Origin of the sequence: Prevotella sp. ne3005 (assembly GCF_900110085.1) — a bacterium.
Classification (GTDB): domain Bacteria; phylum Bacteroidota; class Bacteroidia; order Bacteroidales; family Bacteroidaceae; genus Prevotella.
Window position 1 is genome coordinate 115,343 of the sequence record NZ_FOCK01000005.1, and the last position, 113,923, is coordinate 229,265.

General features: G+C 49.2%; 118 protein-coding genes, 1 pseudogene and 1 riboswitch (2 of these 120 cut by a window edge). Of the genes and pseudogenes, 54 read left to right on the plus strand and 65 right to left on the minus strand.

What is annotated here, in order from left to right:
* The 5 genes from BMY16_RS08525 to BMY16_RS08545 all read right to left on the minus strand — a co-directional run.
* Positions 1-89: the start of a DUF5597 domain-containing protein gene (locus BMY16_RS08525; protein WP_244513004.1), read on the minus strand. Its footprint begins 1,453 nt before the window's first position; only the first 89 of its 1,542 coding nucleotides appear in the window; it begins with the start codon at positions 87-89; its stop codon lies off the left edge, out of view.
* An 89-nt stretch (positions 90-178) separates the two neighbouring features.
* A complete protein-coding gene (locus BMY16_RS08530) occupies positions 179-760 on the minus strand; it encodes a DapH/DapD/GlmU-related protein (RefSeq protein WP_091841670.1) in 582 nt (193 codons plus the stop codon).
* Complete coding sequence (locus BMY16_RS08535; protein WP_091841671.1) at positions 757-1,980, minus strand: permease; 1,224 nt, start codon at positions 1,978-1,980, stop codon at positions 757-759. Before BMY16_RS08535 ends, BMY16_RS08530 begins: the two co-directional genes overlap by 4 nt.
* Before the next feature lie 4 nt (positions 1,981-1,984).
* Complete coding sequence (locus BMY16_RS08540) at positions 1,985-2,686, minus strand: acyl-[acyl-carrier-protein] thioesterase (protein ID WP_091841673.1); 702 nt, start codon at positions 2,684-2,686, stop codon at positions 1,985-1,987.
* Between the two features lie 40 nt (positions 2,687-2,726).
* Positions 2,727-3,662 carry a YqhG/Tai3 family protein gene (locus tag BMY16_RS08545; protein WP_091841674.1) on the minus strand — a complete coding sequence of 312 codons (936 nt, stop codon included), beginning with the start codon at positions 3,660-3,662 and terminating at the stop codon, positions 2,727-2,729.
* Between the two features lie 257 nt (positions 3,663-3,919).
* Between BMY16_RS08545 and BMY16_RS08550 the strand changes: the two genes are divergently transcribed.
* Both BMY16_RS08550 and BMY16_RS08555 read left to right on the plus strand, forming a co-directional pair.
* Positions 3,920-4,144 carry a hypothetical protein gene (locus BMY16_RS08550; RefSeq protein ID WP_091841676.1) on the plus strand — a complete coding sequence of 75 codons (225 nt, stop codon included), beginning with the start codon at positions 3,920-3,922 and terminating at the stop codon, positions 4,142-4,144.
* Positions 4,134-4,475, plus strand: coding sequence for a type II toxin-antitoxin system RelE/ParE family toxin (locus BMY16_RS08555; protein WP_091841677.1), 342 nt, complete (start codon positions 4,134-4,136; stop codon positions 4,473-4,475). Before BMY16_RS08550 ends, BMY16_RS08555 begins: the two co-directional genes overlap by 11 nt.
* Before the next feature lie 123 nt (positions 4,476-4,598).
* On the opposite strand, the gene BMY16_RS15490 is transcribed toward BMY16_RS08555, so the two are convergent.
* Entirely contained in the window at positions 4,599-4,712 is a 114-nt protein-coding gene (locus BMY16_RS15490; RefSeq protein ID WP_170836056.1) for a smalltalk protein, read from the minus strand.
* Positions 4,713-4,783: 71 nt separating this feature from the next.
* On the minus strand, positions 4,784-5,272 hold the full coding sequence (locus tag BMY16_RS08565; RefSeq protein WP_091841681.1) for an HU family DNA-binding protein: 489 nt from the start codon (positions 5,270-5,272) through the stop codon (positions 4,784-4,786).
* A gap of 441 nt (positions 5,273-5,713) precedes the next feature.
* On the opposite strand from BMY16_RS08565, the gene BMY16_RS08570 reads away from it, so the two are divergent.
* From BMY16_RS08570 to BMY16_RS08595, 6 genes are all read left to right on the plus strand, one after another.
* On the plus strand, positions 5,714-6,046 hold the full coding sequence (locus BMY16_RS08570; RefSeq protein ID WP_244513006.1) for a hypothetical protein: 333 nt from the start codon (positions 5,714-5,716) through the stop codon (positions 6,044-6,046).
* Between the two features lie 63 nt (positions 6,047-6,109).
* The gene (locus BMY16_RS08575) at positions 6,110-6,556 is read left to right on the plus strand and encodes a DUF5675 family protein (protein ID WP_091841684.1); all 447 of its coding nucleotides are present in this window, start codon (positions 6,110-6,112) and stop codon (positions 6,554-6,556) included.
* Positions 6,557-6,676: 120 nt separating this feature from the next.
* Entirely contained in the window at positions 6,677-7,300 is a 624-nt protein-coding gene (locus tag BMY16_RS08580; protein ID WP_091841686.1) for an XAC2610-related protein, read from the plus strand.
* Between the two features lie 62 nt (positions 7,301-7,362).
* Entirely contained in the window at positions 7,363-8,313 is a 951-nt protein-coding gene (locus BMY16_RS08585) for a WG repeat-containing protein (RefSeq protein WP_091841687.1), read from the plus strand.
* A gap of 19 nt (positions 8,314-8,332) precedes the next feature.
* Positions 8,333-9,460: a YARHG domain-containing protein gene (locus BMY16_RS08590; protein ID WP_170836045.1), complete on the plus strand. Its 1,128-nt coding sequence runs from the start codon at positions 8,333-8,335 to the stop codon at positions 9,458-9,460.
* Between the two features lies 1 nt (position 9,461).
* On the plus strand, positions 9,462-10,073 hold the full coding sequence (locus BMY16_RS08595) for a hypothetical protein (protein WP_091841690.1): 612 nt from the start codon (positions 9,462-9,464) through the stop codon (positions 10,071-10,073).
* 11 nt (positions 10,074-10,084) lie between these two features.
* Here the strand turns inward: BMY16_RS08595 and BMY16_RS08600 are convergent, their stop codons facing one another.
* The 3 genes and pseudogenes from BMY16_RS08600 to BMY16_RS16045 all read right to left on the minus strand — a co-directional run.
* Positions 10,085-10,483 (minus strand): hypothetical protein, encoded by a 399-nt coding sequence (locus BMY16_RS08600; protein WP_091841692.1) that lies wholly within the window; start codon positions 10,481-10,483, stop codon positions 10,085-10,087.
* Between the two features lie 79 nt (positions 10,484-10,562).
* A complete protein-coding gene (locus BMY16_RS08605) occupies positions 10,563-11,219 on the minus strand; it encodes a DUF1349 domain-containing protein (RefSeq protein WP_091841981.1) in 657 nt (218 codons plus the stop codon).
* Between the two features lie 128 nt (positions 11,220-11,347).
* Positions 11,348-11,440, minus strand: a pseudogene (locus BMY16_RS16045) (NifB/NifX family molybdenum-iron cluster-binding protein); the annotation flags it as partial.
* A 101-nt stretch (positions 11,441-11,541) separates the two neighbouring features.
* On the opposite strand from BMY16_RS16045, the gene BMY16_RS08615 reads away from it, so the two are divergent.
* From BMY16_RS08615 to BMY16_RS08630, 4 genes are all read left to right on the plus strand, one after another.
* Positions 11,542-11,724, plus strand: coding sequence for a hypothetical protein (locus BMY16_RS08615; RefSeq protein ID WP_091841694.1), 183 nt, complete (start codon positions 11,542-11,544; stop codon positions 11,722-11,724).
* 3 nt (positions 11,725-11,727) lie between these two features.
* Positions 11,728-11,871 carry a hypothetical protein gene (locus BMY16_RS15495; protein ID WP_170836057.1) on the plus strand — a complete coding sequence of 48 codons (144 nt, stop codon included), beginning with the start codon at positions 11,728-11,730 and terminating at the stop codon, positions 11,869-11,871.
* 15 nt (positions 11,872-11,886) lie between these two features.
* Positions 11,887-13,071 (plus strand): pyridoxal phosphate-dependent aminotransferase, encoded by a 1,185-nt coding sequence (locus BMY16_RS08620; protein ID WP_091841695.1) that lies wholly within the window; start codon positions 11,887-11,889, stop codon positions 13,069-13,071.
* Between the two features lie 114 nt (positions 13,072-13,185).
* Positions 13,186-13,458, plus strand: a complete 273-nt coding sequence (locus BMY16_RS08630; RefSeq protein WP_091841697.1) for a hypothetical protein — start codon at positions 13,186-13,188, stop codon at positions 13,456-13,458.
* A 108-nt stretch (positions 13,459-13,566) separates the two neighbouring features.
* Here BMY16_RS08630 and BMY16_RS08635 read toward each other — a convergent pair whose 3' ends face one another.
* Both BMY16_RS08635 and BMY16_RS08640 read right to left on the minus strand, forming a co-directional pair.
* On the minus strand, positions 13,567-14,205 hold the full coding sequence (locus tag BMY16_RS08635) for a hypothetical protein (protein ID WP_139207177.1): 639 nt from the start codon (positions 14,203-14,205) through the stop codon (positions 13,567-13,569).
* Positions 14,206-14,705: 500 nt separating this feature from the next.
* Positions 14,706-15,527, minus strand: a complete 822-nt coding sequence (locus BMY16_RS08640) for a YqiA/YcfP family alpha/beta fold hydrolase (RefSeq protein WP_091841700.1) — start codon at positions 15,525-15,527, stop codon at positions 14,706-14,708.
* Positions 15,528-15,626: 99 nt separating this feature from the next.
* On the opposite strand from BMY16_RS08640, the gene BMY16_RS08645 reads away from it, so the two are divergent.
* Both BMY16_RS08645 and BMY16_RS08650 read left to right on the plus strand, forming a co-directional pair.
* Positions 15,627-16,268: a M48 family metallopeptidase gene (locus BMY16_RS08645; protein WP_091841701.1), complete on the plus strand. Its 642-nt coding sequence runs from the start codon at positions 15,627-15,629 to the stop codon at positions 16,266-16,268.
* 172 nt (positions 16,269-16,440) lie between these two features.
* A riboswitch (cobalamin riboswitch) is annotated at positions 16,441-16,701 on the plus strand.
* 196 nt (positions 16,702-16,897) lie between these two features.
* Positions 16,898-17,332: an NADPH-dependent FMN reductase family protein gene (locus BMY16_RS08650; protein WP_091841703.1), complete on the plus strand. Its 435-nt coding sequence runs from the start codon at positions 16,898-16,900 to the stop codon at positions 17,330-17,332.
* A gap of 173 nt (positions 17,333-17,505) precedes the next feature.
* Here the strand turns inward: BMY16_RS08650 and BMY16_RS08655 are convergent, their stop codons facing one another.
* The 3 genes from BMY16_RS08655 to BMY16_RS08665 all read right to left on the minus strand — a co-directional run bounded on the left by BMY16_RS08655 (position 17,506) and on the right by BMY16_RS08665 (position 19,310).
* Complete coding sequence (locus BMY16_RS08655; protein ID WP_244513007.1) at positions 17,506-18,171, minus strand: class I SAM-dependent methyltransferase; 666 nt, start codon at positions 18,169-18,171, stop codon at positions 17,506-17,508.
* A 137-nt stretch (positions 18,172-18,308) separates the two neighbouring features.
* A complete protein-coding gene (locus BMY16_RS08660) occupies positions 18,309-18,920 on the minus strand; it encodes a class I SAM-dependent methyltransferase (RefSeq protein WP_091841705.1) in 612 nt (203 codons plus the stop codon).
* Positions 18,921-18,923: 3 nt separating this feature from the next.
* A complete protein-coding gene (locus BMY16_RS08665; protein WP_091841706.1) occupies positions 18,924-19,310 on the minus strand; it encodes a hypothetical protein in 387 nt (128 codons plus the stop codon).
* 479 nt (positions 19,311-19,789) lie between these two features.
* Between BMY16_RS08665 and BMY16_RS08675 the strand changes: the two genes are divergently transcribed.
* The gene (locus tag BMY16_RS08675; RefSeq protein ID WP_091841709.1) at positions 19,790-19,975 is read left to right on the plus strand and encodes a hypothetical protein; all 186 of its coding nucleotides are present in this window, start codon (positions 19,790-19,792) and stop codon (positions 19,973-19,975) included.
* Positions 19,976-20,007: 32 nt separating this feature from the next.
* Here the strand turns inward: BMY16_RS08675 and BMY16_RS08680 are convergent, their stop codons facing one another.
* The 3 genes from BMY16_RS08680 to BMY16_RS08695 all read right to left on the minus strand — a co-directional run bounded on the left by BMY16_RS08680 (position 20,008) and on the right by BMY16_RS08695 (position 21,239).
* Entirely contained in the window at positions 20,008-20,244 is a 237-nt protein-coding gene (locus tag BMY16_RS08680) for a hypothetical protein (protein ID WP_091841711.1), read from the minus strand.
* Positions 20,237-20,473, minus strand: coding sequence for a hypothetical protein (locus BMY16_RS08685; protein WP_139207178.1), 237 nt, complete (start codon positions 20,471-20,473; stop codon positions 20,237-20,239). Before BMY16_RS08685 ends, BMY16_RS08680 begins: the two co-directional genes overlap by 8 nt.
* A 340-nt stretch (positions 20,474-20,813) precedes the next feature.
* Positions 20,814-21,239 (minus strand): ferritin family protein, encoded by a 426-nt coding sequence (locus tag BMY16_RS08695; protein WP_244513008.1) that lies wholly within the window; start codon positions 21,237-21,239, stop codon positions 20,814-20,816.
* 91 nt (positions 21,240-21,330) lie between these two features.
* Between BMY16_RS08695 and BMY16_RS08700 the strand changes: the two genes are divergently transcribed.
* Genes BMY16_RS08700 through BMY16_RS08725 form a run of 7 tightly spaced genes read left to right on the plus strand, consistent with a single transcriptional unit; the run spans position 21,331 to position 23,602 of the window.
* Positions 21,331-21,531, plus strand: a complete 201-nt coding sequence (locus BMY16_RS08700) for a DUF4250 domain-containing protein (RefSeq protein ID WP_091841717.1) — start codon at positions 21,331-21,333, stop codon at positions 21,529-21,531.
* Positions 21,528-21,812 (plus strand): hypothetical protein, encoded by a 285-nt coding sequence (locus tag BMY16_RS08705; RefSeq protein ID WP_091841719.1) that lies wholly within the window; start codon positions 21,528-21,530, stop codon positions 21,810-21,812. Before BMY16_RS08700 ends, BMY16_RS08705 begins: the two co-directional genes overlap by 4 nt.
* A 10-nt stretch (positions 21,813-21,822) precedes the next feature.
* Positions 21,823-22,305, plus strand: a complete 483-nt coding sequence (locus BMY16_RS08710; protein WP_091841721.1) for a PaaI family thioesterase — start codon at positions 21,823-21,825, stop codon at positions 22,303-22,305.
* A 40-nt stretch (positions 22,306-22,345) separates the two neighbouring features.
* A complete protein-coding gene (locus BMY16_RS15980) occupies positions 22,346-22,606 on the plus strand; it encodes a hypothetical protein (RefSeq protein ID WP_317614778.1) in 261 nt (86 codons plus the stop codon).
* A complete protein-coding gene (locus BMY16_RS15985) occupies positions 22,603-22,776 on the plus strand; it encodes a hypothetical protein (RefSeq protein ID WP_317614779.1) in 174 nt (57 codons plus the stop codon). The genes BMY16_RS15980 and BMY16_RS15985 overlap by 4 nt, the downstream gene beginning before the upstream one ends.
* Positions 22,777-22,787: 11 nt before the next feature.
* A complete protein-coding gene (locus BMY16_RS08720) occupies positions 22,788-23,303 on the plus strand; it encodes a pyridoxamine 5'-phosphate oxidase family protein (protein WP_091841722.1) in 516 nt (171 codons plus the stop codon).
* Positions 23,300-23,602, plus strand: coding sequence for a TIGR04076 family protein (locus BMY16_RS08725; protein WP_091841723.1), 303 nt, complete (start codon positions 23,300-23,302; stop codon positions 23,600-23,602). The genes BMY16_RS08720 and BMY16_RS08725 overlap by 4 nt, the downstream gene beginning before the upstream one ends.
* A gap of 3 nt (positions 23,603-23,605) precedes the next feature.
* Here BMY16_RS08725 and BMY16_RS08730 read toward each other — a convergent pair whose 3' ends face one another.
* Both BMY16_RS08730 and BMY16_RS08735 read right to left on the minus strand, forming a co-directional pair.
* Positions 23,606-24,079, minus strand: a complete 474-nt coding sequence (locus BMY16_RS08730) for a YolD-like family protein (protein ID WP_244513009.1) — start codon at positions 24,077-24,079, stop codon at positions 23,606-23,608.
* Positions 24,076-25,587 (minus strand): Y-family DNA polymerase, encoded by a 1,512-nt coding sequence (locus tag BMY16_RS08735; RefSeq protein WP_091841725.1) that lies wholly within the window; start codon positions 25,585-25,587, stop codon positions 24,076-24,078. Before BMY16_RS08735 ends, BMY16_RS08730 begins: the two co-directional genes overlap by 4 nt.
* 351 nt (positions 25,588-25,938) lie before the next feature.
* On the opposite strand from BMY16_RS08735, the gene BMY16_RS08745 reads away from it, so the two are divergent.
* On the plus strand, positions 25,939-26,319 hold the full coding sequence (locus BMY16_RS08745; RefSeq protein WP_091841728.1) for a hypothetical protein: 381 nt from the start codon (positions 25,939-25,941) through the stop codon (positions 26,317-26,319).
* Positions 26,320-26,550: 231 nt separating this feature from the next.
* On the opposite strand, the gene BMY16_RS08750 is transcribed toward BMY16_RS08745, so the two are convergent.
* The 7 genes from BMY16_RS08750 to BMY16_RS08780 form a co-directional block, all read right to left on the minus strand.
* On the minus strand, positions 26,551-27,123 hold the full coding sequence (locus BMY16_RS08750; protein ID WP_091841730.1) for a YdeI/OmpD-associated family protein: 573 nt from the start codon (positions 27,121-27,123) through the stop codon (positions 26,551-26,553).
* 10 nt (positions 27,124-27,133) lie between these two features.
* Positions 27,134-27,712, minus strand: a complete 579-nt coding sequence (locus BMY16_RS08755) for a DapH/DapD/GlmU-related protein (protein WP_091841731.1) — start codon at positions 27,710-27,712, stop codon at positions 27,134-27,136.
* Between the two features lie 32 nt (positions 27,713-27,744).
* On the minus strand, positions 27,745-28,125 hold the full coding sequence (locus BMY16_RS08760) for an MmcQ/YjbR family DNA-binding protein (RefSeq protein ID WP_091841733.1): 381 nt from the start codon (positions 28,123-28,125) through the stop codon (positions 27,745-27,747).
* Between the two features lie 1,026 nt (positions 28,126-29,151).
* Positions 29,152-30,099 (minus strand): GNAT family N-acetyltransferase, encoded by a 948-nt coding sequence (locus tag BMY16_RS15845; RefSeq protein ID WP_231488156.1) that lies wholly within the window; start codon positions 30,097-30,099, stop codon positions 29,152-29,154.
* Positions 30,100-30,157: 58 nt separating this feature from the next.
* Positions 30,158-31,303 carry an efflux RND transporter periplasmic adaptor subunit gene (locus tag BMY16_RS08770; protein WP_081772792.1) on the minus strand — a complete coding sequence of 382 codons (1,146 nt, stop codon included), beginning with the start codon at positions 31,301-31,303 and terminating at the stop codon, positions 30,158-30,160.
* Between the two features lie 18 nt (positions 31,304-31,321).
* Positions 31,322-32,536: a TolC family protein gene (locus BMY16_RS08775; RefSeq protein ID WP_081772793.1), complete on the minus strand. Its 1,215-nt coding sequence runs from the start codon at positions 32,534-32,536 to the stop codon at positions 31,322-31,324.
* Positions 32,520-35,678, minus strand: a complete 3,159-nt coding sequence (locus BMY16_RS08780; protein WP_081772794.1) for an efflux RND transporter permease subunit — start codon at positions 35,676-35,678, stop codon at positions 32,520-32,522. Before BMY16_RS08780 ends, BMY16_RS08775 begins: the two co-directional genes overlap by 17 nt.
* Positions 35,679-36,189: 511 nt before the next feature.
* Here BMY16_RS08780 and BMY16_RS08785 point away from each other — a divergent pair.
* Complete coding sequence (locus BMY16_RS08785; RefSeq protein WP_051523538.1) at positions 36,190-36,603, plus strand: helix-turn-helix domain-containing protein; 414 nt, start codon at positions 36,190-36,192, stop codon at positions 36,601-36,603.
* 177 nt (positions 36,604-36,780) lie between these two features.
* Here BMY16_RS08785 and BMY16_RS08790 read toward each other — a convergent pair whose 3' ends face one another.
* The 14 genes from BMY16_RS08790 to BMY16_RS08855 all read right to left on the minus strand — a co-directional run bounded on the left by BMY16_RS08790 (position 36,781) and on the right by BMY16_RS08855 (position 49,294).
* Positions 36,781-37,878 carry a tyrosine-type recombinase/integrase gene (locus tag BMY16_RS08790; RefSeq protein WP_028912868.1) on the minus strand — a complete coding sequence of 366 codons (1,098 nt, stop codon included), beginning with the start codon at positions 37,876-37,878 and terminating at the stop codon, positions 36,781-36,783.
* Positions 37,866-38,471 (minus strand): hypothetical protein, encoded by a 606-nt coding sequence (locus tag BMY16_RS08795; RefSeq protein WP_028912869.1) that lies wholly within the window; start codon positions 38,469-38,471, stop codon positions 37,866-37,868. The genes BMY16_RS08790 and BMY16_RS08795 overlap by 13 nt, the downstream gene beginning before the upstream one ends.
* 276 nt (positions 38,472-38,747) lie before the next feature.
* A complete protein-coding gene (gene mnmE, locus BMY16_RS08800; protein ID WP_091841734.1) occupies positions 38,748-40,106 on the minus strand; it encodes a tRNA uridine-5-carboxymethylaminomethyl(34) synthesis GTPase MnmE in 1,359 nt (452 codons plus the stop codon).
* A complete protein-coding gene (locus tag BMY16_RS08805; RefSeq protein WP_091841736.1) occupies positions 40,107-40,982 on the minus strand; it encodes a nucleoside phosphorylase in 876 nt (291 codons plus the stop codon).
* A 25-nt stretch (positions 40,983-41,007) separates the two neighbouring features.
* Positions 41,008-41,808: a PP-loop family protein gene (locus tag BMY16_RS08810; RefSeq protein WP_170836058.1), complete on the minus strand. Its 801-nt coding sequence runs from the start codon at positions 41,806-41,808 to the stop codon at positions 41,008-41,010.
* 26 nt (positions 41,809-41,834) lie between these two features.
* Complete coding sequence (locus BMY16_RS08815) at positions 41,835-44,198, minus strand: bifunctional dihydroorotate dehydrogenase B NAD binding subunit/NADPH-dependent glutamate synthase (protein ID WP_091841738.1); 2,364 nt, start codon at positions 44,196-44,198, stop codon at positions 41,835-41,837.
* 36 nt (positions 44,199-44,234) lie between these two features.
* A complete protein-coding gene (locus tag BMY16_RS08820; RefSeq protein ID WP_091841739.1) occupies positions 44,235-44,594 on the minus strand; it encodes a four helix bundle protein in 360 nt (119 codons plus the stop codon).
* A 27-nt stretch (positions 44,595-44,621) separates the two neighbouring features.
* A complete protein-coding gene (gene serS, locus BMY16_RS08825; protein ID WP_091841741.1) occupies positions 44,622-45,941 on the minus strand; it encodes a serine--tRNA ligase in 1,320 nt (439 codons plus the stop codon).
* Positions 45,942-46,268: 327 nt separating this feature from the next.
* Positions 46,269-46,532 (minus strand): 50S ribosomal protein L27, encoded by a 264-nt coding sequence (gene rpmA / locus BMY16_RS08830; protein ID WP_091841742.1) that lies wholly within the window; start codon positions 46,530-46,532, stop codon positions 46,269-46,271.
* A gap of 20 nt (positions 46,533-46,552) precedes the next feature.
* On the minus strand, positions 46,553-46,870 hold the full coding sequence (gene rplU / locus BMY16_RS08835) for a 50S ribosomal protein L21 (protein ID WP_091841744.1): 318 nt from the start codon (positions 46,868-46,870) through the stop codon (positions 46,553-46,555).
* 829 nt (positions 46,871-47,699) lie between these two features.
* A complete protein-coding gene (locus BMY16_RS08845) occupies positions 47,700-48,062 on the minus strand; it encodes a helix-turn-helix domain-containing protein (protein WP_091841747.1) in 363 nt (120 codons plus the stop codon).
* Positions 48,063-48,080: 18 nt separating this feature from the next.
* Positions 48,081-48,380 carry a type II toxin-antitoxin system HigB family toxin gene (locus tag BMY16_RS08850; RefSeq protein ID WP_091841749.1) on the minus strand — a complete coding sequence of 100 codons (300 nt, stop codon included), beginning with the start codon at positions 48,378-48,380 and terminating at the stop codon, positions 48,081-48,083.
* A gap of 191 nt (positions 48,381-48,571) precedes the next feature.
* The gene (locus tag BMY16_RS15500; RefSeq protein ID WP_170836059.1) at positions 48,572-48,673 is read right to left on the minus strand and encodes a smalltalk protein; all 102 of its coding nucleotides are present in this window, start codon (positions 48,671-48,673) and stop codon (positions 48,572-48,574) included.
* 75 nt (positions 48,674-48,748) lie between these two features.
* Positions 48,749-49,294: an HU family DNA-binding protein gene (locus BMY16_RS08855; protein WP_139207179.1), complete on the minus strand. Its 546-nt coding sequence runs from the start codon at positions 49,292-49,294 to the stop codon at positions 48,749-48,751.
* A gap of 263 nt (positions 49,295-49,557) precedes the next feature.
* On the opposite strand from BMY16_RS08855, the gene BMY16_RS08860 reads away from it, so the two are divergent.
* From BMY16_RS08860 to BMY16_RS08930, 14 genes are all read left to right on the plus strand, one after another.
* A complete protein-coding gene (locus BMY16_RS08860; protein ID WP_091841753.1) occupies positions 49,558-49,782 on the plus strand; it encodes a DUF4248 domain-containing protein in 225 nt (74 codons plus the stop codon).
* A 456-nt stretch (positions 49,783-50,238) separates the two neighbouring features.
* Entirely contained in the window at positions 50,239-51,006 is a 768-nt protein-coding gene (locus BMY16_RS08865) for a DUF2971 domain-containing protein (protein ID WP_091841755.1), read from the plus strand.
* Between the two features lie 2 nt (positions 51,007-51,008).
* Complete coding sequence (locus tag BMY16_RS08870; protein WP_091841756.1) at positions 51,009-52,571, plus strand: type I restriction-modification system subunit M; 1,563 nt, start codon at positions 51,009-51,011, stop codon at positions 52,569-52,571.
* Entirely contained in the window at positions 52,561-53,631 is a 1,071-nt protein-coding gene (locus tag BMY16_RS15505; RefSeq protein ID WP_091841758.1) for a restriction endonuclease subunit S, read from the plus strand. Before BMY16_RS08870 ends, BMY16_RS15505 begins: the two co-directional genes overlap by 11 nt.
* Positions 53,632-53,643: 12 nt before the next feature.
* Positions 53,644-55,626 carry an NACHT domain-containing protein gene (locus tag BMY16_RS08880; RefSeq protein ID WP_091841760.1) on the plus strand — a complete coding sequence of 661 codons (1,983 nt, stop codon included), beginning with the start codon at positions 53,644-53,646 and terminating at the stop codon, positions 55,624-55,626.
* A 239-nt stretch (positions 55,627-55,865) separates the two neighbouring features.
* On the plus strand, positions 55,866-57,146 hold the full coding sequence (locus tag BMY16_RS08885; protein WP_091841761.1) for an AAA family ATPase: 1,281 nt from the start codon (positions 55,866-55,868) through the stop codon (positions 57,144-57,146).
* Between the two features lie 2 nt (positions 57,147-57,148).
* Positions 57,149-57,865 (plus strand): RloB family protein, encoded by a 717-nt coding sequence (locus BMY16_RS08890; RefSeq protein ID WP_091841763.1) that lies wholly within the window; start codon positions 57,149-57,151, stop codon positions 57,863-57,865.
* Positions 57,866-57,880: 15 nt separating this feature from the next.
* A complete protein-coding gene (locus BMY16_RS08895) occupies positions 57,881-61,372 on the plus strand; it encodes a type I restriction endonuclease subunit R (protein WP_091841765.1) in 3,492 nt (1,163 codons plus the stop codon).
* Positions 61,373-61,721: 349 nt separating this feature from the next.
* Positions 61,722-63,002 carry a hypothetical protein gene (locus BMY16_RS08905; protein WP_091841768.1) on the plus strand — a complete coding sequence of 427 codons (1,281 nt, stop codon included), beginning with the start codon at positions 61,722-61,724 and terminating at the stop codon, positions 63,000-63,002.
* Between the two features lie 287 nt (positions 63,003-63,289).
* Entirely contained in the window at positions 63,290-63,994 is a 705-nt protein-coding gene (locus BMY16_RS15510; protein WP_170836060.1) for a phage regulatory protein/antirepressor Ant, read from the plus strand.
* A gap of 66 nt (positions 63,995-64,060) precedes the next feature.
* A complete protein-coding gene (locus tag BMY16_RS08915; protein WP_091841770.1) occupies positions 64,061-64,336 on the plus strand; it encodes a DUF3127 domain-containing protein in 276 nt (91 codons plus the stop codon).
* Between the two features lie 148 nt (positions 64,337-64,484).
* Positions 64,485-64,871: a hypothetical protein gene (locus BMY16_RS08920; RefSeq protein WP_139207180.1), complete on the plus strand. Its 387-nt coding sequence runs from the start codon at positions 64,485-64,487 to the stop codon at positions 64,869-64,871.
* Positions 64,872-64,873: 2 nt separating this feature from the next.
* Entirely contained in the window at positions 64,874-67,198 is a 2,325-nt protein-coding gene (locus tag BMY16_RS08925; protein ID WP_244513010.1) for a YfjI family protein, read from the plus strand.
* 104 nt (positions 67,199-67,302) lie between these two features.
* On the plus strand, positions 67,303-67,737 hold the full coding sequence (locus BMY16_RS08930) for a hypothetical protein (protein ID WP_091841773.1): 435 nt from the start codon (positions 67,303-67,305) through the stop codon (positions 67,735-67,737).
* Positions 67,738-67,773: 36 nt separating this feature from the next.
* On the opposite strand, the gene BMY16_RS08935 is transcribed toward BMY16_RS08930, so the two are convergent.
* Genes BMY16_RS08935 through BMY16_RS08960 form a run of 6 tightly spaced genes read right to left on the minus strand, consistent with a single transcriptional unit; the run spans position 67,774 to position 75,704 of the window.
* The gene (locus BMY16_RS08935; RefSeq protein WP_091841775.1) at positions 67,774-70,260 is read right to left on the minus strand and encodes a transglycosylase domain-containing protein; all 2,487 of its coding nucleotides are present in this window, start codon (positions 70,258-70,260) and stop codon (positions 67,774-67,776) included.
* Complete coding sequence (gene miaA, locus BMY16_RS08940; protein WP_091841777.1) at positions 70,244-71,152, minus strand: tRNA (adenosine(37)-N6)-dimethylallyltransferase MiaA; 909 nt, start codon at positions 71,150-71,152, stop codon at positions 70,244-70,246. The genes BMY16_RS08935 and miaA overlap by 17 nt, the downstream gene beginning before the upstream one ends.
* Positions 71,153-71,158: 6 nt before the next feature.
* Positions 71,159-71,929: an acyl-ACP--UDP-N-acetylglucosamine O-acyltransferase gene (gene lpxA, locus BMY16_RS08945; RefSeq protein WP_091841778.1), complete on the minus strand. Its 771-nt coding sequence runs from the start codon at positions 71,927-71,929 to the stop codon at positions 71,159-71,161.
* A 58-nt stretch (positions 71,930-71,987) separates the two neighbouring features.
* A complete protein-coding gene (locus BMY16_RS08950; RefSeq protein WP_244513011.1) occupies positions 71,988-73,382 on the minus strand; it encodes a bifunctional UDP-3-O-[3-hydroxymyristoyl] N-acetylglucosamine deacetylase/3-hydroxyacyl-ACP dehydratase in 1,395 nt (464 codons plus the stop codon).
* Positions 73,383-73,393: 11 nt separating this feature from the next.
* Positions 73,394-74,434 (minus strand): UDP-3-O-(3-hydroxymyristoyl)glucosamine N-acyltransferase, encoded by a 1,041-nt coding sequence (lpxD, locus tag BMY16_RS08955; RefSeq protein ID WP_091841780.1) that lies wholly within the window; start codon positions 74,432-74,434, stop codon positions 73,394-73,396.
* 43 nt (positions 74,435-74,477) lie between these two features.
* A complete protein-coding gene (locus BMY16_RS08960) occupies positions 74,478-75,704 on the minus strand; it encodes an HD domain-containing protein (protein ID WP_091841781.1) in 1,227 nt (408 codons plus the stop codon).
* A 132-nt stretch (positions 75,705-75,836) separates the two neighbouring features.
* On the opposite strand from BMY16_RS08960, the gene BMY16_RS08965 reads away from it, so the two are divergent.
* Positions 75,837-76,919: a glycoside hydrolase family 43 protein gene (locus BMY16_RS08965; protein ID WP_091841783.1), complete on the plus strand. Its 1,083-nt coding sequence runs from the start codon at positions 75,837-75,839 to the stop codon at positions 76,917-76,919.
* Positions 76,920-76,955: 36 nt separating this feature from the next.
* On the opposite strand, the gene pyrF is transcribed toward BMY16_RS08965, so the two are convergent.
* Genes pyrF through BMY16_RS09000 form a run of 7 tightly spaced genes read right to left on the minus strand, consistent with a single transcriptional unit; the run spans position 76,956 to position 83,679 of the window.
* On the minus strand, positions 76,956-77,813 hold the full coding sequence (gene pyrF, locus BMY16_RS08970) for an orotidine-5'-phosphate decarboxylase (RefSeq protein WP_091841785.1): 858 nt from the start codon (positions 77,811-77,813) through the stop codon (positions 76,956-76,958).
* Between the two features lie 33 nt (positions 77,814-77,846).
* Complete coding sequence (prfA, locus tag BMY16_RS08975) at positions 77,847-78,956, minus strand: peptide chain release factor 1 (RefSeq protein ID WP_091841786.1); 1,110 nt, start codon at positions 78,954-78,956, stop codon at positions 77,847-77,849.
* 22 nt (positions 78,957-78,978) lie between these two features.
* The gene (locus BMY16_RS08980; protein WP_091841788.1) at positions 78,979-80,142 is read right to left on the minus strand and encodes an AIR synthase-related protein; all 1,164 of its coding nucleotides are present in this window, start codon (positions 80,140-80,142) and stop codon (positions 78,979-78,981) included.
* 56 nt (positions 80,143-80,198) lie between these two features.
* Positions 80,199-80,951 (minus strand): shikimate dehydrogenase family protein, encoded by a 753-nt coding sequence (locus BMY16_RS08985; RefSeq protein ID WP_091841790.1) that lies wholly within the window; start codon positions 80,949-80,951, stop codon positions 80,199-80,201.
* A gap of 20 nt (positions 80,952-80,971) precedes the next feature.
* A complete protein-coding gene (gene ubiE / locus BMY16_RS08990; RefSeq protein ID WP_091841792.1) occupies positions 80,972-81,703 on the minus strand; it encodes a bifunctional demethylmenaquinone methyltransferase/2-methoxy-6-polyprenyl-1,4-benzoquinol methylase UbiE in 732 nt (243 codons plus the stop codon).
* Between the two features lie 53 nt (positions 81,704-81,756).
* On the minus strand, positions 81,757-82,713 hold the full coding sequence (locus BMY16_RS08995; protein ID WP_091841794.1) for a phosphoribosylaminoimidazolesuccinocarboxamide synthase: 957 nt from the start codon (positions 82,711-82,713) through the stop codon (positions 81,757-81,759).
* An 18-nt stretch (positions 82,714-82,731) separates the two neighbouring features.
* On the minus strand, positions 82,732-83,679 hold the full coding sequence (locus BMY16_RS09000) for a PhoH family protein (protein ID WP_091841796.1): 948 nt from the start codon (positions 83,677-83,679) through the stop codon (positions 82,732-82,734).
* Between the two features lie 77 nt (positions 83,680-83,756).
* Between BMY16_RS09000 and BMY16_RS09005 the strand changes: the two genes are divergently transcribed.
* Together BMY16_RS09005 and BMY16_RS09010 are read left to right on the plus strand one after the other, a co-directional pair.
* Entirely contained in the window at positions 83,757-84,539 is a 783-nt protein-coding gene (locus BMY16_RS09005) for a DUF5715 family protein (protein ID WP_091841798.1), read from the plus strand.
* A gap of 72 nt (positions 84,540-84,611) precedes the next feature.
* Positions 84,612-85,487, plus strand: a complete 876-nt coding sequence (locus BMY16_RS09010; RefSeq protein WP_091841799.1) for a KPN_02809 family neutral zinc metallopeptidase — start codon at positions 84,612-84,614, stop codon at positions 85,485-85,487.
* A 179-nt stretch (positions 85,488-85,666) separates the two neighbouring features.
* Here BMY16_RS09010 and rlmH read toward each other — a convergent pair whose 3' ends face one another.
* Together rlmH and BMY16_RS09020 are read right to left on the minus strand one after the other, a co-directional pair.
* On the minus strand, positions 85,667-86,137 hold the full coding sequence (gene rlmH / locus BMY16_RS09015) for a 23S rRNA (pseudouridine(1915)-N(3))-methyltransferase RlmH (RefSeq protein WP_091841801.1): 471 nt from the start codon (positions 86,135-86,137) through the stop codon (positions 85,667-85,669).
* A complete protein-coding gene (locus tag BMY16_RS09020) occupies positions 86,134-87,333 on the minus strand; it encodes a GH25 family lysozyme (protein WP_091841802.1) in 1,200 nt (399 codons plus the stop codon). The genes rlmH and BMY16_RS09020 overlap by 4 nt, the downstream gene beginning before the upstream one ends.
* Positions 87,334-87,417: 84 nt before the next feature.
* Here BMY16_RS09020 and BMY16_RS09025 point away from each other — a divergent pair, with 84 nt between their 5' ends.
* From BMY16_RS09025 to BMY16_RS09055, 7 genes are all read left to right on the plus strand, one after another.
* On the plus strand, positions 87,418-88,605 hold the full coding sequence (locus tag BMY16_RS09025; protein WP_091841992.1) for an iron-containing alcohol dehydrogenase: 1,188 nt from the start codon (positions 87,418-87,420) through the stop codon (positions 88,603-88,605).
* A gap of 326 nt (positions 88,606-88,931) precedes the next feature.
* Positions 88,932-90,434 carry a 2-isopropylmalate synthase gene (locus BMY16_RS09030; RefSeq protein ID WP_091841804.1) on the plus strand — a complete coding sequence of 501 codons (1,503 nt, stop codon included), beginning with the start codon at positions 88,932-88,934 and terminating at the stop codon, positions 90,432-90,434.
* Between the two features lie 62 nt (positions 90,435-90,496).
* Positions 90,497-91,870, plus strand: a complete 1,374-nt coding sequence (leuC, locus tag BMY16_RS09035) for a 3-isopropylmalate dehydratase large subunit (RefSeq protein ID WP_091841805.1) — start codon at positions 90,497-90,499, stop codon at positions 91,868-91,870.
* Positions 91,867-92,463, plus strand: coding sequence for a 3-isopropylmalate dehydratase small subunit (gene leuD / locus BMY16_RS09040; protein ID WP_091841807.1), 597 nt, complete (start codon positions 91,867-91,869; stop codon positions 92,461-92,463). Before leuC ends, leuD begins: the two co-directional genes overlap by 4 nt.
* Complete coding sequence (locus BMY16_RS09045; protein ID WP_091841809.1) at positions 92,442-94,016, plus strand: alpha-isopropylmalate synthase regulatory domain-containing protein; 1,575 nt, start codon at positions 92,442-92,444, stop codon at positions 94,014-94,016. The genes leuD and BMY16_RS09045 overlap by 22 nt, the downstream gene beginning before the upstream one ends.
* On the plus strand, positions 94,013-95,074 hold the full coding sequence (gene leuB, locus BMY16_RS09050) for a 3-isopropylmalate dehydrogenase (protein WP_091841811.1): 1,062 nt from the start codon (positions 94,013-94,015) through the stop codon (positions 95,072-95,074). Before BMY16_RS09045 ends, leuB begins: the two co-directional genes overlap by 4 nt.
* Positions 95,067-95,735 carry a tetratricopeptide repeat protein gene (locus BMY16_RS09055; protein ID WP_139207181.1) on the plus strand — a complete coding sequence of 223 codons (669 nt, stop codon included), beginning with the start codon at positions 95,067-95,069 and terminating at the stop codon, positions 95,733-95,735. Before leuB ends, BMY16_RS09055 begins: the two co-directional genes overlap by 8 nt.
* Here the strand turns inward: BMY16_RS09055 and BMY16_RS09060 are convergent.
* The 3 genes from BMY16_RS09060 to BMY16_RS09070 form a co-directional block, all read right to left on the minus strand.
* Positions 95,723-96,364 (minus strand): MBL fold metallo-hydrolase, encoded by a 642-nt coding sequence (locus BMY16_RS09060; protein ID WP_244513012.1) that lies wholly within the window; start codon positions 96,362-96,364, stop codon positions 95,723-95,725. The two genes, BMY16_RS09055 and BMY16_RS09060, sit on opposite strands and share 13 nt — an antisense overlap.
* A 149-nt stretch (positions 96,365-96,513) precedes the next feature.
* The gene (gene rsmG, locus BMY16_RS09065; protein ID WP_091841815.1) at positions 96,514-97,140 is read right to left on the minus strand and encodes a 16S rRNA (guanine(527)-N(7))-methyltransferase RsmG; all 627 of its coding nucleotides are present in this window, start codon (positions 97,138-97,140) and stop codon (positions 96,514-96,516) included.
* A complete protein-coding gene (locus BMY16_RS09070; RefSeq protein WP_091841817.1) occupies positions 97,137-97,949 on the minus strand; it encodes an RsiV family protein in 813 nt (270 codons plus the stop codon). The genes rsmG and BMY16_RS09070 overlap by 4 nt, the downstream gene beginning before the upstream one ends.
* Positions 97,950-98,045: 96 nt before the next feature.
* On the opposite strand from BMY16_RS09070, the gene BMY16_RS09075 reads away from it, so the two are divergent.
* The 4 genes from BMY16_RS09075 to BMY16_RS09090 all read left to right on the plus strand — a co-directional run bounded on the left by BMY16_RS09075 (position 98,046) and on the right by BMY16_RS09090 (position 101,642).
* Positions 98,046-98,705, plus strand: a complete 660-nt coding sequence (locus BMY16_RS09075) for an HAD family hydrolase (protein WP_091841819.1) — start codon at positions 98,046-98,048, stop codon at positions 98,703-98,705.
* Between the two features lies 1 nt (position 98,706).
* Positions 98,707-99,882: an MFS transporter gene (locus BMY16_RS09080; RefSeq protein WP_091841820.1), complete on the plus strand. Its 1,176-nt coding sequence runs from the start codon at positions 98,707-98,709 to the stop codon at positions 99,880-99,882.
* Between the two features lie 123 nt (positions 99,883-100,005).
* Complete coding sequence (locus BMY16_RS09085; protein WP_091841822.1) at positions 100,006-100,695, plus strand: helix-turn-helix domain-containing protein; 690 nt, start codon at positions 100,006-100,008, stop codon at positions 100,693-100,695.
* 74 nt (positions 100,696-100,769) lie between these two features.
* Positions 100,770-101,642, plus strand: a complete 873-nt coding sequence (locus BMY16_RS09090; RefSeq protein WP_170836061.1) for a zeta toxin family protein — start codon at positions 100,770-100,772, stop codon at positions 101,640-101,642.
* Between the two features lie 124 nt (positions 101,643-101,766).
* On the opposite strand, the gene BMY16_RS15515 is transcribed toward BMY16_RS09090, so the two are convergent.
* On the minus strand, positions 101,767-101,868 hold the full coding sequence (locus BMY16_RS15515; protein ID WP_170835976.1) for a smalltalk protein: 102 nt from the start codon (positions 101,866-101,868) through the stop codon (positions 101,767-101,769).
* Positions 101,869-102,002: 134 nt separating this feature from the next.
* Positions 102,003-102,488 carry an HU family DNA-binding protein gene (locus BMY16_RS09095; protein ID WP_139207183.1) on the minus strand — a complete coding sequence of 162 codons (486 nt, stop codon included), beginning with the start codon at positions 102,486-102,488 and terminating at the stop codon, positions 102,003-102,005.
* 504 nt (positions 102,489-102,992) lie between these two features.
* Here BMY16_RS09095 and BMY16_RS09100 point away from each other — a divergent pair.
* Positions 102,993-103,193 carry a DUF4248 domain-containing protein gene (locus BMY16_RS09100; RefSeq protein WP_091841825.1) on the plus strand — a complete coding sequence of 67 codons (201 nt, stop codon included), beginning with the start codon at positions 102,993-102,995 and terminating at the stop codon, positions 103,191-103,193.
* Between the two features lie 516 nt (positions 103,194-103,709).
* Positions 103,710-104,291 carry a D-Ala-D-Ala carboxypeptidase family metallohydrolase gene (locus BMY16_RS09105; protein WP_244513013.1) on the plus strand — a complete coding sequence of 194 codons (582 nt, stop codon included), beginning with the start codon at positions 103,710-103,712 and terminating at the stop codon, positions 104,289-104,291.
* On the opposite strand, the gene BMY16_RS09110 is transcribed toward BMY16_RS09105, so the two are convergent.
* The 4 genes in view from BMY16_RS09110 to uvrA are tightly spaced (at most 40 nt apart) and all read right to left on the minus strand, a layout consistent with a single transcriptional unit that may run on beyond the window.
* Complete coding sequence (locus tag BMY16_RS09110; RefSeq protein WP_091841996.1) at positions 104,288-106,957, minus strand: PD-(D/E)XK nuclease family protein; 2,670 nt, start codon at positions 106,955-106,957, stop codon at positions 104,288-104,290. The two genes, BMY16_RS09105 and BMY16_RS09110, sit on opposite strands and share 4 nt — an antisense overlap.
* A 40-nt stretch (positions 106,958-106,997) precedes the next feature.
* The gene (locus tag BMY16_RS09115; protein WP_091841826.1) at positions 106,998-110,360 is read right to left on the minus strand and encodes a UvrD-helicase domain-containing protein; all 3,363 of its coding nucleotides are present in this window, start codon (positions 110,358-110,360) and stop codon (positions 106,998-107,000) included.
* The gene (locus tag BMY16_RS09120; protein ID WP_139207184.1) at positions 110,354-112,396 is read right to left on the minus strand and encodes a DUF5686 family protein; all 2,043 of its coding nucleotides are present in this window, start codon (positions 112,394-112,396) and stop codon (positions 110,354-110,356) included. The genes BMY16_RS09115 and BMY16_RS09120 overlap by 7 nt, the downstream gene beginning before the upstream one ends.
* Before the next feature lie 12 nt (positions 112,397-112,408).
* On the minus strand, positions 112,409-113,923 hold the 3' portion of the coding sequence (gene uvrA, locus BMY16_RS09125) for an excinuclease ABC subunit UvrA (protein WP_091841830.1). The gene runs 1,314 nt beyond the window's last position; the window shows 1,515 of its 2,829 coding nt (coding positions 1,315-2,829); its start codon lies beyond the right edge, outside the window; the stop codon is at positions 112,409-112,411.

Consider the following 113,923-nt stretch of genomic DNA (forward strand, 5'->3'; position numbering starts at 1 on the left):
CTTACCGACGTTGCTGCTGAGTTGCTTAACTCGCCACCAAGGATGCGGAACTGCAAACTGACGTTATCAGCTTGCAATGTATTTGACATGAGCATCATGATTATGCTCAATAATGCCGATATAGATCTGCCCTTTTTCATAAAAATCTAACTATCATTGTTATTCTTTGTGACATTGCCTATTTGTCACATTTATTGGGTGGGTTAATCTTCTTGATGATTCGGGCTGGATTGCCGCCAACCACCACATTGTCAGGCACATCCTTCGTCACTATAGCGCCTGCGGCAACAACGGCATTCCTGCCAATAGTTACGCCAGGACAGATAATGGCACCGATGCAAATCCACGCGTTCTCTTTGATGGTCACCATTCCGAAATGGAAAAGGTTGTGCCTGTCATAAAGGTCATGATCGACCGTTGCAATCTTAACCTCGGGGCCAATCAGTACATTGTCTTCTATCACCACCTTCCCCGGAGAGATGATGGTCGCCCCTTTGTTGATGGTCACGTTCTTCCCGATTGTTATCCGGCATCCGCAATCACAATAGAAAGGAGACACAATGGCAACACTGTTGTCTATCTCACGTTGGAACAGCTCTTCCAGCAGACTCTTGTAATCAGGATCTGTAGGCTTCCTGGACGATATCTTCAGACATAGTTCATGACTCCGTATCATCTCAGCCTCCACATCACGCATTCGAGGGTCTCTTTTATCACCCGACCCTGTGGCATCTATGATGTCAAACATAATGTCTTTCATATCCTTCCCTTAAATGTATAACCGATACCTTCAACGGCGGCACGGATGGCCTCTTCGGTGGCGGGGCCTTTGATGGTGAGGGTGTTGGCCGAAGCACTGGCCTTGGCTTTCTCTACGCCTGGCAGTTCCTCAACGGCACGTACTACGGCTGCTTCGCAATGACTGCAATGCATATCCTCAACGCGATAAATGGTCACATCGGGGTCTAATGTTTCTTTAGAGGTGAACTTACTAAATAGTTTCATCATAAGAGCAAAAATTATTAATAGGGTTAATATTGTAGCGCAAATAAGCTTAAAGGGGTTGGGTAGGGCAGATGTGCCCATGCAACAGGCATCCTGAGCGGCAACGGTGAAGTCAATTCCAGTAGCATTGAGCAGCAGTCCGAAGAGGATGGCAAAGGCAACGATGGTCATCAGGTAGATGGACGTAAATCGACGCCCCATTGATTTGTGAACCACGAGGATGGAGGCGAGGTTAACGGCAGGGCCAGCCATCAGCATCACCAGTGCCGCTCCAGGCGAGAGTCCCTTCACCATCAGTGCTGCCGCCACAGGGATGCTACCCGTTGAGCAGATATACATCGGAATGGCGATGACAAGTAAGACCAGCATCTGGAGCAACGGCTGACTGCCAAACTGCAGGAAAAACTCGTCGGGCACAGCCACCTGAATCAATGCTGCTACGACAAGGCCGATAATCAGACGCAGACCGATGTCGCGAAGCATGTCATAATAGGCATACTTCAGAACGCGCCATGCCTTATTCCCCCGTTCCACCTGACATGAGCAGCTATCAATGTCCACGACATCATCATCACGCAGCAGACGGTTTACAAGCAATCCTCCACAAACACCCGTGATAAGTGCTGCCGTGGGACGTATGATCGCAAAACCAAGCCCCATCAGTGAGAACGTGGCCAGAATGGAGTCGATGCCCGTCTGCGGCGTGGCTATGAGAAACGAGGCGATGGCTCCTTTCGAAGCCTTCTCGTTTTTCAGGCCGATAGCTGTAGGAATGACGCCACATGAACAAAGCGGCAGGGGAATACCCAAGAGTGCTGCCCAGACAACAGACAGTTTGTTGTTACGCGACAGATACCTGGCATAAAACCGCTGTGGCACGAATACATGCAGCACCCCTGCGATGAAGAATCCCAACAACAGATAGGGAGCCATCTCGCAAACAACATTCAGCAATGATAATAAGAAATGATACATGTTACTAAGTAAACTCAATGATTGCGCTCACATCTTCGCCGATAGACAGAGAGACAATGATCACGTTGTCGAGTTTGTAGATGGTAGGTACTAGCATGTCACCCAGTTTTGCGGCCACCCGATACTCTACCCGCAAGCCACTTACAACGAAGTCATCCGGCAACAGTTCCATCGCCATGCGTACATAGTTGGCATTGTTCAGATGCTTGTTGTAATCGATGTCGGCACGCAGCACGCGGATGGGTTCAAGAATCGTTCCTTCTGTTTTAGGCAGCATGATGCGGCGGTCTTTGTAGTTCATCTCCAGCTGAGGCTCAAGATTCATGGAGGCTATGGTGGCATCATCCACACGTTTCAGCTTGCCAGCCTGCTTGTCGACGAAAGCTCCCATGCTCCACGTCTTGTAGCAGGGCCTGCCTTCAGCATCGTAGATGAACGTATTCCGGAACCCGAACATCGGCTTCATGCCATAGACGGAGGTCGTCACCGTCAGTTCCTCTTTGTATTCGGGCACACGGACAATCTCCACCTGACGTGTAGCCAAAAGTTGTGCCATATTCTGCTCCGTGAAATACTGCTTTACACCAGGTTCTGAGTCAATCCACATCTCAGAGCAGTCCTGCATCATCTGGAGAGCGGAATAGAGTTTCAGCCGCCCTTCACTGTCACAAGTACTTGTCGTTACTTTGTAATTCAAACTATACATATTTCCTTATCATGATTAAATTAATGAGCGCAAATTTTTATCAGGCACCATCACGATATTTAAAGTAGCCTTTCCGGAGCGTGAGCGGGCCTTCATATTTTCTGCTGGCTTGAGGATGGCTGATACGACAGTCGCCTGTCAGATCGCCATTCTTGTCCAGGTGAGCATCGAAGTGGAACTCATGATTAAGCTTCATGTTCTCCTCGTCGTAATCGATTTCTTCAACAGACAGGGTTGTACCGTTGAAGGAAGCGGTGGCCTTGTCAAAACCATAGAGGCGATAGATGTTACACTCGGTGACCTCCAGCCCTTTGCCGTTCATTTCCAGACGTAGCAGCAACTCAGGACCGTCATCGCCAACCCAGCCCCAATAGCCGACGAGCGACTTGGCCTTCTCACGGATTTTCAGACCCCGACGGATTGTCTCCCGCAGGTATTCCTTGTCATCATTGCCGTCTTTGGAAGGTGAGAAATCATCGATATACCAATCATCGCGCTCAAAGCGTAGGGCAATGGTGGTCTTTAGATCGCTGAAGTTATGGATGTTCAGATCCACAAGGGCCGTTGAGTCTGTGATTTCATAGACCTTTGCTACCTTGCAGCTCCAGTCTTCAGACCAATCCTGTCCACAAACCCAGTAATCGTAGTCGTACAAGATATCGCCAGTCTCGTTACATATCTCTAAAGCCTCCTCCATCAGCGCATAGTAGCGCTCAGAGCAATAGGCACTGTCGCGGTTGAAGGGATTGCGTATATAACTCACCTCTTTCCCTTCGCTGTCATAGGTCGATTTGCCAACACCTTTGTAGATGGTGTCGATGCGCTGGCGGATATAGTCTTCAGAATGTTTGTCTATTCCAGCATCAGCTATGGTGTCACTTGACAGAGAGTCTGTGTCGCTGACGGCTTTTCCTGTCTTGTTGCCGCAGTTCAGCATCAAAGCAGCGGTGAGAATAAAAAATAGAATCTTCTTCATATTTATTATTGTTATTTTTGTCGTTTGCTATGCAAAGGTAAAGATAATAGCTTATATCGCAATCGATTCATCTAACACTTTAAGAGAGTTTAACTAGATATTATCTTTGTTGCCATAGACTATTGCCACCACCTTAATGTTGCAAAGTTGCAAAGTGAAACGACTTATTGAGATAAACCGAGATTTTTTCCTCTAAAGCCTTGGAGGATTGGGATATTTATCGTATCTTTGCAGCCGTAAGACAAATAAATCGCATTATGACGGCAATTACTATCAATATTCCCAACCATGAGCTCAGCTTCTTCAAGAAGATGATGGCGAAGATGGGCTGGACGTACAGTGAGGCAGACGTTGTACGGTCGGAAGCCACGCCCAAAGAGAAAACACTCGCCAAGGTTGACCATGCTTTTGGACAATTGCGCCAAATGAAAGATGGCCAGTTAGAGGGCATCAATGCGGAGGATTTGCTAAATGAACTGTAAGATTGAAGCTACCCCAGACTTTGCTCGCGAACTCAAGCAACTTGCCAAACGCTACCCCTCGATGAAGGACGACTATCGACACTTCATCGACACGCTGCGCAATTCACCCCTCACGGGCAAGCCACTCGGTAAGCATCTGCGCAAGGTTCGCTTCCCAATTACTTCGAAGGCAAAGGGTAAGAGTGGGGGTGCAAGGGTCATTACCCATACCGTGCTTGTAGAGTCTGATGGCGCAGACATCACCCTTGTCACTATCTATGATAAGTCCGACCAAGCCAACATAACAGACAAGGAATTGAAGCAACTAATCAAAAAGAACGGACTCGAATAGTCGTGGGACAGCAATCACCATCGCCCCTGGCGCCAACGTTCCGTTTCTGTTTTGTCTTACATGAAATATCCGCAACCTCTTGGGTGGGAGATTGCGGACGTGGATAGATTAGAGGGTTCCTGCTCAGAGTATGATCGGGCCGTGGCCCATGCACGAGGTGGTTCCGAGGGCAGTCAGGGCTGCCGTGAGGATGCTGACGATGACCTGCAGGACGGTCTTCCAAGTTTCTTTCTTCATGGTGCTTTCATGGTGTTTTTAGGGTGAATAACTATGGAGGGGCCTCGCTGGGGGAAAGCCCCTCCGATTGCTTAATGGGTGCCAGAGCCGCTGCCGGAGTCTGAGCCGCTGCCGCCGTTGCCTTCAGTCTCCTCGGCCTTCAGGAGGCTGTCTACGTTGACGAACTCGGCCTTCTTGATGAACTCACGGCTGGAGATGTTCTCCTCGGTGGTCTGCTCGGGCAGGAATCGGATGTGCAGCGCCTTCATGTGCTTCGAAGGGTTGTACTCCTCCTTCTTGTCGGCACCGTTCTTCTGGTTCTCGAGCGTGGTGTAGAAGATGCCGAGGCCCTCAATCTTCACCTTCTTCGACTCTAGGAGCATCTCCACCAGACAGCTGCGGAACTTCTCAAGCACGCCATACACCACGTCGGGGGTGTAGATCGAGCCGTGCTCTGAGATGTGCTGTGCCAGCTTGCGGGTGTTCAGCGTCTCGAGTGCCTTCACCTTTGCGTACCACTGGCCGTAGCCTGCGTTGTACTGATTCTGGTTCTGTTTTACTTCATACAAAATCTTTGCCATAGTGTTTAAAAATGTGTTTTACATAGTATTAGATTCATTGCGACGATCTACATCGGCCCGCCGCTTACCGCTTTGTTTGTCCGGACACTACTGCATTTCCCTAATGCTCTGCAAAGGTACAACATTTTTCGCACACTTCCAAATTTTGACCCTCCAATTGACGCCATTTTGACGTCGAAGATGCTCAAATTCGCGTGATTTTTACGAGCCGTGAAATTTTGCTCCGCGAAATTACGTTTCGTGTTTTTCGGCCAAGCAGATGCCGATTCTTTGTAACAATGTCACTTTGTCACTTTGTAACATTATGTACTTGCAATTCCCGCCTAGAGTATATTATAAATTATTATATATTATAATATATAATAATTCTTATTATCTTCCCCTTCCACAATCGCCACCACCTTAATGTTACAATGTTACAAAGTTACAATGTTGCAAAGTGTGAAACGACTTATTGAGATTCGGGAATCAAAAGCAACCATCGAGTTTGCGCTGATGATGGCTGAGTACTGTCTGACGGAGCAGATCAAGACCTTCGGTGAAGCCCTGCAAAGTCAGTATGTCGATGCTCAGGACGAGTGCCAGCGATATGGCGCCAATCACTCTGTCTTCGACCAGCTGGCCCCCACGTTTACGATAGATGACCTTCGGGCTCTGAAGCGTGGATTCTGTTCCGATGGGGCCCTGCGCATGATTATCTCTCGCTGGATGCGCGACGGCTGGATTAGCAAGACCGACCGCCACCGCTGGAGTAAGGTGAAAATTGAAAATTGAAAATTGATCAAAGGTCGAACGGCTTTGGCTTTGTAACTTTGTAACTTTGTAACATTAAGCATTATGGAACTGATATTGGAACGTATAGCAAAACGCAAAACCTATACCATTGGGAGGCTGTATATTCAGCAACGTGTGAATGACGAGTATCTGGCAGGAACAGCCAATGATTATTTTTGCGACACGCTGGAACCCACATGGCGCAACTATGCCAACGGGGCCTATAAAATCAAGGGCAAGAGTGCCATCCCCGAAGGTCGCTACGCCGTGGTGATCTCGTGGAGTCCGAAGTTTGGGGCATGGCTGCCCATCCTGCTCGGCGTGCCGAATTTTGAAGGCATCCGCATCCATGCGGGCAACACATCGGAAGACACCCAAGGTTGCATTCTCGTGGGACTAAACAAACTTGTAGGCCAAGTCGTCGACAGCCGCATCTGGCTCCATCGCCTGAAGCAGAAGATCGTCGAGGCCAAGAGTAGGGGTGAGCCTGTGTGGATCACCATCCGTTAACTCTCAAGAACCGCATAAAACGTAAACGGTTAAATGAGAAAAGATGCAATATTTCCGATTCTTCTTGCATTTCTCGTATATTTTTCCTAAATTTGCAGCGGTATAAAACTATAAACCCAAATGAAGAAGATTTTATATACGTTAATTCCTATGATGTTGGTGGCCTGCGGAGGCGGTAAGAAGTCACCTCAGGATGGTGGCCACGGTATTGGCATCGACAGTGCTACTGTCGCTCAGATTAATGCAGGGGATGCTGACTATGTCCCCCAGCGATCCGACTACTCTTTCCGCTCGGATGTACGTACTATCACAGAAGATGGTGAAGTGCGTTGGGATTCCATCATCGTCTGTCTGACTGATGCCAAGGGGCATAGGCAGGAATTGTATAGTCAGGCACTGCCGTTAGACACCCTGAATTGGGACAAGGGCAGCATAGGGGAAATCTCGGAGGATGACTGGAACTTCGACGGCATCCCCGACCTTCAGGTGTGTACCGGACCGATGAACGGATTCGGGAACTACACCTATGATGTCTGGCTTTGGAATGACGAGGCGCATAAGTTCGAGGAACTGAAGTGCGATGGCGTGATTTACAGCCCGACTATCGACCCCGATAATAAGTGCGTCGTCAGTTTCTGGCGGCTTGATGATGATGTGGAAATCATAAAGTATAAATGGAAGGATGGTAAACTCGTTGAGTCGGAACGTGAACAAATGTCGGCCAGTGAATTGGCGGATGACTGAATAATGGTTCAGAATATGGAGAGTAATATGAAAAAGAATAATAAACTATAAGCCAAAATGTTATGAGAAAAAGTATTTTGATGATTGCCGCAGTGGTGATGCTTATGGGCTGCGGAGGCAAGAAGGCACAGACGGAAAGTGTCGATGCTGTCATTGCCGACTCGACGGTCACGGATTCAGCTGCCGTTGTAGTAGAGAAACCCTATGACTTTGAAGCCATTGCCAAAGCTATTGAAGGTTGTGAATATTTGGAGAATTTCAGTCATGGTGTGGCAAGGGTTAAGAAGGATGGTCAGAACTTTTATATTGACCTGCATGGTAACATAGTGGAGAAACCAAAGGTGGAGGAGGATCCTGACAGGCTGACCTGTGAATATGAAGATGGAAAATATGGCTATAAAGATAGCAAGGGTAATGTTGTCATTCCCTTTAAGTTCCATTTTGCCCATAATTTCAGCGATGGCATGGCCATTGTCGTGAACGAGAGTGGAGAGGTGGGGTATATCAACACCAAAGGCGAGCTGGCTATTCCTTATCAGTATGATACGATGGCCGAGAGTGACGGCAACGATTTCCACGAGGGACTTTGTGCTGTTGTCGTCGATGGTTCGCATGAGTGGGTCAGCTATGTCGACAAGACCGGCAAGCTGGCTTTTGAGGGCGTTTTCAGTTATGGTGGCGATTTCAGCGAGGGCCTGGCTGCTGTCGGGACTACAGGTGAAGGTGCTCGAAGCGGCTATATCGACCGTTCAGGAAAGATGGTTATCGAACTGCCCGCCGGCTGGTGGGGACGCAAGTTCACGGATGGCGTGGCCCAGACTCAGAAGCGTGACTCCTGCTATATTATCGACAAGACTGGCCAGCGCCTTTTCAAGGTGAATAATGAAATCACCTACACGGGTGATGCCATCAGATACTCTGAAGGTTTGGCAATGGTCTATGGCAAAGGGAAATACGAGAAGAAGCGCGGCTTTATGGACAAGACTGGCCGCATCACCTTCTGTCAGGAATAACACTAACATTGATGAATATATGAAGAAACTGTTATTTGTGTTGATGACGTTCTGTGCCGTGATGAACGTTCAGGCGCAGACCATCCAGGTAGGCCAGAAATTCTGGGATGGCTATGAACTTTATATCGTTCAGGAGATCAGGTTAGGTACCATCGTCTATATGACCACCAAGCATGGCGCTGAACTGACCTTGGAGAAGATTGCGGGCAAGCAGGGTGAATATAAGCTCATCCCCAGCCGTCAGGCAGATGAATGCCCATTCGGCGCAGAGTACGGATGGAAGGTAAAGCATATCACGCAGGAAGGTGAGAACTTCCTTGCTATCCGTAAGCCTAATGGTGACGTGGTGTGGACGATGAAGCTGACTAAGCTCAACGAGCAGGAATGTGAGGAGATGCAGCAGATGATGGAGCAGGAGGAGCCTTGGAACGCCGTGAACAGCGTACTGCTCAACCGGGCCTACCTGCGTGGTATGGTCTCATCAAAGCAGGAACTGCGCCTGTTGCGCAATAAGATTCTGGCCTATCACGGCTACCGTTTCCAGTCGAAGGATCTGCAGGAGTATTTCGGTAAGGTAAGCTGGTACAAGCCAGGCAATGATAATAACGCCATCAAGCTGGACATCATCGAACAGACCAACATCCAGCTCATTAAGAGCGAGGAGGCAGACAGGACGGAAGAGGTTTTGGGGGATGAACCCTATTGGGAAACGGAAGAGGGTGTGGCAGAATGCATCCGTGAGTATTTTGATGCCGTCAATAAGACTTTCGCAGAAGGGTCGGGCAAGAGTCCTTTCGACTTGGACAAGAAATACTATTCTGCCTATTGGAACGAAGTATATAATAAGGTGAACGAGAAGGAAAGCAATGCCACATCGACAGAGCAGCTCTTTTTTGTGGATGACAACCACTGGACGGCAGGCCTGGAGACTCCCGTTGAAGCGAAGGACATCAAGGTGGAGTTTCTGACAGACACTAAGGTCGAAGCCACATTAACCCTCGTGGATAAAAGGCATGGCCAAAGCCTGAAAGCCATTCTCACCCTAGATTTTGAGGAGGCCATATGGCGCATCAGCAACTGGCTTGAAAAGAGTCACGATACCTCGGGAAGTATATTGGTTCGGATGGAAAAATATATAGGACGTTAGTATGAAAAAACTATCATTAGCAATCATTTTCGCCTGCTTCACGCTGGCCGTAGCTGCACAAGAAGGTTTCCGAGTAGACTACCAGGGTGCTCGCCCAACAATCAATGACTTTGTGAAGGCCTATCTCACATCTATCCTCTCCGAAGAAGTAGAGGAATGTGACATGGAGGGAATAGCCATTTACAAAAGCCTGCAACGTGCCATAACCAGTAAAGAAAAGGGACGTCCACTCGAAGAGAACGTGACACTTACAATTGACACGAAAAACGGTTTCCTGGTTTATGAGCAAAAATACGAAGATTATGTATCAAGGATAGAGATGTGCTACTGGAATGAGTCAGACGGCAAACACAAGCTCTTTGCTGATAACAGATGGAGTTTCGAGAAAGGGAAACCCATCCTCGGACAATACGACGGACTGAGTTTCTACCGCTACGACCATGCCACGAAGAAGATGAGCTGGTGTGAATCGCCTGGCTTCGACGTGGAATATTTCAATAAATCCTATGCCCTGCCTCGTACGGGGAAGGACATCATCGTCACGACGTGGCATGAAGATGGCAAGAAGACCCAGAAGACACTGAAGTGGAACGGTCACGGATTTAGCTACTGAACGCTTGCAATCTACAGCTCACCTTCGGGTGAGCTTTTTTCTTCAAATCCGAAAAACTCCTTTAATCCTTTTTTCTCCTTCAGGTCATCTATGGTAAATCCGTAATGACTGGCTGCTGCAAGGGTGATGACGCGTTCTAGAAATTCATCATAAGAAAGCCTGAACCACTCCTGCGGGATATCCACACAGATGGTTCCTCCACCATAGTGACTGCCTTCGTTCCATGCTTCGTCAAGCTCTGCTTCGTATTTGCCGTCATCCCTCTTGTTGAAGCAGTACCACGATGTCCATTCTTCCATGCCCTCTACGTAGTGGCCTTCGAAATGTGGGGCAGAGTGCGACTTCGGCGAATAGGTGGCCTCGCCCTTCTTCGCATCCCTCCGATAGATCATGAATTTTTCCTTGTGCATATCTCTCTTATTTGTTTATGAAATATATGAGGGCAATGTTGCTTCCGATATGCGCCAGCTGTCATACGTTGTTAGTCATTTACATGTTCTCGTCTGGCTGCTGGCCGTCGTGAGCCTTCCATGTGCATTCGGTAATCTTCATATCGGAGAATATGGCTGTAAAGGATGACTCTTCGGGCGAGCAGGCATAAATGCCGAAGCTGATTTCATCGGCGGCTGCAGGCATGTGGCAGACGCGCATCTGACTGAACGCCTGTCCGTCGGAAGAGCACTCGATGCAGTAGTCATCCTCGCGGCGAGAGAACCGGTACCACATGGTTTTCACGTTTGCGGGAATAGCCGTCGTGGCCCAGTCAGAGTAGCCATTGTTTGTGACTACACTGCCCAGATGCTGAAACTCCTCGTTCTCGTATTCCACCGAACCCTTCAGCCAGTTCTCGCTGCCAAGATACATCACGATACCACACTGGTCAAAACGGTGATGACTGCCTGTAAAATCGGTCTTCACCACAAAGCTGAAGAACTTCTCACGCGTCTTCATCTGGAGGACAGGGGCGTTGTCGTTCTGAAAGTGGTAGTACGTGCGCTGCCACAGGTCTGTATGCGGCGCAGTGGTAATGACGATGGTGTCGCCCTTCACTTCATATCCCTTAGGCTCCCTTGTCCATTGGAGGCTGCTAAAATCAATGTGCCCACTATCGGCAATAGCCTCTTTGACGTTGTCTACAAATTCCATCTTCGATTCTTTTTGAGTTCGGTTTCCGCAAGCTGTAAGCAAGCAGAGACTGATGATAATGAAAATACCTTTTCGCATATTTAGTCGTTCTGGTTGTCTGATAATACAGTCTATTTCATTTGTTTGTCGAGTGTTACTACGGTATAATAGGCACAGTGACCGAAATGGTCGTCTACCATGCCATCACGTGTTGGAATTGCTAATAACTTCATCATTATTTCACAAATACTATTAATTCAATGGGCAAAGGTACTCATAATTCCCCGTTTTTTTGTAAATTTGCAGCCATATTTAACAAATATATGAAATAGGAGGCTTAATTATGGCACATCTTTGCGAAAACTGCAAATTCAGGGCACACTATGACAAGAAGCCCAATTCGTTGTTAGGCAAGTTCTGGCGTTGGCACATTAACTTCTGTCCAGGCTGGAAGGGTTACTTTACTTCCCAAAGCGAGGAGAAGAAAGTTGAGTTGAGGGAAAAGTATAACTTCACCAAGTATTAGTCTATGGCACATTTCGGACAGTCTGATGATTTTAGGCGTGATGAGTTGATACGGATCATCGAGCATTCTGTTGAGAAATTGACGTTAGCGGAATTAGAGGCTCTATACTACGATATGACCACGAAGTCGTATATCAATGATAATTAAGTGGATACATAGGATATGCGACCGTTATCAACAAGAACAGCAGGCTTTACGGATTCCGTTATCCGTAGGATGACCCGGATATCAAACAAATACGGAGCCATCAATCTCTCTCAGGGATTTCCGGACTTCGACCCTCCAAAGGAGATCACAGACCGTCTGGCGGAAATTGCCCCTCGTGGTCCTCACCAGTATGCGATTACATGGGGAGCGCAGAACTTCCGTGAGGCATTGGCTAAGAAACAGAGTCACTTCACTGGTCTGGACATTGACCCTGATAAGAATATCGTGGTGACATGCGGATCGACGGAGGCTATGATGGCAGCCATGATGACGGTTGTGAATCCTGGCGACAAAGTGGCCATCTTCTCACCGTTCTATGAGAACTACACGGCAGACACCATTCTGAGCGGTGCTGAGCCGATATACATTCCACTCGTGCCGCCTACGTGGGCTTTCGATGCCAACCTGATAGAGGATGCGTTCAGGCAGGGTGCAAAAGCATTGGTACTCTGTAATCCGTCTAACCCCTGCGGTAAGGTCTTTACACGTGAGGAACTGCAGACGATAGCAGATATTGTAATAAGGTACGATGGATATGTGATTACCGATGAGGTCTATGAGCACATCGTCTATGCGCCGCACAAGCACGTCTATATCTCCACACTTCCAGGCATGTGGGAGCGCACCATCTCATGCAGCTCGCTTTCCAAGACCTACAGCATCACAGGCTGGCGGCTGGGCTATGTCATTGCCCCGGAACGCATCATCGACCGGGTGAAGAAGGTGCATGACTTCCTGACTGTCGGTGCAGCGGCTCCATTGATGGAGGCTGCCATAGTTGGCCTATGTTTCCCAGATTCCTATTACGAGGGCTTGCAGGCACATTATACTCACATGAAGCATCTGTTCTGTGACGGGCTTCGTCAGTTCGGATTGGAGTTTACTGATCCAGAAGGTGCCTATTATGTGATGCTTGATGTCTCGAAGTATGGTGTGAATGATGACCTGCATTTCTGTGAATGGCTTGCTGAGCATGTCGGGGTGGGAGCCGTTCCTGGCAGTTGTTTCTTCAAAGAGGATGTGCATCATCTTATCCGTTTCCATTTTGCCAAGCGCGACGAGACATTACAAGCTGCCCTTGACCGTCTTTCAGAACTTGATAGCAAGGCAAGAACATATCAGTGTCACCATTGGCGATGACTGTTTTGTCGGCCCCAATGTCAGCATATACACCGCCTGTCACAGTACTGATCCTATGGACCGCAACTCCCGTCAGGAATGGGCAAAACCTGTTTCTATCGTTATAAAGAATTTATGACTGACTTTGATACCATCTGGCGCACTCAGGACGAAATCAGAACAGTGGTCAATGCTGTTCTGGGTGCGCTCGGCTTTGCCGCTCTTACCGAAGGGACGCAAGAATGTATCTGGAATCTCAGCTATAATGATCGACGGATGGCCATTGAACTGGAGTTGGCCAAGTATCTGGAGGAGGAAGAAGTTAACATGCTTATCAACCAGTTCCCAGTTACGGCTGACTATGACGGTGTAGGCTCGAAAGGAACAAAGTTCGTGTTTTACGTGTAAAAAGGGAACTCCCATTCCTGAGAATTCCCCGTGTCCTTTTTGAAAGGCATATGTAGAGGCAAAACGTACTCTTTATCTGCGTCCAAAGTGACCTGCATTCTTGCGTCCCTATGGTAGCAAGCGACCGGAGGTCGAGCGGCTATGTCCATGGCGTGGTGTGTTGCTGGCCAAGGTGTGGTTTGAAATACCGTGACGCTTGTCAACTTTAACGGGAGCTTTTGGGTGATGCGGAGCTGGTGCAGGATGGCGCACAGCTGGAGCATGGTGATGCGGTGCAGGTTTGTGCATGTGAGCATAGTGTGAGCCGTGAATCCTGTTATGGCCACCCTTGTAGGTCACGAACACCGTCGGGTGTGCATTGTAGAAATGCCCTCTGTTGTAGTGAGAGTACACTGCAAATGTCCAGCTGCCAGCTTTCCATGCTACAGGACGATAGAAGTGGGAGAGAGCCACATACTTGTCGTACTGCCAGCTGTTCAGAACATAGCGAAGGTCTGCGTTACGGCGATCCCACCAGATGCCGAAGACATCACCGTTTCCGTTCAGGCTCATCAGGTAGTCGAGATTGATCTCATAGACTGACTCATACTGTGCAGCGGTGAGGTTGAGCTCGTAAGCCATCTTGTCGCTCAGGAAGAGGGCTTCGTTCTTTGCTGCATTATAGCTCATTGCTTTGGCCGAGATAGTCATGACCATCATCATTGCCAGGATCATCAGCCGATTAGTGCTCACTATCGTCTTCTTCATATCTTTATCTCCTATACTTTAAATTGTTACTATTATCCCTGGCTTACGCCAGCCCCTTATCAAGGGTCTTCAAATGTTCACGGTGCAAAGTACGGCATTTTCCTGCTGATTTGCAAAGGATAAACTCTAAAACGATAGGGGTAAAGTCCTAAAGATTCGGGGGATTTTCCCCTCTGTAGTTGTATTGAACTGGTCAAATATGCTGAAATACCAAACTCTTGCGATGTAAAATGCCTTGCGGACGGTATTTCATATCTGATAGTTTCGCAGTAACTTTGCACCCAGATACTTTTAGCCATTTTACCAATTGTGAATTTAAAGGGTAAGTCTATGGTAGTAACTAATGAGACCGAACAAGGCCGACAGTACAAGGAATATACTCGTGAGGCCACAGGCAATAAAGCCGAAAGAAGCGCTCAGCTACTCGGTGGAGAGTTCTGGTACGAATAGCGCAGTTCCACAACCCGTTTGGAAGGCAGCCTTGGTGCTGCCTTTTGTATCTATTCTTCCCAGTCTATTTCCTGGAAGCGTGAGAAGCGTTTACCGTTCCGTTCTATCTGCTCAAAGAACATCTTTTCCGGACGTACCCAGTATTTGCGGTCGCCGTAGAGAGCCTGATAGACCACCATGCGTTCCTGAGTCTCTGAGTCGAAGGCTGATGCTATCAACTTGTACTTGTTTCCCTTGAAGTGCTGGAAATATCTTACCCGGTCTTCTGCGATGGGATAGTCAAGCAGCAGCTTCTCGATGAGCGGACAGTACCATGTCTTGAACTGTTCAGCCGTTGGGGTATGTCCTCCAGGGAAGTGATGGCTGTTCATATAGTGCTTCAGGAAAAGCGGCTCGAAGTGTGCCAATGTATCTTCCTCACCGAAGAGCCCCCATACGCGATCCTTATTATATATATTACAGCAGTCGAACTGGTGTACCTCCAGTTCCTCGAACTCACTGATGAGTTGTTCGTCGATGGTGAAGTCCTGCTTGCCATCAGCCCTTGGTGACTTGTATTGATGGCTGCCGATACGTTCACGGAGGAAGTCGGACATCTTGAAGTGCGGATTGCCGAGTAGGGCAGGGATTCCTACAATCGGTGAGATCATCTGTGCATAGAACGAGCCGCAACTGTTGCCCACAAGCACGTCTGGTTTCTCCTTGTCACAGATGTCGCGGATAAGCCTGATGGCATCATGAGGGTGGAGTGGGAGGTCGGGGGTCAGCACGTGGGCTTTTCCCTCAAAAACCTCCCTCAGTGCCACAGCAGGCACACACTGGCCGCTGGCATAAAATCCGTGAAGGAACAATATCGTCTTTTCTTTCTGCATATCGGGTTGCAAAGGTAATCAAAAATTTCTTATTTACCCGAAAAAGTTTGTAAGATTGTAAAATAATGCTTATTTTTGCAGACATTTCTCTTGATAGATATGGCAATACAGGTGACATACAGGAGAACCAGGAGGCTGTCGATGCGCATTGTGAAGAACGGCGATGTTCATGTGTCGGCACCCATTGGCATGCCTAAGAAAGAAGTGGAGCGGTTCATTGAGGAACACCGCGAGTGGATAGCCGAGGCACGTAAGAAAACCTACGAGAGTCAGAAGCGCAGGGCTGACTTTTATAATCAGCTGCCGCTAAGGACGAGGGAACAGGCTGACGATGCCCTGCGACGACTGAAAGCCCTGATAGAGCCGATGGTGGAGCGTCACTCCAAGGAGATGGGCGTGAAGCCAACCATTGTCCATTACAAGGCGATGATCTCGCGTTGGGGTGTCTGCAATGTCAGGGACAAGTCCATCTGCTTCTCTGCCTATCTGTTGCTGTTGCCGGAATGGTGTGTCGAGCACGTGGTGGTTCATGAGCTGTGCCATCTGTTGGAGCCAAGCCACAATGCCCGCTTCCATGCGCTGATGGACAAGTTCTTCCCTCGTTGGAAAGAAGCGCGGAAGGCTGCGATTAAGCGAGTGAAGATTGGAGCTTGCTCCGAATCATCCGAGCGTGAGCAGGCTCGACCGAAGGTCAAAGAAACAAGGCAAATCTGCAAGATGGAGGAAGACGAAGATGAGTAGCATTGCCCTTTTCATATTTGCTTCATCATAATTACTCAAAATCTGCTTGATTCTGGGTGTAAAGTTACGAATTATTGATAATTCTTTGTTTTTTTTGCCCCCAATATTAAAAATAAATCTGAAAAACTGATGCGTTTTCAGAAAATAGTCTTACCTTTGTAGCGTGATTCTGGAAAGAGTCGCCCGTAAAGGTGCACTTAGCTGTGCTTAATTGGGAACTGGAGTGTGAATCTCCGACTGTCCCGCAGCAGTGAACTCCGTTATGGCTCCTAAGCATAAACGCCATTAAGCTTCGCTTGATAGCGTTCACGCTCGACAAAGCTTGAATGCATTCGGCTTTGTTCTCGCTAAATCACGCCATTGCCCATTTGGGTGAGAAGGCGCTTGGGAGTGGAGGAAAGTCTGAAGACCAGCCTTTTTCGGTAATATGCCAAACGGCTCTCGATGTAAGGGCGTGAGGCGAAACAAACATTTTTGTGGTTTAAATGAATCGAAAAGGACTGCCATGTAGTCTCTTTGTTGGTTCTGCGCAGTCATGTGCGCATACGTGTATTATTATATAAGTTCACGGGGTAGCCTGTCGTGAGACAACGTTTCCCCTTTTAACGAGTATTCAGAACAATAGAGATATGAAACATGAATCAATCGTCGTCGTGTACGACAGTTGTCAGGCTATTGCTGAAGAGATAGCCGACAAGTTGGGTGCTGAGACCGTCAGTGTCCAGAGTATAAACGTCAGGCAGATCGAGAACAGCCAGAGTCTCGTCCTTGCTGTCGAGTTTCTGGATGGTGGCAACCTGTCACCGCATTGGCAGTATGCCAGTCAGATGTTCCGTTGTGCCAGTCTGAGGGGCAAGAACCTCGCCGTTATGGTGGCTCTTGGCAATAGGGGCGATAACGGCATCTATGCCGATGTTTTCTGCCGTGAACTCAGGGAGAACGGGGCGCACATCGTTGGTGACTGTCTTTATGCAGATGCTCCGACCTGCAATCTCAGTCGCTCGATTTCTGGTCGCTCTAATACATTAGAGAATTGGATCTGTGCCATTTCGCCTAACTTATAAAATCATTCTCACTATGCAGTATATCTTTATCGTAGCCCTTGAATTCGTTCTGGCTTTTATAGGCGTAGCCCTGCTCATCAGGTACTATAACCACAAGTGACAGAGCAGCGAGCGCCGTTAAGCTTGCTTAAACGGCTGAGTCGCGATGGAACTCGACAAAGTCAAGGCGTAGGCTATCTTTTCCTGGCCCTGAAATAAAGCATCGCTCCCTCTACATGGAAGTCGAGGATGTCATAGTATGGCTCCAGACGTTGACGCACATCGTTTGCTGTATCGAAGGGAGGCGTGAACCAGCCCATGCGGGTCATGACAGTCTTGGCGAGCCAGTCGGCACCCCTTTGTTCACCCGCAATGTAGAAGCAGGCCAGTAGTTCTCCACCTGGCTTCAAGGTTCGCAGAATCTCAGCATATGCCTTGCCCTTGTTGGGGAACACATGGAGGCCGTTCATGCAGAGCACGATATCGAAAGTCCCTTCTTCGAAAGGCAGTGCTCCAACGTCGCCTTGCATGGTCTGTATGTTGGAGATACCTGTTCCACGGAATCTGTACTCAGCCTGCTCCAACATGTCTTGGCTATAGTCCAGGCAGGTGATGTCGGCTTGCTTCATCTTTCTGTACTTCTCCGTGGTAAATACAGCCGTACCGACAGGCACATCGAGCAACCGCCCCTTGAAGTCATCGGGAATCCAACTCAATACCCTGCGGGCAATCTCGTTGTCATCGACACCGCCCCAAAGTAGTTTGAAATACAATTTGCTCCACCATTTACCTTGTGTAATTGCATCATCGTAGAAACTCTTGCTGAACTTATACGAACTCTTAATCTTGTCTGCCATCATTCATATTCTTTTGTTTGACGGTGCAAAGCTCGTGCAAACCGAATGCAGTCAAGTTCACTTGAATTGCTGAGGTGCAGCCGAGTTTCGCAATTTTCAATTGCAAAGGTACGGCGATGTTGCCGCAATCCGGTTGCAAACTATGCCTTCACGCCGATGACAGTCGCATTCGATGGCTTCATACGGTGAATCTCGGTGTGGATGAAGCCTGCATCGTCGAGCAGAGTCTTCAGCTCCTCTGGCGAATAGGCAGTCATGCCTTCTACGACATTCGTCCACATGGAGTCGCCATCAATTACTTCAACCAGAATGGCGAATTTCCCGCCCTGCTTCAGTACACGGCGCACCTCTTGAAGACAGTCAGGCAGGTTTGGCCAGAAATACACCGTCTCTACTGCTGTCACGAGGTCGAACTTCCCATCTTCGTAAGGCAACTTTTCGGCAGAACCCTGAGTGATGAATACCCGCTTGTCGAGCACTTTGGCATTCTCCTTCTTGGCTTTCGCTACGCTTTCCTCAGAGATGTCGATGCCATAGACCGTTGACCCCTCGCTCCGCTTCAGCAGCCGTTGCAAGGTTGCACCGCCACCACAGCCGATATCGAGCATCGTCCAGCCGTCCTGAATATTGACCAGTTTCAGTCCCCAGTTCGTCAGCGGTGCATGACAGAGATTCATAAACTTCAGCATCGCGCGTCCCATCCGTCCTTGCGGACAGGCACAGTTGGTGAAAAACGTTTTTAACAGTCCCATGGCTTAATCCTTTACATATTTAATGCTATACCATGCCAGCACGAGGCCTACGATAATCATCATGGGCATGATGACGTATTGCCCAGCATTGTCGGAAGGCAGCTCCATGAACGCATGGGCGATGTTGAACAAGCCGATGAGTGCGGCCAGCACGGCATTGATGACTTTCAGAGCTTTCTCTTTCCACAGCATACAGAGCACGCCACAAGCGGGAATAAGATACGAGAGCGTCATCATGAACACTATCATGCCCTGGTCAACGTTGCCGTCGGTGTCGGCAATGGCCATATTCTTGCCCCAAAACATGGGCAGAACATCACAAATGGAGTGGCAGGCAAAGCCGCAGACGGTCAGCAGCCACAGAATCGAAATCTTAATACTTCTTGTCATAGTTGAATATTTAATAAGTTACTATTCTTTTTAAAATAATGGCTGACCATCACAGTCAGCCACCTCATTACTAAACAAATACTATTTATGCGCTCGACCTTTTGGTCGCTTTGCTCGCAAAGAATTTTATACCTGTGATTTCGGGTGCAAAGGTATGACAAATTAACAAGATGCACAATACCTAAAACGCGGTGTTTTGAGCATTGCCCACCTGTGACGGCCAGCAAAAGCAGATTAACATGAAGTAGGTATTTTGTTTTGTATAGCAATTCTTTTGTTCTTGTTTTTCTGCAAAAAACTATTTTTTATGTATTTTTTCTGTAGAAAAAGGGCTTGAAAAACTGTTCTCAAATGTACAGTCATCTGAGCCGACAGAAGAGAAAGAACAAGATCCAGTGAAAGATGATTCTGCCGCTGACGAGAATCATACAAAGAGAGGCCGCCCGGCCTTACACAATAAAGTAATCAGATTCTGCACGATGGCAGATGATGACAAGGTTACACAGATTAGGACGATAGCCGCCAGAGAGGGTATTGCAATCAAGGATTTGATGAACCTTGCCTTTGACAAAATTATCAATGAGTATGAAAGGAAATACGGGACAGTCAGGCTCCCGAAAGTCAAGAAAGGCGGCGATGTTTCCAAGGTCTTTGACCTTTCCTGATCTTCAGGGAATCTCATATGAGGTTCCCTTTTTCATATGTAGAATACGAACTTTGAGCCCTTTGAACCTTCCCCGTCATAATCGGCTGGTATCGGGAACTGACAGCAAAGGTCACTGATAGCTTCCTCTTCAAGGGAAACTGTCAGTTCAAGGACAATAGCCATGCGCCTTTCGTCATAGGCCAGATTCCATAAACATTCACCCTGAACGGCATTGACTACCGTTCTGATTTCATCCTGAGTGCGCCAAATGGAATCGAAGTCAGTCATAGTATTCTATTGGGAGTTCTTCGCTGACATTGAAATCGTCGTGGAAGCCGTCATCGTACTTATAGACGATTTGCATTCCGCGATAGGTCGAAGGTACTTTTAGCACCTCCAGCAAATGCCACTTGGGGCGGCCAAAATCGTAGGACTCTCTGTCGAGAATGATACGATTGGAAACAAAGTCGAAGTGATAATATCCTCCACCGATACACTGGTCGCCTGGCTTCAGCAAATGTTTATGCTGGTTTACCTGGCCCAAACGGAATACCCCATCTATTGTTATTATGAACTTTGGTAGTGTCATGCGATGCACAGGCTATTTATTCCTTTGTTAATTTGTATACTGCTATTGTGGGTATAATGACCAGTAGCAATAGCAAAATCTCCACTAATGCGTAGGATCCGAAATAGTCAACCAATGTCTGGAATTTCAGAATACCATCTACCAGTATGACTAAAACAGCAAACCAGCATAGACAGAATATAGCAGAATACTTGATTTTACGCTTCTTTAGTTTCATTCGTTGACGTAGTTCTTGATTGACATATTATAATACAAAGCCCAAATCCACTCATAACAATCCTGATACAATATCGCCATGACGTTTCTCGTCGTTCTTCACGCTCTCCACCTCGGGGAAGTCTGCAATTAGGTGTTCATAACCAACGGCAGCATCGTACTCTCCCTTTGCAATCATCTTATAGAGGCGCTTCTTGCCTAACAGACAGTAAAGAATAGGCATGATTCGAGCCATCGTTTTCTTGGGTTTCAAAGCCTTTTGGGTATAGGCATGGAACACGCTGGCATGACGACCTTCTTCCTTTGCCAACTGAAGGAAAGCCTCACGCTCCTTATCCGTCTTAACCACTTTAGCCAGTCTCTGGTACATCAGCACAGCGTCAAGTTCGCCCTGCTGACTACGCAATAGTTCTTCGCGATATTTGCCTCTTTGGCTTACGCCGTTTCTCCGTTCTTCGGAGACACTCAAATGTGTCATATTACTAAACTATTCTAAATTTGGGCGCAAATATACGAATAATCAAGGAATTATGAGTAACTTTGTCCTTTGATTTAATAGTATTTGTGAAATGGACTACCTTCCCAAAGACCCTGCCATTCTGGTTTCGAGCGTAAATATGCTTCTGCGTGACGAGGAGTTTGACACGCTGGAATCACTATGCTATGCCTTCAGCATAGAATCCAAGGAAATCAAGGACTATCTCATGAAGTATGGCTTCGTATGGAGTGAGCCTCAGAAACAATTCAGACCCATCGGCTACGATCAATGATCACAAAGGACAGCATAGAGACCGCCTATAGCTTTCTGCATCAGAAGCGGCGCTCGACCTCTGGTCGCTTGCTACCAACGGGACGCAAGAATGTCTATATCCATTCTTCCCTCGACTGGCAGAAGGATGATATTGAGTATGCTATTGCGTCCTATGCAGATGACATGAGTCGGGAATTATATGATGCCATCCGTGGCGGCAGGGCTGACTTCCTCCGTGACCACAAACGGTTTCCAGAGGATATTACACAAGCAGTAGAACGATTAGAAAACATGTTATAGAAGTATGAAAATGAAGAAGATAATAAACCCTTGGCGCAACCATCCTGAGTACAACTGTTTCGGCTGTTGTCCTGAGAATCCTATTGGACTTCACATGGAGTTCTATGAGGATGGTGACTATATTGTGAGCAAATGGCATCCCGAGAAAAACTATCAGGGATGGGTGAACACCATGCACGGCGGCATCCTCAGTACGTTGATCGACGAGGTTTGCGGATGGGTGGTCACCCGTAAGCTACAGACCAGCGGATATACTGTACAGCTGAATGTGAAGTTCCGTAAAGCAGTTCCTACTACAGAGCCGGAGCTGACCATACGTGCAAAAGTCACGAAGCAAGTTCGCAACTTGGTATATATCAATGCAGAGATAACAAATTCAAAGGGTGAACTCTGCAATGAGGGTGAAGTGGTCTATTTCCTGATGAATCAGGAGAAAGCCAAGGAAATGGGATTCTTACACTGTGAAGTCGAAGATGAATCGAATGAGCAGTGAGAGCCATCAAACTCATTTGAATGGCCGAGTCGCGATTGAGATGGACAAAGTCAATAGTAAGATGGATCCGATGGGAAGAGCGATTGCCGACTACCATAAGACTAAAAAGGCAAGCAAGCTCAGAGTGTTCTCTCCGATGTTTGAGGAGGACGAGATTCCCTTGACTACTCTTTTCCGCAGCTATGATTCAATGCCAAAGATAGAACGTAAAGCACTGGATTTGGCAAGATTGCTCCTGGAGGTCAAGTTCTCTGCGATTCATCGGATATCAGCTACGTTTTCGAGAATGAGGAAGGTATGATAGATATTCCAAACGAAATGGACTATTACGGTGAACATAGCTTCCAGATGCAATACAAGGACATCATCGGAGAACACTTCGACTGGCTCTATATCGATGCAGACACCCTAAAAGAGAAAGTTGGGAGATATGGATATGCAGCCGTAGAGATTATTGTTCAGACCCGATAAAATAAACGAATATGAGGAAAGCAAGCAGAGAAATGGATGCCACCTTCGCTTTTGAGGTGCTGGATAAGGCTCCGTATGTCACCGTCAGTTTTACACGACCAGATGGAAGCCCTTACGGAGTACCTTTGTCTTTGGTTCGTACTGACGATAAGACTTTCTACTTTCATTGTGCTATGGAAGGAGAAAAACTGGACTGTATAACAGCTAACCCGATTGTTGCATTGTCGGCAGTCACCAGATGCACTCCTACCGTTGGCCCAAAAGACGGAAGTTTTTCACTGCAATATAAATCAGCGATGGCAGTAGGAAAAGCAGAAATCGTATCAGATAAAGAAGAGAAGATAGAGGCTATGAGGGCAATATGTCTGCGCTTTCTCCCCAAACATATGGATGCCTTTGATGATGCAATCCAGCGTAGTTTAGAAAGAACGGCAGTAGTTAAGATAACTCTTACTGCACCTCCTACTGGTAAGCGTAAACAGTATGACAAGCAGGGTGAAGAAATGAAATGGGGACGAATGGAATGAACAAAGTACGAATCACAGCCATACGCCAGACGGTCTATCCTGACCTGATGGCGAAGTATGAGAATCCCATTGAGCATACTTGCGATGTCAGGGAGGGTCAGCAATGGATATCAGAGAATGGAGAATGTCCTGTAGGGATGTGCCCTTCTGCCTGGTCATCCATGCGGGAGTTTGTAGAGTCTTTGGCCAGAGGTGAGGGGAATTTCTACGATGGCTGGATGAAGAATCCAATGAGTGCGATGATCAGCTGCAACGACGGCTTCCGTCCGTTCAGTTTCTATATTGAGGTGATTGAGTAATGATCAATCGATCCTTATATCTCTTATAGCATCAAGTGGGACTCTCTTCCCATCTGTAAACTCGATGCACTTTTCAAGTTCATCGATGCGCTTCACATTACCGGTATAAGACTGATAGGAACCACCATCCTTATGTTCGTCTGACACGAAATACTCGATGGTTACATGTGGCTGTTCCGAAAGCTTGGATAGAAGCAATTCCATCTTACGGTTCAACTCTTCATTGCCGGATTCACTCAAACCTACCCAGTCATCTGTAAAACGGCCTGATTCTTGAATGGCAGCATCATAACCTGTCAAAGCAGCAAAGGGCGCAAACTGGGCTGCACGGTTCCACATAGACATCCTTGGATGATGCTTTGGCTCGTAGTGAGGCAGATTGATAATATCGTCGTAATTGTGATTGACTTCGTCTTCCTCTGTCACGACTCGGCCATTCAAGCGAGCTTGATGGCTCTCGCTGTTCCATCGGTTCATGCCTTGTGTCCTCCTATCTGTTCGTTACGTTCCTTGGCAGTGGCTCCCTCCTCGAAGTTCAGACCTCGGAGGATGGCATTCTTGCCGAAACGCTGTTTGATTTTCAACTGTGCCTCCTGCATTCGGCGTTCTTTATCAAGCTTGGCTTGCTCTTCCTGCCGCTGTTTCTCCAGGGCCTCGTAGTCCGTGAAGAGATCAAGCTGCTGGGGAGCATTGTCCTGTGCCGCTACCGATGCTTCCGATACCACATGGTTCGTTGTCAGGTTCAGCCTGCGAATCAATAAATCTGGATTCACATGGCGGTCAAACAGCTCTGAAACACCTTCCATGATAAGGCGCGAGGATGATGTGGGCTTCTCGAAATTGAAGGAGCCGTGAGCATGTTTGGGCACCTGTTTGCCGTAATAGTTGGCGGTTGTCTCTCCATGATACTTGGCTCGGATTTCAGGACGAGTCAGACTCTCTGCATCATAGCCAACAGTCAGTACCAGTTGGTCTGTCACCAAACGCTTCGAAACCAAGTCGAGTGCCATTCCTTCTGCCATTTCCTGTATCACCACACGGGCTTTCTTGAAAGTATAAGGCTCCTGTAGAACTTGTCCGCTGCTGAAAGAGTTGGTCTCTGGACGATATGCCTTTACAGCTTCCATCGTACATGGTTCCCAGCCCCAGGCATGGTCTATCAGCAGTTCGGCATTCACGCCAAAGAGCCGGTAAAGCAGTCCCTCGTTCTGTATGGACATCCGTGCAATCTTTCCCATTGTGTCAATACCATAGACGGCCAGTTTCTCTGCTATGCCTCTGCCTACACGCCAAAATTTGGTCAGAGGCTGGTAGTCCCACAACTCCTGACGATACGACATTTCATCCAGCTCTGCAATACGCACACCGACTTTGTCTGCGGGCATCTTCTTGGCGACTATATCCATTGCAATCTTTGCCAAGTACATGTTTGTCCCAATCCCTGCAGTTGCCGTAATGCCCGTTGTGGCCAGCACGTCGCGGATCATCTTCATGGCCAGTTCATGCGCCGACAACTTATAGGTTCTCAGATAGGCCGTCACATCCATAAATACCTCGTCGATACTATAGACATGAATATCCTCTGGAGCAATGTATTTCAGATAGGTCTCATAGACTTTGGTACTCACTTCCATGTAGTGAGCCATACGGGGTGGGGCAGCGATATAGTCGAGTTCTATGCTTGGATTGGCTTTTAGTTCCGGGTCATTGTAGGATTTGCCTGTCATCCTCCATCCGGCAGCTCTCTTGCGCTCGTTGTTCACCTCGCGCACTCTCTGAACCACCTCGAACAGTCGCGCACGTCCTCCTATGCCGTATGCTTTCAGCGACGGAGAAACAGCCAGACAGATGGTCTTCTCCGTTCGCGACACGTCAGCCACGACAAGGTTTGTGGTCAGCGGGTCAAGCCCTCTGTCCACACACTCTACTGAAGCGTAGAACGACTTCAGGTCGATGGCAATATATGTCCGCTGCTGCTCCTGCATACATCCTATCTAATGATCTTCGCTTTCTGTATATTGGTCAAATCGTTCCAGTACTCGGACTGCTCTCGGGACTTACGGATGATAATAACTCTTTTAGCGTCATATCTTATCGATGTTCTGTTTCGTGTGCAAAGGTACAAAAAAAATGGCGAAATAACGCTGACATCCCTGAAAACAGGCACTTTTTTGATAACTATTAAAGATTGGGTAGGGGAAATCCCCATGATATTTTAGGGGTTTTGACCTTGCAGAATAGGACATTTCTCTTTCAAACCTCATCAAATCACCCTATCTTTGCACCGTGAATATGAAACAAAATGTCGAACCATTTAAAGAATAGGAGACAAGATTATGAAGAAGACAATGAATAAGGTGATTGCAGCCATGATGATGGCCATCACATTTGCAATGCCGGCAATGGCAGGAAATAAGAATCACAACGGCAAGAAGGACAAGGTCGTTGCAGTGAATAATAAGAAGGTGTCGCACTTCGATAAGAAGGTGGATAAAAAGACCGCACACTTCGATGCCCACAAGCATGCTTATCGTCCAGACGTGAAGGCTTGCACCTTCAAGGTGAGCCGCCATGACTCTCATAAGAAGGTTGTAGCAAAGGCAGAGCACATGAAGGGCGTAATGAACACAAAGTGGAATCCGCGTACACGTGAGCTGACTGTCATCTACGATGCCAAAGTAACATCAGCCCGTCATATCATGCACTTCGTGGCATAACCCTATGCCATTCCATATATAATCCAAAAGGCCCCGGCTTGCAACGCAGGTCGGGGCTTTGATAAGCTGATATAGACAATATATCCATTCATAGATAGTCATGGTCTGTAGTTTTGCGCATATATGCTTTGCCCTATAGTAACTCGCCAAACATTCCTCGCTTGTAAAGTTATAGAACTCTTCACGGCGCATCTTTTCAAATTCTGTCATAACTATAAGCTAAATTGGAATTTAGTGGTCCAGCAACCTGCCGTAGTCGTTCCATTCGCCAAACATGCGTCCGGCTTTGGTCTCTGTGATAAAGTGCAACAGGGTCTGTTCATACATGCCCTTGTCTCTGGTCTTATAGAATGCCACATTGTAGGCACGAATACGTTGGTAGAGAGATGGAAAGGACTTGAATGTAGTCCATACACGAGCTGATTTCAAAGCCGTCTCAACGTCTTTGTCTATCTTGAAACTGCGTACGCCCATTGGTGGCAGTACCTTTCTCCCTGCATCGGTCATCAGCCCTAACCGTTCCAGTCTTCTCACTCGCTCCTTATTCAACTCAGTCCAGGGGCTGTTCCGTTTTCTTGGAGTAAAGCATTGCATCCTCTTGCCGTCAATCAGTTTATGCCGACTGTCAATCCATCCGAAGCATAGTGCCTCCTCCACGGCATCAAGATACCAGAAATGCTGGTCATCTACAGGTCGTCCCCGTTTTACCTCAACCCAGCACTCTCTTTCATTGGCGTGGTGGGCTTCGAACCATGCCCGAAACTCTCTTCTATTGGCTATAATGAGGATGTTATGCTCTTTCATAAATTCCGATTTATCTGTCTTTTGTCTCTATCTTTTTTATTACCTTGGCTGGAACGCCACCAACAATAGTATTCGGTTCTACATCCTTTGTCACTACTGCACCAGCAGCTACTACGGCTCCATCGCCGATGGTTACTCCAGCAAGAACGGTGGCATTGGCTCCAATCCATACGTTTTTGCCGATGTGAATTGGTGCATAGCTCATACTCTGGCGGTTGGCTGGATTTAGGTCGTGGTTGATGGTGGCCAGCACGACATTGTGACCTATGAGTGCGCCCTCGTCGATGGTGATACCACCTTGGTCTTGGAACTTACAGCCCATGTTGATGAAGACCCGTTCACCAACGATGGTGTTCTTGCCGCAATCGGTATGAAACGGCGGGAACATGCCTACTGATTTAGGCACCTCACGCCCCCACAACTGCTCCAGTAAATCGTGCAACTGCTCTGGAGTATGGTACTTTCCGTTAATCTCGGCTGTAATCTTCAGTGCCTCCTGCGACAGCTGATGAAACATCATGTGGACATCACCACCGCCAATGACGGGTTTGCCTGATGCCATGTAATCTCGAAATTCTTGTATTGTCATTGCTCTTTATTATTCTTTTGTAAATTTGTGAATCAATCACATTCAGACAAATACTTTGAGCGAATAGCCTTTGGAAGTTTCGATGCAATGAGTTGGTATGACTCTTTAATCAATCCCTTTACTATTGCTTCGTCCATTTCTTCGTAATAGACATCGCTCCAGTGCTTCTTGTTCCAATGATAAGCGGGTCTCACGGCTGAGAATTGCTCTCTGAGTTCGATATTCCTGTCTGGAGATAGTTTCAAGGCAATTCTTGAAACTCCTTCCTTCATATCATACCTGCCACCGCCTAGCCACAGGCAGACGAAAATCTTTCCCTCCAAGCGGAAGTTAAGAATATCATCACCAAACGCTTGGTCTTCGGTCACTCCTAGGAGTGACAACGTGTACTCTCTGACTTGCTCAATGTTCATAACCATTCAAAATTTACTTCTCCGGCACCAATCTCAAAGAGATGTCATGCTATTCTCTTATTTCCCCACGCAGAATCTACTTTCCGACGCAGAATGTAAAATCTGCAAATATAAGTCGTTGATAATCAGTGTATATGCCTCCAATTGCAGGGGACAGATACTATGCCGAGGGACGGAGGAGGGACGGAAAATATACAAAAATCTGCAAATGAAGCTGCCGTCAAAAATAAAATATACAAACATCTGCAAAGACGTTTTTCCAGTTCTTTGTATATTCACATTCGTTAACACGGATTCTTGCACATTTTTGTATTCGCTGAGAAGCGAGTGAAGAGCGACTTCCAATTTCTGTCCCTTTAGGTACATTTATCTTTGCAGTTCTTTGTATATATTTATAATCAGACGAAAAATGGGCGTATTTTATAACTCAAAATTGGCTTGTTAAAAAGTGTTGACACTATTTTTGTCCCTTTGTAGCATTTTACGAAATCTGTCCCTCGGGGGACACTATTGAGTAGTTATCTGTCCCTTTTTGTCCTTCGGCACTCTTCATTCTGTCAATCAGAGTCCGTTTATTATATTATTTGGCGGAAAAAAGTTTAGTTTAGGTTATGGATATATTAAATGCAAATAAACTAAACCGTGCCAAGTTCAATCCATTTTATACTTTCTCTTTTTCTTTTGGACGGCAGAAAAAACTTTCCACAATGTTGACATCGTGCGCGTATGCGCGTGAAAAGAAAAATGTATGTTTCTACTTTCTGGAGTAGATGAAATTAGGTTGCAAAGGTAACTGTTGTTCCTTCATCTACCCAATGTGATCCGTGGTATGGCTCAAATTCTCCACACTATCTGGGTTGTATTTGGAGCCATAACCTTGTGCTGATGGTCACAACACCTTGTGAAGCAACATAATTTCTAATCACTCCCGAAAGTTGAGAAATCTACAGTAAGGAAATTAAAAACATCGAGATTATGGCAAATCAAGCAACATTATCAAAAGTTTTGATAATGTTTCGAAGTTTGTCATAGAGATAATACCATGTGAATTGTAGTTGCCGTATGGCCTGAATGACCAAGGCGAGAAGGCAGTTTCACAAAACCATGACGGGCATACATCTTCACTGCATCGGCAAACTCCGGGAAAGACTCAATGTAGAGATGTGTATAGCCTGCTTTCCGTGCTTCATTGATGACCAGTGAGAAAAGTTTTGAGCCATACCCCTTCCCACGAACTTTCGGGGAAAGATAGAATTTTACCAGTTCTACATATCCTTCAGGCAAGCCTTCTGTTGGATAGAAACCACAGCCCCCCATCACCTCACTATCTTCGTTGATGACCCAATATCCGGCATTCACATCCTGCAAGGATTTCCATATATGCCATGTGCGGGAATCATCATAGACGGTGTTCACCAATGGTGCTCCATATTCCTCGAACACAGAACGTATCACACGGGCAAGCGGCTTCTGATCTTCCTGTTCTATCGGTCTGATGGTCGCTGTTTTATTCTCCAGACACAGTTCCATCAGTATATCACAACGTTCGTAGGCATTATTCTTCAGCAGTATCTCCTTGAATCCCAATTTGCGATAAAGAGCAATGGAGGCTTCCAAGCGGGTGTTGCCTTCGAGAAAGATTCGTTTTACATCATGACTGCGGGCATAGTCTAATAATGCCTCGCCCAGTTGGCGACCGATGCCTTTTCCCTGTGCATCTGGAGAGACTGCCATCTTTGCCAGCTCGTGACAGTCAGATTCAGGATGCGGTTTCAGCGCACAGCAACCCACAACCTGTCTGCTTTCGTCTATAGCCAGAAATATCTGCCCACCATGTCCGATGATGTTGTCATCGATATGTGCAAATGTGTCAAGATCAGACTGCTCCAGTCTGAACCAGGTCTCTATCCACTGCTTGTTCAGTTGGATAAAGTCCTGCTTGTATTGCGGCTCGTATGTGACAATTCGTATCATCAATTGCAAAAGTACACCTTTCTTAGCATTTGTGCAATACCATAACAATGGTATTTACTTATTCCTCCTCACCGTGGTCGGCCAACATAGACTCCAGATAAAAGGCCTTGGCTATGACAATTTCGGAGGAAGGAGACACGCTGTCGGTGAATGTGATTTGCGTGTAGCCTTGCTGGCTGAATCCCGTGACGACTTCCTGTTTCCGGAAACGGTTGGAACCAAGACTGACAAATACGAACTTGCGATTGGCACTCATCACAATGGCTTCATCGGGCACGGCATCGCAGGTCTGTTCGTCACAGTGGATGACTGCCGAAACGAACATATTGGGCAAGAGTTTTGCCCCTTCCGCGCTGTCGAGTTTGACATGAACAGAAGCCGACTTCGACTCATTGTCCAAGGCTGCGGTAACGAACGAGACAGTGCCCGTGAGGAGTGTTGAGGACTGGTCGGAGAGTTGCATGGTGACCTTCTGGCCGATGTGGATGCTGGCGATGTCGCTTTCAAAGACATGGAGGTCGGCATGGAGGGCTTTGTTGTCATAGACCTTCATCAGCACGGTCTCGCTGTCGAGATAACTTCCCATACTTACCAATATCTCGCCCACCACGCCCGAGATGGGTGAACGTACGGGAGCAGCATTCGAGAAATGCCCTTGCGCCACCTGACGACTGCTGATACCCAGTTGTTCCAACTGAAGGCGCAAGCCTTGCTCGGTGACGCTGGCCATGTCAAATTCGGCCTTGGCCTGTTGCAGGTTTTTACCCACACCAGCCCCTTGTTCATGAATATCCTGCTGACGCTGCAAGGCCTGCCGTGCCAGCGATAATTGCCGGGAAGCAACGAGATAGTCTTTCTGTAGAGCCACAATCTCGGTGTTCTCCACTAAGGCCAGCGTCTGTCCCTGCCTTACAGCCTGTCCTTCTTTCACCAGGATGCGCTTGGTGATGCCAGCAACCAAAGAGGTGACATCCGCACGGTCTTGCGGAGAAAGTCTCAAAGTTCCCGTGGCATTGATGGTGCCCGAAAGTTGGCGTTGCTCTACATGCCCGAACTTGACACCGATGGTATTCAATTGCTGTTCGGTCAATTCAACGACATTCTCTTCATGCGACTCTTTTTCTTCCTCTGCCTGCTTCACTTCGTTCTTGCAAGAAACGGTCAGCAGCGACAGGGCGATCATAGAATATATTATTATCTTCATCTTCTTAATCGTTAATAATTACTTTCCTTTGATAAAATTCAGTTTGATGATGGCTTGATTCAACGCATCGATGGCCTTGGCATTATCCATCTCAACGGCAAGTGCCGCCGACAGGTTTTGCACGTGTTCCACGTAGGTAATCTCTCCGGCTCCATATTCGATACGCGACAGGCGACGCATCTCCTTGGCGGCAGGAAAGCCATCGCTCTGATAATAGTCGTATGAGCGTCTGGCACTCTCCAAGGCATTCTTGGCAATCAGCAGTTCGGAACCGCTCTTGCGCTCTGCCTGTTCCTTTCTTGTGCGTGCGATATCCACATCCAGTTTTGCAGCAGATTTACGAGCCTTCTGGGAGCCGTAGAAAAGCGGGAAGGCCACCCCGACTTCAAAGCCCATCCAGTTACCCTTGTCGAAGCGCGACCTGTCCACGTTGTAGGGGTTGATACCTGAAATGACCAACTGATGACGGATTCCAACGTTGAATGATGGCATCATTCCCTGGCGGATGTAGTTCAGTTCACTTTCACTGCGCATCTGCTCACTCTCCAATAGTTGTCCCTGCGGGGTAGCGGCAAACGACCAGGCATCGTCCACAGGCTGCACACACAGATAACCGTCTGTGGCAACAACTGTTTCCGAGGTGTTCATCAACTGCTGCAACTGTATGGCGGCAGCCGTTTTCTCATCCTGAGCCTCACGCAGTCTGATACCATTCTCTGCCTTCATCTGCTGGGCGTTCATCAGTTCCAGGCGGTTGGTCTCACCGTTTTTATATCGGATGTCTGCCGTCCTGACAAACTCACCCAGCACGGAGTCGTTTCCGCAAAGCAGCGCTTCGACATGCTGCCAAAAGAGCAGCTGACTATAAGCCACGGAAACATCCCTCGTAAGTTCACTTTCCGTAAGTTGATGCCGGCTTTCTTCAACCAAAGTTTCGGCTTTCAGCAGTTTCCGCCGCTTGCCGTAAACGGTCGGGAAATCAATCTTCTGCGAGAGCGTCAGTGCATTGTCGGGACTGCCGCCCGATGTCGGGTCCTGCGACAGCAACAACTCCGTCCGATCCAGCTCGAAATAGGAGCCTTCCATTCGTTTTGCCCGCTGCACTTGCAGGTCGGCCACCTTCACGCCCATGTTGTTGGCACGGGCAATCTCGATGCACTTCGCCAGCGACTGTGCATCCACTGACGACAGGCAACAGATCAATATTAATAAGGTACTATATATTCTTTTCATTTTCTGTTTGATGTGAATTTGCTTCCGTTTTTTTCGTAAAAGTCTTGTAAATGGTAGGAATCACGAAGAGCGTAAGAACCGTGGCTGTGAGCAGACCGCCAATAACGACGGTGGCCAACGGACGCTGTACTTCGGCTCCATCACTGGTGGAGAGGGCCATGGGCAGGAAACCAAAAGAAGCTACCAATGCCGTTATGACAACTGGGCGCAGACGGTGTTCGCATCCTTCGAGTATGCGCTGACGGACATCTGTGACACCATGATGTTGCAAGGCATTGAACTGTCCCACGAGTACTATACCATTGAGTACGGCAACACCGAACAAGGCAATAAAGCCGATTCCTGCCGAGATACTCATTGGCATGCCGCGAAGCCACAAGGCAACGATACCGCCAATGGCTGAAAGCGGAATAGCCGATGCAACGTATAGCGTCTCACGCACACTCTTCAAAGTGGCATAAAGCAATAGCAGAATCAACACGAGAGCCACGGGAATGGCAACCATCAACCGGTCTGTGGCGCTCTGCAGATTCTCGAACTCACCCCCGAAGGCATAGTGGTATCCGGCAGGCATCTCCAGACGGTCGTCAAGAATCTGCTGGATATCCATGACCGTGGAACTGACATCCCGCCCCTTCACGTTGAATCCTACAAAGATACTGCGCTCCCCATCCTCGTGAGAGATTTGCGCCGGAGCCTCCTTATAACTGATGGTGGCCAACTGGCGCATGGGAACGGAAATGCCAGACGGTGAGGGTACGAATAGTTCCTCAAAATTGGAAAGGGCATCACGTCCGTCATTGTGGATGCGGAGCACAATGTCAAACTGACGATTCTCCTCCGTCACGCTCCCTGCTATTTTTCCTGCGAAAGCCGACTGCAGCACATCGTTGGCCTGACGGATAGAAATACCATACTTGGCCAACATCTGACGGTTGTATTCCACTTGCAGTTGCGGCAGTCCATTTACCTTTTCCACAAACAGGCTACCCACGCCTTCAACATCCTTGATAAGGCGCTCCACCCTGTCGGCCAGGTCCGCTAACACCTCCGTATCACCACCGTAGATTTTCACCGCGACATCCTGACGAATACCAGTAATCAACTCGTTATTACGCATCTGGATAGGCTGCGACATCTCCACATCAAGACCTGGAATCACACCAAGGGCTTCTTCCATTTTTTCCTGCAAATCATTTTTCGTCTCGGCAGAAGTCCACTCTGCTTTTGGTTTCAGGGCGACAAGCATGTCGGCGCGTTCCACGGGCATCGGGTCGGTGGGTATTTCTGCAGAACCGATGCGCGTCACCACCTGTTTGATTTCGGGGAACTCCTGTTTCAGAATCTGTTCCGCCTTTGTACAGGTCTCCACCATTTGGGTGAGCGACGTGCCCTGCGCCATACTCAATTCTACAGCGAAATCTCCTTCTTCGAGCGTGGGTACAAATTCAGCTCCAAGCCGACTCATCAGGAACAGCGAGGCCCCAAAGAGTGCCATCATACCGACAATGACACCCCTGCCGTGATTTATGCATTTATCCACCAGAGGCAGATACCATGATTGCAGCCGGGCCATCATACGCGCACTGAGTGACGTCGTGGCGTGCTCCAAACGCAGCATGACCTTGTTGGTGGTTTTCCGCTTCAAGAATACAGCCGACATCATCGGGACATATGTAAGCGAGAGAATAAAGGCGCCGAGGATGGCAAAGAAAATGGTCATAGCCATGGGACGGAACATCTTTCCCTCGATACCCACCAAGGTCATCATCGGCAAATAGACAATCATGATGATCATCTCTCCGAAGGCAGCCGACTTACGTATCCTACTCGACGATTCATACACCAGATTGTCGAAATTACGGATTTGTGTGTCATCCTGGGAAGCTATCCTCGCCACCACGGCTTCTACGATGATGATGGCACCGTCAACAATCATACCAAAGTCGATGGCACCAAGACTCATCAGGTTGCCGCTGACATCAAACACGCGCATCATACCGAAGGCAAACAGCATCGACAACGGGATGACCGAAGCCACAACAAGTCCGGCTCTATAGTTTCCCAAGAAAAAGATGAGAATGAAGATGACAATGAGTCCACCCTCCATCAGATTGCGTGCAATGGTGTTAGTAACACGGTCTACCAACAAGGTGCGGTCAATAAATGGCTCAATGACAACACCCTTGGGAAGACTCTTCTGAATATCGGCAATGCGTGACTTCACATTTTTGATGACTTCCTGAAAATTCTCGCCCCTCAACATCAGCGTGATACCAGCCACTACCTCGCCTTCACCATTACGGGTCACGGCACCGTAGCGTGTTGCATGTCCGAAGTGCACCTTCGCCACATCACCCACCAGAACGGGCACACCGCCCTGGGTCTTCACCACGATTTTCTCAATGTCATCCAACGTCTTCACCAATCCGAGGCCTCGAATATAATACTGATTGGAAAGACGCTCTATGTAACCGCCGCCAGTATTTTCATTGTTCTCGTTCAGGGCAGTATAGAGTTCGGCAATCGTCACGCCCATGGCATTGAGGCGCTCCAGGTTTATATCCACCTCATATTGCTTCACATAACCGCCCCAGCCACTGACCTCGGCAATACCTGGCGTACCCGACAACTGTTTTCTCACAATCCAATCTTGAATGGTACGCAGGTCGGTGAGCGAGTATTTATCCTCATACCCCTTCTCGGCACGGATGGTATAATGGTATATTTCACCCAAACCGGTAGAGATGGGTGCCAGTTCCACATCCACGTCATCAGGCAGTTTTTCCTTGACGCCCCCCAACTGCTGGTCTATCAGTTCACGCGCCCAATAGTTGTCAGTTGCGTCGTTGAAGACCATCGTGATAACCGCCATTCCGCTACGGCTGATGCTCCTCCGCTCTTTTACTTCTGGAATATTGGCTAATGCCATTTCGATAGGTGTAGTGACGTTACGCTCCATCTCCTCAGCACCAGTAGATTGAGACGTCACGATAATCTGCACCTGATTGTTGGTGATGTCGGGTGTGGCATCGAAAGGCAGATGAAGCAAGGACCATAGGCCCCACGCCACCAATGCACAGGTAAATACCCCGACCACCAATTTGTTCTCAATAGAGAACTTGATGATACGTTGAAACATAACTTATATTTAGTATCAATTCTATAAAGTAAACTATATTGACCGCAGGTCAATAATACACTAAAAGATGGAATTGATACTATTGAGGCGGTTGCCAGATAGATGCATAAACCGTATGCACATATCCATTGGAATAAGGAGTGAAGACCTTGTGGCAAGATAAGGGCTTCAAGCACATTTCCGTCACTTTTTTCGCCTTGACGACGTTTGCGCATCCGCAACAACTGGAGAAAGGCGAGCAACAGCAATGCCCTTCTGGACATGAAGTGTGATCATGATGAGAGCCGTCATTTCTATGCATCTGATGGCACTGTACTGCATCCAAATGCTCTGTCATGTCATCCCAATTACATGGTATGACAGACAGCAATAAAACAGATATGGACAACAGCAGCAATAACGGTTTCATCACATTTAATTATGATATAATATCAATTTGCGCTGCAAAGATACGACATTTCACTTGCAACTCAGTTGCAAACTTCTCATACCGTCGATTTCTTTTGAAATAATGATTCAAAAAGATTGGGTGCAACCCCTGTTCTCACAAAGAGTTGCACTCAATTTGTCCGTTTTCAGCATCTTTCGATTATTCCTCGACAGCAACCTGATGGGCAGCCTCTGCCTTACGATGATGTACGACATCTTCGATGCCCATGCCCAACGAGAATCCACAGACTCGCATACTGACCGGACAGCCTACATCGTCAAGCAGCTCATGGCACTTCTCTCCACCGGCATCAGCCGCACAGAGCGCGATGTGAGCTACTACGCAGAGCGACTAAACGTATCGCCAAAGTATCTCTCGGCCACCATCAAGCGCGTGACAGGACACAGTGTCACCTCATACATCGACCGACACACCGTACCTATATTAAAAGAATATCTGAATGATGAGCGCCTGTCCCTCACCCAGATAGCATAACTTATGAATTTCACTACTCTTTCTTACTTCAGCCGCTACTGCACAAAGCATCTTGGTCAGTCACCCAGCGAGTACCGTCAGAGTCTTCAACCAACGTTCGAGTAGTTCTTTATATATGAACTATATAATCGGCAGTAAACTAAAATTACCGCCGAATTTATATTGTTCTGAATTGTACTATTCCATTTTCACGATTGCTTCAATCATTTTCTTCGAAGTCATCTTGGCGTAGTTCTGTGTGCTTGACACCTGCCGATGCCCGAGAAGAGCAGCAATGGTGTAAATGTCAACACCTTTGTCCAACAGCTGCATGGCGAATGTGTGCCGGAAACAGTGGAAGGTGATGTGCTTGCGGATTTTTGCCTTGCTAATCCATCGATCAACATGAGTTACAAGAATGCTTTCTGTAATCATGGGGAATATCTTTCCTTCTGATTTCGATTCACCTAACACTCTGATGGCTGGAAGAGACAAGGGCAATTGAATCAAAGTGCCCGTTTTCTTGATACGGAACCTGATATACGCTTTTCTTCCACGGTCATGATGTATATTTTCCCATCTGAGAGCAAGGATGTCACTCCTTCTTAATCCAGTATAGATGGAAAACATGCCAGCCCTGTACACATCTGGATTATCAGCATATGGTGTACTTGCTAACTGCTTGATTTCCGCACTAGAAAGATATTCCTTTGGAATGTCATGGTTCCATTTTATCTTTTCTATGCATGTGGTGTAGTCTTCAGAAAGAATATTGTCCCTATAGGCAAAATGGACAATGCTAAGGAATGCATTGAAATATGCACTTGCAGAGTTCTTGGATAGCTTTTTCTTGGTGTGCTGCAGCCCCTTGGTACGAAGCAGGTAAAGACGGAACCGTTCGCATAGGCTCGCATTGATGTCCCTAAACTTGCATTGTCCCTTACAAAATCTCTCAAAATGAAGTCGGCTGCTTTGATATTTTGCACCATGACAATCACCATTCAATCTGAAATACTCTAAAAAGTCCTCGTCAAGCCTGGCCTTAGCCAAGAAACTGTAGTCGTGACGAACCAGCTGCAGATACCTTTCACATCTAATTGTTTCTGCAATCTCCTCTACGGATCTGTTGTGCTTGAACTGATAGCTATTCTCCGGATTGGTGTATATTTCCAAATTCAAGCATTCGTATCTTATGCTATTGCCCTTGATGTCATGAATAGCAGGATTAAACTCCAGGTAGATGGATTTCATTTTACCCTGTGAAATATTTCTGTACTTTAGAATCACTCGTGACATAATTTACCTCCTTTCTTCACGACGGACAGTATATCTGCCTTATTATAAACCTGGCTTTTATTCAGTCTTTTCACTCTTATCTTATGTAGGGCGGCAAGAGCAAAGATGACTTCCTCATCAATATCGAAGAGTGCGCAGGCTTCTTCAATGATAAGCCAACGCTTCAGTGCTATAGATTCACGTTTCCATGCTTCTTCACAGGCTGACTTGCAGAAACGACGATACATACCAACATAGTATGAAGGAATAGAATTACGTGTCGCAAACTTAAGTAACCAGCATCTGCTCATGCCCGTGTAGCGCATCAGCTCTTTCAAAGAGTAACTGGCATAACCGATAGGGGAGGTTGGTGTGGTTGGAAGAGCCGAGAACCATCTGATGATCTTTATCCATGCTATCACATAGTTCCCATCGTTGTTCTTTTTTGCATCAATGATGCCGTTTGCAATGAGTTTGTTAATGTACTGGCGACTGAATCCAGAGAGATTAGCCGCTTCTCTTACAGAAAGCATCTCATGAGAGATTCTTGCTTTCCATTCTGCGTCCAAACTATCGTATGGATCGTAGAAGTGTTTCTTGTTGTTGTATATCATATTATCAAAACCTGCTTTAGTGCAGGCATGATAATATAATGAAATCGGTGCAATGCAAACATCTACAAAAATCTGCAAATATTAGGTGACAACTACCCTCAAAATGAGTATCGGATATTTGCAGATTTTTACCCCCATTTTTCGTACTTTCTACCGCAGAATGTGATAATTTTTATTTGCAGATTTTTGCAAATAGCTGATAATTAGATAGTTATTGTATTTGTTAAAATACTCTAACAAACCGTTATAACCATCTAGTAATCAATAAGTTACAATCTATTTACCCACGCAAAAGTGGGTAAAGATATTTCCTAGGACTTCGTTGGGGGTGATTTGACCGCCGGTGATTTCGGCGAGGGTGTCTAAGGCTTGGCGGAGGTCTTCGGAAAGAAGATCTCCACTCAGTTGTATCTGCAGACCATCGATAACGCGCTGAATATGGTCGTGGGCGCGGGTAAGAGCATCGTAGTGACGAGCATTGGATACGATGATGTCGTTCTCCTGAATGGAGGGTATGTCGGCGGCTTGATAGATAGCCGATTCCAGATCACTCAGGTTTGTGCCGAACTTGGCGCTGATGGATAAGAGATGAAGGCGGAGTGTGGAGAGACGAGTGGATAGATCTTTAATGGAAATATCTGTTTGCTTGTCTATCTTATTGATAATGATAATCAATGACTTATTGCTACAACGCTCTTGCATTTCTTGAATATCTTCTGCGGTGGGATTCGTATCGATGAGCCAGAGGACGATGCGTGCTTTTTCGATGGCGGCGTAGGTACGTTCAATACCTATCTGCTCCACCTCGTCGGAGGTTTGACGGATGCCTGCCGTATCGATGAAACGGAAGGTGACGCCGTTGATGTCGATGGTGTCTTCAATGGTGTCGCGTGTGGTTCCGTGAATGTCGGAAACGATGGCGCGATCGTCTTTCAGAAGGGCATTCAATAGGGTGGATTTACCCACGTTGGTCTTGCCAACTATTGCTACAGGGATGCCTTGCTTCAATGCTTGACCTGTCTCAAAACTGCGAGCTAGTCGAGTGATATGATTGTCAATTGTTTTGGTAAGCTCCAAAAGCTCGCTACGATCTGCAAACTCGAGGTCTTCATGGTCTGAAAAGTCCAGTTCCAACTCCAGCAACGAGGTCAGTTTCAGGAGTTGTTCGCGCAACATAGCCAGCTGTGAAGAGAAATGTCCGCGCAGCTGACTCATGGCCATCTGATGGGTAGCTTTGTTGGAAGAAGCAATCAGATCGGCTACAGCTTCGGCTTGCGAGAGGTCCATCTTGCCGTTGAGGTAGGCGCGCTGGGTAAACTCCCCAGGTCCAGCCTGCCGACATCCGTTTTCAATTAGCAACGCCAGCACCTTATTCAGTATATAGCGCGAGCCGTGACAAGAAATCTCAGCGCTTTCTTCACCCGTATAAGAGTGGGGCGCGCGGAATACGCTCACCAGCACTTCGTCTACTACCACCTCACCATCTTTAATGTGGCCGTAGTGAATGGTGTAGCCATCGGCTTCCGTCAGATTCTTGGTGAAGACACGTGAAAGAATCTCAAGTGCCTGAGGACCTGAGATTCTAATAATTCCGAGTGCTCCACCTGGAGCAGTTGCTAAAGCACAGATTGTCATTTATATTCTATCAAGCACTTTCTCGATCAGTGTGTCGATGGAGTTCTTATACTCTGTGTTCATCTCGGTGGTGTAGCGGTTGGCAATCACCATACAACAGGTCATAGCGCGATGGCCTAACAGTGAGGCGAGACCAGCTACGGCCGACGACTCCATCTCGAAGTTACAGATCTTCATACCGTCGTATTCGAAAGCCTCAATCTTCTCGTTCTGCTTGGGGTCGGCGATGTCTGCACGAAGCACGCGCCCCTGAGGACCATAGAATCCGCCACACGAGATGGTGTAACCTCGCACCATATCGTCCTGAGCTATCTTGTTGATGAGCTCTTCATCTGCCAAAGCCACATAAGGTGCGCCCTTGATGGGATCCCACTGCATGTGCTCTGTAAAAGCCTTCTCCATATCGATATCGCACACCACATTACGACCAGCATAGTAGTTCAGCAGACCATCGAAGCCGATACTCTTTACGCTGGCGATGAAGCTGCCCGTCGGGGTGAAAGGCTGCAGTCCGCCACAGGTTCCGATGCGTACCATCGTCAACGTGCGATGCTCGTCTTTCTCTTCACGCGTCGTATAGTCGATGTTGGCGAGGGTGTCGAGTTCGTTCACCACGATGTCGATATTATCGCATCCGATACCATGACTCTGAACCGTGATGCGCTTGCCTTTATACATACCAGTGATGGTATGGAACTCACGACTGCTGACCTCACACTCTTTCGAGTCGAAGTGTGCGGCAACGGTGTCAACGCGGGCTGGATCACCCACCAGGATTACCTTGTCGGCCAACTGCTCTGGCTTCAGATGAAGGTGGAAACAAGAACCGTCGGCATTGATGATCAGTTCTGATGCAGGAAATGTTCTTTTGCTCATAGACTTGTTGATTTTATGGGTTTGTTTATTCTTCAATGAGTTTGTTGTCGGCCTCGAGCGCTCCCCAGATGTTATAGCGCACCTCCGGGTTCATCTGCTCCAGGGCGTCGTAGAGTTGTTTGATGTCCGTGCGATGCGAGTTGGTCTCGTAGGGACAGAGTTTCTGCTGTTTCTGATACCCTTGCATCTCGGCCCACGTCTTGATGTCGCTCTCAGGAATGAGGCAAAGCGGGCGGATGATGGTGAGCGGCATCTTGCGCATCTTCAGACGGGCGGGCATCGTGGCGAAGTGAGCCTGATAGGTGAGGTTCATCAGTGCCGTATGGATGAGGTCGTCCTGATGATGCCCGAGGGCAATCTTGTTACAGCCGAGTTCCTGTGCGAGGTTGAAGAGCTGTTTGCGCCGATTCCACGAACAGAGGAAACAGGGCTGCTTTTGTTTTCTTTTTATTGAAGATTGCTCAGCTGTACGCTCGTTGCTTTCAATTTTCAATTTTCCATTTTCAATAGTTTCAAACCTCGTCGTTCTGATGTGGAGGGGAACGCCTAGATCGTCGCAGAACTGCTGCAGATAACTGGTGTCCGTCTCGTAATGGATATTCTCCATCCGCACATGGATCGCTTCGACGCTGAATCGCGGGTGCTGGATCTTGGCGCGCTTCGCCAGCAGTTCCGTCAGCAGTAGTGAGTCCTTGCCTCCAGAGAGTCCCACGAGTATCTTGTCATCATCTTCTATCAGATGATAAGTAGCCATCGCCTTGACGAACCGCTCTTTCAAACGCTTCTCCAGGCGACGGCTCTCCATATCCGATACTGAGGAAATCATAAAGCTTAAAGCTTAATGCTCAAAGCTCAAAGCCCCCTCAGGTGCTTATCCATGTTCAATGCTGCACGACGACCATCGCCCATGGCGAGGATCACGGTAGCACCACCACGCACGATATCACCTCCGGCGAAGATCTCAGCGCGCGAAGACTGCATGTCGTCGTTGACGGCAATCGTGTTCTTGCGTCCGAGCTCGAGACCCTGAATAGACTTCGGTACGAGCGGGTTGGGAGATACACCAACGGCTACGATCACCTGATCCACATCGAGCGTCACTGTCTTACCCTCTACGGGCACAGGACTGCGACGACCTGATGCATCGGGCTCGCCCAGCTCCATCACCTGCAGCACGGCCTGCTTTACGGCACCCTGCTCGTCGGCGATATACTCGATAGGATTATGAAGCGTCAGGAAGTTGATACCCTCCTCCTTAGCGTGCTTCACCTCCTCCAGACGGGCGGGCATCTCTACCTCAGAACGACGGTAGACGAGTGTTACCTCAGCACCCAGACGCTTAGCCGTACGGCAAGAGTCCATAGCGGTGTTACCACCACCCACCACGAGCACGCTCTTGGCAGGATTCAGCGGGGTATCGGTCTTCGGGTTGGCAGCATCCATCAGGTTCACACGGGTCAGATACTCGTTACTTGACATGATGTTGATTGAGTTCTCACCGGGGATATTCATGAAGTTAGGCAGACCAGCACCCGAGCCAACGAAGATACCCTTGAAGCCCTGAGCCTCCAGCTGCTCCACGCTGATGGTCTTACCCACAATCACGTCGGTCTGGAAATGAACACCCATCTTAGCAAGATTCTCAATCTCCACATCCACGATCTTATTCGGCAGACGGAACTCGGGGATACCATACTTCAGCACACCACCGATCTCGTGCAGCGCCTCAAACACATACACATCGTAACCCTTCTTCACCATATCGCCAGCAAAGCTCAGACCAGCAGGACCAGAACCCACTACGGCGATCTTAATGCCGTTGGCTGGTGCAATCTCAGGCAGAGAGATATTGCCGCTCTCGCGCTCGAAGTCTGCTGCGAAACGCTCCAGATAACCGATGGCCACAGCGGGCTCGTTCATCTTCAGGTGGATACACTTGCTCTCGCACTGCTTCTCCTGCGGACATACACGACCGCAGACGGCGGGTAGGGCAGAGGTGTTCTTCAGCACCTTAGCCGCAGCCAGGAACTGACCGCGCTCGATATTCTTGATGAACGACGGGATATTGATGTTCACTGGACAGCCCTCTACACAGCTGGGCTTGGCGCAGTCGAGACAACGCTTGGCCTCTGTCATAGCCATCTCCTTGGTCAGACCGATATTCACCTCCTCCGTACGAGTAGTGGCACGATAGACGGGGTCGAGCTCGGGCATGATCACGCGCTCAATCTGCGTGCGCTCCTTCGGCTTCATGCTCTTTCTGAGCTCATCGCGCCAAGCAGCGTTTCTGTCCGTCAGCACCTCGATGGTATCGTTCGTAGGATCGCTGTCCATCACCACGTCAGTGGTCTTCGAACTTTCCATCTTCAATTTTCCATCTTCAATCGAATCCAGATGCTCCTCGTAGTGGGCCAGCTCCTCCTGCTCCTCGCGCTTGAAGGTTCCCATACGCTTGAACATCTCGTCCCAATCCACGAGGGCGCCGTCAAACTCAGGACCATCGATGCAGACGAACTTCGTCTTACCGCCAATCGTCAGTCGGCAGGCACCACACATACCCGTACCATCCACCATGATGGTGTTCAGGCTGACCTCGCAGGGGATGTTATGCTTCTGGGCGGTGAGGTTAGAGAACTTCATCATGATTGGAGGACCGATGGCAAACACCTTGTCGACATGCGGCTCCTGCTCAATGAACTTCTCGATACCAACGGTCACCACGCCTTTCTCGCCGTAGCTACCGTCATCGGTCATGATGATCACCTCGTCAGAACTCTCGCGCACCTTATCCTCCAGGATAATCAGATCCTTCGAACGACCAGCCATCACTGAGAGCACGCGGTTGCCGGCAGCCTTCAGAGCCTGGATAATCGGCAGCATCGGGGCTACACCGAGTCCACCACCGGCACAAACCACTGTGCCGTATTTCTCAATCTTCGTCGGATTACCCAGCGGACCAACCACGTCGGTCACATAGTCGCCTACGTTGAGGGCGCAGAGCTTCTTCGAAGAGAGTCCCACCATCTGGACCACCAGTGTGATGGTACCTTTCTCGATGTCGGCGGCGGCAATGGTCAGTGGCATGCGCTCACCTTTCTTTCCTACGCGCACAATGACGAAGTTACCGGCTTTGCGGCTCTTGGCAATCAGTGGCGCCTCAATCTCGAAAAGGAACACCTTTTCCGAGAACTGCTCTTTTCTTACGATCTTGTTCATTTTAATTATTGAATATTGAAGATTGAATATTGAAAATTAATTCAACGATTCTTTCTTCGTTTTTATTATTTTCACTAATGTAGCGACAATCCGAGTGCAATCAGCATAGATAGAATTATATTCTGTTTCACTGATAAAACCAGATTCATATAAGAGTTCAAGCCAGTACTGAGTTTCATTTGCTTCTTTAAGAGCTATACTTAGCTTGTTTATAAAGTCCATTGCGCTTTGAGCATTGATACTCTCACGTGCGTTTGCTCCGATACTTGTACCGCTTCTTAACAATTGCTTCGACATTACATACTCTTGCTTTACATCCTTCAGATATGTGTAGAGTTTGATGATACGAAGTGCAAAAGCCTTGCTGATTACTTGTATCGTATTATCTTCACGCATGAATATTCAATTTTCAATCTTCAATTTTCAATCAATCACGTCGCAGCCCATGTAGGGTACGAGGGCGGCGGGCACCTTGATGCCGTTCTCCGTCTGATTGTTCTCCAGCAACGCGGCCACGATGCGCGGCAGAGCCAGAGCCGAACCGTTCAGCGTGTGACAGAGCTCGGGCTTCTTGCTTCCCTCAGGACGGAAACGGCACTTCAGACGGTTGGCCTGATACGTGTCGAAATTCGAAACCGACGAAACCTCCAGCCAACGACCCTGTGCCTCTGAGTACACCTCGAAGTCATAGCAGATGGCAGAAGTGAAACTCTGGTCACCACCGCACAACAAGAGAATACGATACGGCAGTTCGAGCTTCTTCAACAGTCCCTCCACGTGCGCCAGCATCTCCTTATGGCTCTCCTTCGAATGCTCGGGCTTGTCGATGCGCACAATCTCAATCTTCGAGAACTCGTGCAGACGGTTCAGTCCGCGCACATCCTTACCATACGAGCCTGCCTCACGACGGAAACACTGTGTGTAAGCACAATTCTTGATGGGCAGATCCTTCTCGTCGAGGATCACGTCACGATAGATATTCGTCACAGGCACCTCGGCCGTAGGAATCAGGTAGAAATCGTCCACCTCGCAGTGGTACATCTGACCCTCCTTATCGGGCAGCTGACCCGTACCGTAACCTGAAGCCTGGTTCACCACCGTAGGCGGCATGATCTCCGTATAGCCAGCCTTGCGGGCCTCGTCGAGGAAGAAATTGATCAGCGCACGCTGCAGACGGGCACCCTTGCCGATATACACTGGGAATCCTGCACCTGTGATCTTCACGCCGAGGTCGAAGTCAATCAGGTTATACTTCTTGGCGAGCTCCCAGTGGGGCAGGGGATTGGCGATACCCAGCGAGGGGTTCACATCCCAGTTGCCTACGGTATCAGCGTCCGTACACTCCTTCAGGTTCGACTTCACCACATGGTTATCCTCAGCGGCCTTGCCCTCAGGCACCTCGTCGTAGGGGATATTAGGAATCTGACAGAGCAGGGTGGTCATCTCCTCCTGAGCCTGAGCCATCGTCTCGTCGAGCTGCTTCGACTTCTCCTTGAGTGCAGCCACCTGAGCCTTCACCTGCTCGGCCTCGTCTTTCTTGCCTTCCTTCATCAGTCGGCCAATCTGTCCCGACAACTGCTTCTGCTCGTTCAGGCTCTTGTCTAACTCCTGCTGGGCCTCACGGCGCTTCTTGTCTACTGCGAGCACACCATCGATAGCCTCCTTGGCGTTGGGGAAATGTTTCTTCTCCAGACCACGGATCACGCGCTCGGTTTCCTCATTAATAAGTTTGAGTGTTAACATGTTAAATACGTATTTATTTGTTTAATTCGCTTTCTAGCGTGCAAAGTTACGAATAAATGAGAGAAAAACCAAATGAATAAGGATTTTTTCTTTAAGATTTAAGCATTAAGCATTAAGCTTTATGATTACAATGTTTTTTTTCTTTAAGCTTTAATGCTTAAAGCTCAAAGCTTAAAGCTCAAAGCTCAAAGCTTAAAGCTCAAAGCTCAAAAAGAAATCCCGCTACTCCTTGCGGAGTGCGGGACCCTGTTGTTTGTTTGGAATAAGTTTCTTTTTAATGTTTGGTGATCATCATGCTCAAAGCTTAAAGCTCAAAGCTCAATGACCTTAGGCTTCAGCGTTGGGGATTACTGAAACGACGCTCTTATCGCGCTTGCCCTTGTGGAAGTTGACAGTACCGTCAACGAGCGCATACAGCGTGTCGTCCTTACCGATTGCTACGTTGTTGCCAGGGTTGTGCTTCGTGCCGCGCTGACGAACGATAATGTTACCAGCCACGCACTGCTGACCACCGAAGATCTTGATGCCAAGTCGCTGAGCTGCTGACTCACGGCCGTTCTTAGAACTACCTACACCTTTTTTATGTGCCATAATGTTGTTCCTCCTACGTTTTAAGCGATTACTGACTTGATTTCTACTTCAGTGAACTGCTCACGATGACCGTTACGCTTACGAGAGTCCTTGCGACGCTTCATCTTGAAGACGATGACCTTGTCACCCTTCACCAGCGGGTTCACTACTTCACACACTACCTTTGCTCCCTCTACGGTCGGAGCACCTACCTTCACTGCACCGTCAGCATCTACGAGCAGCACCTTGTCAAATTCAACAGTCTTACCAGCCTCGGCATCCTTGATGTGGTGCACGAAGAGCTTCTTGCCCTGCTCGGCCTTGAACTGCTGACCCTGAATTTCTACAATTGCGTACATTATTTATTATTGTAATTATAGGGTTTTTTCCGCGAGGCGGCATACGTTCGTACACACTTCACTCTGCCCCAACGGACTCTAACGGGGTGCAAAGGTACAACTTTTAGTTGAGCTTTAAGCATTAAGCATTAATCTTTATGATTACTTTTAGGAAAGTTTAACACTTGGGGTAAAGACAAAAAATAAAGCGATGACTTTCGCAAGCGATCGCTCCATATCTTCAATAGGTATTAGTTTTCTAAGGTAAAAAGATTGTTTTCAGGATAACGAGTGCAAAGGTAAACATTTTTTTGGAACCTAACAAACATTTTGCCCGATTTTTTTGACGAATAGCCATTGTGTTCCCACACAAGGATGAAAATTATAAAACGTTAACATAAAATTGTGCGCAATCGATTGAAATTCCCCCATTATCGAGCACATTTAACAGATCGTCTAAAAGAGAGATCATCGCCGCCTCCGCACCTTCCTCCGCCAAGTCGGCGACAAAGAGCGCGAATAACCACTTTTTTGTCCTAAAGTGAATAAAAAAGAAGATTTCCGCCAAAATCTTTGGAAGATATTAAAATAAATCGTATCTTTGCACCCAGAAAGTAAGTCGTGATAGGATGATGCATATGAGTAGTGCGAAGTCCCCGCCCGCATAGCATCACGCTTTTAGCGTAAACCTCCTTCACGCATTGAGGGGCAAAAATAAAGGCATCCATGTGGGTGCCTTTTTTATATATTCCTGAGTGACTGAGGATTGACAAAGATAAAATGAAAGGCCTCGCTAATGGATGATATTAGCGAGGTCTTTTTGTCTTATAAGGATTCGTAGTCTTTGGGCTTAGCAGCCTAGCATCGCGGCTGGGGTTATACCAAGCGTTGCGCATAGCATACGGGCGATTTTAAGCGTAGGCTCTGCACGTCCGGAGATGTAATCACTAATTCGCGACTGACTTACTCCAATCTCTTCTGCCAGTTGCTTCTGGCTCATGTTCTTTTCATCAAGCGACAATTGAATGAGTTGAGCAACAGTTGGCTTGGCGATAGGGTAGTGCTCTTTTTCATACTCTATCACCACGTCCGACATCATTGTCAGCTCGATGGCATTGCGATCGTTTGCAGGTGTGTTGTCATCTACCAATGGCAGCAGTTCTTCAATTCGTGCCAATGCAAACTCGTATTTCTCCTTTGTAATCTTACTCATAATCTTTCCTCCTTAATTTTATATTGATGCTGCATCTATCTTGTCATATTCGCTGTGGGTTCCAACAAATCGGATGAATACATGCCCAATTGTGAACTTAACCACTACTATCAAGCGATATTTATTCCCCTTGATGTTAAATACGTAATGCTGGTTGCCAACGTAGTCAGTAGCAGGGAAATCAACCTTGATATCCGACAGATTCTTCCACTCTGCCTTTTCGGCTATGTCATACCAGCGTTCGAGAGCTGCCTGAGAGTCTCCATGCCCTTCAGAGCTGTAGAACTCCACTAACCGTCTATGTGATACTATTCTCATTTCGGGGGCAAAGGTAAATAATAATTTTGAAATTCGCAAGTTTTTACGGGATTATTTTTGTTTTTCAAATAATTTATCTACCCTTGCTATCTCTTGGGAGGTTTCACACCTCCCACCGCTAAGGCATCCTTTGGTGGTGTTTTTCATAACATAACAAAAGCCCCAGGAGATTTCTCCAAGGGCTTTTTCGTCTACATTCCCATGCACGAGGTTGCTCCCAGTGCTGTGAGTACGGCCGTGATCACCGACGCTATAATCTGCAGCGTCCACTTCAGAGTTTCTCTCTTCGTCATAAAATACCTCCTTTCCGTCTTTTAGGTTCTACTTTGTTTGTCGAGCGGAGCGAGTGGGGGCTAGTGCCCCCTCACTCATTCGCCTGATCCGGACGATGCGGTGGCAACCGCAAACGAGCCGATGGGAATTTTCTCCTGATAGGTGCGCTCCTTGCCATCGATGGTCTTCTTCTTCGACTCGATCACGTAGGCGGCCTTAAAGGTACACTCGTCCTTCAGTGCGCGACTGGTGAGCTTCTCGCCCTTCGAGTTCTCGGGGGTAAAGCGCAGGTGTACACCCGCAATCAGGTTGTCTACTCCAACTGCCAGCGACTTCTCCACCGTGTCCTGCGCCTTCTTGCCGTCGCTCTCGATGCTGGGGCTGAAGGTACCGAAGCCGTCGAGCTTCACGGGCTGGCCCTGCGTCACCATCTCCTTCAGACAGCTGACGATGTTCTGCAACACGAGCACTGCCATGGGGTAGTCCACCAGCTTTCCATGCTCAGCGAGGTGACGGGCGAAGCCCTTCAGGTTCAGAGGCTCCTTGGTGTCAGCCTCGGGATAGTACTGGCCGTAACCGGCGTTGTACTGATTCTTGTTCTTCCGGAGATTCACCGGAAATGCAATTACTTCACTTGCCATTTTGTTTGTTCCTTTCTTTTTTAAGTTTGTAAATAGTTTGTTTGTTCTCTCTTGCGACCTCGGCGGTACCGTTCCTCAATCACGATACAAAATTACGAAATATTTTGCAACTTTGCAAGCAATTAGTCCTCTTGAAAATACTTATATGAACTTATATGAACTTAAATGAACTTATACCAAATATTTTGTACTTTTCTCTTGGTAATCTCACCGATTTTTAGTATCTTTGCACTCGCATACAAGATAAATCTGATAATACGATTATGAACAAACAACAACAGTCATTATGTACTAATTCTCAGCCTTCGATGGGCCGCATGGAGTTGGCGCAAGCCTATTTCCCGTCTATTCTGCCTCGTTCAGCATGGCTTAAATTCAGGTCTCTGCTTGAGGATTACCCCGAACTTTCAGGGTTTGCTCATCAGAAGCGTCGCACCTACCTACCATCAGAGGTCAACATTATTTACCAATATTTAGGGCGCCCGTAAGGGTGCCTTTTTTCCGGGTCCTGAGCCTGTAAAAAGATTACTCGGAGTAAAGTCAGAGTTTAGTCGGAGTAATCTCCTGCTTTACTTTGACTAAAATCATGCTTTACTACGCACCGCCGCGCAACAATATTTTTATTGAGGTTATTTTGTTGTATATTTTTACGTAAATTGTGTCTTTTATGTGTCATGTGTGTCATGTGTCACGAGTGTCATTAAGCTTTTCGGGGGCCGAATATGCTCATATAAATATATAAATTATAATTTATATATTTATATGATATAATATTCCCCCCTCCAATCTTAAAATCCTTAATGACCTTAATGACCAATGACCTTAATGACCACAAATCTTTCAAGAACCCCATCAATTCCTGTTGCAAATGAACTTTTTAGGCGAATAATTTGGAAGTCTAAAGGGGATTTATTATCTTTGCACCTAATTAATCAAAGCCAAGGATGGTCGCTAACAAACTATATAAATATCTTGATGCTGATGGTGGAATGAAGATGCTAAATTACAGCAATCTTCAGTTCACTAACTCTACACGTTTGAACGACCCCTTTGACTGTCATCCCAGTCTGATAGATTTTTCTCAAGTCCCCAAAGAAAGGACTAAATATTGGGATAAAGAAGATGTTATAGCCGTTGAATCAAACCATTATGAATTATTGAGAGATAAGGCATGGGTTTGTAGTCTTTCTAAATTGCACGATTCCTTGCTGATGTGGAGCTATTATGGCAACCATAAAGGTGTATGCATAGGTATCGATATGGAAAAAGCCGACCAATATCTTTCCCGTATACATTGCAATGTGTTTATCGGGGCTTTTGATATGGAAGTCCAATATAAGGACATCATCGAGAAACCTGATTATTTCCATGATGCGAAAGACTATTATCGTTATCAATTATCGACAAAAGCAAAAGTTTGGGAGCATGAGCGCGAAGTAAGATTGATATTAATTGATCCTTCTTTAGCATTTATTCCGATGTCTCTTCCGTATACCCCCCAAGAAGGCGAAATAACTGACTGGAAAGAAGTTCGTGCGTATCCTAAAATTGGAGGTGAATGTTTTGAATCGCTGTACTTGGGAATCAAAATCGACGAAGCCGATAAAGAAAAAATAATCACAATTGCCCGTAAGTGCAATCCTAACATCAAGATATATCAAATGACAATAGATCCTGATGCCTTCAGGCTGAAGGAAGAACAAATAAACTAAATATGGCAAAGAAACAGATAAAAGAAAAATCGATTGAAGAAACGCTGTGGGAATCAGCGAATAAGCTGCGAGGCTCTGTGGAGCCATCGGAGTATAAGCACGTGGTGCTGAGTCTTATCTTCCTGAAGTATGCCTACGATCGTTTTACTGAGCGTAGGAATGAACTGGTGGCTGATGGCAAGGAGCAGTTTGCTGATAATCCCGTTTTCTATAACGCTAAGAATGTATTCTATCTGGAACCTGAGAGCCGTTGGGATTTCCTGATTGAGAATGCCAAGCAGAACGATATTTCCATCAAGATAGACAAGGCATTGGCAAAGGTAGAGGATAGCAACCCATCGCTGAAGGGTGCCTTACCCAGCAACTACTATGCTGGTCTGTCGCTCGATCGTACCAAGTTAGCTGCCTTGCTCGACGAGATCAATAAGATTGATACGCTGAAAGACCCTGAGCACGATCTGATGGGGCGTGTGTATGAGTACTTCTTAGGCAAGTTTGCTATTGCAGAGGGTAAGGGTAAAGGAGAATACTATACGCCAAAGACCATTGTAAACCTGATAGCAGAGATGATTGAGCCCTATCGTGGCAAGATTTACGACCCCTGTTGTGGTTCTGGCGGTATGTTTGTGCAGAGCATGAAGTTTATCGAGGCCCATCATGGTAACAAGCGCGACATCTCAGTCTATGGTCAGGAATATACCAACACCACGTATAAGCTGGCGAAGATGAACCTGGCTATTCGTGGTATTGCCTGTAATCTGGGTGAAATGGCTGCTGACACCTTCCATAATGACCAGCATAAGGACCTGAATGCCGACTTCATCATGGCCAATCCTCCCTTCAATCAGAAGGACTGGCGAGCAGATAATGAGTTGGTGGATGATCCCCGTTGGATGGGGTATGACACACCTCCTACCAGCAATGCCAACTATGGTTGGATTCTGAACATCGTCAGCAAACTCTCTGCTAACGGTACTGCTGGCTTCTTGTTGGCCAATGGCGCATTAAGTGGCGATGGCACAGAGTTGGCTATCCGCAAGCAGCTTATTCAGAACCATATTGTAGAGGCCATTGTGATTCTTCCACACAAGATGTTCTACTCTACAGATATTAGTGTGACACTGTGGATTATGAACAATAACAAGAAAGCTCGTACTGTCGAGCAGAATGGCAAGATGGTGAAGTATCGCAATCGCGAGAACGAGGTGCTTTTCGTCGACCTGCGACTTTGGGGAGAACCTTTTGAAAAGAAGTATGTTCAATTCCCTGTAGACCAGATACAACAGGTGGCTCAAAACTTCCACAACTGGCAGAGAGATGGTTACGAAGAAAACTATCATAACGAGGCTGGTTATTGCTATTCTGCAACTACAGAAGAAATTGAAGCTAAAGGCTGGAGCCTGGTTCCGAGCAAGTACATTGAGTTCAAAGGAACTGCTGAGGAAATCGATTATGACGGAAAGATGAAGCAGATTCAGTCTGATCTTCGTGACTTGTTAGTACAGGAAGAAGAGAGTAAAAAGCAACTGAAAGAACTCTTTGCAAAGTTGGGCTATGGAATATAAGAGATTAGGAGATTATATAGAGCCTATTGACGAGCGCAATAGTAAATTGGAAATCAAATTGTCGCAAGGTATTTGCAACGAGAAATATTTCCAAGACCCTCGTCAAGTAGCGGAGAATTCTGCTGCTGACAAGATTGTGCGTCGAGGTTACTTTGCTTATAATAGAGCAACGACTCGTAATGGCGAAAAGATATCTATAGCTTATCGTGAAGGACCAGATTGTACTGTTTCTTCTGCCTATCAGGTATTTCGAATTAAAGATGAAGAGAAACTGAATCCCAAATATCTCTTGATGTGGTATAAGCGTTCTGACTTTGACCGTTATGCCAGATTCAGGTCACATGGAAGTGCTCACGAGTTCTTCGAGTATGAGGAGATGTGTGGAGTTTATCTTCCTTTACCAGATATTGATCGTCAGCGTGAAATCGTGGAGGAATACGAAACGCTATCCCGTCGCATTCGTCTGAATGAGCAGATGATTGAGAAACTCGAAGCCACAGCCCAAGCCCTCTACCGCAAAATGTTTGTTGATGGCATCGACAAAGAAAACCTGCCTGAAGGTTGGGAAATGGGAACGATTGGGGATTTGTTTGAATTACAACGTGGATTTGATTTACCAAGCCAAGAAAGGACAGAAGGTGTTTATCCCATCTATGCATCTACGGGCATTACTGAATATCATAACGCGTATAAAGTAGAACCGCCATGTGTCGTTACTGGGCGAAGTGGCACAATAGGGGAGGTCTTTTATGTAGATAAGCAATGCTGGCCCCTCAATACGACGTTGTGGGTTAAAGACTTTAAGAATACACCTCCTTTCTTTGTTTATTACAAACTGAAAGAATTGGAATTAGGTAAAACGGTATCGGGTTTTGCTGCTGTACCAACATTGAATCGAAATGATGTTCACATGATGGAATCTTTGATGCCACCAATAGGTTTATTAGCTGAATTTGAAAAGGAGATGACTGTCATACATCATCACCAATCAATAACAGAGCAAGAAAACGAGAAACTAACAGAATTACAGTCTTTGCTTTTGGCGAAGATGGGGCAATAAAAAAGAAATAATATGGTCTTAGAAACAGCAGCAATAGCAACAGCAGCCAAACCTTTAGTAGAGAAGATCGTTGTTGAATTAATTACTCCTAAGATTAAACAGTTTGTGGTGTGGTGCAAAGATGAGTATAATGAGAAAATGATTCCAACTGCGGAACATTTTCAGGAGTATTTAGAACGGACATATGAAAAGTATAGTTGTATCAATGTACTTGCTATTCCTAATTCTCAATTCCAACTTAAAGATATTTATGTCACGCAATCATTAGTAAAATATAATCGTTTTGAAAGTGAGGGTGATACTACGATAATAAATCGGTTACCAACAGAATTGATTAAGAAGTATAAGAAATTATTAATTACAGATACTGCTGGTATGGGTAAGTCAACGATTCTGAAATACATGTTCATTGATTTGATAGACAAAGGTTTAAATGAAGTTGGAATACCCATTTTTGTTGAACTGAATAGACTTAATAAAAATCGTTCTATTCTTATAGAAATTCAAGAAGAAATGGATTCGTTATCCAAAAAGTTTGATACTAATTTGCTTTTTAAACTTATCCAAACTGGTGGTTTTATTTTCTTTTTAGATGGCTACGATGAGATATCTATTGCTGATAGGAACTACGTAATTCAGGATATTCAGTCTTTTATTTCAAAAGCTGGCACAAAAAACTATTATATTTTGTCTTCCAGACCAGAAGATAGCTTGGCGAGTTTTGGAGACTTTCAGTCATTTAAAGTTCAGCCATTAGCAAAAAAAGAAGCTTTTGAATTGCTAACTAAATATGATATAAGTAATCAAAAGAAAATATCAGAAGAGTTAATAAAAGAACTTAAAACTGGAAAATATGATTCTATTGATGAATATTTGGTGAACCCTTTACTGGTTTCTTTGTTATATATTGCATTCAATTATAAGGCAGAAATTCCTCTTAAGAAGCATCAATTTTATCGACAGGTTTATGATGCATTATTTAACTCCCATAAGTTAGCGCAAGGTCAAAAGCCACACGAAAAACGTTCCGGATTGGATATAGATGATTTTAACCGAGTTTTGAGGTTTGTCGGATATGAATGTCTGATTAGTATAGGTGTTCAATTTGGCAAGGATACAATTCTTGACTCCATTAAGAGGGCAAAGACTTTTTGTGGTAATTTGAATTTTGGCGAATCAGACTTCCTGAAAGATTTAATGACTTCAGTCCCTCTATTTTCAAAAGATGGAACTGAGTATAAATGGAGCCATAAATCATTAATGGAATATTTTGCTGCTCGATTTATTGCTGAAGATGCAAAAGAGAAACAAGATACAATATTAACAAGCATTTATAATAGCGAGGATTATTATAAATATATCAATATGTTGGATATATATTACGATATAGATTACAAGGGATTCTCAAAGAACATAACACTTCCATTATTGGAAAAATTCATAGCGTACCGCAATAAACATTATCCTAAATTGTATAATAATGTTGATAAAGAGTTGTTAGAAGCTCGTATCGCTCTCTTATTTCCCTTTTGTCTAACTGGAATTACCAATTATTCATTTTTTAAGAGAAAAGGAAGAGGTAAGCAGGAACTATCTTTTTTCTATAAAAATGTAAAAGATGATAGATGGTTTGGAACAAGTTATGGATATTATGATGATTTCGTCATATTAGGATTCCAAAAACAGGAGAATAGCAAGTATTGTTATCTGTCAAGGCTTATATTAATAAAACGTCCAGAACTATTTACCAAAAATACAAGAAAACCAGAGAAGATAGATAAAAACCTTTATAAAGAAAATATGATTTATAAAATTGATGTTTTGTCTGGAGATAATGATATTAGTCTTTTTCAATTAATAAATTCTTTACTATCAGATGGGAATCGTCAATTGTACTCATATTACTTTGATTATAATGCAGTAATATCTGAAACAGAGAAAATCAAAAAAGAAATAGAAATTAGTAAGAATCAATTAGATTTGTTACCAAAGTGAAAAAAGGGTTATGATACAACCACAATACGAGACGATGCCGGAGCACTATTTATTGTGCTTTAACGATGAGTGTAAAATAGCGGATAGCTGTCTGCATTGACTGTGTTTTTAAAGATATATATTGATAGAGTTTGGGGTTCTATTACGAAAAATTGCAAAAATAATGCAGATTTTTGGGATAAAATGATATTTAATAGAATTTTAATAGTATATTTGCGGCAGATAAGACATAGGGAATTATGATACAGGAAATTAAAATCAAGAACTTTCTTTCGTTTAAGGATGAAGTGAAGTTCAGTTTCGAGGCAAGTAATGATAAGTTTGCAGAAGACTCTCAAGTGGTGCAAATTAATGAGAACACAAGGCTGCTGCGCTTTGCTATTGTGTATGGCTATAATGCTTCTGGTAAGTCAAATCTGCTAAGCGTGTTTGATTTCTTGTATGATTTTTGGTTTTATAAACCAATAGATGTATATGAAGAAACTGGTAGTATTCCATTCAAGTTTGATAAGCAGACACAAAACGAACCTTCATCTATTGAGTTGATATTTTATGTAGATAATACCAAATATTGGTATCAGCTAGAATTAGATGAACATCTGGTTTATATGGAAAAATTGTACTATTACAAGAGTACCCAACCAACTCTATTGTTTGACAGGAAGTTAGATGGTGATCAGTCTTCTATTAGTTTTGGCTCAGCCTTGAAAGTCAGCAATATTGTAAAGGAGAGTATTATGGTTAATTGCTTAAAGAATATGTCATTTTTTGCAGCACGTAATCAGGTAAATGCAAGTATTCCTCTGATTGATGCTGCCAAGGAATGGATGAAAACTAAAATTGCACAAACAATATTCCCTCAGTTGGATTTGACAAAATATGCTCAACGTAATACTTCAGAAAATGATCAGCTGACAAAATACATACTTAATTTCCTTAAAGAAGCAGATTTCAATATATCAGACATTAAGACAGATAAGATAAGCCCAACAAAAGAGGAGTTAATGAAACAACTCCTCAAGACTGCTGCCCAGATTAAAGCAAAAGAGGAAATGAAAGCCAAAGAAGATTTAAATAACCGTTTCAGAACAAATTTTGAACATACGGTAGAAAACGAAAGAGGAATAGAGTCATATGTATTGAGTTCGGATTACGATGAAGAATCCAGAGGAACTTTACGGACTTTTGGCCTGGAAGCTGCATTATTTAATGTAATCCAAGCTAATGCGTTTCTTGCTATTGATGAGATTGAAACTTCGTTGCATCCAAAGTTGTTAGAAAAGATTTTGTTTGAGTATCTGAGGACTCAATCAAGATCACAGCTTCTTGTCACAACCCATAATGATGGTTTGTTGGATTTAGTGGACGACTTGATAAGGAAAGACTCGGTATGGTTCACTGAAAAGGACAAGGCTGGTGTGACCGATTTGTATAAGTTGACGGATTTTAGGGGGGTTAATCGTTTGTCATCTATCAGGGAGGCGTATCGCAATAAGCGTTTTGGTGCCACAATGAAATAGTTATGAAAGAAAGAGAGTTAGCCGAGGACATCAAACAGCAACAATATTTTGAAGCTGTACCTGCACCTTCGCCTGAAAAGGACGAGGGTACAAGGGAGATGGGACCGCTGTATCCGTTTCTTATCAGTGGCGGCACTAATACAGAACGCTATTATTTTACTCATATCAACGACACAACGGATTTTAAGTTCAATATAAAGCCAAAGTATTTTGCTGACGAGTCGAACTATACGGAAGCATTTCCCAAAAGGATAAGAGAAATATTGGATACAAATGTGGATGCTAAGATATTTTGTGTGTTTGATTGGGACACCATATTTGGTGATGAGGCTAAGTTGAAGAAACATGAAGATTTTGAGAAGCTGTTCAAAACGGAAATCTCAAATGGTCGTGTAGCAATATGTCCAAGTATGCCAAGCATTGAATATTGGTTTTTGTTACACTTCGAAGATTATACTGGTCTTCTAAGAAACTACCCTGCTGTATCTGGTCGGTTGGCACCATATATAAAGCCCTGTTTTCCTGACCCATCAAAAGGTCTTAAGCAGTTGTTGAAAAAAGCTAAATATCTAAAAGATTCTACTTGGGTGAAGAATCTCTGTTCGAATGGTAAACTGGATACTGCAATAAAACGGGCAGAAAATAATATCAAGACTGCGGAAGCATCTGGAGATTTGGAGAACCAATCCTACTCGTATGTATATAAGGTATTCAAATAATAAAGTATAACGCCTATGTCAAACTTCAACGAACACAGTCTGGAAATGGCCATCATGGAGCTGTTTGAGCAACAAGGCTACAGCTACGTGAATGGTGAGACAATCCATAAGGAATTGTCGGAGGTGCTGCTGCGCGATGACTTGCGGATGTATCTGATGGACAGATACAGCAAGGAAGGAATTACGCCAATGGAGGTGGAGCGCGTAATAGCCAAGTTGACGGCTGATAACGGCGCACCATTCTATGTGCAGAATGCACAGACCTACAGACTGATGACCGAGGGCTTTGCCATCAAGCGCGAAGATGCTTCGAAGCCCGATTTGTTCGTTGAGGTGATAGATTTTGAGAATGTAGATAATAATATCTACAAGGTAGTGAACCAGTTGGAGATAAAGGGCACACAAAAGCGCATCCCTGATGGTATCGTATATGTAAACGGTCTGCCAGTAGTGGTGCTGGAGTTTAAGAGTGCCGTCAAGACCGATGCTACCATCATGAATGCCTATACGCAGTTGACTGTGCGCTATCGTAGGGATATCCCCGAATTGTTCCGCTATAACGCTTTTGTTGTAATCAGCGATGGCGTAAACAATAAATATGGTGCGCTGTTTGCTGACTACGACTTCTTCTATGCCTGGCGTAAGATTGAGCGAACTGATAGGCCTGGCGATGGTATTGATACGCTGCATACGATGATGGAAGGATTGTTCCGTAAGGAACGACTGCTGAGCGTCATCAAGGATTTTGTATTCTTCCCAGATAATTCAAAGAATGAACTGAAGATAGTTTGCCGCTATCCGCAATTCTTCGCTACCCATAGGCTCTATGAGAATATCTTGGAGCACTCTCATATCAATGTGCTTGGTGATGGTAAAGGTGGAACCTATTTTGGCGCTACTGGATGTGGTAAGAGCTTAACGATGCTCTTCTTGACTCGCATGCTGATGCGTAGTCGCCATCTGGCCTCACCAACCATCGTGCTGATTACAGACCGTACCGACCTTGACGACCAACTGTCGGGCCAATTCCTGAATGCCAAGCAGTTTATTGGCGACGAGACTGTTGTCAATGTTGAGACTCGCAGAGAGCTTGGTGAACTGCTTAGAGGCAGAAGGAGCGGAGGCGTATTCCTGACTACGATACAGAAATTCTCAGAGGATACTGATTTGCTGTCAGAACGTGCCAACATTATCTGTATCTCTGATGAGGCCCATCGTTCGCAGGCCAATGTGGAACAAAATGTGAAGATTACAGATACTGGCGTAAAGCGTAGTTATGGTTTTGCTAAGTATCTGCACGACTCGCTGCCCAATGCTACATACGTGGGCTTTACAGGTACGCCTATCGATGCCACCATCGATGTGTTTGGTGATGTGGTGGATTCGTATTCGATGACAGAATCGGTGGCTGATGGTATTACACGTAGGATAGTTTACGAAGGTCGTGCTGCTAAGGTGTTTGCTGATAGTAAACAACTGCAGGAGATTGAGAACTACTACAAGAAGTGTGAAGAAGAAGGTGCCAACGAGTATCAGATAGAGGAGAGTAAAAAGGCCGTAACTCAGATGAACAGGATTCTTGGCGATCCTCAGCGACTGGCTGTGGTAGCAAAGGATTTTGTAGAGCATTACGAGAAGCGTATAGAGGAAGGTAGTACCGTTTGTGGTAAGGCAATGTTTGTTTGCTCCAGCCGTCAGATAGCATACGATCTGTATAAGCAGATAATCGCCTTGCGTCCTGAATGGGAAGAAGAGCGCATCAAGATGGTGATGACCCGATCCAAGGATGACGAGCAGAAGCTTTATGACCTCTTGGGTACTGACGAAGATAGAAAGAAACTGGATTTGAAATTTAAAGATCCAGATTCCGACTTCAAGATTGCTATCGTGGTGGATATGTGGATTACGGGTTTCGATGCACCTTGTCTCGACACCATGTATATTGATAAACCTTTGCAGAAGCACACTTTGATCCAAACTATATCGCGTGTAAATCGCGTATATGAAGGTAAGGATAAGGGCTTGGTAGTTGACTATTTAGGCATCAAGAGCAACATGAATAATGCTCTGAAACAATATGCTGGTGGTGGAGACCTGGGCGAGAATATTGAAACTATCGAAAAGTCGCTAACAATGGTCAAGGATGAGCTTGACATCTTGAAGCGTTTGTTTGCTCAGTTTGATTATTCTAAGTTTACTACTGGCACCCCATTAGAACAACTGGAGTGTTTGAAGCGTGCTGCTGAGTTTATCCAGAGTACAGAAAAGACTCAGAATCTGTTCATGGGTCATGTCAAGAAACTGAAGTCGGCTTTCAATATCTGCTCTAATCATGATGATATAACAGACGAGGATAGAGAGAATATCCATTTCTTTACAGGTGTGCGCTCCATTATCATTAAGTTGACAAAGGGTAATGCGCCTGATGTGACACAGATGAATCGCAAGGTGAGTCAGATGCTGGAAAAAGCCTTGCAGGCTGATGGGGTAGAAGAGGTGGCTCAGGTGAATGTCAATTCAAAAGACCTCGACCTGCTGAGTGAGGACTATATGACCAGACTCGAAAAGTTGGATATGCCCAACACCAAGGTTAAGTTGATGGAGAAACTGCTCCGCACAGTCATCAATGAGTTCAAGAAGGTGAATAAGATGAAGGGCGTTGACTTTACCAAGCGTTTGAACTCGCTGGTAGAGAAATATAACGATCGTAGCGATAATGCCATATTTGCCCAAGAGGTACTTGACGAGGTTGCCAAGCAGATGGCCGAACTCTTGAAGGAGGTGAACAAGGAAAAGAAATCATTCAAGGATTTAGGAATATCTTACGAGGAGAAAGCTTTCTATGATATCCTGAAGGAGATTGCCCATAAATTTGGATTCGAGTATCCTGAGGATAAACTGCTGGCACTTTCGGCCGATGTAAAGAAGATGATTGACGACAAGTCAAAATATACTGACTGGGCTAATCGTACTGACATAAAGGCTGAGCTCCAGATGGACTTGATTCTGATTCTTGCAGAACACGGCTATCCTCCTGTACCTCAGGACGATGTGTTCAAAGAGATATTTGAACAGGCAGAGAACTTCAAGAAATACGAAAAGGCTGAGAGTGAGGATAAGGGAGCTGATCTCGAGGATGTTGCTAAGCAGATAAATCTGATTGCAGCCTTTACTGCTGGTGAACCTAATATGGAATCAGAAAGGAAGGTAACCAAAAGATTTTTATCAAGATATGGTGCACAAGAGGCCAGACTTATTCCTCCTGGATCAGTGCTGGAAGATGTAGAGGACGATAATGATGTTCGCGTCTTAATACATAATATGATGGAACTTTATGACGGAACAACCATCATGAATATCGTTGTGGAATGTCAGAAAGAGTTCCAAGAAAAATATTTCAGTATGAAGGGTAATGAATGGCGCCACTTGATTCGCGACTATGTTAGAAACGTGACCCAACGACCAGATTTGCAAGATGATGAAGTTTTCAGATACTCTGTAGCTTGATACAAAACTACGCAGATACGTATTTGAAAAACCGCAAAGGTACTGCTTTTATGTGGATCCTGCAAACCGGATGTGCAAGTTTAACAATATTTGATACAGCCGAAAATTTTCTTGGGAAAAGGCTTTGTTGTATTCTGAAAAAATTATACCTTTGTGGCTCCATAAACTGAATGGACGATAAGTCCACCAATTTAATTAATTACAACAATATGAAAGAACTAAAAAATGGAGCGAACTGGCTCCAATGCATGGGAACCCTCGACGCGGATCGTGCAAGTTCCCGAGTGACCAAAAACATTTTGAGATTTACTAACAGTGCCTTACCTATGACTGAGAAGGGAGGTGAGGTATGGCTGTGATGGATGATGTTCTGCTGCTTTACGAAGCTCTTGATGCCTATAACATCGTGAAGGATTCGGGCTCGGTAGACGTTACTGTAAGAAGAGCAATGATGATTACTAAGTTGACGTACGACAACAATAAGTTGTTGAAGGCTTGTAAGGAGAGTCTTGCACAAGGCGTCATCAGCGATTCGTTCGACAGCGATTTCTGGACTCAGCACTTTGCAGTGAAATCCATTAAGGACGGTTTTCTTGAGAAGGCTCTCGAGAAGTATGGCAACGTGACGATGGAGAGTATTGACGTTACTTTTGGCGTAGGGAAGCGCGAGGTTAAGGTGGTACGGGATTTCCTTGATTTGATTGAGAGTGGTCTCGAAGAGATGAACCAACTTCTTGGGGATATCGAGGCGATGATGGGTGTGATTCCGTCGGATAAGTATGCTCAGTTTTATTTTTCGTGTAGAGACAAATTTAGTGACGGGCCTATCAGGAAGGCTTATCTGAACTGGCGGATAGAACAGCGGGAATTGTCTATCCCCATTCTGAAGGCAAGGCAGAATGAGGCTTTGTATGAGTTCCTTCTATCGAGAGTGATAAGTCACGACAAGCGGCTGAAAGTTTCGGAGAAGAGGGGCTTGGATATAGAGAGCTTTGTGGCCGATCTGCCTGTAGGTACCGAGATGACGGAAGAGCTGACCAATCTGTATGCAATGATGAACAGGTATATCACGTGGGTTGACTGCCTGATGCTAGTAGATTATGAAGGCTATGGTCGATTCGTTTGCAGCTGTTTTAATAAGTTGTCGAAGGAGGGGCTGCTGGCGCTGTTTAAGTTTGACATCACACTCAGCTTGATTCATCAGGATATGGTAAAGCTGAACCCCGAGTTGGCAAGGCATCTACCTCAATACATGCCTCTGTCTAAGGATAATCATCACTTTGCCATTGTGAAGAGTATTACGGTGAAAATGGAGCGTTTCTGGAGTGAGAAGGTGATAACCGATAGAAGATTCAAGTTAAGTTACATTGAGCAGTTGCTGAATGAACTGTTGGATTCAGAATGGGGGAAAGCTATCACTCAGGACTGGAGAATCAGGAGCAAAAGAGACAAACTGGAGTGTAAGATTATTGGTGCCATGAAGGATGCCGGGATTACGAGCGTAAGCTATAATGCTCTTGCTCCGAAAATATCTCAGATTGAAAAGATTCCGGATTCGATAGCCAATTATCTGGGGCAGGGGAAGGATGAGCCTTACTTTGACTGGATTTGTGAGTATGTAAGAGGTTAAGGATTCCTATCAAAATCCGATAATTTCATCCGATTGGGGCATTTCGGTCCAATCGGATTTTTTTTGTTTCAAAATTTCTTTCCTTTGTTTATTGGGGTTCTGAGAGATTCTGATTATCCGATAATAATCGGATGGAAATTTATTGCTCAGTCGGATAATCGGATTCTACCTTTGCAGTGTGATTCGAGAAATCACGGCGTTCCTTGAAATTCTGATACGTACAATATTAAAAATAATTATTCACATAAAGGTCGCCTGAAAGGGGGCGACGTTAAACAAACATTATTATGAAAACAACAGTTGTATCAATTGCGTCGCAGACAACTCAGAACTCTGAGTCTGCACAGCAACACATGACTTCGCTGGAGATTGCAGAACTCACAGGGAAGCAACACAAGAACCTGATGCGAGACATCAGAAACATGGAGCCTGCATGGGAAAAAGTACAAGGGCTCAAATTTGAGCTCTCGTCAAGAATCTACCAGTTGCCTAATGGTGGAACGAAAGAAGTTCCTTGTTATGTGCTCAATAAAACGGAGTGTCTCTACATCGCCACGAAGTTTAATGATGAGGCGCGCGCCAAGTTGGTGCTGAGATGGGAAGAGCTGGAGCACGAACGGATGGCCAAGATGATTTCGCATGAGATCAAGTTGATCGCTGCCAACGATGAGGAAGTGCTTAACGAGGCAGACGTGATTATTGGTGAGGAGCTCGACGACCTGAACAAGTATAGCGACAACTGCTACACTCCAACAGAGGTAGGCAAACCTTTCGGAATGGATGGACGAGATCTGAACTCGTTTCTTGCTGACAAAGGTGTCATCCGCTGGGGACACGGACAGTGGCAACTTACTCCGGACTATCTGCATCGGGGGCTTGCGGAAAACCGAAGTTTCATCTATCATGGGCGCAACGGACAGCGTAAGACGCAGTCGAGGCTCGTCTGGACGGAGAAAGGACGGGAGTTTATTAATGATTTAATTGAGCTTTAAGCTTTAAGCATTGAGCTTTAGGAAATCAAAAAGATTAAAGATAAAAGCTAAAAGATTAAAGAAAAAATGGAAGCAAAGATTTTAAGAGTGATGAAGTGCGGTGAGTGCTTCGCAGTGAAGAGTGAGAAGAGTGAGGGTGGGGTGCTGAATAAGCGCACACTGGTGTTGCAAGAGTTGGGCGGTAAGTTTGAACCGACCTACACAGTGGCAGCCTTGGGTAATTTGGCGACACTGCAGTTCAACGAGGGTGACATCGTGATAGCCACTCTCCGATTCCAGAGTCGTGAGTTTAACGGACAGTCGTTTATGGATGTTGTAGCGACGGAAATTATTAAGCATTGAAAATTGAAGATTGAAAATTGAAAATTTGAAATTGAGCTTTGAGTATTAAAGATTAAACAATCGGGCGGAGTGGTGACGTGAAGGAAGTCTACGTAGTGAAAATGGCCAAATTCTGACACAAACCCTTCACTCACAAATTCGCAAGATTATGAGAAAAATAGTTAACATTTCAGTAAAGAGAGAAGTAACGCTTGACGGCATGATGACCGTGAGCAAGTTGGAGAACGGACTCAAGACAGCAGACTTTATGTGCTGCGAGGATGTGGAGTTAAAACCGTTCTCGGGAGTATTCAAGGTGCAGGGCATGCACGACGGCAATATCTATATGACAGAGCGGCCGAAGCGCAAGCGTAATCACCCCATCTATCGAGAAGACAATGCATCGCTCTCGTTAGGAACAGACGATGTTTGGTATTTCGTGTTCAGAATGGAAAAATGTCGCGTCAACGAATTGCCAGGAGAATTGATTCGACAGGCCAGTATGATTGCACGCAAAGTAATAAAAGACTTATTTAGTTTGAATCTGGGAGATTGAAGATGAGTGTATATGTGATTGATAAAGAGGGTGGGCCGAAGATGATGCGGCCCATCCTGAATAGAGAAGAGTATTTGGCGCAGAGGGATAGTGCTGACCAGAAAACTTATTTACAGCGCATACGTGCGGGTGAGGAGGGCTTGAAGCATAAGTTGACTCAGATGGTGTATTCGTGTCTGCCCAATGAGGATGGAAGTCTGAAGGGTTCGAAACGAATGAGTAGCACCGTGGGATTGGATGTAGACCATATTCCTCATGAAGAGATGGAGGCCGTAAAGACTCGCATCTTGGCGAAGAAGGATGAGGTGGGGCTGCTGATGTTCGAAGAGAGTGCTCGTGGTGAGGGTTATCATCTGGTGTTCCGTCGCAGGCCGGAACTATCGCAAGAAGAGAACCTTGCGTGGGCTTCGGAAGTGCTTGAAATCGCTTTCGATAAAGGTGCAAAAGATATTACAAGAGTATTCTTCACAACGACTTCCGATCAGCTGATTTTTCTCGATGATGCCATCTTTGAAATTGAAGAAGTGGAAGAAGTTGTAGATGCGAAGCCCCATGTTCATACGGAAGAAAGCAATGGCCCGACTTCTACGAAGCTCTCAAAAGACTACGACGGCTTGCCGTATGCGGAGATTATCGCGAAGTGGTGGGAGATGTATAATGACGGAAGGGAGCCTGTGGAGAAAAACCGTGACTCACTGACGTATGAACTTGCCGTGAACCTGCGCCACATCTGCGGATTCAACCGCGACCTGCTGGGCGAGGTGATTCCCTGCTACGACAGATTCCCGCAGACGCAGAAGATGAAGTGTATCGATTCGGCTTTGGCTGCGAAACGTACGCAGATGCCCGAGCGGTTGAAGGACGTGCTTTTTGAAGTGAGACGCGACCGCATGAATGGTGCCAATAATCTTGACAATGACTTGAAGAGTCTCGATGATGCTGTACAGGAGGATGACTGCTTCTACTACAAGCGTCTGCCGAAGATGCCACAGGGTGTGAAAGATTCAATAGACGCTGTGGGGCCAGCACTCACCATGCCTGTGGTGATGGCCATCTGTCCGGTGATTGGCATGCTGGCTTCGGGTGTCAGACTGGAAGTTCATGGTACGAAGAGCTCGCTGAATCTTATCAGCTATATCGCTGGTGATTTTGCTAGCGGTAAGGGTTCGATAGACCCCGTGATTAATGCCTGGATAAACGAGGTGGCGTTGCAGGACCAAATTTATCAAGATCAGGAAGACGAGTGGCGGGCCAAGAAGCTGCTGGCGAAGAACCAAAAGAACCAACCCGAGCAACCGAAGTTCCCCGTGCGCTATCTGACGTTGAACAACACCGTAGCCAATCTGGCTGAGCGACTGGCCAACACAGGCGGGAAACACGCTTTCTCGTTTACGCCCGAGGCCGATACGGTGGCCCAGAAATGGAAGTCGTCTATCAACGATTTCTCGGTGATGCTACGTCAGAGTTACGACGGCACCAGGTTTGATCGCGAAGCACGCAGTGCCGAAGCGGTGAACGTACATATCAAGCAGCTGTTGTGGAACGTGGTGATGTGCGGTACACCCGATGCTCTCTACCGAGTGGTGAACAACTACACCGACGGTTTTCAGAGTCGTATCGCGCTGGCCCGTACACCCGACAACACCTACACCCCCTTAGGCGATACCCTTTACGTGCTGACCGATCGTCAGGCAGAACGTATTCATCAGGTGGCCCACCTGTTGATGACGATGCAGGGCGATGTGGTGCTGTCGAAACTCGAACAGAAGAGTCGTGAATGGGTGGAGAACGTGAGACTGGAGGCCATCAAGAGCGACGACCGAATCATGGCCCGTCAGCGTTTCAGAACCTGTGTGACGGCAGCGCGAATGACTTGCTGTCTGATGCTCTGCAGGGTGTGCGAACAGCTGATTCAGAAACACGGCTACAACGGTGCCGAGAAGGTGTTAAAAGCCCAGCCCGACTTGTGGAAGACGATGCTGCAGAAAGCACAGACACCGCAGCTGTTGGACGCCTACGATGTGATTGCCGACTATCTGATAGAGACAGCGCTCTACTTCTTCCGTGAACGTATAGAGAATGCTTTTAAGAGTCGCGACTATGCGGGCAACAACGACCGCCGCCGCATGGGCAAGAACGACTCCATCTTTGCCCGATTGGATGTGGACTTCAGTTTTGAGTGTGCTATGCAGCACAGTATCGGCGTGAAGGGAAGCGGTGTTACAGGCAACAGTGTTCGGCAGATGTTGAAGAACTGGAAGAAGCAGGGGCTGATCGTTCAGACCGAAAGGGGAAAGTATCATAAGGTTCAGGAAGTAGGTCATTAAGGTCATGTGTCATGAGTGTCATTAAGCTTTGAGCATTAAGCATTAAGCTTTAGGCATGAAGTAATCATAAAGCTTAAAGCTAAAAGAATAAAGATTAAAGAAAAATGAGTTTATCAAGAGGATTTAGGAATTGTAACCCACTGAATATCCGTAGAGGCAGGGATCAGTGGCAGGGTCAGGCCGAAAGGCAGACCGATGCTGCCTTCGTAGTGTTTAAGTCGATGGAGTGGGGCTGGAGGGCAGCCTTCAAGTTGCTCACGCGTACTTATTATCATAAGTATCGCCTCTACACCATCCGGATGATTATCCAGAAGTGGGCACCGCCGCATGAGAATAACACCGAGGCGTATAGCATGTTCGTGTCGAAGCTTGCGGGTATTCCGCCCGATGAGCCCATCGGCATCCCGATGGAGAGTCCTGCCCGTTGGATGATGGTGGCCGCTGCGATGGCCATCCAAGAGAACGGTACCAGCGACATCGACTACTTCGCCATGCTCCGCGGCTGGACCCTCAGCCGCGAAAGTATCGCGGAGAACTAAGCAAAATCCCCAGCCACTCGGCTGGGGATTTTTGTTTTAGTCCTCTTTCTTTTCAGTGGCTTCGCCGTTGGGCTGGTGGGCTTGGGGCTCACCAGCTTCAGCGGGCTCTGGGTCTTTGTGGGGGCGCTGCAGGGGATTGCCGTGTTCGTCGAGGAACATGGCATCGGGGTCGCTGACTGCAAGGGAGTCGACACCGATGGAGTCGGAGTCGGCAGGGGCCTTGAAGTAGCCGCCACAGTCGTACATCGCATTGGTGATGTCGATGTCGTGAGGAGCGGGGAATTTGGTGCGGTATTTCTTGAACTGCGGGTCGTTGAGCACCGAACCGAGGAAGTAGCCACAGATGGGCAGAGCCGTGCGGTTGCCTTGTCCGAGCATACCTGTGCGGAAGTGGATGGAACGGTATTCGCCACCTACCCATGCGCCACAGACCAGTCTGGGCGTGGTGCCGATAAACCAGGCGTCGGAGTGGTTGTTCGACGTACCCGTCTTACCACCGAAGTCGGTGTCGGCAGCCTTGTCGTAGCCCACGAATCCCATCAGTCGGGAGCTGGTGCCACTCATGCCGCCTTTCAGCAGCTGCTGTACGAGGAAGGCCGAACGGTAGGGGATGGCCTGCTTGGCTTCAGTGGGGGCTTCGTAGATCACGTTGCCGTCGCGGTCTTCAATCTTGGCCACGAGAATCGGACCTATCTGCTTGCCGTCGTTCACGGGTGTGCAGTAGGCATTGACCATCTCGAGCAGGTTGACGTCGCTGGCACCTAAGGTGAGCGAGGGCGTGGGGTCGAGTTTCGAGCGGATACCCATGTCGTGGGCGGTCTTCACGATGTTGTCGATGCCGCACTCCTGACCCAGACGCACAGCCACCGAATTGATACTCATGGCGAAGGCCTGCTTCAGTGAGATGTTGGCACCCGAGAAGTGGCCGTCGGCATTGGTGGGCGCCCAGGTGACTTCCTTGCCGTGATCCATCACTTTCATTGAGAAGTATTCGTCTTTGCGGTAGTCGCAGGGTGTGATGCCCTGATTCATGGCCTCTGTGTAGACGAAGAGCTTGAAGGTGGAACCGGGCTGGCGCATGGCTGTCACCTTGTCGTATTTCCACGAGTGGAAGTCGATGTCGCCCACCCAGGCTTTCACATGTCCCGTCTGCGGTTCCATCGCCACGAATCCGCAGTGCATGAAGCGCACCATGTAGCGGATGGAGTCCAGCGTTGAGAGTTCTTTTTCCACCTTACCATGTTCGTAGTCGAACACTTTTACAGGGTGGGGCAGGTTGAGATAGTAGTTGATGGAGTCTTCGTTGCCGTCGAATTTCTTCGAGAGGTATTTGTAGACGGGCTGTCGCTTGGCGATGTCTTCGATGAAGTTCTTGATTTCCTGATGGCGCTCGTCTTGCCAAGGGTTGGTGGAGCCCCAGTGCTGATTGAAGGTCTGCTGCACCTGTTTCATCTGCTTGACGGCTGCCTCTTCGGCATATTTCTGCATGCGCGAGTCGACGGTGGTGTAGATTTTCAGACCTTCGGTATAGAGGGCGTTGCGGTTGTCGAAGTATTCCTCGCACCAGTCTTTCAGATAGTCGGCCACAGCCTCACGGAAGTAGTTGGCATCGCCGTCGTAGGCCGATTCCACGCTGTAGTCGAGTTTGATGTCTATCAGCTTCAGCGAGTCGCATTCGGCCTGCGTGAGGTCGTTGTGCTGGCGCATCAGGTCTAATACGATGTTACGACGCTTCAGTGAGTTCTCAGGATTAATCAATGGATTATAATAGGTGGTGGCCTTGAGCATCCCCACGAGGATGGCGGCATTCTCGGCCGTCAGGTCTTGGGGCTTGCAGTTAAAGTAGGTCTTGCAGGCCGTCTTGATGCCGAAAGCGTTGGAACCGAAGTCTACGGTGTTGGCATACTGCGTCAGGATCTCGTTTTTGGTGAAGAAGAATTCGAGTTTGTAGGCCGTGATCCACTCTTTGCTTTTCAGGATGAGCATCTTCAGTCCGGGGATGTTGCCCAGCAGACCAGTGGAGTATTCGCTTCGTGTGCGGAAGAGGTTTTTGGCCAGCTGCTGCGTGATGGTGGAGGCGCCGCGTGCATCGTGATGCAGGGCATAGTCCTTGAGTGCAGCCGCAAAGGCCTGATAGTCGATGCCGTGATGATGGAAGAATCGCTCGTCCTCGGTATCGATGAGCGCACGCCAGAAAACGGGGTTCACCTCTTCGTAGGTCACGGGCGTACGGTTCTCACTGAAGAATTTGCCTATCAGCTTTCCGTCGGCACTGTAGATCATCGAGGCTTCGGCAGGGCGCTTGTTCTTGATGGTGGACATGGAGGGCGACTTTCCGAAGAGCCAGAGGAAGTTGATGTCGACGGCTCCCAGATAGAGGAAGAATGCCACGATCAGGGAGACGATGCCCACAATGGTTTTCAGGTACCAGGGACGACCCTTGTAGAGACTCTTATACCAAGGCCAGATGCCTTTGACATACTGCCACAAACGGCTTGCTATTTCGCTAATCTTCTCTTTCATAGTGGGATATGTAACTGATGATTTGTTTTGTTTCTTGTGGGTGGAACCACTTCACGCGTTCGTCTTTCTTATACCATGTAAGTTGTTTGCGGGCGTAACGGCGGGTGTTGCCCTTGATGCGCTCTACGGCCTCTTCGAGTGGCCAGCGCCCTTCGAGATAGTCGAACAGCTCTTTATAGCCTACGGTGTTCAGCGCATTCAGGTGGCGCAGCGGATAGAGGCTCTTGGCTTCTTCGAGCAGGCCGTCGGCCATCATCTGGTCTACGCGCTGGTTGATGCGATCATAGAGCTCTTCCCTGGGGCGGTTGAGTCCGATCTTGATGATCTGGAACGGACGCTGTCTTTTCTCCCGTTTACGGAACGAGGTGTAGGTCTTGCCCGTCATCGTGCAGATCTCGAGTGCATGGACCACGCGCCGGGGGTTCTGACGGTCGACGATCTCGTAGTACTCTGGGTCGAGTCGTTTCAGTTCGTCAACCAGTGCCTCAAGTCCTTCATCGGCCAGTCGCTGTTTCATCAGCGTGCGCGTCTCGTCGTCGATGGTGGGGATGTCGTCGATACCGTCGCAGACTGCATCGATATACATCATACTGCCACCTGAGAGCAGGGCGTAGTCGCTGGTCAGGAATTGCTGTTCGAGGCATTCGAGCACCTGTTGTTCAAAGAGCGATGCGCTGTAGTAGTCGTCCAAGCCCAGCGTCCCCACGAAGTAATGCTTCACTTCCTGCATCTGTTCTTTCGTTGGCTGGGCGGTGCCGATACGGAGTTCGCGGTAGATCTGGCGCGAATCGGCATTGATGATGGGGATGTCGAAGTGTTTGGCAATCTCCAGGCACAGAGCCGTCTTTCCAACCGCCGTAGGCCCTGTGATGACTATCAGCGTTTTTTCCAATCTTCTTTAGCGGATAACGCCTCGCTTGGAGTTTTCGATAAACGAGCAGATGTAATCCACCTCCTTGGAGTCGGGATATTTGGCGCGGGCTTCGGCCACACCTTCTTTCATCACGCCCTTGGAGTAGATGATACGATAGGCATCGTGGATGGCCTCGATGGTCTCGTTGGGGAATCCGCGGCGACGCAGACCCACGAGGTTCACACCGGCATAGCGGATGGGCTCCTTGCCGGCAATGACGTAGGGAGGAATATCCTGCGAGGTGCGCGAGCCACCCTGGAACATGATGTAACCTCCCACATGGAGGAACTGATGGAACAGGCAGGTGGCGCTGATGATGGCGTAGTCGTCGACGATCACCTCGCCGGCAAATTTCGTGGAGTTGCCGATGATGCAGCCGTTGCCAATCACACAGTCGTGACCCACGTGCATGTTCTCCATCAGCAGGTTGCCATTGCCGATGACGGTCTTACCCTTGGAGGCGGTACCTCGTGAGATGGTCACATTCTCGCGGATGGAGTTGTTGTCGCCAATCTCACAGGTGGTCTCCTCGCCCTGGAACTTCAGGTCCTGCGGCTTGGTGGAGATGCTGGCACCAGGGAAGATCTCGTTGCCGTTACCCAGGCGGGCGCCGAAGTGAAGGGTCACGTTGTTCAGCAGTTTGTTGTTGTCGCCTATCACCACGTTCTTGTCGATGACGCAGAACGGTCCGATGATATTGTTGTCGCCCAGTTTTGCCTCAGGGTCAACGACGGCTAAAGGATGTATCTGATTCATACTTTGAGCTTTGAACTTTGAGCTTTAAGCATTAAGCATTAAGCTTTGAGCTTTATGATTACTTGTTCTTTACGATTTGGGCAGTGAATGTGGCTTCTGCCACGATGTGGTCGCCTACGAAGATATAACCCTTCATCGAAGAGATTCCATGACGCACGGGAGCCAGCAGTTCTACCTTGAAGATGAGCGTATCGCCGGGCACCACCTTCTGACGGAACTTCACGCCATCTATCTTCATGAAGTAGGTACTCCAGCGCTCAGGCTCCTCAAGGGTGTTGAGCACGAGCAGACCACCACACTGGGCCATTGCTTCAATCTGGAGCACACCAGGCATAACGGGCTCCTGAGGGAAGTGTCCCTGGAAGAAAGGCTCGTTGGCTGTGATGTTCTTGATGCCCACGATGGTCGAAGCACCCAGTTCCACCACCTTGTCTACCAGCTGCATGGGATAGCGGTGGGGCAGGAGCTCACGGATACGGTTCACGTCCATCACCGGCTCCTCATTGGGGTCGTAGATAGGGGCCTGTATCTCGTGTTTGCGGATCTCCTTGCGCATCTGGCGGGCAAACTTGTTGTTGATGGTGTGTCCGGGACGGGTGGCTACGATACGACCCTTGATGGGTTTGCCTATCAGGGCCATATCACCAATGATGTCGAGCAGCTTGTGACGCGTACACTCGTTATCCCACTGCAGGGGCTTGTGCTGGATATATCCCAGATCGTTAGCGTCGCGATGCTCTACGTGCAGCATATCTGCCAGCATGTCGAGACGCTCCTGAGTGGTCTGACGCTCGTAGATGACGATGGCGTTGTCCAGGTCGCCGCCCTTGATGAGGTTTGCCTGCAACAGCGGCTCGATGTCACGAACGAAGACAAACGTACGGGCACTGGCAATCTCGGTGGGGTATTTCTGGGGGTCGTCGATGGTGGCAAACTGCGAGCTGATGAACTTCGACTCGAAAGAGCACATTGCCGTGATGGAGAATTCCTCATCGGGCAGGATGGTGATGCACGAACCCGTGTTCTCGTCCTTTACCTCAATCTTCTTGCGGATGATATAGTAGTCCTTGGGGGCATTCTGTTCTTCGATGCCTACCTCCTGGATCTTCTCCACATACTTGATGGCAGAGCCGTCGAGGATGGGGAACTCCGGACCGTTCACCTGAATCAGGCAGTTGTCGATACCTAAAGCGTAGAGGGCCGAGAGACCGTGCTCCACAGTTGATACTCGAACGTCGCCTCTGCCAAGCACGGTGCCGCGCTGGGTGTCGACCACGTTTTCTGCAATGGCATCAATCACAGGCTCTCCTTCCAAGTCGATACGCTGGATCTTGTAGCCTGTATTCTCTGGGGCGGGGTTGAAAGTAACGGTGAGGTTCAAACCCGTATGCAGTCCTTTTCCGAAGAGGGAAAAGCTGCCTTTAAGTGTCTTCTGCTTCATCTTGATATTCATGAATTATGAATTTATGATTTTTGATTCTTTAGCTCTTCTATTTCACGCTGTAGCTGTGCTATCTGACGATACATGTCGGGCAGTTTGGGATAGATGGCCTTGGCCTTGAAGAACATCTTGGGATCCATGGCGGGTGAACCAATCAGCGACTCACCATTGCCCTTCGTATTCTTAATCACACCACACTGGGCACCGATGAAGGTCTTATCGGCAATCTGGATGTGACCAGAGAAACCAGCCTGACCACCAACCATACACCAGGCACCGATCTTGGTGGAACCAGCCAAACCTGCCTGTGCCGACATGACGGTGTTCTCGCCAATCTCACAGTTGTGAGCCACCTGAATCAGGTTGTCCAGCTTCACACCCTTATGGATGACGGTCTGACCCATCGTAGAACGGTCTACACAAGTGTTGGCACCAATCTCCACATTGTCCTCGATCACCACGATGCCAATCTGCGGAATCTTGTCGTAACCCTCCTGATTAGGTGCAAACCCGAAGCCGTCGGCACCAATCACGCTGCCTGCATGTATTGTCACGTTATTTCCTAATTTGCATCCTTGATAGATGGCTACATGGGGAAAGATCTGACATTTCTCACCTATGGTGACACCATCGCCAATGACAGCGTGGGGATGAATCTGCGAACCTTTGCCAATCACGGCACCATCACCAATCACAGCGAAGGCTCCGATGAAGACATCCTCACCAATCGTGGCTTTCGGCGAGATGCTGGCCAAGGGGTCGATACCTTTCTTGGCGGGCTTCATCGACTCGTAGAACTGCAGGAGCTTCGCCACACATTCGTAGGCGTTCTGCACGCGTATGAGCGTAGCACTAACAGGCTTCTCCAATTCAACGCCCTCATTGATGAGCACGACACTCGACTTGGTTTCGTAAATATAGTGGGTGTATTTGGGGTTCGACAGGAAAGAAATGGCTCCTGGGACACCCTCTTCGATTTTGGCAAAAGTATTGACGGTGGCATTCTCGTCGCCCTCGACTCTGCCTTGTATCAGTTCTGCAATCTGTTTTGCTGTAAACTCCATATTTCTGAAAAGTTTCTAAATATCCGTGCAAAGGTAATGAAAATTATTCAAAACGCTGATAACACAGGTAGTATTTTCTAATTTTTTTAGAAAGTAATTGAACATTTAGCAATTCACTGGCCTCGGAAATGTCCTTGATGTCGCCATTTTTGTAAAGAATTGCGATACTATCATCATCCACATTATACATGTCTTTCTGGATGGTGTTCAGACTCATCATATACTTCCTGGCATCGGCCTCACTGATGCTCAATTTACGGGCAATCTGTGACGTGATCTCTTCCAGCTTCTCCTCTGTTGGCAACTCTTCGCTGACTTCCACCTTGAAGATCTTGCGGTCGAGCATATCTGTGGCTAAGGTGGAGAGAATTTTGTCGTCGTGATGCTTCCACGCCTTCATGGCGCTCCAGATGTCACTATCGTCGAGTTCCTCGTAGTTGGCGAGGGCTTCTGGATGGGTGGCAAACCAATTGGCATCGACATCGTTGCGGAGGAAATAGTGTAGGGCGGGGGACGCAAACACATCCTGTCCCATCCGTATCAGATCCTTCGCCCTGATGAGCACATTTACCAGCACTTTTTCGTAGGCTACGCAGGTGCGGTGAAGATAGACTTGCCAATACATTAATCGTCTGGTAGTCAGATAGTTCTCTAATGAATAGATACCTTTTTGTTCAACCACCAATGAGTCGTCGACCACATTGAGCATCTTGATGATTCGCGCCGAGCCGATATTGCCCTCGGTAACGCCTGTATAGAACGAGTCGCGACGAAGGTAGTCCAGACGGTCCATATCGAGCTGACTGGATATCAGCTGGTGAAGGAAGTTCTTGGGATAGTTGCCTTTGAAAATGCTGATGGCGAGATTGAGTTGTCCGTTGACCGAGTGGTTGATTTCCTCCATCATCATCAAGGAGATTTCCTCGTGCGAGATACCGTGAATCAACGTATTCTCCAACACATGTGAGAAAGGCCCGTGGCCGATGTCGTGCATCAGGATGGCTGCCTCTACGGCTTCGGCCTCCGATTCGAAGATGAAGATACCTTTTTGCTGAAGGTTCTGGATGGCCTCACTCATCAGGTGGAAGGCGCCAAGGGAATGCTGGAAACGCGTATGACGGGCACCGGGATAAACCACCGAAGCCAGACCCAGTTGGTTGATACGGTTCAGACGCTGGAACAGCGGATGTTCCACAATGCTGTAAAGCAGACCCCGGGGTATCCTGATAAACCCGAAGACGGGGTCGTTGATGATTTTAACGTCATTCATGGGCACAAAGGTACTACAAATCGGGCGAAATGCAAAATAAATCTCGACAAATCGAGCAAAATAACAAATTAAATTGGGATTTATCAATAATTTTCCTTACCTTTGCGCAAAAAACAAGTAAAGACTCATCAAATGAAACGTTTACAACTCTTAACACTTCTGTCGGGATTGCTCCTCTTTTTCCCTCAAACCACGATGGCCCAGAAGGGTAATCTGCAGAAGGGCGACTACGGTTATCTCTATTGTCATATGAACGATCGCGGGAGGGCTTGGACCGCCTATGCCCTCAGTCGTGATGGCTTTACTTATCACGATCTGCTGGATGGCGACTCCATCTTCAGCGATGCCCAGCATGCCCGTATCGAAGGGGCTACGCGTGATGCTTATATCTGTCGCAAGCACGATGGCAAGGGTTATCTGATGGTGTGTACGGATATGAATGTCGGGGCTCGCGATCGTCTGGGAAAGAAGGAGACGTGGGATAACTACGGCATCGACCTGCTGACGAGCGACGACCTGATTCACTGGCGTTCGGTTACTCTTGACTATCGGAAGGGTGCCAGCATCTTCTCAAATCCTGAGGCGAAGAGTGTCTATCACGACTGGTCGACCATCAACCGCGTGTGGGCACCACAAATCGTGTGGGAAGAGGATTACGTATGGCCCAATGGTAAGAAAGGCGGGTATATGGTCTATTATTCGATGTGGAACCGCAGTGAGGAGAAGTATGACCGTATGTACTATTCCTATGCTGATGAGAGTTTTACTACCCTCACACAGCCTCAGTTGCTTTTCGATTGGGGATATGCCACCATCGATGCCGATATCAACTGGGTGGAGGCCGATCAGAAGTGGCACATGATGATTAAGAAAGAAGGGGGTAAACCCGGACTTTTCACCGCTACGGCTCCTGCGCTCACAGGACCTTGGGGTGAACCAGTGGAGGATGACTATGTCAACTTCGAAGGCAATAAGAAATGTGAGGGTGTGAGTGCCTTCCAATTGGCTGGGGAGAAGACTTGGGTGATTGGTTATATCGAGTATTCTTCGAATCCGAAGAACTACCGTCTCTGCTTGGCTGACGAGAACATGCGCAATTTCCATTCTCCTCGGAATATTCAGGGTGTGGCCCGTCCGCAACACGGCTCTTTCCTACGACTCACGAAGAAGGAATACAAACGATTGGAGAAGTGGAGCAGGGCGCAGAAACATTGAAAATTGAAAATTGAAGATTGAAAAAGAAAGGTAGGCTTAGAGGCCTACCTTCTTTAATTCTACTGCCATTTCCTGTTGCAGCTCTTTGGCTTTCTGTGCCGCCACCTCGGCAAAGTCTTCACCATTCGAGGCGTAGATGATGCCGCGTGAGGAGTTCACCAACAGTCCGCAGTCCTTCGTCATACCGTATTTGCAGACTTCCTGCAACGAGCCACCCTGAGCACCAACACCTGGTACCAGCAGGAAGTGATTAGGCACAACCTTGCGGATATCCTCGAACATCTGCCCCTGAGTGGCACCTACAACATACATCATGTTTTCGTCGTTGCCCCATTCCTGACTTTTCTTCAGTACTTTTTCAAAGAGACGCTCTCCTTGAGCATCTTCTGTGAGCTGGAAATCGTGAGAACCTTTGTTCGATGTCAGCGCTAGCAGAATAACCCACTTGTCTTCATAACCAAGGAACGGGGTCACAGAGTCTTCGCCCATATAGGGAGCCACTGTGAGGGCATCGACGTCATACTGCTCAAAGAAGGTCTTGGCGTACATCTTCGACGTGTTGCCGATATCACCACGCTTCGCATCAGCGATGATGAAGTGGTTGGGGTATTCTTCCTTCAGATAGTCGATGGTAGCCTCGAATGCGAGGATGCCGTCCACACCGTAGGCCTCGTAGAAAGCGAGGTTGGGTTTATAGGCCACACAATAGGGGGCTGTGGCGTCGATGATGAGGGCATTGAACTCGCAGAGGGCGCGGAAGATATAGTCCTCGCCGTCCTTGGCCTTTGCCTCGTCGATAATGCACTGGGGAATCTTGTTGATGTCCGTATCGAGACCCACGCAGAGGAAACTCTGCTTTTCCTTAATCTGCTGTATTAATTCTTTCTTGTCCATTTCAATATCTGATTAATTAATAAGTAGGTCACTTCATAGTTCTGTTTCTTTCATGCGCTCGGCATTCTCGGCAACGGTGAGGGCATCGATCATGGGCTGAATGTCGCCTCCGAGGAAGCCCTGCAGGTCGTGAGTGGTATAGCCAATACGATGGTCTGTCACGCGTCCCTGTGGGAAGTTGTAGGTACGAATCTTCGCCGAACGGTCGCCAGTAGATACCAGACTCTTGCGGCGGCTGGCGATGTCATCCATATACTTCTGGTGCTCCTTATCATAGATAAAGGTATAGAGACGAGAGAGGGCACGCTCCTTGTTCTTCGGTTGGTCACGCGTCTCCGTACACTCGATGAGGATCTCCTCCGTCTCACCCGTATTGGGGTTCTTCCACATATAGCGCAGACGCACACCCGACTCCACCTTGTTCACGTTCTGTCCACCAGCACCAGAGCTTCGGAAAGTATCCCATTTGATCTCACCTTCGTTCACGTGTACTTCGAACTTATCAGCTTCAGGGAGTACGGCAACCGTTGCTGCAGAGGTATGCATACGTCCCTGTGTCTCTGTGGCAGGCACACGCTGTACACGATGCACGCCCGATTCGTATTTCAAGGTGCCATAGACATCAGCACCAGATACAGCGAAGTCAATCTCCTTATAACCGCCAACGGCTCCCTCGCTGACACTCGTGATGGAGAGCTGCCAACCCTTCGAGTCGCAGTAGCTCTTGTACATCTTAAAGAGGTCGCCAGCAAACAGGCAGGCTTCGTCGCCACCCGTTCCTGCACGAATCTCCATCTGCACATTCTTCGCGTCCTCAGGATCCTTCGGGATCAGGGCAATCTTGATTTCCTCTTCAAGCTTGGGCTGAAGTTCTTCGTTGGCGGCCAGTTCCTCACGGGCCATCTCCTTCATCTCGGGATCGCTCTCGTTGGCCAAGATATCCTTAGCCTCCTTGATGCCGTTCAGACAGGCGATGTAGCGTTTGCGGGCATCCATGATGTCGCCCAGATCCTTGTATTCCTTTGTCAGCTTTACGAAGCGGTTCTGATCAGCAATCACGTCGGGGTCGGTAATCAGGGTCGATACCTCCTCGAAGCGGGCTTCCAGTCCGTCAAGCTTTTGCAATATACTGTTGTTATCCACTTATTAAATTGAATATTGAATATTAATAATTGAAGGTTCCGAATTCGCTCTTGATGGTCAGACTCTTCTTGCCTTCCTCAATGTGACCCACGATCTGGGCGTCGATGTTAAACGACTTCGAGATGGCAATCACCTTTTCGGCCACCTCAGCAGGTACGTAGATCTCCATGCGGTGACCCATGTTGAACACCTGATACATCTCCTTCCAATCGGTACCTGAGCATTCGTGGATGGCACGGAAGAGTGGGGGAACGGGGAACATATTGTCCTTAATTACCTTACAATTGTCGTTCACAAAGTGGAGCACCTTCGTCTGGGCACCACCCGTACAGTGAACCATTCCGTGAATCTCTGGACGCAGTTCGTCGAGCAGCTTCTTGATCACAGGGGCATAGGTGCGGGTAGGCGAGAGCACCAACTGTCCTGCGTCTACTGGTGAGCCCTCAACGCCGTCGGTCAGCTGATACTTTCCGCTATACACCAGTTCGTTGGGCACAGCGTGGTCATAGCTCTCAGGATATTTCTCTGCGAGATACTTCGCAAACACATCGTGACGGGCAGAGGTAAGTCCGTTGCTGCCCATACCGCCATTGTAGCGTTTCTCATAAGTTGCCTGACCTGTTGACGAAAGTCCCACAATCACATCGCCCGGACAGATATTCGCATTGTCGATCACATCTGAGCGCTTCATGCGACAAGTGACTGTAGAGTCGACGATGATGGTGCGCACGAGGTCGCCCACATCGGCTGTCTCACCGCCTGTCGGCCAGATGCCGATACCCATCTCACGCAGTTCTGCCAGCAACTCGTCGGTACCGTTGATGATGGCTGAGATTACCTCACCTGGCACGAGCATCTTGTTGCGGCCGATGGTGCTCGACACAAGAATGTTGTCCACCGCACCCACACAGAGCAGGTCGTCGGTATTCATCACGATGGCGTCCTGAGCGATACCCTTCCACACGGAGAGGTCGCCGGTCTCCTTCCAGTACATATAGGCAAGGCTCGACTTTGTGCCAGCGCCGTCGGCGTGCATGATGTTACAATACTCAGGGTCGCCCCCTAAAATGTCGGGGATGATCTTGCAGAAAGCCTGCGGGAAGATACCCTTGTCGATGTTCTTAATGGCAGCGTGTACGTCTTCCTTCGCAGCAGAGACCCCACGCATCATATATCTGTTGTCCATAATCTTTTCCTTTTACCTTTTTACCCTTTTACCTTTTTACCCTTTTACCTTTCCTATTACTTCTCCTTCCCATGCCAGAACTCCCAGCTGGCGAATGCCTGAAGAAGCAGCATCTCCAGTCCGTTCTTCACCTCGGCTCCATATTCAGCACCCTTGCGCATGAAGAGCGTCTGGTCGGGATTGTATATCAGGTCGTAGAGGATAGTGTGATTATCCATCGCCTCGTAAGGCAGCTTCGGGCATACGTCCGTATTCGGATACATCCCCAGGGGTGTGCAGTTCACGATGACGTTGTACTCTTTCACCACCTCAGGTGTGACCTTTTCATATTGGATGGTATCCGGACGTTCATAACGACTCACGAAGACGGGCTCGATGCCCAGCGACTTCAGACCGTAGCAGATGGCCTTCGACGCACCGCCTGTTCCCAGTATCAGTGCCTTCTTGTGCCACTTCTTGTCAATCATCGGCTCGATGCTCTGTGTGAATCCTATCACGTCGCTGTTGAATCCCTTCAGGATGGTCTTGTTCTTCTCATGGGTCACGCGGATCACGTTCACAGCACCGATGGCTCTTGCCTCTGGCGAGATGCTGTCGAGGAAGGGAATCACTTTCTCCTTATAGGGTATCGTGACGTTCAACCCTCGCAATTCGGGTGTTGAGTCGAGAATTTCCGTCAGCTCATCGATGCTGACAATCTCGTAGTTCTCATACTTGGCATTGATGCCTTCATCAGCAAACTTCTGGTTGAAGTAGCTGATAGAGAATGAATGTCCCAAAGGGTAGCCGATCAGTCCGTACTTATCCATATTTTTTCACTTTATACTTTTCACTTCTCTGCGAAATACATCGTGCAGATGCCGAAGGTCAGTCGTTGGAACGACGCCTTGGCGAAGCCCGCCTTCTTAAGTATCTCCACCATGCGCTCTCCCTGGGGAAAGGCCTCGATGGTCTTGGTCAGATAGCCGTATGCACTGGTATCTTTCGAGATGAGCCGTCCGTAGACGGGCAGCACCGTATGCGAGTAGATGCGGAAGAGCTGTTTCATCGGGAAGCTCACGGGTGTGGTCAGTTCCACGATGCTCAGGTGGCCGCCTTTCTTCAGCACGCGCTGCATCTCTCGCAGTCCTTTGTCGAGGTCGGCGAAGTTGCGGATGCCGAAGGCGGCTGTTACCGCGTCGAAGGTGCCGTCCTCATACGAGAGGTTCAGGCAGTCTTCCTTCTCGAAGCTCACTACGCAGTCTAGTCCTTCCTGTTTCACCTTCTGTCTGCCAATCTCCATCATACCCTCGCTGATGTCGGCTCCGATGAGTCGCTCAGGCTTCAGCATTTTGGCGGCGAGGATGGCGAAGTCACCCGTTCCTGTAGCGATGTCGAGCAGGGCCTTAGGCGCAAAGGGCTCCAGCTGCCGGATGGCTTTCCGCCGCCACCCCTTGTCGATGTCCCACGACAAACGGTGGTTCAGTTTATCGTAGGTAGGCGCGATGTTGTCGAACATCTGCTCCACCTGCGAGGCCTTCTCTCCGTCGCCATAGGGCTTTATATTCTCCTGCTCGTACATGTTCTTTGAGCTTTAAGCATTAAGCATTAAGCTTTGAGCATTAAGCTTTGCTGTTATCTGCTTTTGAAGGCATTGAGCCAGCTGCTGACGTTCTTCTCGATGCGCTGGGCGATATCACCCTCGCTCATTTCGCGCTCAAAGCGCTCGCCAACGATATGCTCGTAGAGTTCGATATAGCGTTCAGAGACGCTTTCTGCATATTCGTCAGTAATCTCGGGCATCACCTGTCCAGGCTCGTTCATGAAGTTGTGCTCGATGAGCCACTGGCGTACAAACTCCTTCGAGAGCTGCTTCTGGGGCTCACCCTTGGCCAGCTTCTCCTCGTAGCCGTCGGCATAGAAATAACGGCTGCTGTCTGGGGTGTGAATCTCGTCGATGAGATACACTTTTCCGTCGCGCTTGCCAAATTCATACTTCGTGTCCACGAGGATGAGTCCGCGCTTGGCGGCAATCTCCTGTCCGCGCTGGAAGATCTTGCGGGTGTAGTCCTCCATCACGGCATAGTCCTCTGCCGACACAATACCCTGGGCGATGATCTCCTCCTTCGAGATGTTCATATCGTGCCCCTCGTCAGCCTTCGTTGTCGGAGTGATGATGGGCTCGGGGAACCGCTCGTTCTCTTTCATGCCGTCGGGCAGCTTCACGCCGCAGAGCTCACGGCATCCGTTCTTGTACTCTCTCCAGGCAGAGCCCGTCAGGATTGAGCGGATGATCATCTCTACACGGAATCCCTCGCACTTCAGACCAATGGTTACCATCGGGTCGGGGGTTGCCAGTTTCCAGTTCGGGCAGATGTCGGTCGTAGCATCGAGGAATTTGGCGGCAATCTGGTTCAGCACTTGTCCTTTGAAGGGGATTCCCTTCGGCAGCACCACGTCGAATGCCGAGATACGGTCGGTGGCTACCATCACCATCAGATCGTCGTTGATGTTGTACACATCGCGTACCTTTCCATGATACACGCTCTTCTGTCCTTCGAACTTAAAGTCCGTCTTAGTTAATGCTTTCATTTCTATATCTTTTTCTTTTTACCCTTTTACCTCTTTATCGTATTGTTCATAAGCATTGACGATGCGGGTGACGAGCTTGTGGCGCACGATGTCCGAGCGGTCGAGGTTCACCACGCCGATGCCTTCCACATTATTTAATATATGCAGCGCCTCGATGAGACCCGACTTCTGTGAGTGGGGCAGGTCTATCTGCGTCATGTCGCCTGTGATCACCATCTTTGTGTTCCATCCCATACGGGTCAGGAACATCCTGATCTGCGCGGGCGTCGTGTTCTGCGCCTCGTCAAGGATCACCACCGCATCATTCAGCGTTCGTCCACGCATGAAGGCCAGCGGTGCTATCTGGATGATATTCTTCTCCATCATATCCTGCAACTTTACCTGTGGCAGCATATCTTCGAGTGCGTCGTATAGTGGCTGCAGATAGGGGTCTATCTTATCCCTCATGTCGCCAGGCAGGAATCCCAGCTTCTCTCCGGCCTCCACAGCGGGGCGCGAGAGGATGATCTTCTTGGCCTGTTTCTCCTTCAGCGCCTTTACAGCCAGCGCGATGGAGAGGTAGGTCTTACCTGTTCCCGCAGGACCTACGGCAAACACCATATCGTTCTGCTTGTAGGCATCGATCAGCTTCTGCTGGTTGGCCGTGCGTGCCTTGATGGGGCGTCCAGACATCGAATAGACCACCACATCGTCAGGCAGTCGGTCGCTTGAACGCCTTCCCTTTACTATATCGAGAATATCCTCCTCCTTGAGCGAGTTGAACTGCATCACGTGCTGGCGCATCTTCTCCGTGCTCTCCTCGAAGGCAGCCATCTGCTCCTCGTCACCCAGCACTCTCACCACATTGTCGCGCGCCATGATGCGCAACTTGGGATACAACGAGCGAATCATCTGCAAATGCCCGTTGCCGACCCCATAGAAAATCACGGGGTCAATATCCTCTAAAACAATATGTTTCTCTATCAAATGATATAAAAATTTAATTTCGCTTGCAAAATTACAAAAAATATTCTTATCTTTGCAACGCAAAAGAGATTTTTTCGATGAAACTAACAAAAAAACGATATTTACAGGGTTTTATAGTGGTTGTTCTGCTGCTTGCAGCAGTCCGTGCGGTCTTTCCTGGTGTCGCAGCCACTCGCGCCGTCCCTGTCGAAGCGCCCGCTGAGGCAGCCACTGGTCTGTCGGCCCAGCCCTCGGCTCCGGAGACACCCAATCATCAGAAGACTCCGAATCATCTGAAGACGCCGAAGAAGTACCACCGCATCCTCTCCGTTCCCAGCTATGCTGAGGCTTTTCCCGATACCAATGCCGTTCAGTTGACGGCAGCCGAGAAGTGGGGCGTCAGTCCTGTGAAGAACCGCCGCGATGCTGAGATGCGCAAGCGTGAGCTCGTCTATGTCGATGCCTCGCCCTACTATCATGTCGACCCGCTCTATTCGAGCATCCCATATCTCGTGCCTCGTGCCTCTATTCTGTTGCAGGATATCGGACAGGCCTTCTTCGACAGCCTTTATGTCAAGGGTGTGCCCTTCCACAAATTCATTGTCACCAGCGTGCTCCGCTCTGAGGAGGATGTGGTGAAACTCCGTCGACGCAACGGCAACGCCACCGAGAAGTCGTGCCATCTCTACGGCACCACCTTCGACATCTGCTACAACCGCTACAAGACGGTCGAGGATCCCGATGGACCCGCCCGCCGTGAGGTGCGCAGCGATACGCTCAAATGGGTACTCTCCGAGGTGCTTCGTGACATGAGGGAGCAAGGTCGCTGTTACATCAAGTACGAGGTGAAGCAGGGCTGCTTCCACATGACGGTGAGGTGATAAAATGTAAAAATGTAAGAATGTAAAAATGAAATAACGAAAATAGTATAACAACTTAAAACTTAAAGCATTATGAGATTAGACGGAAGAAGAGAGAGCTCTAACGTGGAAGATCGCCGCGGAATGAGCGGAGGTGCAAAGGCCGGTATCGGCGGCATTGGTGCAATTATCGTGGCAGCCCTGTTTGCTTGGATGAGTGGCGGCGACCCGCTCTCGGCTGGACTGCAGGCTGCACAGGAGCAGATGATGCAGGGACCCACCGAGACCATCGGTGAGGAAAATTTCACAGAGGAGGAGCAGGCTCTCGCCAGCGACTGCAAGAAGATTCTCGCCTCTACGGAGGATGTTTGGGGACCTGTGTTCGAACAAATGGGTGGCACCTATACGCCTCCCACGCTCGTACTCTTCTCTAATCAGGTCAACTCTGCCTGTGGCTCCGCTACAGCAGCCGTAGGTCCCTTCTACTGCTCGGGCGACCAGAAACTCTACATCGACCTCTCGTTCTTCACCCAAATGAAGCGCCAGCTCGGCGTCGAGGGCAATACCTTCGCCTATGCCTACGTCATCGCCCACGAGATTGGCCACCATGTGGAGAACCTCACGGGAACCCTCGGAAAGGCCCATCAAGCTATGAACCAGACTGATAAGGTGAGTGCCAATCAGATCAGCGTTCGCCTCGAACTGCTGGCCGACTATTATGCTGGCGTCTGGGCACACTATGAGGACGCGATGAATCACTCTATGGAGTACGGCGACCTTGAGAAGGGCCTCGAACTGGCCAAGGCCATCGGTGACGACTGGCTGCAGAAGAAGGCGCAGGGTCGAGCCACGCCCGAGTCGTTCACCCACGGCACCAGCGACCAGCGTAAACGCTGGCTCAAGCGAGGCTTCGAGACTGGCGACATGAAGACCTCCACCTTCAGCGTTCAGAACTACAACGACCTATAAGAACTACAACTACCTATAATCAATCCCCGTCTGACATAGCGTCTGGCGGGGATTTCTATTCCGCAAAATCGCCTCTAAAACTAGCCTTGGACTTTAGTCAGAGTAAAGTCGGACTTTAGTCGGAGTAAACCCCCATTTTAGTCGGAGTAAAGTCCTGGTTTACTCGGAGGCTACTCCTTTTATTCGTGGTGATAGGGCTCGCCTTTGATAATGGTGCAGGCGCGGTAGATCTGTTCGGTGAAGACGAGGCGGATCATCTGGTGGGAGAAGGTGAGGCGGGAGAGGGAGAGCTGCTCGTTGGCGCGGGCATAGACGGCAGGGGAGAAGCCGTAGGGGCCTCCGATGATGAAGACGAGGCGGCGGGCGGTGTTGCGCTTCTGTTCGAGCCAGCGGGCCAGTTCGATGCTGCGGAATTCGTGCCCATGTTCGTCGAGCAGTACAACGGTGTCGGAGGGTTGCAGTTGCTTGAGGATGAGTTCGCCCTCGGCAGTCTTCTGCTGCTCTTCAGAGAGATTCTTGGTGTTCTTGAGCTCGGGGATGGTGACGAGTTCGAAGGGCATATAGTGGCTGATGCGCTCAACGTAGTCGTTGATGCCTGCCTGGAAGTGCTTGTCGGTGGTCTTGCCCACGAGGATGAGTAGCGTCTTCATTTCTGGATGGTTTCGTTGGCGAGGAATTCTTCGAATTGGCTCTGGTAGCCATTGAATACGTTGATGTCTACTTCGGGGTGGATGCCAGCGACACGGCCATCAGGACAAAGCTGCCAGAAGGCGAGGTGAACATCGGGCTTGTATTCGCTGTAGCGGGCTATCCACACGCGGTAGTCGCGCTTGATGTCAGGAGCCTGCGAGAGGTAGACATTGACGAAGCGCTGGTTGACATAGAGGATGGGCTTCACGCCTGTGCGCTGTTCGACGAGGCGGAGCCAGGTGCGGATGTTTCGGAACATGACTTCGACACCGCCAGCGGCCTTGATTTGGGCGTCGGTGGGTTCTACGTCGAGCACTGGGGGCAGGTCTCCTTTTTTAAATAAGGTATTGTTCAGGAAGTATTTGGCCTGATCGGCTCCGCTGGTGCGCAGACGGAAGAAGTGGTAGGCACCGATACGGATGCCGTGCTTACGGGCCTGCATGTAGTCTGAGGCGTAGTAGCGGTTGCGCACAGTGGTGCTCTCGGTGGATTTGATGAAGATGAAGGATACGGGATAGTCGGCAGTGCCCTTCACGTTTTTCTGTCCCCGATGGCCGAGGTAGGTGATGCGCATCTTGTTCCAGTCGAAGTTATAACGGCGACGGCCCTGTTCGTGCTGATAGCGGGCGATGTCGATACCGTAGATACGTTCAGAGGTGTAGGTCATGCGCTCGCCCCAAAAGCGGCCGTTCTGCCAGATGCCCACACGCAGGTGAGGTCCTCCTTCTTGCGGGGTGAGCATCTCGAGTCCAAAGCCATGACGGAGGCCTTGCTCCCAGTGGCCCTCGAAGTAGCTGCCGTCGACGCTGAGGTAGGCGCCATGACCTTCTGCCTTGAGGTTGGAGAAGTCGCCGAGGTAGGTGCCGAGAGAGTCCATGCGTATGCCCGATTCTATGGTGTCGTTCTGCCACTTGGCGAGGACGGTGTGTCCTAGGCTGTCGAGGGCGAGACCCGTTCCCTGGCGGGGATGGCTTTTCCACGTTCCGATGTCGAAAGCGGAGAGGTGGGTATCCAACTCTACCTCGAGCCGCTGGCCCTGGGCAAAGGCCGCCACCATCTCGTATCCCTCGTCCTGCACGTTGTGGCGGTCGAAGTAATAGGTGAGCTCATCCTGCACCAACAGGGGTAACAATATATAGAATAATAGCTTTTTCATTTTTTTATGGTGCAAAAATACAAATTATTTTGGAGAATTGCGTATATTTGCAGCAGAATTATTCACTAAGACACGAAAAAGATGATGAAGGACTTCAATTTCTATGCTCCGACGAGAGTGGTGTTTGGCAGGGAGGCAGAAGAAAAGCTCCCGCAGTTGATTCAGCAGTATGGCGGCGGTAAGGTGCTGGTGCACTTTGGCGGCGGCAGTGCCCGCAAGTCTGGCTTATTAGATAAGGTGGAGAAGATGCTCACCGAGGCAGGCATCAGCTTTGTAGAGTTGGGTGGGGTAGTGCCCAATCCGCTGCTCTCGAAGGTGAAGGAGGGTATAGCGCTCTGTCAGAAGGAGCAGGTGGACTTCATCCTCGCTGTGGGTGGCGGTAGCGTGATCGACTCTGCGAAGGCCATCGGCTACGGCGTGGGGTATTCTGGCGACGTGTGGGATTTCTGGGACGGGAAGGCCGTGCCACAGTCGTGCCTGCCCATCGGCGTGATGCTCACCATCCCTGCTGCAGGCTCGGAGATGTCGTCGAGCTGTGTGATCACCAACGATGAGGGAATGCTGAAGCGTGGCGTGAACAGCGACCTCTGCCGTTGTAAGTTTGCCATCATGAACCCTGAGCGCACTTATACGCTGCCGCCCTATCAGACGGCTGCTGGAGCCACCGACATCATGATGCACACGATGGAGCGCTACTTCTCGAAGTATGAGGATGCGCTGCTGACGGATGCCATTGCCGAGGCACTGTTGCGGACGGTGATGGAGGCGACGCCAGAGGTGCTGAAGAATCCTGAGGACTATCGTCACAGGGCTGCCATCATGTGGGCCAGCTCGCTGTCGCACAATGATCTGACGGAGTGCGGTACGGAGAAGGATTTCGCCTGTCACAAGCTGGAGCACGAGCTGAGCGGACTCTTTGGTGTGACGCATGGTGCAGGACTGGCTGCCATCTGGGGTTCATGGGCCCGTTATGTGATGGACAAGCACCTGAACCGATTCGCGAAGTTTGCCGTCAACGTGATGGGTGTGACCAACGACTTTACGGATGCCAAGGCGACGGCGCTGAAGGGTGTGGAGGCCATCGAGCGTTTCTTCCACGCCATCGGCATGCCCACCAGTATCCCGGAACTGATAGGTCGTCAGGCTACAGACGAGGAGATTGAGACGCTGGTGGAGAAGTGCAGCCGAGGGGGCAAGATGAACATCGGTGCGATGGAGGTGCTGACCCCGAAAGACATGACGGCTGTTTACCGTTTGGCGAATGAAAGGTAAAAGTAAAAAGGTAAAAAAGTAAAAATGTAGCTTTGTTGCGTAAAAAAGTGACAAATTATTTGTTTGTTACAAAAGAAATGCTTACTTTTGCAGCCGAAATCAATAAAATGCATACAAAATGAAGAGTCTGAATCTACTTAATGGCCTTATTATTATTCGACTGCAGGGAGCGGTCGGAAGTGACAAGGTATGTAGATAATTGAAAATTGAAGATTGAAATTGAAAATTATGATAGAGCCCTTCTCACTTCCGAGTGTGAAGGGCTTTTTCTTTGCAGGCAGAAATATAGTAAACCAAATACAAGTAACATTAGATTAATTAAAAAGATGAGTGACAGATTGTTTATTTTCGACACGACACTGAGGGACGGTGAACAGGTTCCCGGATGCCAGCTGAACACTGTAGAGAAGATTCAGGTGGCCAAGGCGCTCGAGCAGTTGGGCGTCGACGTGATCGAAGCAGGATTCCCCGTATCAAGTCCGGGTGACTTCAACAGCGTGATTGAGATCTCAAAGGCCGTCACATGGCCTGTGATCTGTGCACTGACGCGAGCCGTGGAGCACGACATCGACGTGGCCTTCGAGGCGCTGAAGTATGCCAAGCACAAGCGTATCCACACGGGTATCGGCACGAGCGATGAGCACATCCAGTTTAAGTTTAATTCTACGCGTGAGGAGATTCTGGAGCGTGCAGTGGCAGCCACGAAGTATGCCAAGCGCTTTGTCGACGACGTGGAGTTCTATTGCGAGGATGCAGGCCGTACGGACAATGAGTATCTGGCCCGTGTGGTGGAGGCCGTCATCAAGGCTGGCGCTACCGTAGTGAACATCCCTGATACCACGGGCTACTGCCTGCCCCAGGAGTATTTCGAGAAGATCAAGTATCTGAAGGAGCATGTAGACGGTATCGACCGCGCCATCATCTCCACCCACTGTCACAACGATCTGGGAATGGCCACTGCCAACACCTTCAATGGTGTGATGGCTGGCGCCCGTCAGGTGGAGGTGACCATCAACGGCATTGGCGAGCGCGCAGGAAACACCTCGCTCGAGGAGATAGCGATGATCCTGAAGTGCCACAAGGGGCTGGGCATCGATACCAATATCAATACCACGAAGATCTATCCCACCTCGAGGATGGTATCGAGTCTGATGAATATGCCCGTGCAGCCCAATAAGGCCATCGTGGGCCGTAATGCCTTTGCCCACTCGAGCGGCATCCATCAGGACGGTGTGCTGAAGAATGTGCATACCTATGAGATCATGGACCCGAAGGATGTGGGCATCGATGACAACTCTATCGTACTGACAGCCCGTAGTGGTCGTGCAGCCTTGAAGCATCGTCTGCATGTGAATGGTGTCGACCTCGAGGAAGAGAAGCTCGACAAGGTGTATGAGAAATTCCTCGTGCTGGCTGATCAGAAGAAGGAGGTGACGGATGCCGACGTGCTGATGCTGGCTGGTGCCGATATGGCTGATACCCACGCTGTGCGTCTCGACTTCCTGCAGGTGACTACGGGTAAGGGCGTGAAGAGTGTGGCTTCCATCGGCCTCGATATCAGCGGACAGAAGTTTGAGGCTGCCGCCAGCGGAAACGGTCCTGTGGATGCTGCCATCAAGGCGCTGAAGAAGATTATCATGAAGCAGATGACGCTGAAGGAGTTTACCATCCAGGCTATCTCGAAGGGTTCAGACGATGTGGGTAAGGTTCACATGCAGGTGGAGTACGACGGTTCGCTCTATTACGGCTTCGGGGCCAATACGGATATCGTGACCGCCTCTGTGGAAGCATATATCGATTGTATCAACAAGTTCAAAGTTGAAGATTGAAAATTCTTGGACTAGCCAAGCGGCAAAGCCGAGCGGAAAATTGAAACATCAAGATTGAAAGAATGAATACATTATTTGACAAGATATGGGATAAGCACGTGGTGCAGCAGGTGGAGGACGGACCTACCCAGTTGTATATCGACCGTCTTTATTGCCACGAGGTCACCTCGCCCCAGGCGTTCGACGGTATGCGGGCCCGTGGGCTGAAGTGCTACCGTCCGGAGAAGATTTTCTGTATGCCAGACCATAACACCCCTACGCACGATCAGGACAAGCCCATCGCCGATCCTGTGAGCAAGAAGCAGGTGGACACGCTGGCAAAGAATGCTGCAGAGTTCGGACTGACGCACTACGGTATGATGTCGAAGGACAATGGTATCATCCATGTGGTGGGGCCTGAGAAGGGCTTGAGTCTGCCAGGAATGACCATCGTCTGCGGCGACTCTCACACCTCTACCCATGGAGCGATGGGAGCCGTAGCCTTCGGTATCGGAACATCGGAGGTGGAGATGGTGATGGCCTCGCAGTGTATCCTCCAGCAGAAGCCGAAGTCGATGCGCATCAACATCAATGGACAGCTGGGTCCTTGTGTGACAGCAAAGGATGTGGCTCTCTATCTGATGGCGCAGCTGACGACCTCAGGGGCTACGGGCTACTTCGTGGAGTATGCTGGCGATGTGGTCAGGGAGATGTCGATGGAAGGTCGCCTGACGCTCTGTAACCTTTCTATAGAGATGGGAGCGCGTGGTGGCTTCATCGCTCCCGACGAGACCACCTTTGCCTATCTCAAGGGCCGCGAGTATGCCCCCAAGGGTGAAGCCTGGGACGAGGCCGTGAGTTATTGGAAGACGCTGAAGAGCGGCGACGACGCTGTGTTTGACAAGGAACTGACGTTCAACGCTGCGGATATCGAGCCTCGTATCACCTATGGAACGAATCCCGGTATGGGCATCGGTATTACGGAGACCATTCCCGCAGAGGGTGGGGTGGGCTTTGAAAAGGCACTCCAGTATATGGGTTTCAAGGCTGGTCAGAAGCTGTTGGGCACGAAGGTGGACTATGTGTTCCTGGGTGCTTGTACCAATGGTCGTATTGAAGACTTCCGCGCCTTTGCCTCTATCGTGAAAGGTCATCAGAAAGCTGCGGATGTGGTGGCTTGGCTCGTGCCTGGCTCATGGGCTGTGGATAAGCAGATACGTGAGGAAGGTCTCGACAAGATTCTCGTGGAGGCAGGCTTCGAGATTCGCCAGCCTGGATGCTCCGCCTGCTTGGCGATGAACGATGATAAGATTCCTGCAGGCAAGCTCAGCGTGAGCACGAGCAACCGTAATTTTGAAGGTCGACAGGGCCCAGGTGCAAGAACCATTCTTGCCAGCCCATTAGTGGCAGCCGCAGCAGCCATCACAGGAGTAATAACAGATCCCAGAACATTATGAAACAGAAATTCAACGTTATAACCAGTACATGTGTGCCCCTTCCATTGGAGAATGTGGACACAGACCAGATTATCCCCGCACGATTCCTGAAGGCTACCACCAGGGAGGAAAGTTTCTTTGGCGACAACCTGTTCCGCGATTGGCGCTACAAGGCCGACGGCTCGCTGAATCAGGACTTTGTGCTCAACAATCCCGCCTATGGCGGTTGTATCCTCGTGGCAGGCAAGAACTTCGGCAGTGGCAGCTCTCGCGAGCATGCTGCCTGGGCGATTGCAGGCTATGGCTTCCGGGTGGTCATCAGCTCGTTTTTCGCTGATATCCACAAAAACAACGAACTGAACAATTTCGTGTTGCCCGTGCAGGTGAGCGACGACTTCCTGGCAGAGCTCTTTGCCAGCATCCAGCATGATCCGAAGACGGAGGTGGAGGTGGATCTGCCGAATCAGACAGTCACCAACAAGTCCACAGGTCGCAGCGAGCATTTCGACATCAACGGCTATAAGAAGCACTGCCTGATGAATGGTCTCGACGACATCGACTTCCTGGTACAGAATCAAGAAAAGACAAAACAATGGGAACAGCAGAGCAAGTAGGACATTACACCCGTCTACAGCCTTTCGTCGAGATCATGGACTCGACATTGCGCGACGGAGAACAGACCAACGGCGTGAGCTTCCTGCCACACGAGAAGCTCATCATCGCCCGCATGTTGCTCCACGACCTGAACGTAGACCGCATCGAGGTGGCTTCCGCCCGGGTGTCGGAGGGTGAGAAAGAGGCAGTGAGCATGATCTGCCGCTATGCGGAGAAAATCGATAAACTCGATAATGTCGAGGTGCTTGGCTTCGTGGATGGTGGCGTGAGCGTAGACTGGATTGTCTCGTGTGGGGCAAAGGTCATCAACCTTCTGGCGAAAGGCTCACTCAGGCATTGTAGGGAACAGTTGGGCAAGTCGCCCGAGGAACATGTGGAGGACATCTGCCGCGAGGTGAAATATGCCCGTAGCAAGGGGCTGATCGTGAACCTCTACCTCGAAGACTGGTCGAATGGTATGAAGGACTCTCCGGAGTATGTCTATCAGGCGATGGATGTGCTTTGCGACATCGGCATCCGTCGTTTTATGCTGCCCGATACGCTGGGCATCATGAATCCCCTGCAGTGTATCGAGTACTTCCGCAAGATGCTCAAGCGCTATCCCGATACCCACTTCGATTTCCATGCCCACAACGACTACGACCTGGCTGTCAGCAATTCGTTGGCTGCAGCGCTCAGTGGTGCGAAAGGACTCCACGTCACCGTCAATGGTCTTGGCGAGCGTTGTGGTAATGCGCCGCTCTCGAGTGTGCAGGTGATCCTGAAGGATCAGTTCCATGCGAAGACCAATATCAACGAGAACAAGCTCAACGACATCTCCCGTCTGGTGGAGAGCTATAGTGGTATCGCCATTGCCCCCAATCAGCCCATCATCGGTGATAATGTCTTTACCCAGGTGGCTGGGGTACATGCTGATGGCGACAATAAGAACGGCCTCTATCAGAACGAGCTGATGCCAGAGCGATTCGGACGTCGCAGGGAGTATGCCCTTGGCAAAAACAGCGGTAAGGCGAACATTGCCAAGAACCTTGAGGAGTTGGGTCTGGAGCTCACGCCCGAGCAGACAAAGAAGGTGACGCAGCGTATCACAGAACTTGGCGACAAGAAAGAAATCGTGACGCAAGACGACCTGCCCTTCATCGTGAGTGACGTGCTGAAACACGATGCGCCAGAGGATAAGGTGAAGCTTGTAAGTTATGTTGTCTCAACGGCTTATGGATTGAAGCCTGGTGCAAATGTGAAGGTGGAGATTAATGGTCAGCAGTATGAAGCAGGCGCTACGGGCGATGGTCAGTATGATGCCTTCGTGAAGGCCCTGCGTTTCATCTATCGCAAGTATCTCGACCGCACGTTCCCCCTCCTGCAGAACTATGCCGTCAGCATTCCTCCTGGTGGACGTACCGATGCCCTTGTGCAGACGGTGATTACCTGGAACGACAATGGTAAGATTCTGCGCACGCGTGGTCTGGATGCCGACCAGACGGAAGCTGCCATCAAGGCTACGTTTAAGATGCTGAACATTTACGAAAACGAAAATACAAACGAATTATGAAACTGAAGATTGCGATTCTTGAGGGCGATGGTATAGGCCCGGAGATTATGAAACAAGGTGTGGCAGTGCTTGATGCTATTGCAGAGAAATGTGGCCACGAGTTTGAATACAAGGCAGCCATCTGTGGTGCCCACGCCATCCACGAGGTGGGCGATCCTTACCCAGAGGCCACCCACGAGGTGTGCATGCGTGCCGATGCTGTGCTCTTTGCAGCTGTAGGCTCACTGGAGTTTGACAATAATCCTACGGCGAAGATCCGTCCTGAGACGGGTTTGCTCGCCATGCGTAAGAAACTGGGCTTGTTTGCCAACGTGCGCCCTGTGGCCACCTTCGATTGTCTGCTGCATAAGTCTCCCCTAAAGGATGAGCTGTTGCGTGGCGCTGATTTCGTGGTCATCCGCGAATTGACGGGCGGTATGTACTTTGGTGAGAAATACCAGGACAACGACAAGGCCTACGATACCGATATCTACACCCGTCCTGAGATTGAGCGCATCCTGAAGGTGGCCTTCGAGATGGCGATGACGCGTAAGAAGCACCTCACGGTGGTGGATAAGGCCAATGTGCTGGCCTCCAGTCGTCTGTGGCGCCAGATTGCCAAGGAGATGGAGCCTCAGTATCCTGAGGTAACCACCGACTATATGTTTATCGACAATGCCTCGATGCGTGTGCTCACAGAACCCCGCTTCTTCGATGTCATCGTGACGGAGAACACCTTTGGCGATATCCTCACCGACGAGACCTCTTGCATCACAGGCTCCATGGGCCTGCAACCCTCATCGTCATTAGGAGAGCATACGCCGCTCTTCGAACCCGTTCATGGCTCATGGCCTCAGGCAGCAGGTCAGAACCTCGCCAATCCTCTGGCACAGATCCTCTCTGCAGCAATGTTGCTCGAGCACTTCGGACTGAACAAAGAGGGTGCCCTTGTGCGTGAGGCTGTCGATGCCTCGTTGGCCGCCAATGTGCGTACCCCGGAGATTCAGGTCGAGGGCGGTGCCAAATATGGTACCCGCGAAGTAGGCGAGTGGATTGTCAACTACATTAAGAATGCGTAAGTTGTTAATAATGAGCCTCATGTTGATGGCTGTCTGCGCAGGGGCGCAGACGCCACAACAGTGGCGCGACTCTGTGTCGACGCTGATGGAGCAGATTCGCCTGAATCCTGAGAACACCGGCTTGCGACTCTTGAAGGCCGAGGCGAATATCAACCTGCAGCAGTGGGAATATGCCGTTGCGGAATATGGCAATGTGCTCCGTCTCGACGAACGGAATCTTGCAGCCCTCTTCTTCCGTGCCTTCTGTCATACCCAGTTGCGCCACTACGATCTGGCGAAGGTCGACTACGAGTCGTTTATCGCCATCCAACCCCAGCATCTGGAGGCCCACCTGGGATTGGCGCATACCCTGCAGAAGTTAGGGCGCAAGGCGGATACGATGGACGAGTTGAACCGTATCGTACAACTCTTCCCCGACAGTGCTGATGCCTATGCCGCAAGGGCTGCCTACGAGACGGAACAGAAGCAATACGACGTGGCTGTCTACGACTGGGACGAGGCCATCCGTCGCCGTCCTGAAAGTCTGGCGCTGGTGGTGTCGAAGGTCGATGCCCTGCTGAAACAAGGCAAGCGTAAAGAGGCTCACGATGTGCTCGATGAGACCGTCAGGAAGGGTACGCCCAAGGGGGCGCTCCGCGAATGGTATGATCAGTGTAAATAGGGATTGTAGCGCATCTCCTCGCCAATCGTCGTCTTTGGACCATGCCCGCAGTAGACTGTTGTCTCGGCGGGCATTTTTCCTAATACGTTCCTCAGACTGTTCATCAGTTCCGTATAACTGCCGCCCTCGAAGTCAGTACGGCCCACGCTCATGCGGAACAGCGTGTCGCCAGAGAAGACCACCTTCTCCGCCTCACAGTAGAACACCACGCCGCCCTGGGTGTGACCAGGGGTCTTGAGCACCTGCAGCTCATGGTTGCCAAAGCGTATCACCTCATCGTTACCAAAGAACTTCACTTGCCCAGGGTACTCCCGCTTCAGGGGAACGCCGATCATCGACTTAAACTGTTCGGAGATATGACATACCATATCGCCGTCCTCTGGGGCAATCTCGGGTATTAGGCCATAGTTGTCATGGATGGTGTCGATACCGAAGTTATGGTCGAAATGCCCGTGGGTGCAGAGCAGGTGCATGGGCTTCAGCTCGTTGTCCTTGATATAGTTGACAACGGCATCGCGCTCCTCGTCGTAGTAGGCGCCACAATCGATGATGACACACTCTTTGGTCTCATCGCTCACCACGTAGGTGTTCTCCTGCAGGAGATTGAACATGAAAGACTTTATAGTCATTGAAAATTCTTTTAGTCGGCTGACGCCTTTGTAAAAGCGGCAAAGCCGAGCGGAAAGCTTAATGCTCAAAGCTCAAAGCTTAATGCTCAAAGCTCAAAGCTTAATGCTCAAAGCTCAAAGCTTAATGCTCAAAGCTCAAAGCTAAATGCTTAAATCGGTAAGTATATGACATGTTTTTGCTTAAACCACTCTTCCTCGAACAGGGTGCCGATATCGGTGGTCTCCACAATCTTATAGAATGGTCGCAACTCCGCCTGCAGGTCACCGCCCTTCAGGCAGATCACCCCATTGGGCAGCGCATTGTGCTGGCTCTTCGAGATGTTCTTGCGCACAATCTTCACCAAGTCGGGTAGGGGCATCACCGCACGGCTCACCACGAAGTCATACTTCCCTTTCTCCTCCTCACCGCGCAGATGGGCAGGCTCGCAGTTCTTCAGTCCGATGGCCTGTGCCACCTCCTGTGCCACCCGGATCTTCTTGCCCGTACCGTCGATGAGCTTGAAGTGGCACTCAGGGAACATGATGGCCAGGGGAATACCAGGAAAGCCGCCCCCCGTGCCAAAGTCGAGGATCTCCGTACCTGGACGGAAGTTCACCACCTTTGCGATGGCCAGCGAGTGGAGCACATGGTGCTCGTAGAGGTTGTCGATGTCTTTGCGCGAGATCACGTTGATCTTCGCATTCCAGTCACGATAGAGGGCGTCGAGGGCGTCGAATTGCCGCTGCTGCTCCTCACTCAATTGGGGGAAATATTTCTCGATGATGGTTGTTGTCATAGGATAAAACTGTGGAAAGAGTTCTTCAGTATCTTTTCCAATGCTGTGTAGGGGATAATCAGCTGTGTGGCCCCTTCCGTATAGGGGGCAATCTCCGAGGGGTTATAGATAAAGGTGATGGTCTCCTCACCGATGATGAAATTCTGTGGGGCGTAGATATTCACCGACACCAGATACCCTTTCTGCTTCAGGTCGCTGAGTGACGAGACACCCTTGCTCTCTATCAGGGCATCCAACAGAATCTTGTTCAACTCCTCCTCGCTGCCATCGATAAAGATGTCCTGCAGCGTCAGCAGCCGTCCGGTCTTGGCCTCGAAGTTCATGATTTCCTGCTGGTTGGTACCGTGGGCACCGCCCTCATAATAATCTACGGTGGCGATATAGGCCACCGTCTTCTGACTGCCTTTCTGCGCCTCTGTCGAGATGATGTAGTGGAAGTCATACCAAGAGCGCTTCGTCGTGTCGTTGCGGTCCTGATTATAGAGGGGCAACATGGTCTGCCTATAGGTCTGTGTGAAATCCTCGGCAAAGCGATCGACAGCCGACTTTACGGATACCTCCTGCATGTGGAACAAATGTTCCACCACCGTATGGTTGATCACCTCGCCCCTGCGCCCACACTCCTTGGTGGCACTCTGCAACTTCAGGCTGACCTTACACAATGGCGAGTCCTCATCTTCAGAGACGAGTGCCACCGTCTTGTCTGCCGTGAAGGTCTCAAATTCTACGGTATTCTCGTCCATCTGCTGACAGCCTGCCAGCATCAGAATCATCGTTAAAAGTATCCAATTAAGTCTGGTTGTCTTCATTCTCTCACTAATTTTTCCGCAAAAATACACAAAAAATACGAGAAACACAAATTTCTCGCAAAAAATTCTTAATTTTGCAGCCAAATTTCTTAAAGTATGCAGGAAAGACTATTCAAGGCAGCCCTTTTCGACCTCGATGGTGTGGTTTTCGACACCGAGCCCCAGTACACCGTTTTCTGGGGAATGATCTGTCGTCAGTACCATCCTGAGCACCCGGGACTGGAGCACGAGATCAAGGGTTCCACCCTCACTCAGATCTACGACCGCTGGTTCAGTGGCCCCCTGGCATCCGAGCGGGCATCCATTACGGCTCGCCTCGACGACTATGAGCAGCAGATGCATTACGACTATATCACAGGTTTCGAGGCACTCGTGGCCGATCTCCATCGTCATGGTGTGAAGACGGCTGTCGTCACCAGTTCCAACATCCCCAAGATGGAGAGTGTCTATCGCTATCAGCCCCGTTTCAAGGAGCTCTTCGATGCCATCCTCACCTCTGAGGACTTCTCCCGCAGCAAGCCCGATCCTGATTGTTATCTGAAGGCTGCTGCCCGTTTCAATGTGTCGCCCGAGGAGTGTATCGTCTTCGAGGACAGCTTCAACGGTCTGAAGTCCGGACGTGCTGCTGGCATGAGGGTAGTGGGTCTCGCCACCACCAACAGTGCCGAGGCCATCGCTCCGTATTCCGACATCCAGATCTCCGACTACAACGGCATAGACACTGCCTTCCTTCTCAATTTCCAATTCTCCATTTGAAATGAATTCCCAAAGCACGCCTGTCCATATCCGCCTCTGGCATCGCGACTTCTGGCTGATGGCCATCGCCAACTTCCTGTTGACGATGTCGGTCTATCTGCTGGTGCCCACGCTGCCCCACTGGCTCTTGATGGAACAGGAATTCTCTCCTTTAGAGACAGGCATCGCCATGGCCTCTTTCGGCTTCGGACTCTTTGCGCTGGGCATGTTTGTATCCTTTCTGGTACAGCACTACCGTCGTAATCAGGTCTGCGTGGGAGCCGTCATCGCCGTTGGCGCCCTGATAGGTCTTCTCTATTATCTTAATGGTCAGCGTTTCCAGTTCTGCGACCTGCAGATGATCATCCTCCAGCGTTTTGCCCTGGGTGCCGCCTTCGGCCTGGCTCAGATGGTGCTCACCAGCACCCTGATCATCGATACCAGCGAGTCGTTCCAACGTACGGAAGCCAACCACTCCGCAGCGTGGTTCTCGCGCTTTGCCCTCTCTTTAGGGCCTATGACGGGGTTGCTCCTTGAGCGCCTTGTCAGCTACCATGTCGTACTGCTGGCGGCCATGGGCTGTGCAGCTGTCGTTGCGGTGCTCATCCTGATGGTCCACTTCCCCTTCCGTGCTCCTGAAGACGATGTGCCAACGGTCAGCCTCGACCGTTTCTTCCTGCCTCATGGCTTCCCGCTGTTCGTCAATCTCCAGCTCATCATGCTCGCCATGGGCATCCTGTTCTCGACGATCACGTCCGAGCTCTTTTTTGCCATGATGATGGTGGGCTTCCTTGGAGCCTTGCTGGCGCAGCGCTTCGTCTTCCGCAATGCCGAGTTGAAGAGCGAGGTGGTCACAGGTCTTATCCTGATCTCCACCGCCCTGCTGATGATGCTCACGCGCACCCAGCAGATCGTCCATTTCGCCGCCCCTGCCTTTGTGGGCTTCGGCCTTGGCCTTATCGGCTCGCGGTTTCTGCTCTTCTTCATCAAACTCTCGCGCCACTGTCAGCGCGGCACGTCGCAGAGCACTTTCCTCTTAGGGTGGGAGAGTGGCATTGCCTGGGGCCTCGGCCTTGGCTACGCCCTGTTCTATGCCCAGCCACAGCAGGGGCTCATCACCGCGCTCGTGCTCACCGTCGCCTCCCTCGTCATCTACAATTTCTCTCACAACTGGTTCGCCAGTCATAAGAACAGATAACCTTTTTGTTAAAAATACCTTATCATTGCGCGGAAAGTTTGAAAAAAACTTGGAACTATCAATAATTTTCCTTATATTTGCACCATTATATATATTTGGGTAATCAACCAATACAAAAAGATTATGGTGAAAGAGAGGATTTTTACAAGCGCATCGTTGCTGTTATTGGCAACTCCCTACTGCCACGCCCGTGGATATACGTTGGATGATGCAAACCATATCATCGTGATACTGATCGTCTTCGTGTTTGCACTCATCGGGTGTGGAGCCTACAGTCTGTATTATAATAGGAAGATCAGTCAGCGAAACGAGCAACTGCGACGTATTCTGACGGCTCTCGACGAATACAGGGCTATGGTTGCCGATGATGTTTTTTCGCTGGACGATCAGGAAGCCTATTTGCAGCATCAGCTGGAGAAGCCTAAGAGTGCCAAGGTGGAGAAAAGAGATGCTAAGCAGAACTTCTTTGTGATGATGGATGCCCGTGTCACAAAAGAAAAGCCCTTCACCGATCCTGATTTCGACCACGAGGCGCTGGTGAAGTTTATGGGCGTTAGCGATGAGGCGTTCTGTCAGCTGGTGCCGCGCTATACTGACCCTGACAGAACGCTCGACTATATCAACTCCCTACGGGCGGAATATGCAGCAAAGATACTCATGGAGCACCCAGACTACATTGCTGAAGACATAGCCGTCATGTGTGGCTTCAGGAATACTGCAGCCTACATCAGTGCCTTCAAATTCGCCTTCGGCATCACGCCCACCGACTATCTGAGCTGCATGGGCCAGATGTTCAAGAAGAAAGCGAAATGATAAAATGGCATTTACAAGATTATAAAGAACGAGGCTTGCGTCCCTGCAGGCCTCGCTCTCGTTCTAACAAACAAATGAGAACAACAACAATGAAAACATTCCGACTGTGGATGGCGGCAGCCATCTTGACGATAATCAGCTCGACAGCCCTGACGTCGTGTAGTAAGGACAACCCTATAGATCCAACGCCAGAGCCGCAGCCACTCATTCTCAAAGGCGAAGCTGCCGTGGAGTGGACAAAGGATCATCTCGACTCGCTGGTGAACGTATATATGGCCACCTGCGGCAATCGGCTGGATCCTGATATGACGAGAGACCTGCTGAAGTGCATCGGCTATACACGCCTGAATGTGCTCGACTATCGGGAGGCTGGCTGGCTGATTGACGACGAGGTGTTCATCCGGCTGATGGACCGCGCCGCCAAGGCTAACAACAAGACCATCCTTTTCACGATGGGCATGTACGGATGCGGCAAGACGACGAGCATTAACAACAATCCCGAAATAAAGAAGCTGGCCGACGAGGTAGGCGTCGTCTCCGAAGGTGCCTACAACAACGTGACGTATTTCGACCAGATGGTGGCCCAAAGTGGCGAGCAGGGATTCAAACCCCACCTTCTTTATGTGTATAACGATGCCGAGACAGGCTACACCAATTGTATGGAGCGACTGATTCAGTCGAACCGTGCAGTGACCTGTGAGGCATATATCGCGGTATTCCCGCAGTTCAAGGGCAGGGTGGAGTACATCGAAGAGCATTATCCCGATATGCCATTCTACTGTCTTGACAACAGCCACAACAGCGGTGGCAAGCGCGTGACCAATGAGGAAGCAAAGTTGTGGGATTACTCGATGACGGAGGACTTGCAGCAGAAGATCTATGCCATCAAACAGTCATATATCGATTCAGGCAAGCTGACCGCCGAGCAGATTGAGGCTTTGCAGTAGTATGAAAGCTTTTTAATCACTCATAAAACACGGTTATGCTTATAAAGGAGAGTATATAACTAATGAAAATGCAGTATCAAAAACAGAAAAGAAAAACGGAAGTCAGCTGACTTCCGTTCCTTGTCTACATACCCATGCACGAGGTGGCTCCCAGTGCCGTGAGTACGGCCGTGATTACCGACGCTATGATCTGCAGCGTCCACTTCAACGTTTCCTTCTTAGTCATATATTCCTCCTTTCTGCCTTAATGTTCTACATCATTGTCATCTCGAGCGCCCTTTTGTCATCTCGACTAAGCGTTAGCGCATGGAGAGATCTCTCCACTCACTCCGTTCGGTCGAGATGACAGAGGGCCTTCGCTCATACCCCTGTGCTGGGTGTTTCCGGCTCGGCGTTCATCGCGTTGTCATGCGTCTCCTCGAAGACCACGTCCTTCAGGAGCGTGATGGAGTTCACATATTTCTGCTTCACCTTGCCGTTCTTTCTCTCCTGACCCGTTACCACGCGGGTGGTCTCGGGCTGGAACAATACACGGCGGGTGGAGATGGTGCTGGCACCACAGTCCTCGATCTTGTCGACGCCGATGCTCGAGAAACCCACCTTGAAGATACCGATGCCGTCGAGCTTGATCTTCTGGCCCATCTCGAAAAAGTGCTTCATCGCCTCGCCCAGCTCCTGGAGCACGGCCTTGATGTCACTCTTCTTCACACTGGCCTGACGCTGGATGAACTCCGCCAACTCGTCGGTTCCCACGAAATGACTGTCATACACTGCCGTGGCGAAATACTTGCCGTAGGCTGCATTGTACTGATTGTTGTTCTTTGACTTAATAAACTTCTGACTCATTTTTTTAATTGAAAATTGAAGATTCTTTTAGTCGGCTGACGCCTTTGTAAAAGCGGCAAAGCCGAGCGGATAATTGAATTTTTTGGCAGCCGAGCGCCCTTTGTCATGTCGAGCGTAGTCGAGACATCTCATGAGATCTCTCCATGCGCTTCGCTTAGTCGAGATGACATTGGGGTGGTGGTCTACTGTCGGTCATTCAGATAGTCTCTACGCGCTATCCGGATAGTCTCTTACTCGTGTTCAGATAATCCCTTATAGGGTAAAGGAATAGTCTGAATGAGTGGCTCGAAACATTTGGACGAAACTCCAGTGACTTCCCTGCTTGCTTACCGAGTACAAAGGTAGCTAAAATTCTTGATTTTCACAAGCTTTAAAACATCTTGCAAATACTTATATGAACTTATATGAACTTAAATGAACTTATACCAAATATATTGCGCTTTCCATTTGGTAATCTCACCGATTTTTTGTACCTTTGTACCATAATTAGAAAAACAAACGACAATGGAAAAGCATCAATCATCAATGGGGCGCATGGAACTCGCACAGAGTTACTTCCCCTTCATCCAGCCTCGCTCTGCCTGGCTCAAGTTCAAAACGCTGCTGCTCGAAGATCCTGACCTTTCAGGCTTCGCCAAGCAGCGTCGACGAACGCTTCTGCCGTCAGAAGTCAACATTATTTATCAACATCTCGGGCGCCCTTAAGGCGCCCTTTTTAGTACTATTATAAAAGATCGTCAACCGTCATCAGGTGGGAGAGTCAACCTAACCCGTATGGATGAGGTACACATTTCAGCGTATAATGGGACAGGGACAACGGGACAGGAAGCTTTTTTGGTTTGACTCAAAAAAGGACGAAAATACTTTTATATATTATATATATTATAATATATATAATATATAATTAATAATTTAGACTATTTTGTCCTTTTCAAAAAACGTTCCCGTCCCGTTGTCCCATTGTCCCATTGTCCCCTTGGGCAATGTGTACTTCCCTAAAAAAAGTTCTTCGCAAGCGAAGCGGCAAAGCCGAGCGGAATGGTTTTTACCTTAACCCTGCCATAGGTTGAATGCCTGTTGAGTACCTTAATCCTTATCCCTGGCAGAAGTTGAATGATTCTCTCTTAACCCTTGTTTTTGTTGAATAGGCTCCGCGGAGAGCCGTTCAATCATATTCAGGGTTTGCGGACAAGGGACAAAGGGACAAAAGTGATTTTTAAAATGAACAAAGTAAGTATTAACAAGGACATGCACCTCTCCGAGCACTTTCAGCTCGGGGAGGTTACGAAAACGAGTGTGAAAACGGCGGGAGAAAATATTCCCAGCCATGTGGCGATTGAAAATCTGAAGAATCTCTGTGAGAATTGGTTGGAGGATTTAAGGTATTCGTATAATACGTTGTATCATTCTTGTCATCTCGACCAAGCGAAGCGCGTGGAGAGATCTCTCGACTACGCTCGAGATGACAATGGGGGTGCTCGAGATGACAAAGGTGGGGGTGGTCGAGATGACAAGGGGGAGGAGCCCATCATCATCACGAGTGGGTATAGATCGCCGGAGGTGAATAAGGCGGTGGGTGGCTCGCCGACGAGTAACCACTTGACGGGGTGCGCGGTGGATATCCGATGCGTGGGCATCGAACAGGCGATTCGGTATGCGTGTATCCTACTGGATATCGCAGACGGCACGAAGCAGGATTACGATGAGCTGTTCATCGAACGCAGCAAGCAAGGCCGCTACTGGATTCACTTCGCCGTAAGGCCCAAGGATAATCGGAGAAAGACGGCGTTTATACAGACTTAGCGGCAGAGGGCGGCGAAGGGACAGGAGCGGCAACGGGAGTCGTCGTCGGTAGGCGTAAAGGCGAGGTCGGCATTGAAGACCTCGCTTATTGTTTCCTGCAGCTTCTCAATGTAGTGGCTGGCCACGCTGCGGATGTCGCGAACAGGCTCTTTGCCGAGTTTCAGGACGGGGTCGTAGTCTTCGCCTCCCGCATGCTGGATGAAGAGCAGGGCAGGAGAGACGGGCTGCGGAGATTGCTGCGCCACGATGTAGCTGTAGAGGAAGGCCTGGAGGTAGTAGTCGCTGTGCTCCTTGATGTTGGTGGGGTCGAAGATGGCGTCGACATCGGGCAACGCTTTCAGGCGGCGTGAGCCCGTCTTGTAGTCGATCACGCGGATGCGCTCTTCGCCAGTGACGGGGTCGTCAATCATGTCGAGGCGGTCGATAAGTCCGCCTATCTGCATGTCGCCCAGCATCATGCTGACAGGCATTTCGAGGCCGAGGATGGTGAAGGGCGTCAGACGACGGTCGAGTTCCAGAAGCTGACGGACGTAGTGGATGATGACCTCACGGTTGATGATATGGAGACCATCGAGCAGAGGCAGGTCGAGTTCTTCGTGGATGGCGGCATCGACAGCCCGCTCTATCTCGACACCGCTTTTCAGAAGGTCGTCGAGGGCCATGGCGGTGACGGGCGACTGTCCGAAGGGCTTGTAGAGCGTCTCACAGGCTTTGTGGAAGATGTTGCCGAAGATGCGGTTGTCGATGAGTTCTTCTTCGTTGTCGTCGGGCTCTTTGAGGTTGCTGACATATCGGTAGAAGAAGCGCAGCTGACAGCGCAGGTAGGTGCTGATGGCCGTAGGACTGATGCCGCCCCGCTCTTTGGAGAAGCGGCGCTGGAGGGTGGTCATCACGTCGGCAGTCTTGGCGATGGGCTCTGGCGTGCGGAGCTGGGGCGTCTGACCAGCACGCAGCGTGAGTTTCTGAACAGGCCGTTCGAGCATGAGCTGGAGCATGAAGCGCGACATCTCGCCTTTCTTGGCATCGACAGTGGCGTTGTTGTAGACAATGGTGACATCCTTGGCGCGCTGCAGCAGACGGTGGAAGTAGTGCTGGTAGATGGCCACCTTATGGTCGACGGTGGTGAGGCCGTAGGCTTTGCGGATGGCATAGGGGATGAACGAGGTGTCGTTGACGCCCTTGGGCATGTTGCCTTCATTGCAAGAGAGCAGCAGCACGTGGTCGAAGTCGAGGTTACGGGTTTCGAGCACGCCCATCACTTGCAGGCCTTCGGCGGGTTCTCCGTGGAAGGGGATGGTGGTCTGCTGGATGAGTTGTTGGATGAGTCGTTGCAGGGTGCTGATGTCGAGGATGAGGATGCCATTGTCGATGAGGTCGCTCACACGGTTCAGCAGGGTGTAGATACGGTAGAGGGATTCCGAATCGAGAGGAGATTTCTCGGACGGAATGACGGGAAGGGGCTGGAGATCTCTCGACTTCGCTCGAGATGACAATGGGGCGCTCGAAATGACAGAGGGGGAAGTCGAGGCGATGTGGCGGATGATGTCGAGGAGCCAGTGGAGGAGGGCGGCGTGGTCGGAGAGATGGTGGGCAGCGTAATCCTCAGGCAACAGTGGGGCATAAGGATGGCGGGCCACGATGTCGAGCCAGCGACGGCGGAAGCGCCCTATCTTCTCGGAGTAGCCATTGACCTGCAGGTTGATGAGCTGGTTGACGAGCGAGGCGACGGGGGTCTGCAAGAGGGGATAGCCTGTGGTGATGTTGACCTTGTTGACATTTTCGGGCAGACAGTGGATGACAGCCTGCAGGAGCCCTTCGTTACAGAGCACGATGGCTGTGCGACGACCAGCAGCGATGCGCTCAGCCGTGAGCCACTGGGGGATATAGCGGGCCTGGATGTTTTCCGTGGGAGCAGAGATATAGGTGACCTGCTCTGGGGCTACCTCGTCGGTATCCTGATAGAATACGGCTTTGCCCGCCTGTTCCAGACGACGGAAGAGCACCTGCTCCACCTGTTGCAGCAGGTTGAAGCCGATGAAGACATAGGCATCGTGATCGAACTGCAAGGTCTCATCGGTAGCCACCTGACGGTAGAGGGCCCCTTCGTAGCAGAGCTGTTGGGCGGCCAATTGCGCGTTGTAGGTATGATAGATGTCACCGATATGACTCCACAGGCGCAGGAACCGCTCTTTGAGTTCACTGTTGTGGTCATCGGTGAAGTTGCTGAAGAAGCGGCGTATCATCTCGCGCTGTTCGTCTGTGAGATACGACACATCGTCGAGCTCGTGGATATCTCGGAGGTTGGCAAAGACCTTATCCGCAGGAGCCATGTTTTTATCGAGGTCGTCGAAGTCGGCCAACAGCAGTTGTCCCCAGCCGTAGAAGTGGTCGAGGGATTCGTTGATGCCCGTACACTGGATAAAGCATTTGTGGAGTTCGCAGACGAGCAGGATGGGGTCGGCGACCTTTAGCGGCGAGTGACTGCGGAAGAGGTCGCTGATGGTGATATAGGCGGGACTCCAGATGGGGTGCCCTGCCAGACGGGCGAGGTGCTCGTTGAGGAACAGCGAGGCACGTTTGTTGGGAAACACCACCGCCACGCGCGACAGGTCGGTACCGTATCTCTTGAGCAGATCTTCTGCAACAGATTCTAAAAAACTCTTCATATTCTTTGAGCTTTGAGCATTAAGCATTAAGCTTTAAGCTTTATGCTTCAATTTTCAATATTTCATTCTTATAAACGTACCAGAGGTAGCCATGGATGTTCTGATGGCCCATGGAGGCGAGGAGCTGCATGTACTCCTGCACCTGCGCTTGGTGCTCAGGTTTTGGGGTGCCGAATTTGAAGTCGACCACCACCCACTCGTGGCCATCGGTCATCACACGATCAGGGCGACGCTCCTTGACCTCACCTTCTTCGATGGAGAGAATAGTGCACTCGTTGAAGAGCGTCCAACGCGCTGAGAACCAATCGGCTACATGCTTATCTTCAAGTCGTTTGCGGATGAGCGAGCTGATGCGTTCAGGAGTGGTCTGCTCGTCGTAGAGCACACCTTCGAACTGCAGGCGTTTCAAGGCGTCGGGGATGTCGTCGACGGTACGGATCGTAGAGAAGACCTCATGGAGGATGCTGCCCGTCTGGATGTAACTGCGTCGCTGCTGCGTCTCTTCGTCGTCGCCCTCGGTGAAGGCTTTGCTTCGATTGCTCTGTTGGAAGGTGGGAGCATTATCGAAAGTCTCCACAGGAACATGAACGGCAGTGGCTTTTTGTAAGAAGGGGTTGATGTCTTCCCGAGTGCCCTCCTTGTCATCCCGATGGTCCCCCTTGTCATCCCGAGCGGAGTCGAGGGATCTCGGAGACCTCTCGATGCTGCTCGAGGTGACACTTGGAGATTTCTTGGACGAGCCAAGCGGCAAAGCCGAGCGCTCGACTCCGCTCGGGATGACAGAACCATAGGTGAAGCAGAGGGGCGCCTTGTCGTCTTCGAGGCCTGAAAGGACGGGGGACTGAGGGTCGCCAATGAGGGGAGACTGGAGTTCATCGACCACGAGGGGTAGACACTGTTCGATGAGCGCTGAGCGCGAGCCTTTGGCACCACGACGACCTATGACATAGAGTCCTTCGCAGGCTCGTGTAAAGGCCACATAGAGCAGATTGAGATTGTCGACGGTGGTCTGCAGGTGTTCCTGCAGGTAGTCGTTCTCGTAGATGGTACCCATCATATTCTTCTGACTGTAGTCCACGGGTGCGATGGGAAGGTCGTTGAAGGGTTCCTCTGAGGGGCGGCACCAGAGCACGTTGCCCGTATGTTCCAATGTCCAGTCGCAGAAGGGACAGATGACGTGGTCGAACTCCAAGCCCTTCGACTTGTGGATGGAGATCAGGCGGATGCCGTTGCTCTCGTCACTCTGGATGGTTTTGCCACAGAGGTTGTCATCCCACTCATGGAGGAATGTGTCGATGTCGCTGGTGTTCTCGCTGATGAAGTCAGTGAGCTGGTCGTAGAAGGCACAAAGATAGGCGCCCTGACCTTCAATGTCGTGTAGCTGGAAGATGGCGTAGAGCCGTTCGCAGAGTTCGTAGAGGGGCAGCGACAGCAGGGCTGGGAAGGCTTGGATATAGTCGGGGGGCAAGAGGGCATCGAGGTCGTTGTCAGCCAAGAGCAGTTCGTTGTCGGAGACTGAATGGCGGAGGATATCCTGTTGCCAGGTCTTCACGATGGCGGCCTTAGTGAGTTGGTCGTCGGGGTGGACGAGCAGACGGAGGGCGCTCACAATGAGACAGACGGCGCTGGAGGCGTCGAGGCGGAAGGCTTCGTCGGAAACGATGCTCACCTCAGGCATCTCTGCGAGGAAATGACGGGCGATGAGGGGAATAGCCGAATTGGTTCTTACCAGGATGGCGATGCTGCGCTGGCTGATACCCTGGGCCATGAGGGAGGAGACAATCTCGGTCGTTTGGTTGAGGACGGCTTCCTCGTAGTCATCGCCAGGCAGAAGTCGGATGTCGATATGGCCTGCTGCCTGCTTGGAGGCGGGAATCTGCTGCTCCACGTCGGCATAGGCGCGTTTCAGCTGTTCGGCCTCGTCGTTGCTGAGTTCTTTCTGGGCGAGGTATTCGAGTTCGGCAGCATGGCGGAAGAAGGCATTGTTGAATTCAATGACGCGTCGCTGGGAACGGTAGTTCGTACTCAGGTTGCGGGTCTCGATCTGTTGTTCGGAGAACTGGTTCTCGATGCCGTTGAGCAGTCGCCAGTCGCCAGAGCGCCAACGGTAGATGCTCTGCTTGACGTCGCCTACGATGAGATTAGAGGTATTCTCGTGGCTCATGGCCTCGGCGAGCAGTACGTGGAAGTTACGCCACTGGATGGTCGAGGTGTCCTGAAACTCGTCAATCATCACGTGCTCTATCTGGGTGCCAATCTTCTCGAAGATGAAAGGCGAATCGCTCTCACCGATGAGCGAGTGGAGCAGCTGCTGGGTGTCGCTGAGCAGGAAGCGGTTGTTGAGTTCGTTGAGCTCGTGTACCTTTTTCTCGATGCTGCTGAGCAGGCGTAGCTGGTTTAGGTGGCGCAGGGTGAGGTCGGCACTCTTGTAGAGCTTCCATTGACGTGGGCGCTCGTTGACGGCAAAGCGCAGGGTATCGTCCAACGTGGAGTCGGCGAGGCTGATGATGAAATCGCGCTGCGGATGGGTCTTGGCCACCCATTTCTCGGGGCAGCCGAGGGTCTTAGCGACTGTGGCGTTTTCAATGCTGGAATCGAAGATGCCTTTTTGCAGTTTCAGGAAGAAGCCAGCGATGCCACGGCTCTTGTTTGAGAGATCGTCGATGGAGAGCCCTTCGCCTTCGAGAATCTGGAAGAAGGATTCGCCAATCTGCTTCATACGGTCTTCAGCCATCTGACGGATTTCGCGCAGCCTCTGCGTGTAGTCCTCGAAGAAACCTGGCTCCTGCATCTTCTTTTCCAGTTCATGGCTCACGGCCTTGTAGTCGTCGCGAAAGATGTGACAGCCAAAGTTCTTGATCTGGGAGATGACGTTCCACGACTTATCGTCCTGGATGTTCTCCATGATGTATTTCAGTATCCACTGCAGCATGACGTCGGTGGTGGTGAGGTCGCTGATGAGTTGGTCGACGGCGAGTTCTTCCACCTGGTAGTCGTTGAGTCCGATACGGAGGTTGGTGGTGAGGTCGAGCTCACGCGCCATATTCCTGAGCACACTCTGGAAGAAAGTGTCGATGGTCTCCACACGGAAGTAGTTGTAGTTGTTGAGCAGGTTGTTGAGTGCCATACCCGCCCTTTCGCTGATGAATCGGGGTTCGTAGCCTGTACGCTCCTGGATGGCCTTCAGATACCCGTCGGAATCGGGCAGCTGGTGGGCGATGCCATAGAGCTGGCTGAGAATACGCATCTTCATCTCCTCGGTGGCCTTGTTGGTGAAGGTCACTGCGAGGATGGAACGATAGCTCTGCGGATTCTCCACGAGCAATCGGATATATTCTGTGGCGAGGGTGAACGTCTTGCCGCTGCCGGCACTCGCCTTATAGACTGTCAGGGGTTTTACCATCGTTTAAAAAGTTCAAAGTCTACTTGTAAGCCGCATCCGTCGAAGCGGTGGCCACGGAAGCTGGCGAAGAGTCCCAAAGAGATGTATCTGTTGGTGAAGCCGTAGCCGAATTCATAATAGGGTCGGGAGTGGGAGAGCTGTACACCACTGAGGTAGAAGCGCTCTTTCTCGATATATTTGCCCAGATAGGGTAACCAGGTGCCGAAGACCATGGGCGACTCATAGCTGATGTTACCACGGATGTAGTAGTCGGAACGGTTGTACTCGCTTCCGCTCAGCAGCTGGAAGTTTCCGCTCCAGTTGTCGTCCCAGCCCTCGGGTAGGTTCTCATCTCGGAAGTTTTCGTAGTCGAGGAAGTAGTTTTCCGTATTGGTGTATAATCCGGCTCCCGCCCTGAGGTTCAGCACGCGCAGTCCTGGAATCTTCTTCTTCCACTGGGCATCAAACTCCCAGCGCTCGTAGTCGAGGTTCGACTCCAGCACGCCCTTGATGGCTCTTTCGTAGTTGATGGCGAAGAGCGGACCCCTGTTGAGCCAGGGGAGGAACTTCAGCCCCAGCACAGGCGCGAAGCTTCGGTAGCTGGTGGGCATATTGTATTGCTGCATAGTGGCCTTGTCGAGGGCTTTGCGGTGGTGGTAGACGATACCCGTCTCGACATCAAACCAGTCGAACACCATGATGTTGTTGAATACCTGCAGGTAGGTGTCCTTGAATTTGTCGAGGTCGGTATCATCGAAGTCGATGCTGTCGGGATATTCTTCCTTGAGTGCCTCCTTCACGCTGGAGTTACTGATGGGGTTGCCATTACCCCAGACTATCTCTGCATAACCATTGCGCTTCGGGTTGTAGGTCATTCGCAGGGGGGCTGTGAAGTAGAACTGCTGCTGACGGAAGTTATAACCGAAGGTGGGGTTGAGCGTCAGATAGCGGTATTGGTTCCAGGCGTAGCGCATACGGAGTTTCATCTTGTAACGAACACCACGGCTTGCACTATAACTCAGGTAGAGGGGATTGATGATGGGCGAGAGTTCGATGGAGGCATCTTTCGACTCTGCCTCGAGGGGCTGGATGAGGTTGTCGCCAAGGGTGTCCCAGAAGATCTTCTTCGCCAAATTCTTCTTGTGGCGCGTGGTATCTGCCTGTTCTGCCTGTCGGGCCAGTTCTTCTGCATGCTGCAGACTGTCGTAGGCCTCATACACTTCTTGGTCTTTCTGCGTGAGGGGGATGGGGCGGATGATGTTCATCATCTCGCGACTCGACAACGTACCCGCACTATCAGGCAGAGAGATAGGACAATTATAGTCTGCATCGAACACCGTCGAGATGCGGTTGCCCATGAACTTGAACGTGCCAACGGTGCTGCATCGCTTGGGTATCAGCGCACGTCCACCCTCATTGTCCATCTGTACATGGGTACGGAAGGTGATCATGTCGAACTCACCATTCATCGTGGTCATGATGATGCGCCCGGTAGCCGTCTCCACGATGGCATAGCCATTGACGAGCTGCGTGTTGTAGAACCTCGGGCGGAACTCGAGCCACGTGGTAGAGTCGGAGAGTTGTTTCTCGTTGAAGCGGTAGTACCAACGGTTGTGCTTGTTGAAGGGCGAGAGCATGTGCCCGTCGTAAAGCGAGACGGCGTAGATGTGGGGCGACATGAAGTCGACGAGGGGCGTCATGGCCCGGCTGTTCTTACGGATGGTGCTGCTCACCACGCGCGTGTCGATATCGTAGTTATAGGCATCTTGTAAGAACACCTTCATATACGACTCGTGGATATACTCCGTGGGACCTTTCGAGATATAGTACATCGAGGGGATGAACTGCAGGAAAAGGTTGCGGTGCTCGACATTGAAACGAAACTTGGCATAGACGTGGTCTTCCAACGAGTCGATCATGGCGGAGGTAGACTTGCGGTAATCGTAGATGCGCTCCATGATACTCACCCCTTTCTTCATCGCAGTCTCCTCACCTGACACACTCTGGAGCATGCCAAGAAGAAATAATGGTAGGATGAATAGTTGAATGCGTCTCAATGTCTGTAAATACTAAATTCTCAACTTTTCCCTGAGGTATTTCCCTGTGAGGCTCGCCTCGCAGGAGGCTACTTCCTCGGGCGTGCCCGCTACGACGAGGGCGCCGCCTTTATCACCACCGTCAGGGCCCAGGTCTATCACGTGGTCGGCAGTTTTGATGATCTCCATGTTATGTTCAATCACGAGGATGCTGTGGCCACGCGCTATCAGGGCCTCGAAGGCCTTGAGCAAACGGCTGATGTCGTGGAAGTGCAGACCTGTGGTAGGCTCGTCGAAGATGAAGAGCGTGGGCTCCTGCTTCTCCTGTCCGATGAAATAGGCCAGTTTTACGCGCTGGTTCTCACCACCCGAGAGGGTCGAGGAGTTCTGTCCCAGTTTGATATAACCCAGTCCCACATCCTCGAGCGTCTTCAGCCGCTTCACAATGATCTCAGTCAATTGTCTTGTCTCCTTGTCTGCCTGACTTCCTGACTCCCCGAAGAAGGCTATGGCTTCAGAGATGGTCATATTCAGAACATCGTCGATGTTCTTGCCCTCATACCTCACGTCGAGGATGTCGTGCTTGAAACGATGACCATGGCAAGCCTCGCACTCCAGCACGATGTCGGCCATGAACTGCATCTCTACGGTAATCACGCCCGCACCCTTACACTCCTCACAGCGACCTCCTTCGGTGTTGAACGAGAAATACTGGGGTGAGAAGCCCATCTGCTTGGCCAGAGACTGCTCGGCAAAGAGGTCGCGAATGGCATCGTAGGCCTTCACATAGGTGGCAGGATTCGAACGAGTGCTCTTGCCAATGGGGTTCTGGTCTACGAACTCCACGTGCTTCACTGCATCCACATCGCCCTCTAAGCCCAAGAACTCTCCCGGGGCATCGAAGACATCACCCAGACGACGTTTCAGGGCAGGGTAGAGGATACCCTTGATAAGACTTGACTTCCCGGAGCCAGAGACACCTGTCACTACCGTCATCACGTTCAGAGGTATCTGCACGTCGATGCCCCTGAGGTTGTTCATACGGGCACCCTTGATGTCGATATGGCGGTTCCAGGGCCTGCGGGATGTTGGTACAGGAATCTCCTCCTCGTGTAGCAGGTACTTCACCGTATAGCTCTTCGGATATTTCTTCAGCGACGCTTTGACAATGTCCTTTGCGTCTCCGTCAAAGACAATCTCTCCTCCCAAGCGCCCTGCATCGGGTCCGATATCTATCAGGTGGTCAGCAGCACGCATGATCTCCTCGTCGTGCTCCACCACCACCACTGTATTTCCCAGCGACTGCAGTTCTTTCAGCACATGGATCAATCGGTCGGTGTCTCGTGAATGCAGACCAATCGAAGGCTCGTCGAGGATATACAGCGAACCTACGAGCGAGCTACCCAGCGAGGTACAGAGGTTGATGCGCTGGCTCTCACCACCTGAGAGCGTATTCGAAAGACGATTGAGCGTGAGATAACCCAGTCCCACATCCAAGAGGAACTGCAGGCGACTGGTGATCTCTTTCAGCAAACGCTTGCCCACCTC

Bases quoted from the DNA above. Each gene is read 5' to 3' on its own strand.
- mnmE (WP_091841734.1), bottom strand. From the start codon at position 40,106: ATGACAATCTGTGCTTTAGCAACTGCTCCAGGTGGAGCACTCGGAATT.
- BMY16_RS08960 (WP_091841781.1), bottom strand. From the start codon at position 75,704: ATGAATGACGTTAAAATCATCAACGACCCCGTCTTCGGGTTTATCAGG.
- BMY16_RS08750 (WP_091841730.1), bottom strand. From the start codon at position 27,123: ATGAAAGAGCATAACATCCTCATTATAGCCAATAGAAGAGAGTTTCGG.
- BMY16_RS09005 (WP_091841798.1), top strand. From the start codon at position 83,757: ATGAAACTAACAAAAAAACGATATTTACAGGGTTTTATAGTGGTTGTT.
- BMY16_RS08645 (WP_091841701.1), top strand. From the start codon at position 15,627: ATGGCAATACAGGTGACATACAGGAGAACCAGGAGGCTGTCGATGCGC.
- BMY16_RS08890 (WP_091841763.1), top strand. From the start codon at position 57,149: ATGAAAGAAAGAGAGTTAGCCGAGGACATCAAACAGCAACAATATTTT.
- rsmG (WP_091841815.1), bottom strand. From the start codon at position 97,140: ATGACAACAACCATCATCGAGAAATATTTCCCCCAATTGAGTGAGGAG.
- BMY16_RS08550 (WP_091841676.1), top strand. From the start codon at position 3,920: ATGACGGCAATTACTATCAATATTCCCAACCATGAGCTCAGCTTCTTC.
- BMY16_RS09055 (WP_139207181.1), top strand. From the start codon at position 95,067: ATGCGTAAGTTGTTAATAATGAGCCTCATGTTGATGGCTGTCTGCGCA.
- BMY16_RS08555 (WP_091841677.1), top strand. From the start codon at position 4,134: ATGAACTGTAAGATTGAAGCTACCCCAGACTTTGCTCGCGAACTCAAG.
- BMY16_RS15505 (WP_091841758.1), top strand. From the start codon at position 52,561: ATGGAATATAAGAGATTAGGAGATTATATAGAGCCTATTGACGAGCGC.
- BMY16_RS08755 (WP_091841731.1), bottom strand. From the start codon at position 27,712: ATGACAATACAAGAATTTCGAGATTACATGGCATCAGGCAAACCCGTC.
- BMY16_RS08660 (WP_091841705.1), bottom strand. From the start codon at position 18,920: ATGGGACTGTTAAAAACGTTTTTCACCAACTGTGCCTGTCCGCAAGGA.
- BMY16_RS09020 (WP_091841802.1), bottom strand. From the start codon at position 87,333: ATGAAAAAGCTATTATTCTATATATTGTTACCCCTGTTGGTGCAGGAT.
- BMY16_RS08710 (WP_091841721.1), top strand. From the start codon at position 21,823: ATGAAGAAGATAATAAACCCTTGGCGCAACCATCCTGAGTACAACTGT.
- BMY16_RS08630 (WP_091841697.1), top strand. From the start codon at position 13,186: ATGACTGACTTTGATACCATCTGGCGCACTCAGGACGAAATCAGAACA.
- BMY16_RS09025 (WP_091841992.1), top strand. From the start codon at position 87,418: ATGAAGGACTTCAATTTCTATGCTCCGACGAGAGTGGTGTTTGGCAGG.
- BMY16_RS09075 (WP_091841819.1), top strand. From the start codon at position 98,046: ATGCAGGAAAGACTATTCAAGGCAGCCCTTTTCGACCTCGATGGTGTG.
- leuC (WP_091841805.1), top strand. From the start codon at position 90,497: ATGAATACATTATTTGACAAGATATGGGATAAGCACGTGGTGCAGCAG.
- BMY16_RS09060 (WP_244513012.1), bottom strand. From the start codon at position 96,364: ATGACTATAAAGTCTTTCATGTTCAATCTCCTGCAGGAGAACACCTAC.
- BMY16_RS08675 (WP_091841709.1), top strand. From the start codon at position 19,790: ATGGCAGATGATGACAAGGTTACACAGATTAGGACGATAGCCGCCAGA.
- BMY16_RS08545 (WP_091841674.1), bottom strand. From the start codon at position 3,662: ATGAAGAAGATTCTATTTTTTATTCTCACCGCTGCTTTGATGCTGAAC.
- BMY16_RS08885 (WP_091841761.1), top strand. From the start codon at position 55,866: ATGATACAGGAAATTAAAATCAAGAACTTTCTTTCGTTTAAGGATGAA.
- BMY16_RS09045 (WP_091841809.1), top strand. From the start codon at position 92,442: ATGGGAACAGCAGAGCAAGTAGGACATTACACCCGTCTACAGCCTTTC.
- BMY16_RS08935 (WP_091841775.1), bottom strand. From the start codon at position 70,260: ATGAAAGAGAAGATTAGCGAAATAGCAAGCCGTTTGTGGCAGTATGTC.
- BMY16_RS08530 (WP_091841670.1), bottom strand. From the start codon at position 760: ATGAAAGACATTATGTTTGACATCATAGATGCCACAGGGTCGGGTGAT.
- BMY16_RS09100 (WP_091841825.1), top strand. From the start codon at position 102,993: ATGGAAAAGCATCAATCATCAATGGGGCGCATGGAACTCGCACAGAGT.
- BMY16_RS08635 (WP_139207177.1), bottom strand. From the start codon at position 14,205: ATGAAGAAGACGATAGTGAGCACTAATCGGCTGATGATCCTGGCAATG.
- BMY16_RS08540 (WP_091841673.1), bottom strand. From the start codon at position 2,686: ATGTATAGTTTGAATTACAAAGTAACGACAAGTACTTGTGACAGTGAA.
- BMY16_RS15490 (WP_170836056.1), bottom strand. From the start codon at position 4,712: ATGAAGAAAGAAACTTGGAAGACCGTCCTGCAGGTCATCGTCAGCATC.
- BMY16_RS08650 (WP_091841703.1), top strand. From the start codon at position 16,898: ATGAAACATGAATCAATCGTCGTCGTGTACGACAGTTGTCAGGCTATT.
- BMY16_RS09010 (WP_091841799.1), top strand. From the start codon at position 84,612: ATGAGATTAGACGGAAGAAGAGAGAGCTCTAACGTGGAAGATCGCCGC.
- BMY16_RS08680 (WP_091841711.1), bottom strand. From the start codon at position 20,244: ATGACTGACTTCGATTCCATTTGGCGCACTCAGGATGAAATCAGAACG.
- BMY16_RS08815 (WP_091841738.1), bottom strand. From the start codon at position 44,198: ATGAACAAGATCGTAAGAAAAGAGCAGTTCTCGGAAAAGGTGTTCCTT.
- BMY16_RS09110 (WP_091841996.1), bottom strand. From the start codon at position 106,957: ATGAAGAGTTTTTTAGAATCTGTTGCAGAAGATCTGCTCAAGAGATAC.
- BMY16_RS08915 (WP_091841770.1), top strand. From the start codon at position 64,061: ATGGAAGCAAAGATTTTAAGAGTGATGAAGTGCGGTGAGTGCTTCGCA.
- leuB (WP_091841811.1), top strand. From the start codon at position 94,013: ATGAAACTGAAGATTGCGATTCTTGAGGGCGATGGTATAGGCCCGGAG.
- BMY16_RS08905 (WP_091841768.1), top strand. From the start codon at position 61,722: ATGGCTGTGATGGATGATGTTCTGCTGCTTTACGAAGCTCTTGATGCC.
- BMY16_RS08725 (WP_091841723.1), top strand. From the start codon at position 23,300: ATGAACAAAGTACGAATCACAGCCATACGCCAGACGGTCTATCCTGAC.
- BMY16_RS08700 (WP_091841717.1), top strand. From the start codon at position 21,331: ATGGACTACCTTCCCAAAGACCCTGCCATTCTGGTTTCGAGCGTAAAT.
- BMY16_RS08665 (WP_091841706.1), bottom strand. From the start codon at position 19,310: ATGACAAGAAGTATTAAGATTTCGATTCTGTGGCTGCTGACCGTCTGC.
- rplU (WP_091841744.1), bottom strand. From the start codon at position 46,870: ATGTACGCAATTGTAGAAATTCAGGGTCAGCAGTTCAAGGCCGAGCAG.
- rpmA (WP_091841742.1), bottom strand. From the start codon at position 46,532: ATGGCACATAAAAAAGGTGTAGGTAGTTCTAAGAACGGCCGTGAGTCA.
- BMY16_RS08860 (WP_091841753.1), top strand. From the start codon at position 49,558: ATGAACAAACAACAACAGTCATTATGTACTAATTCTCAGCCTTCGATG.
- BMY16_RS08695 (WP_244513008.1), bottom strand. From the start codon at position 21,239: ATGACACATTTGAGTGTCTCCGAAGAACGGAGAAACGGCGTAAGCCAA.
- BMY16_RS08950 (WP_244513011.1), bottom strand. From the start codon at position 73,382: ATGAATATCAAGATGAAGCAGAAGACACTTAAAGGCAGCTTTTCCCTC.
- BMY16_RS08985 (WP_091841790.1), bottom strand. From the start codon at position 80,951: ATGGATAAGTACGGACTGATCGGCTACCCTTTGGGACATTCATTCTCT.
- BMY16_RS08620 (WP_091841695.1), top strand. From the start codon at position 11,887: ATGCGACCGTTATCAACAAGAACAGCAGGCTTTACGGATTCCGTTATC.
- BMY16_RS09070 (WP_091841817.1), bottom strand. From the start codon at position 97,949: ATGAAGACAACCAGACTTAATTGGATACTTTTAACGATGATTCTGATG.
- BMY16_RS15985 (WP_317614779.1), top strand. From the start codon at position 22,603: ATGATAGATATTCCAAACGAAATGGACTATTACGGTGAACATAGCTTC.
- pyrF (WP_091841785.1), bottom strand. From the start codon at position 77,813: ATGGACAAGAAAGAATTAATACAGCAGATTAAGGAAAAGCAGAGTTTC.
- BMY16_RS09090 (WP_170836061.1), top strand. From the start codon at position 100,770: ATGAGAACAACAACAATGAAAACATTCCGACTGTGGATGGCGGCAGCC.
- BMY16_RS08920 (WP_139207180.1), top strand. From the start codon at position 64,485: ATGAGAAAAATAGTTAACATTTCAGTAAAGAGAGAAGTAACGCTTGAC.
- BMY16_RS08895 (WP_091841765.1), top strand. From the start codon at position 57,881: ATGTCAAACTTCAACGAACACAGTCTGGAAATGGCCATCATGGAGCTG.
- BMY16_RS08805 (WP_091841736.1), bottom strand. From the start codon at position 40,982: ATGAGCAAAAGAACATTTCCTGCATCAGAACTGATCATCAATGCCGAC.
- BMY16_RS08745 (WP_091841728.1), top strand. From the start codon at position 25,939: ATGAAGAAGACAATGAATAAGGTGATTGCAGCCATGATGATGGCCATC.
- BMY16_RS08880 (WP_091841760.1), top strand. From the start codon at position 53,644: ATGGTCTTAGAAACAGCAGCAATAGCAACAGCAGCCAAACCTTTAGTA.
- BMY16_RS08850 (WP_091841749.1), bottom strand. From the start codon at position 48,380: ATGAGAATAGTATCACATAGACGGTTAGTGGAGTTCTACAGCTCTGAA.
- BMY16_RS08790 (WP_028912868.1), bottom strand. From the start codon at position 37,878: ATGTCACGAGTGATTCTAAAGTACAGAAATATTTCACAGGGTAAAATG.
- BMY16_RS09105 (WP_244513013.1), top strand. From the start codon at position 103,710: ATGAACAAAGTAAGTATTAACAAGGACATGCACCTCTCCGAGCACTTT.
- BMY16_RS09095 (WP_139207183.1), bottom strand. From the start codon at position 102,488: ATGAGTCAGAAGTTTATTAAGTCAAAGAACAACAATCAGTACAATGCA.
- ubiE (WP_091841792.1), bottom strand. From the start codon at position 81,703: ATGTACGAGCAGGAGAATATAAAGCCCTATGGCGACGGAGAGAAGGCC.
- BMY16_RS08590 (WP_170836045.1), top strand. From the start codon at position 8,333: ATGAAGAAACTGTTATTTGTGTTGATGACGTTCTGTGCCGTGATGAAC.
- rlmH (WP_091841801.1), bottom strand. From the start codon at position 86,137: ATGAAGACGCTACTCATCCTCGTGGGCAAGACCACCGACAAGCACTTC.
- BMY16_RS08600 (WP_091841692.1), bottom strand. From the start codon at position 10,483: ATGCACAAGGAAAAATTCATGATCTATCGGAGGGATGCGAAGAAGGGC.
- BMY16_RS15515 (WP_170835976.1), bottom strand. From the start codon at position 101,868: ATGACTAAGAAGGAAACGTTGAAGTGGACGCTGCAGATCATAGCGTCG.
- BMY16_RS08980 (WP_091841788.1), bottom strand. From the start codon at position 80,142: ATGGACAACAGATATATGATGCGTGGGGTCTCTGCTGCGAAGGAAGAC.
- BMY16_RS08595 (WP_091841690.1), top strand. From the start codon at position 9,462: ATGAAAAAACTATCATTAGCAATCATTTTCGCCTGCTTCACGCTGGCC.
- BMY16_RS08535 (WP_091841671.1), bottom strand. From the start codon at position 1,980: ATGTATCATTTCTTATTATCATTGCTGAATGTTGTTTGCGAGATGGCT.
- BMY16_RS09085 (WP_091841822.1), top strand. From the start codon at position 100,006: ATGGTGAAAGAGAGGATTTTTACAAGCGCATCGTTGCTGTTATTGGCA.
- BMY16_RS08775 (WP_081772793.1), bottom strand. From the start codon at position 32,536: ATGAAAAGAATATATAGTACCTTATTAATATTGATCTGTTGCCTGTCG.
- BMY16_RS08870 (WP_091841756.1), top strand. From the start codon at position 51,009: ATGGCAAAGAAACAGATAAAAGAAAAATCGATTGAAGAAACGCTGTGG.
- BMY16_RS08580 (WP_091841686.1), top strand. From the start codon at position 6,677: ATGAAGAAGATTTTATATACGTTAATTCCTATGATGTTGGTGGCCTGC.
- BMY16_RS08760 (WP_091841733.1), bottom strand. From the start codon at position 28,125: ATGAACATTGAGCAAGTCAGAGAGTACACGTTGTCACTCCTAGGAGTG.
- BMY16_RS08810 (WP_170836058.1), bottom strand. From the start codon at position 41,808: ATGATTTCCTCAGTATCGGATATGGAGAGCCGTCGCCTGGAGAAGCGT.
- BMY16_RS08865 (WP_091841755.1), top strand. From the start codon at position 50,239: ATGGTCGCTAACAAACTATATAAATATCTTGATGCTGATGGTGGAATG.
- BMY16_RS08735 (WP_091841725.1), bottom strand. From the start codon at position 25,587: ATGCAGGAGCAGCAGCGGACATATATTGCCATCGACCTGAAGTCGTTC.
- BMY16_RS15980 (WP_317614778.1), top strand. From the start codon at position 22,346: ATGGACAAAGTCAATAGTAAGATGGATCCGATGGGAAGAGCGATTGCC.
- BMY16_RS08785 (WP_051523538.1), top strand. From the start codon at position 36,190: ATGATTCAAAAAGATTGGGTGCAACCCCTGTTCTCACAAAGAGTTGCA.
- BMY16_RS08575 (WP_091841684.1), top strand. From the start codon at position 6,110: ATGGAACTGATATTGGAACGTATAGCAAAACGCAAAACCTATACCATT.
- BMY16_RS08845 (WP_091841747.1), bottom strand. From the start codon at position 48,062: ATGAGTAAGATTACAAAGGAGAAATACGAGTTTGCATTGGCACGAATT.
- BMY16_RS15495 (WP_170836057.1), top strand. From the start codon at position 11,728: ATGGCACATTTCGGACAGTCTGATGATTTTAGGCGTGATGAGTTGATA.
- serS (WP_091841741.1), bottom strand. From the start codon at position 45,941: ATGTTAACACTCAAACTTATTAATGAGGAAACCGAGCGCGTGATCCGT.
- BMY16_RS08730 (WP_244513009.1), bottom strand. From the start codon at position 24,079: ATGAACCGATGGAACAGCGAGAGCCATCAAGCTCGCTTGAATGGCCGA.
- BMY16_RS15845 (WP_231488156.1), bottom strand. From the start codon at position 30,099: ATGATACGAATTGTCACATACGAGCCGCAATACAAGCAGGACTTTATC.
- BMY16_RS15510 (WP_170836060.1), top strand. From the start codon at position 63,290: ATGAAAACAACAGTTGTATCAATTGCGTCGCAGACAACTCAGAACTCT.
- BMY16_RS08770 (WP_081772792.1), bottom strand. From the start codon at position 31,303: ATGAAGATAATAATATATTCTATGATCGCCCTGTCGCTGCTGACCGTT.
- BMY16_RS08780 (WP_081772794.1), bottom strand. From the start codon at position 35,678: ATGTTTCAACGTATCATCAAGTTCTCTATTGAGAACAAATTGGTGGTC.
- BMY16_RS08820 (WP_091841739.1), bottom strand. From the start codon at position 44,594: ATGCGTGAAGATAATACGATACAAGTAATCAGCAAGGCTTTTGCACTT.
- BMY16_RS08930 (WP_091841773.1), top strand. From the start codon at position 67,303: ATGAGTTTATCAAGAGGATTTAGGAATTGTAACCCACTGAATATCCGT.
- BMY16_RS08640 (WP_091841700.1), bottom strand. From the start codon at position 15,527: ATGCAGAAAGAAAAGACGATATTGTTCCTTCACGGATTTTATGCCAGC.
- BMY16_RS08855 (WP_139207179.1), bottom strand. From the start codon at position 49,294: ATGGCAAGTGAAGTAATTGCATTTCCGGTGAATCTCCGGAAGAACAAG.
- BMY16_RS08655 (WP_244513007.1), bottom strand. From the start codon at position 18,171: ATGATGGCAGACAAGATTAAGAGTTCGTATAAGTTCAGCAAGAGTTTC.
- BMY16_RS08615 (WP_091841694.1), top strand. From the start codon at position 11,542: ATGGCACATCTTTGCGAAAACTGCAAATTCAGGGCACACTATGACAAG.
- BMY16_RS15500 (WP_170836059.1), bottom strand. From the start codon at position 48,673: ATGACGAAGAGAGAAACTCTGAAGTGGACGCTGCAGATTATAGCGTCG.
- BMY16_RS08585 (WP_091841687.1), top strand. From the start codon at position 7,363: ATGAGAAAAAGTATTTTGATGATTGCCGCAGTGGTGATGCTTATGGGC.
- leuD (WP_091841807.1), top strand. From the start codon at position 91,867: ATGAAACAGAAATTCAACGTTATAACCAGTACATGTGTGCCCCTTCCA.
- BMY16_RS08995 (WP_091841794.1), bottom strand. From the start codon at position 82,713: ATGAAAGCATTAACTAAGACGGACTTTAAGTTCGAAGGACAGAAGAGC.
- BMY16_RS08925 (WP_244513010.1), top strand. From the start codon at position 64,874: ATGAGTGTATATGTGATTGATAAAGAGGGTGGGCCGAAGATGATGCGG.
- BMY16_RS08705 (WP_091841719.1), top strand. From the start codon at position 21,528: ATGATCACAAAGGACAGCATAGAGACCGCCTATAGCTTTCTGCATCAG.
- BMY16_RS08720 (WP_091841722.1), top strand. From the start codon at position 22,788: ATGAGGAAAGCAAGCAGAGAAATGGATGCCACCTTCGCTTTTGAGGTG.
- BMY16_RS09030 (WP_091841804.1), top strand. From the start codon at position 88,932: ATGAGTGACAGATTGTTTATTTTCGACACGACACTGAGGGACGGTGAA.
- BMY16_RS08565 (WP_091841681.1), bottom strand. From the start codon at position 5,272: ATGGCAAAGATTTTGTATGAAGTAAAACAGAACCAGAATCAGTACAAC.
- BMY16_RS08965 (WP_091841783.1), top strand. From the start codon at position 75,837: ATGAAACGTTTACAACTCTTAACACTTCTGTCGGGATTGCTCCTCTTT.
- BMY16_RS08795 (WP_028912869.1), bottom strand. From the start codon at position 38,471: ATGATATACAACAACAAGAAACACTTCTACGATCCATACGATAGTTTG.
- lpxA (WP_091841778.1), bottom strand. From the start codon at position 71,929: ATGAATCAGATACATCCTTTAGCCGTCGTTGACCCTGAGGCAAAACTG.
- BMY16_RS09115 (WP_091841826.1), bottom strand. From the start codon at position 110,360: ATGGTAAAACCCCTGACAGTCTATAAGGCGAGTGCCGGCAGCGGCAAG.
- BMY16_RS09080 (WP_091841820.1), top strand. From the start codon at position 98,707: ATGAATTCCCAAAGCACGCCTGTCCATATCCGCCTCTGGCATCGCGAC.
- BMY16_RS08605 (WP_091841981.1), bottom strand. From the start codon at position 11,219: ATGGAATTTGTAGACAACGTCAAAGAGGCTATTGCCGATAGTGGGCAC.
- lpxD (WP_091841780.1), bottom strand. From the start codon at position 74,434: ATGGAGTTTACAGCAAAACAGATTGCAGAACTGATACAAGGCAGAGTC.